Genomic DNA, 101,311 nt, shown 5'->3' with positions numbered 1-101,311 from the left:
CGAGAGGGTGCGAAATGTGAGGTATATAACGCTTCATCAGCGCGTTTAAATAGCTCCCTGACCGAGTCAACGCGATTTCCTTTCCAATACGATACTCCGCATGAGATCGTCACCGGAGGGTTTGTTAATTCACGCACTTTTTGTACGAGACAATTCGCAATAGATAAACCAACGCTAACAGATACTTTTGGTAAATAAATGGCGAGTTCTTCTCCTCCCCATCGAGCACCAATATCGTTTTGTCGAATGTGTGCTTTAATAATGTTTGCTACTTGAATAATAATTTCATCGCCTACTTGATGACCGTACGTATCGTTTATTTTTTTGAAATTATCTATGTCTATTAAAATAAATGCACCTAAACCATCTTCTTCCATTGAACGTTGAATGCGTTCATCTAAATAATGGCGCGTATACAAATTTGTTAACCGATCTGTAATGACCATGCGCTCAAGCTCTTCACGCAATGCCGCATTTGTAAACGCCAACGTTGCGTGATGAATAAGCGACTGCAACAACTTAAACATATCAAAAGAAAAATGATACGCCTCTTGATGCAATACGATCGCTACTCCCTTCATCATCCCGCGCATCATCGGCACAGCCATAAGCGAGCGGAAGCGTTTCGTATGATCACTATGAATTTTTACATCACCTAAAAATAAAGTATCACGAGGATTTTGAATGCGATGGAAAACAAAATCAACATACACCTTGGCTTCACGTGATTGGAAAAAAGGCGTACTTCCCGGAAGCACTTTTCGTTCTTTTTCTTGCAAAATAACAAATCCAACTTCCTCTGCATCAAATGATGTTTTTATTTTTTCAATCATAAACTGTAATGCATCTTGGAAACGTAAATTCGTATTTAAATGGTGAATCGTTTCATTAATGAGTTGTAAATCAGCAATTAATCGTTTCGATTGTTCGTATAATTTCGCGTTTTCTAATGCGCTACCAGCCGTATTCGCCAACAAAGAAATAAACCGCATTTCCCGTTCAGACAACTCCATAATTGTCGGGGCAATCATTTCAATGACGCCATAAATCCCTTGTGCTCCTTTGATCGGAGCATAAATGACAGACTTTTTATGAACAAGGGAATCGTGAAGCTGGATTTGTCCGGTGACATACGCTTGCATGGCCCCCATATGCTCATCTTCATTTTCAAACGTGAGCAGTTTAATCGGCAAATCGCGGTTCGTCGTGCTATCATACGATAAAAACAAATGGCACGTAAATGTTGGATATACTTCTTTTAATGTTTTTACAATTTCTTCAAGCACATCCCCGATATTCATAGAAGCATGAATTTTTGTTGCTGCTCGATGCAACTGTTCATATCGCTTTTCTTCACTTAATACTTCAGACACTTTACGAATACGAGCAAACACTTTTAAAAAGTCGTGCTTCATTTGTTTAATAAAATGTTTTGTCATCATATCCCGCTCATGAATTTTGAAACGAACGAGTCCGCACGAATCTTCTGAAAAAACTACACCAAATTGAATCGTCTTGACTTCACTTTCGTCATCGATGATAACAATATCGTCGAACTGCTTTTTTAACTGATCATCAAATGGAATCGTATATTGTTCTCGTTGCTGTTCAATCGTACAGTCTGTCGTCACTTCGGGCTCAAAGGCATGCTTAAACGGGTTAAGTATGTAAAACGTGACATCTAACAAGCGGAACTCTTTTTGCAATAGGGTGATGAGCGTTTGAATCATGCGAGGTAAATCAGTAAAATCTTCTTCGGTTAAAAACCAATCAAAAAACTTCTCCTTAAATATTGCATATTGATCGCGTTCTTGAACGTTCATTTTTTCCACTCACCCGCACATACTTCCTCTTTTCATATGTACAAACCATATAAATAAAAAAATGATATTTTCTGTAATTTTTATAAAACTGATGATCTATTAATTATATCATACCATAATCCTTATAATAAAGACTATACAAAAATTGTTGACTCCGACGCAAAAAAAAACTATAATAGCCTTTGTGTAAAATATTGCAGCCTTTGTGCTCACATTTGTATGTCCATTTTGTTCCCCATAGAGAACATGAATCTCTTATTGGAGGTTGTATCGTGTAACTCTCAGCTGCTAGGGCGAGGATACATGAAAACAAAATGGCGATAAATGGTGAGGCACGACTGTTTTTATTTTACCAAAAATAAAAACAAAGGAGGAGCATTCATGGCTCGTTATACAGGTCCAATGTGGAAAATTTCTCGCCGCCTTGGCATTTCATTAAGCGGCACAGGTAAAGAATTACAAAAACGTCCTTACCCACCAGGTCAACATGGTCCAGGACAACGCAAAAAATTATCTGAATATGGCATGCAGCTTCAAGAGAAGCAAAAACTTCGCCATATGTACGGTGTAAACGAACGTCAATTCCGCAAAACGTTCGAAGAAGCAGGAAAAATGCCTGGTAAACACGGTGAAAACTTCCTGATCTTACTTGAATCTCGCTTAGACAACCTTGTTTACCGTTTAGGCTTTGCACGCACACGCCGTCAAGCTCGTCAATTAGTAAACCACGGTCATATTTTAGTTGATGGCAGTCGCGTTGACATTCCATCTTACCGTGTGAAACCAGGTCAAACAATTTCTGTTCGCGAAAAATCTCGCAACCTTCAAATTATTAAAGAAGCACTTGAAGTGAACAACTTCGTACCTGACTACTTAACGCTTGATGCAGACAAATTAGAAGGTACTTACACTCGTTTACCTGAACGCTCTGAATTACCTGCAGAAATTAACGAAGCATTAATCGTTGAGTTCTACTCTCGTTAATAAAAAATCCTCTCTGCCAAAGCAGAGAGGATTTTTTATGCGTAACGAATTAAATAATATTTTTTCTTACCGCGCCGAATAATTGTAAAGCGGCCTTCAATGCGATTTGCTTCTGTCATGACTTTATTTACGTCCTGCACACGTTCACCATTTACGTAAATGGCCCCATTTGTTACATCTTCACGCGCTTGGCGCTTCGATGGGCAAATACCGCTCGCTACAAGCAAATCAACAAGCGCTATCTCCTGTTCTTCGCATACATACGATGGTACATCTTTAAATCCTTGCTCAATTTCATTCGCTGTTAATTTCGCCACTTCCCCGCTAAATAACGCCTCAGAAATGTTAATCGCCTGTCGCAATGCTTCTTCTCCATGAACAAGGCGTGTCATCTCAGCAGCTAACGCTTTTTGCGCTGCCCGTTTTTCCGGTGCTTCAGCCGTTTGTTTTTCCAATTCGATAATTTCTTCATGTGATAAAAACGTGAAGTATTTTAAATATTTCACAACATCACGATCATCAGTGTTAATCCAAAATTGATAGAACTCATATGGCGACGTTTTATCAGCATCAAGCCATACCGCTCCACCTTCTGTTTTACCAAACTTCGTCCCATCTGCTTTTGTGACGAGCGGAACGGTTAATCCAAACACTTTCGCATCTTCTTCTGTTTTTCGGATGAGTTCCAACCCGGCTGTAATGTTCCCCCATTGGTCACTTCCGCCTACTTGCAACTTACATCCATACATTTCGTACAGTTTTAAAAAGTCGTACGCCTGTAAAATCATATAACTAAATTCCGTAAATGAAATGCCTGTTTCTAACCGCGATTGGACTGATTCTTTTGCGAGCATGTAGTTAATCCCAAAGTTTTTCCCAACATCGCGCAAAAATGTAATGACATCAAGCGAACCGATCCATTCATAGTTATTTGCGATAATGGCCGGATTGTTGTCGTTATCAAAATCTAAAAAGCGGCTTAACTGTTGTTTAATTCGCTCGCTGTAATATGCAACGGTTTCTTTTTCATTCAATTTTCGCTCCGCTTTTTTTCCGCTCGGATCCCCGATCAGCCCTGTTGCTCCTCCGACGAGCGCAATCGGCTGGTGCCCTGCTTGTTGGAAACGACGCAACATTAAAATCGGGAGCAAATGACCAATATGCAAACTATCTGCTGTTGGATCAAACCCGCAATATAATTTTACACGCTCCTCTGCTAGTAACGCTTTCAGTCCATCCTCATCCGTCATTTGATTAATTAAACCACGAAATTGCAAATCTTGAAGCAAATCCATCTCGACCACCCTTTCTATCCATTATTGAAATAAAAAAAACTCGTCCTTCACACGAAGGGACGAGTTGCATCGCGGTACCACCCTACTTAGAGAACGCACATGTTCTCTCGCTTCATTGACATAACGGTCGACACCGTCTTTTGCTACTTGGCACACGCCGTTCGCAAAAGATGCTCCCGGAGGTAATTCATGCTCATCTATGCGCTAGTTCGCACCATCCACTAGCTCTCTGGTCGCAGGGAGATAAGCACTACTCATTCCGATCATCGCTCAATTATTTACATGTCAGTATACTCTCTTTTATCATAAAACACAAATCGTTGTCAAGGTCTTCAAACAAATTTAGACATTTTCCGATATAAAAAAACAAATTATGATATAATAATGGAAATACAATACGGATGGGAGGTCACTATGTCAGAAAAACAAGTCCGATTTTCATGGCAAAAACTATGGCGCCATTTTACGATCACATATGAAGTCGTTTGGAATGTATGTTTAATTATATTCATCGCAAGCTTATGCGCATTTAGTTTTGCCTTCGGTGTCGGTGCCGGATATTTCGCCTCACTTGTAAAAGATGTCAAACCGATCCCGTACAAAGAAATGAAAAAAGATATTTATAACTATGAAGAAACGACACACATTTACTTCGCCAATCGTGAATATCTTGGCTATTTCCGTTCAGATTTAGAACGTGACGAAGTAAAACTATCTCAAGTTTCTCCTTACTTCATTCAGGCAGTCATCGCGACAGAAGATGAACATTTTTATGAGCATAAAGGAGTTGTACCAAAAGCAATTATTCGTGCCATTTTTCAAGAAGCAACAAACTCCTCAACGCGCAGCGGAGGAAGTACATTAACACAACAACTTGTAAAAAATCAAATTTTAACAAGCGAAGTGTCGTTTGAGCGAAAAGCAAAAGAAGTATTACTCGCTTTACGACTAGAAAAGTTTTTTTCAAAAGATGAAATTTTAGAAGCATATATTAACGTTGTACCATTCGGAAGAAACGCATCCGGACGAAATATTGCCGGTGTTCAAGCTGCAGCAAAAGGCGTTTTCGGCATCGATGCGAAGGAATTAACGTTGCCGCAAGCTGCTTTTTTAGCAGGATTGCCACAAAGTCCGTTTCGTTATACTCCGTTTACAAGCAAAGGGGAATTAAAAAACGATTTATCTCCGGCATTAAACCGGATGAAAACCGTACTAGCACGCATGAAAAAAGCAGGGTACATTTCAGAAAAGCAATATAAAGAAGCGCTGGCATACGACATTACGAAAGATTTTGTTTCTTCCTCACCTTCTCCCGTGGAAAAATATCCGTGGTTGACGTTTGAAATCGAACGTCGCGCGAAAGATATTTTTGTTGATTTATTAGCAAAAAAAGACGGATACGAGCCACAAGATGTTCGGTCAAACGATCAACTATATAAAGAATACGCTGAAAAAGCCGAGAAGCAATTACGGCAAAACGGTTATACGATTTATACAACTATTGACAAAGACATATATGAGCGAATGCAAGCCATTGTTGAAAAATATCCGTACTTCGGAAGCGATACAGTCGTGCGCAAAAAGGACGAAAAAACAGGACAAATCATTTCCGTTCGTCAGCCGGTAGAAGTGGGGGCTATGCTAATCGAAAACAAAACAGGTCGCATTATTAGCTTTGTTGGCGGACGAGACTATAAACGTGAACAACTAAATCACGCAACACAAGCATACCGTTCAAACGGGTCAACGATGAAGCCACTTCTCGTCTATGCTCCAGCGATGGAAATGGGCATCGTTCAACCAGGTACTGTGATTCCGGATATTGATTTGGAAATCTCGACACAACAAGGCCCGTATCGTCCAAAAAATGCCGATGGCAAAACGCACGGTTTAACATCTGTTCGCCATGCGTTGAAAAAGTCGTATAACATTCCTGCCATTCGGACGTATGCGCGCATCATCGAGCAACGCCCCATTTCCTATTTAGAAAAAATGGGCTTCACGAGTTTAACAACGGGAGATGGAAGCAACTTAGCGCTTGCGCTTGGCGGATTGACAAAAGGGGTAACGATTGAAGAGAACGTAAACGCATACGCAACATTTGCTAATGGCGGAACGTTTATCGATGCGTACTTAATCGAAAAAATTGTCGATAAAAACGGAAATGTCGTATACGAGCATGAAACAAAGCCGGTAGAAGTATTTTCGCCACAAACGGCCTATTTAACGATTGATATGATGCGCGACGTCATTCGCTCCGGCACGGCCGCCTTTTTAAATGGCAAGCTGAAATTTTCAGCAGACTGGGCTGGAAAAACCGGAACAAGCCAAAACATAAAAGATGCATGGTTTGTAGCAACAAATCCAAATGTCACGTTTGGCATTTGGATGGGATACGATACACCGAAATCGCTCGAAAAAAATTATAAAGGGTTATCATATTCGCAAAGAAACTTGCTACTATGGGCACAATTGATGAACGGGGCGTACGATATTCGACCGCAACTCATTGCCCCAAAAGAACGGTTCCGCATGCCAGGTGGGATTGTCAAACGGTCATATTGTGCTATTTCTGGATTACTTCCGTCAGCAACATGCAAACGATTCGGACTAGTAGAAACCGATTTATTCAGTACGGCATTTGTACCAAAAAAAGAAGACACGTATTTAGCTAGTGGATCTTTTGTTGAGTTGAACGGTGAACAATACGCTGCCTTGCCGACAACACCGAGAGAGTTTACAAAAGAAGGCGTGATCATAGATGCCTCGTTGCTCGAACAATGGGGAATTCAACATATAAAAGATATGAGTAAATTACTCCCCCAAAATGACAAATGGAAGCACGTATTTGTTGCGAAAACGCTTCAAGAAAACGGAAAAAAACCGGATCCGCTTGCCGCACAACAAAAAGGAACGACGCTCGTTTGGAACGAACATCATGAACAAGATGTGATCGGTTATCGAGTATATTATGCGACAGCTGAAACCGCTTCATTTCAAATCATTGCCACGATACGTAAAGGGGAACAAAAAAGCGTACCATTAAAACAAGGGATATATTATGTTACCGCTGTTGATATTGCTGGATTGGAATCGAATCCGTCCAATATCATCCGCATGTTGCCTGCTACACAACCTGAGTTACCAATCAATGAAGAGCCAACAGCGGAACCGGTAGAAGAACAGCCAACAGAGGAACCGGTAGAAGAACAGCCAACAACCAATTAAAAAAATCGGGCCATGCCCGATTTTTTTAATCTTCCATTGTTGATAAGTCACCTGTCGGTAAGTTTAGCTCCCAAGCTTTCAAGACGCGGCGCATAATTTTTCCGCTTCTCGTTTTTGGAAGTTTGTCACGAAACTCGATTTCGCGTGGCGCTGCATGCGCAGCTAAACCTTTTTTCACGAAGTTGCGAATATCTTCTTTTAGCTCTTCAGACGGCTCATACCCTTCACGTAAAGCAACAAATGCTTTAATAATTTCGCCGCGCACCGGATCTGGCTTTCCGATGACACCCGCTTCAGCTACGGCTGGATGTTCAACGAGTTTACTTTCTACTTCAAACGGACCAACACGCTCTCCTGCTGTCATAATGACATCATCAATCCGTCCTTGGAACCAGAAATATCCGTCTTCGTCCATGTACGCCGAATCGCCAGACACATACCAATCACCAGGCAAGAAATACGATTCGTATTTTTGCGGATTGTTCCAAATGGCGCGCATCATTGATGGCCAACCTTTTTTAATCGCCAAATTGCCCATACGATACGGTGGCAATTCATTTCCTTGATCATCAACAATCGCAGCTTTTACTCCTGGAATTGGTTTCCCCATGGATCCTGGTTTAATTTCCATACACGGATAGTTGCAAATGAGTTGTGCTCCTGTTTCTGTCATCCACCATGTATCGTGAATGCGACGATTAAATACTTTCATTCCCCAGCGCACGACTTCTGGATTGAGCGGTTCACCGACACTTAAAATATGACGGAGTGAACGCAAATCAAATTTTTTCACAAGTTCATCCCCTGCACCCATTAACATGCGGAAAGCTGTCGGTGCACTATACCATACAGTAACGCCATAATCTTCAATCGTTTTGTACCACGTTTCAGGGTTAAAACGTCCCCCTACAATCACATTTGATGCTCCACAAAGCCATGGGCCGAAAATGCCGTATGATGTTCCAGTCACCCAACCTGGGTCAGCTGTGCACCAATATACATCGTCTTCTTTTAAATCTAATACCCATTTTGCTGTTTGATAATGCTGGATCATGGCATTATGCACGTGCAATACACCTTTTGGTTTTCCGGTTGAACCAGATGTATAATGTAAAATAAGTCCATCCTCACGTCCGACCCATTCAATATCAAAATGTTTGCTTGCGGCATTCATCCGCTTTTTCAAATCGAAAAATGGTCCTTCTTCTTTAATGTCATCTCCGACTAAAAATACGTATTTTAATGCCGGCAACTCATTTACAGGTACACGCGGTAACAGTTCAGGCGTCGTAATAATGACTTTCGCTTCGCTATCTTCTAAACGGTCACGCACAGCCCCTTCCATGAACGCTTCAAAAAGCGGCCCAACAATCGCCCCAAGTTTAATTGCTCCAAGCACAGAGAAATATAATTCAGGTGAGCGAGGCATAAAAATGAAGACGCGATCACCTTTTTCAACATCAGCCACTTCTTTTAACACGTTGGCTACTTTGTTCGAAAACTCTTTCATTTCTTTAAATGTGTACTTTTCTTCTCTTGTCGCATCGCGATAGTAAAGAGCAACTTTGTTTTTTCGGAACGTTTCTACATGGCGATCGATCGCTTCATACGCCATGTTCACTTTCCCAGTTTCATACCATGAAAAATGTTTTTCTACTTCGGACCAGTCAAACGTTTGATATGTTTCTTCATAGTTTTTCAAGTTAAAATCCCCTTGAATGACTGGTAGCGCTTCCACTTTACTCATCCCAAACTCCCCCTTGTTTAAAGTCTGTACACTCGTATTATATTATATCATAAACAAATTCTAAATTTTTAAAAAATTTTCATTTATGTCTATTATGAAAACGATTTAATTTTTATTTTTTTATGTATAATTGAAATAAGATCATTTCAGTAGGCGGTGGGGTAATGGAGCATAAAAAAACATATAACGCAAAACAGTTAAAAACACCGAAAGGAACGTTAATTATTGAAGGGCCGATTTCTCCCGAAAAACTAGCTAGTTATGAATTTCATCACGATTTAACAGCATTTCGTCAGCCGCATCAACAACATCAAGCGCTCATTGAAATTGCTGGCCTTCCAGAAGGACGAATTATTATTGCTCGCCACGGTCATACGATCGTTGGCTACGTGACCTTTTTATATCCCGACCCGCTCGAAAGATGGTCGCAAGGGAAGATGGAAAATTTAATCGAACTTGGTGCAATTGAAGTTATCCCAGACTTTCGAGGCTACGGTGTCGGAAAAAATTTGTTGAAAGTGGCTATGATGGATGATGCGATGGAAGATTACATCATTATTACAACAGAATACTATTGGCATTGGGATTTAAAACGAACGGGTTTAAACGTATGGGAATATCGAAAAGTAATGGAGAAAATGATGAACGCAGGTGGACTCGTCTGGTACGCAACGGACGATCCAGAAATTTGTTCACATCCAGCTAACTGTTTAATGGCTCGAATCGGAAAACGCGTCGATCAGCAATCTATTCAAAAATTTGACCAATTACGCTTTATGAACCGCTTCATGTATTAAAAACAAAGGGGATGGGGAAATGATTGTCGAACAAATGATGAAAACGGATGTCATTGCACTAAAGCCGTCAAACACAATCGCTGACGCACTAAACATTGTTAAGCAAAAAAATATTCGACATTTACCGATTGTTGATGATGAACAACATGTCATCGGCATCGTTACCGACCGAGATTTACGCGATGCAAGTCCGTCTATTTTCCACGCGAATGAACATCTCGAAGATTTGAAAAAACCGTTAAGCACCATTATGAAAACAAACGTCATTACAGGACATCCGCTTGATTTTGTTGAAGAGGTCGCGGCTTTGTTTTATGAACACCGCATTAGCTGTATGCCCATTGTCAAAGAAAATAAACTTGTCGGCATCATTACAGAAAGCGATTTGTTGTACACACTTGTGCAACTGACAGGGGCTCACCAACCTGGATCGCAAATCGAAATTAAAGTGCCGAATCGGGCAGGAATGTTAAGCGAAGTCGCTTCTGTTTTCCAAAAACGTAACATCAATATTTCAAGTGTTCTCATCTATCCTGATCAAAATGAAATGTATAAAGTACTTGTTTTTCGTATTCAAACGATGAACCCGATGGCGATTATTCATGATTTAAAGGCACAAGGATACGACGTTTTATGGCCGAACTTGCCGGGGGTTTCATCATGAGTAAAAACAGCGTATTCGTTTATTCCGATGCGTTTCAAACGTATAAATTCCATGATCGCCATCCATTTAATCAATTACGTGTCAAACTGACGTATGACCTGTTGCAAACGCTCGGTGCACTTCATGATACACAAATTGTAGCACCACGTCTAGCAACAGACGAAGAGTTAGCACTTGTTCATGATACCGATTACATTGAAGCAGTAAAAAAAGCAGGAAGAGGACAACTGCCAGAAGAAGTTGCCCTCAATTATGGATTAGGGACAGAAGATACACCGATTTTTCCAAATATGCATGAAGCAAGCGCCCTTCTTGTCGGCGGAACGCTAACAGCGGTAGATTACGTGCTTTCGGGCAAGGCTGAGCATGCGCTCAGTTTAGGTGGAGGGCTCCATCATGGATTTCGCGGCAAAGCATCAGGTTTTTGCATTTACAACGACAGCTCTGTGGCCATTAAATATATGCAAGAAAAATACGGTGTCCGCGTTTTATATGTCGATACAGATGCGCATCATGGAGATGGGGTGCAATGGACGTTTTATGACGATCCAAATGTTTGTACATTTTCGATTCATGAAACAGGGCGTTACTTGTTCCCAGGGACAGGAAACGTTAATGAACGAGGCCAAGGGAAAGGATATGGCTACTCATTCAACATCCCGGTCGATGCATTTACAGAAGATGAGTCATGGCTTGCAGCATATACAGAAGCTCTTACCGAAATTGCCTACTTTTTTCGTCCTGACGTCATTTTGACCCAAAACGGTGTGGACGCTCATTATTATGATCCATTAACACACTTATCTGCAACGATGCGCATTTATCGCGAAATTCCAAAACTAGCACATCAAATTGCCCATCAATATTGCAACGGACGTTGGATTGCTGTTGGTGGTGGGGGATACGACATTTGGCGCGTCGTTCCGCGTGCATGGGCGTTATTATGGCTTGAAATGACAGAACAATCCGATATTTCTGGACCTTTACCGGAAGAATGGATTGCACGTTGGCAAAAAAACGCTCCCGTTTCTTTGCCGCTCGAGTGGGACGACCCTGAAGACTTATACCCACCTATTCCGAGAAAGGCTGAAATTACAGAAAAAAATGCCCAAACTGTCATGAAAGCACTTCATCCTATTCGAAGTAATAAACAACGATTAAACTTATAACAAAATAACAAGGGTGTTCCGAAAGTAGCGAACACCCTTTTCTATGTTCGTACGCACAGTTAGCTGCGCCGCCTATTTTGTCGAATCGCGGTGTTCAATTCGGTGCGGCAATACAACAATGTGATTGTCGACATGTTCTTTGTTCATATATTTTGTTAATAAACGCATCGCTACAGCACCAATATCATACATTGGCTGTACAACCGTCGTCAGTTTCGGGCGAACCATCGTTGCTAAACGCGTATTATCAAAACCGACAACTTCTAAGTCATCCGGAATGCGTACACCACGATCTTGTGCCCCATGAATGACACCGAGTGCCATTTCATCTGTTCCAACGAAAATGGCCGTTACCCGTTCTGCAAGGTCAGCTAACTTTTCATATGCTTCCATGCCAGAATCGTACGTGTAATCTCCTTCAACAACAAGTTCAGCATCATAAGCGATATTTGCTTCTTCTAAAGCGCGGCGATAGCCTGCTAATTTTTTCAACCCATTAATTGGGTCGTTCAACGGTCCTGTCACATATGCAATGCGTTTATGTCCTTTTTCAGTCAGCATATGGACGGCATCATACGCCGCTTGTTCGTAATCAATATTGACCGATGGAATAATATTATTTTTTTCAATTGTTGCAGCTAATACAATCGGCACATCGGATTTTTCAAACTGCTCTACATGCTCTTCTGTCACGTCGCCGCCCATAAATAAAATACCATCAACTTGTTTCGCAAGCATCGTATTTAATAAATGCAACTCTTTTTCTTTATTTTGATCAGAGTTGCTTAAAATGATGTTATACTTGTACATCGTTGCAATGTCTTCAATTCCACGTGCCATTTCTGCAAAGAAGATGCTCGAAATATCCGGGATAATGACACCGACCGTTGTCGTTTTTTTGCTTGCTAGTCCACGAGCTACCGCATTCGGACGATAACCAAGCCGCTCAATAACTTCTAACACTTTTTTGCGCGTCGATGGCTTCACATTCGGGTTACCATTGACTACACGTGAAACGGTTGCCATCGACACGTTCGCTTCCCTTGCCACATCATAAATTGTTACATTCATCACATACACTCCTTTTCAACGCTCTATCTATCGAAAATTGTCGTGAATCGCAATTTTATGTAAAATTATCATACGATAAATGATTACCTAAGTGCAACGTTTTCACAAATAAATTCATAAGAAAAAGCCGGTGAACAATCACCAGCTTTTTTTATGCTTTAACAAATTGTTTTTGGAACGATTTTAATTCTTCCATAAACTCATTGAATTGATCAATGTCCATCTGTTGCGCGGAATCGGATAACGCAACAGATGGATCAGGATGCACTTCGGCCATGACTCCATCTGCCCCGATCGCAAGCGCAGCTTTCGCGCAAGGTAAAAGTAAATCGCGACGTCCTGTTGAATGCGTTACATCGACAAAGACAGGCAAATGCGTTTCTTTTTTCAAAATCGGTACGGCTGAAATATCAAGCGTGTTGCGCGTCGCCTTTTCATATGTGCGGATGCCACGCTCGCATAAAATGATTTGCCCGTTTCCTTGCGACATAATGTACTCTGCGGCATGAATAAATTCTTCGATCGTTGCGGCTAACCCTCGTTTTAACAATACCGGTTTATTCACTTGACCAGCCGCTTTCAACAACTCGAAGTTTTGCATATTGCGCGCTCCAATTTGAATGACATCAATATAATCGAGCGCCGTTTCAATATCTGCTGGTGTGACAATTTCACTAATGACTGCTAAATCAAACTCATCCGCGACACGTTTTAAAATTTTCAATCCTTCCACGCCAAGCCCTTGGAAGTCGTATGGTGATGTGCGTGGTTTGTATGCTCCACCGCGCAACAATTTCAGTCCGTGTCGTTTGATCGCTTGTGCCACTTCCGCCACTTGTTCATAACTTTCAACCGCACATGGTCCCATCACAAAATATTGATTGCCGTCACCAATTTTTTCTCCTTTGACATCAACAATCGTATTTTCTGGTTTTTTCTTTCTAGATACAAGCAACGCTTTCTTATGGTCGTCTTCTTGTAAATCAAGCCCGGCTTTAAAAATTTCTTTAAAAATATGTTTTAACGTTGCAGTATCAAATGGACCATCATTATGTTCTAAAATTAAATCTAACATTTTTCGTTCGCGGACAGGATCGTAAAAGTACGTTCCTTGCGCATCTTTAATTTTCCCAATTTCTTGAACAAGACGTCCACGTTCATTGATTAACTTTAGCAACTGCAAATTTAGTTCATCAATCTTCGCTCTCAGCTCATCTAATCGTTCGTTACTCATTCATCCCACCCTTTCTTTATAGAAGCTAAAAAATATGGTACATTTCTATATAGTTAGAGATTATTATAAACGAAGTGGATAAAGTTGTCACCCCTTTATTTATAAAACGCGTTTAAGCAATAAAGAATTTTTTAATTTTCAAAAAAGAAGGTGGAAACCTTGATTTTTGCATTAGACATTGGCACGCGTTCGGTAGTTGGCATTATTTTAAAGGAAACAGATGGACAATATCAAGTTGAAGACATTGTTATAAAAGAACATGAAGAACGGGCAATGCTTGATGGGCAAATTCACGATGTGCTTGCTGTCGCTGAAGTGATTGCTAATATAAAGAAAACATTAGAAGAACGACACGGACCTCTTACGCGCGTCTGCGTCGCGGCTGCTGGTCGTTCATTAAAAACAGAAAAAGGAAAAGCGAATATCCCCATTAAAGGGAAGCCTCTGCTCACACATGAAGATGTGACATACTTAGAACTTGCTGCGGTTCAACAAGCACAAATGGTGTTAGCCGAAAAATCAGCCAACGAAAAAAGTCATCATTATTACTGTGTCGGTTATTCTGTAACGCGCTATGAAATTGATGGAGAAGAAATCGGCAACTTAGTTGATCAACAAGGGGAGGAAGCAAGCGTTGAAGTGATCGCTACATTTTTACCGAAACTTGTCATCGAATCACTTCTTGCTGCGCTACAACGCGCCCACTTAGAAATGGAGGCGCTAACACTAGAGCCGATCGCTGCATTAAACGTACTTATTCCGCCTACAATGCGGCGTTTAAATGTTGCGCTTGTTGATATTGGAGCTGGAACGTCTGATATTGCCATTACCGATCACGGTACAGTCATCGCCTACGGAATGGTACCGATAGCAGGAGATGAAATTACAGAAGCCATTTCAGACGCATATCTGCTTGATTTTCCTCTTGCTGAACAAGCAAAACGTGACTTACATACTCAAGAAATAGTAACGATTACGGACATTCTCGGTTTTGAAACAGAAGTGCCACGTGACCAAATGATTGCCACCATTTCACATGCCATTGACCGGCTTGCTGATACGATCAGTAAAGAAATTTTACGGCTAAATAATCAGCAATCACCTAAAGCTGTCATGCTTGTTGGTGGAGGAAGCTTAACACCGGAACTGCCAAAACGGCTTGCTCAAAAGCTTCATCTTCCTGAAAATCGCGTCGCTATTCGCGGCATTGATGCTATTCAAAAATTGCATATCGACCGTGAAGAAATGAAACATCGGCCGGAGCTCGTCACTCCAATTGGAATTGCAATTGCTGCAAAGCAAACACCGATTCAATACGTAACGGTTGAGGTGAACAAGCAATCGATTCGCTTATTTGATATGAAACAATTAACAATCGGTGATGCGTTGCTAGCTGCTGGCATCCAGCTACATAAACTATACGGCAAACCGGGCTTAGCTTGCGTCGTGACGTTAAACGGCCATACTATTACGATCCCTGGAACGCACGGAGAGCCACCGCTCATTATGAAAAATGGCGAACTTGCAACATTCGATACCCCAATTACAAACGGAGATCATATCGTTGTTGAAAAAGGACAAGACGGCAAACAAGCGACAATTCAACTTTGTGACTTACTAGAGTCGTTGCCGATAAAACAAGTGACGATTAACGGACAACTGTATACTATTGAGCCGCTCGTCTTCCGAAATGGCGAACATGTTTCTCTCGATGAGGTTTTATATGATCGCGACGACATTGTCGTTCGTATGCCAGAAACGATTGAACAACTTTTGCACGCAACAAAAAACGACCATCTTTTGAAACAACTAGAACCGTTTACGATCACATTAAATGAAAAAAAAGTTACGTTTCCTGAATGGTGCGGAACGATCTATCGAAATGAGATTGAATGCCAACGCTATGCACCGTTTGAAGATGGTGACAACATCATCATCCATGAACAAAGTCAGCGAACGATCGCTCAAATTGCTGAAGCGAAACAGCTGAAACTTCATTACTCGATTCCGATTATATTTAATGGGGAGACATTGACATTAACGAAACAAGTCGGTACATTTTATCGTAATGGCAAACAGCTTCGCGAGGACGATCTCGTTCAACATGGAGATGAGCTTCAATTTAGCGAACAAAAAATTGAGCCATTCATTTTTCAAGATATATTTCAATACGTTGAAGTCGATATTCCCCATGGGGCATCGACAACGTTTACGTTGCTCAAAAACGGTGAACCGACAACATTTTATGAACCGCTTGCACCAGGAGATCAACTAGAAATTATTTGGCATAAGAAAAAGCAACTATGAACGAGCCATAGTTGCTTTTCTTTTTTATTTTAAGTTTTCTGGATTTAACGGTTCTAATTCTGGGATGACAAAACGGCCATCTTTGCGAATAAGCACACCGTCAAAATAAATTTCACCGCCACCATATTCTGGACGTTGAATCATCACCATATCCCAATGAATGTTCGAATGGTTACCATTGTATGCTTCATCGTAACATTGCCCCGGTGTGAAATGGAAACTGCCATCGATTTTTTCATCAAATAAAATATCTTGCATCGGATGTTGAATGTATGGGTTGACCCCGATCGCAAATTCACCAATGTAGCGCGCACCTTCATCTGTATCAAAAATTTGATTAATGCGCTCTGTATCGTTTGCCGTTGCTTCAATAATTTTTCCGTCTTTAAACGTCAATTTAACGTTTTCAAACGTAAATCCTTGATAAGGCGAAGGAGTATTAAACGTAATTGTGCCGTTGACTGAATCACGAACAGGGGCTGTATACACTTCTCCGTCTGGAATGTTCATTTGCCCTGAACATTTTACCGCAGGAATATCTTTAATAGAGAATGTTAAATCAGTACCTGGTCCTGTAATGCGTACTTGATCAGTTTTATTCATTAATTCAACGAGAGGATCCATCGCTTTATCCATTTTTCCGTAGTCTAAGTTACATACATTGAAATAAAAATCTTCAAACGCCTCTGTGCTCATTCTTGCAAGCTGCGCCATTGATGGATTTGGATAGCGAAGCACGACCCATTTCGTTTTCGGTACGCGAATGTCACGATGCACTTTTTGCATAATTGTTTTTCCATGAATTTTCATTTTGTCAGCTGGCACATCAGCAAACTCGTTAATGTTATCCCCAGCACGCAAGCCGATGTAAGCATCCATTTGTTTCATTACATTTGCTTCAAACTCAGCCATCATGTTAAACTGCTCTTCTTGTGCACCGAGCAAAAGGGCACGGTCGACTTGATGATCTTTCAATGAAACAAACGGATAAGCACCTACAGCATACGCTTCACGCACAAGCGCGATCACAAGCTCTCGTTGCAAGCCAAAGTTTTCGATTAATACTTTTTCTCCTTTTTGTAAACGCAGCGAGTAATGAATTAAATTTTTCGCTAGCTTTTCAATACGCGGATCTTTCATTTTATATTCCTCCATTCCATCGTATGTACATGTATATTGTAACCGATCTACAAAAAATTTGGGGTTTGTTTGCAGGATTTTTTCGTTTTTTGTCGAAAGAAACATGGGATAGACAGAAAGGAGTTTTTCACAATGAATATTGTTTTGTATGGCAGTATTGCACTCATCGCGATCGCCTTTCTTATTTTAGTCGTTTATGTCGTCCAAACATTAAAAACGCTTCAAACAACGTTGCAACATGTTGCAAAAACCGTTGAAGAAGTTGAAAAACAAATGCATGAAATCGGAAAAGAAACGGCACAATTACTACATAAGACGAACGCGCTCGCAGATGACGTGCATAAAAAAGCGGAAAGCTTACAAAGTGTATTTGATGCCGTCAAACAAGTAGGTGTCACCGTTCAAACATTCAACGATTCGATTTCAAAAACGTTAGCAACAAACGAAAAAAAAATTACGCAAGCGATTCAATGGGGACAAACACTTATTGAAATATGGACAAAATGGAAAGGGAAAAAAAAATAAGGAGGCGTTCATATGTCTAAAAATGGTTCTTTTCTACTTGGCGCAATCGTTGGAGGCATGGCTGGTGCAGCAGCAGCATTATTTTTATCGAGCGAACGTGGAAAACAACTGCTCCAAGATTTCATGGAAACGAACATAACACCATGGCAACAACATAAAAAAGAAAATGTTTCACAAGTTAATGAACGACAAGGAGAACAAGACGAGCAAAAACCGTTCTCGTCCATCCCTATTCCGCTTCCTTCATCAGATGTAGAGCAATTGTTAAAAGAAGCGGAGCAAGCGGTTGATGATGTCGAAGAACGTTTCAATAAAGGAATTGATGCAAATGGAGAAAATAGAAACAATTGAACAATTTGAGCAAATATGTTCGTCACATCGTCCGTTTTTATTGATGAAACATAGCCTGACATGCCCAATTAGCCATCGTGCGTGGACGGAGTTTGAACGATTCACAAAAGACTTCCCAAACATTCATGCTTATTACTTACACGTACAACACGCTCGCCCGCTGTCACAATATATTGCGGAAACGTTTCATGTAAAACACGAATCTCCTCAAGTACTATGGATAACCGAACGAGGTGTAGAGTGGCATGCATCACATTGGAGCGTCACGTACGAACAAATGAAAAAAGCAACTATGAGCGCATCATAGTTGCTTTTTCTTTATACGTGAACAGATTGTTCGTATTTCTGTTGAAATTTTTGAATATCACCAGCTCCCATAAAAACGAGCACTGCATTGTCATGTTGCTTCAATACGTCAACTTGTTCTTCATGTAAAAGTTTCGCTCCAGCAATTTTTGCGCGCAAATCTTCAATCGATAACTTCCCTTGATGCTCTCGCGCCGATCCAAAAATATCGCACAAATATACCGCATCAGCGAGTGATAAACTTTCCGCAAATCCATGCAAAAAAGCTTGTGTTCTTGTATACGTATGCGGTTGAAAAATCGCAACAATTTGACGTTCAGGATACTTTTGTCTTGCCGCCTCAATCGTTGCACGTATTTCTGTCGGATGATGTGCATAGTCGTCAATAAGCACTTGTGAACCGAACATTTTCTCATTAAAGCGACGTTTGACCCCTGGGAACGTTTTTAATCGCTCTTGAATAATGCTTACATCAATTCCTTCATAATGGCAAAGCGCAATAACAGCGAGCGCATTAAGCACGTTATGATCACCATATCGCGGAATGTGAAAAGAAGCGAAAAATGTATGGCGAACGAATACGTCAAACGATGTTCCTTCTGGTGTTTTCACAATATTTCTTGCTTGGAAGTCGTTATCTTCGCCAAAGCCATAAAAAACAACAGGAACTTTCGCTTGAATTTTTTGTAAATACTCATCATCTCCACAGGCGATAATTCCTTTTTTCACTTGCCATGCCATTTGTTGAAACGCCGAAAACACATCTTCAATATTGGCAAAATAATCTGGATGATCAAAATCAATATTTGTCATAATCGCATAATCGGGGCAATACGCTAGAAAATGACGGCGATATTCACATGCTTCAAATACAAAATACTTGCTTCCTTCTCGTCCTTTTCCAGAACCGTCTCCGATTAAATATGACGTCGGTTGCGCCCCTTGCATCACATGAGCAAGCAAGCCTGTCGTCGACGTTTTCCCATGCGCTCCTGTTACAGCGATACTAGTAAATTTTTTTAAAAAATCACCTAAAAACTGATGGTAGCGAACTACCGGTACACCGAGTTCACGGGCTGCTACAATTTCTTCATGAGTATCTGGAAATGCGTTCCCTGCAATTACAACCATGTTGTTTTGAATATTTTGCGCGCTAAATGGAAAAATGGGAATTCCCCGTTCTTCAAGAGCTTCCTGCGTAAAAAACCGCTTATCGTAGTCTGAACCTTGGACAACACACTTCATATCATGTAACACTTGAGCAAGTGCGCTCATTCCAGTTCCTTTAATACCGACAAAATGGTAAATAGTCATAAAAAAACCTCCATCAACTATCGTTGATCTATATAGCAGTATATGACACAAATTCCGTTTTGCTATTTTCATCTTATGTAACAAACACCATTATACCATCGTTTGCACACAATGATAAGAAAAACTGATAGAAGCGTTCTTCTATCAGTTTTTCCGTGTTACTGAGGTGTATACTCCACTTTTTCAAGGCGCGGATTTGGACGATAACGACGACCAGCTTTCGCTTGATGTTTACCATTTAATAACACATTGTCGCCCGTAAAACCGATATGTACTTTTAACAAACTACCTCCCACTCCGTACATATCAACTGGCACACCTTGCTTTTCGAACTCAATAATGCGCTGTTCATTAAATCCGCCACTTACAACGATTTTCACATGCTCAAATCCTTCACGATCGAGCGCTTCACGCAAAGCAAAAATAAGGGGAGGGTTTACGCCACGTGGATCAAATGTACCAAGCACTTCCGGGTGGCGAATAAAATATTGATCGATCATCGTTCGCGACGTATCAACACGAACCGCCTTTAACTTATCTCCAAACTCACGCGCAACTTTCAGCGCATCTGTAATACAGTCGTTGTTGTAGTCAACAAGCACAATTAAATCATCATCTGGGTATTTCGCATGATACGCCTTCGCTGCCGCAACCACGTCGCCATCAAACAATTGAATAAGCGCATGCGGCATCGTTCCCATGCCTTGTTTTCCCCACCATTCGTTCATCGCATGCGTTGCTTGCGCCGTTGAACCACCAATAAAGGCGGCATATCCGTCACCTGCTTGCATCATAAAATGATCATCGCGATCTCCCATAAAAATGATCGGTTTTTGTACACCAGATAATGCCGCTGCTTTAACGACGTTATACACGTTTGTTGCTACAGATGTCCGGCGAGCTAAAATCCCGTCAATAATGCCTTCTAAATATCCAAAATTTTGATATGGTCCTGTAATAGTGAGCACCGTCTCAAACGGGCTAATTTTGTCACCATCTTTTAATGAATAAATTTCCAATTTTTCTGGTTCATCAGCAAACGTATGCAACAGGGCAATAACCTCGTCCGTTCCACACAAAACAGCATGTTCTTTTTGGAAAAATTGCATTGTAACAATATTATTCGGACGAAATTCCTTAACGATTTCACGAGTTTTTAAAAAGTATACAGCTGAAAACCAGCCATCTCGCACACGCTCATCAAATTTGAACGTTTTATTCGTTAGTCGTTTAATTTTTCCTTGTAGTTTCAATTCGATTTCTTTCATCTCTCTTTCCCCTTCAGCCGTCGTTTTCACGTATTTAGCATAGCATGTTTTCTATTTCACGACCACTCCATCTAAATCGTATCTTGTAGTTGCTCAAGATCTTGTTCGTCAATTAAAACGTCGCGCGGCTTGCTTCCTTTCGGCGCTGATACGATGCCACGCTGCTCCATCATCTCAATTAAACGAGCCGCGCGGTTATAACCGATGCGAAAGCGACGTTGCAAACTTGATGTCGAAGCACCGCCTTGTTGAACAACAAATTCACACGCCTCATAAAATAAGTCATCTTCTTCATCGGTCTGTGTATGTTGTTGTAAAAGCTCGTCATGTTGAAATAAATAAGACGGTTCCATTTGTTGACGCACATGAGCAACAACGCGCTCAATTTCCTCATCGGATACAAAATTTCCTTGTAAACGAATTGGTTTCGACGTTCCATTTTCTAAAAACAACATATCGCCTCGCCCGAGTAATTTTTCGGCACCATTTATATCAATAATCGTGCGTGAATCAATTTGCGACGAAACGGAGAAGGCGATACGTGTCGGAATGTTTGCTTTAATTAAGCCGGTAATGACATCAACAGACGGTCGTTGTGTTGCGACAAGCAAATGGATGCCGCATGCTCGCGCTTTTTGAGCGATGCGGCAAATCGCCTCCTCAACATCAGCTGGCGCAACCATCATTAAATCCGCAAGCTCATCAATGACAATAACAAGATAAGGCAAATGTTGTTCTGGTTTTTGCGCCTTTCGCACTAATTCGTTATAGCGACCAATATCACGCACCCCCGTATGAGCAAATAACTCATATCTTCGCTCCATTTCAGAAACAGCCCATTTCAACGCTGCTGTTGCTGCCTTAGCATCGGTAATTACAGGGCTTACTAAGTGCGGAATATGATTGTATGGCGCAAGTTCGACCATTTTCGGATCAATGAGCAACAGCTTAACTTCACGCGGTGTTGCTTTATATAGCAAGCTGACTAACATCGCATTCATGCATACACTTTTTCCTGATCCTGTTGCACCGGCAATTAACCCATGCGGCATCTTTTTCAAATCTGTAACGACCGGTCTCCCTGAAATATCTAGCCCTAACGCCACAGTTAACGGTGAAGCCGATTGCTGAAACTCTTCACTTTGCAACACTTCGCGAATAAAAACAGGACGGCTTGATCGGTTCGGTACTTCGATTCCGATCGTGTTTTTCCCTGGAATAGGTGCTTCAATACGAATATCAATAGCTGCTAAATTTAATTTAATATCATCTGCTAAATTCGTAATTTTATTCACTTTCACACCGAGTTCCGGCTGTACTTCAAAACGAGTAACCGTCGGACCTTTCGTTACATGAACGACCGTTGCTCCAACGTTAAAATTTTTAAACGTCTCATTTAATCGCTCTGTTTGTTCTTTTAGCCACGCCTCATCATCTTCATGGCGTATAACTGGTGCATGCAACAACGATAATGACGGGAACACATATGATTGTTTTTGCTGTCGCTCCTTCCATTTTTCCCGATCTTGTTTTAACATCATGACATTATATGGTACACCGCTTCGTTGACGTGTTTGTTCCTCTTTGTTTTGTTCGCTTTTTTCTTCTACTTGCTCCTGCTTTCTTTGTTCTTCGACTTGTTGTTTCTGTTCTACCTTTTCTTCGACAACGTCTATTCCTTCTTGTTTTTCGTCTTCCTTTTCATGAACAAAATTGTCCACCTCGTTATCGAGAGGCTCACTCACTTGCATCATATGTTCACTTATTTTGCTGGCAGGCTGATCACCCTTTTCTGCCAACTCAGCTGCTTGTATATGCACATGTTCCATTTTTTCTACTTTTTCAACAACCGGAAGTTCAAATTCGACAATTGGTTCATTTTCTCTATTTCGTTCGACACGTTCCATTCGTTTATAACCAAATACAGGCGAAGGGACATCCGTTGGGCGAAACGCGCGCGATTCACTCGCTGCACGCTCTATGCGATACGTTTTTTTCTTAAGTGAATCGGTTTGTAACGATGATCGTTTTGGCTCATATGTTCTCTCTTTTGTTCTTTCTTTTGGTTCATCTGGAATTAACGGAAAGCGAAACTTTCCTTTCGGATATTCATAAACGACTTTCGCTTCAATTTCTTTATATTCGTTCGTCGGTACGGACTGTTGTTGTTTTCGAATCTTTTTTGGCTCATGCTCCCCGAACATATAACAAAATAATGCCTTTAACCAACCCATTCGATCCTCACTCTTTCTTTAGTACGTTCGGTTTTATTTTACCACAAAAAAAGCTGACTGCCGCGATGGAAGTCAGCTGAAAAATGGTTGACCTACTTCATACTCATCGTTTAAAACAAGAATGCCTTTTTCTTGTGGGGCGTTTGGCAAGTTTAGTTCGCGTGCAGAGCAAATCATTCCGTAAGATTTCACGCCACGCAACTCTGCTTCTTGAATGACAAGACCGCTTGGCATGACCGCTCCGACTTTGGCAACAACGACTTTTTGTCCTGCTTCTACGTTCGGAGCCCCACATACAATTTGCAACGTTTCCGTACCAACGTCTACTTGGCAAACGCTTAATTTATCAGCATTCGGGTGCTTTTCTTTTTCTTTCACGTAACCGACAACAAACTTTGGTGAAAAATCAGCCGTTACTTGTTCATTTACACCATTTTTTTGCAATATGTCATTAATTGTCGCAATGACTTGTTCTGTTAGTTCAACAACCCCATTTCCTTCAAATGTGCCATATGTAGACGCATGAAAAATATTGTAACCAACTGTTTCACCTGTCTGTTCATTAAAAATGCGCACAACGTCGCCTTTTTTCTCAAAAGCGCGCGCTTGTGGATCAACAGCTTTTAATGCAATAAGCAGCGTATCGCCAATGCCTTCACGGTTGTAAAATACATTCATTGTTTCTCATCCTTTCGACGATTTTTTCCAAGAATAAAAATTGGTTGCAACTGTCCATCTTCGTATAAAAACGAAAGGGCAGTAATCGGCACTCTGCCGCTTGCAAAAAAGCTCATCGTCAGCTGCGCAAGTACATCATAGCCGATTTCGTTCTCAATGTCAGCAATAATGAGCACATCTTGATGAGGGACAGCAAGTAGCATCGTTCCTTTTATTTTTTCAGCAAACTTTTTTAAAAAAGAATCATTTAATATGCGACTTGCATCATACCCATCATTTGTATTCAAAAAGTAAAACGTATTGCCCGCAACACGGTCTTCTTTTACCGTTGTTGGCAATGAACGAACATTAAAACGTGCAATCTCTTTTAATTGTTGCACATCCCAGCGCTCCGATTCAACTAAACGTTCATCGATGAGGCGATACGTTGTTCCTAAATCAAGCGCATAATAAATGCGCGTTTCTGCTGTATGCTCGTCATAAATAAACATCGCTCCTTCATTCGTTTTTGTCGGAAATGAGGTAGAACGAATGACCGGATATATATGTTTTTCCTTTCCGTGTAGCAGTGAATCATCGTGCAATGCCGTTAACGTTTGCTCGACATAATAAATCACTTCATCAATGGCTCTCTCTTTTTCTAGTTCCCATTTTGCGATAATGGGGGGCAAGGAGATGGTCACTCCTTTTTTCGTTTCGCGATGCTCAATTCGAAGCGTATCTTTTTTTCGATCCCATTGAAACTCCCATGGATAATGGGATAACCGCTGTTGAATATGCTCGCTTATTTGTTTACTATTCATCACGCTCACCTAAGCTTTGAATGAACGCGACAATTTCTTCTTTTGTTTTCCGATCTTTGCTGACAAATCGTCCACGTTCTTGTCCATTTTCATATGCGATAAAACTCGGAATGCCAAATACGTTATGCTCTGTAAACAAATCAAGCAATTGATCACGATCTACAGCATAAAACGTATAGTCTGAAAACTGCGCTTCAATTTCTGGCAAAATCGGTTTAATCACTTGACAATCAGGGCACCAATCAGCCGTAAACATCATGATGACTTTTCCTTGTTTTATGACTTCATTATACTGCTCGATACGTTCAATCGTTTTCATCTATTCATCCGTCCTTTCTTTTGATGCTCGTATTGCCCTTTTAACATATGAACAATATGTGCATACATCGTTGTTCGATCGATTGCTCCATTCGTCAAAATGCCAATCGCTCCTTCATTTGAACGAACGTCGCGACGGTTTGCGTATTCATCCATCACTTCGGCTAATTCTTTCCCACATCTTAATTGTTCACCAATTTCGACGGGGAGAGGGATGCGTGCCCCTCCTGCAACAACAACGGCTCCATCACGATCAACGAGCGCTCCCCAATTGCATAGCCAAATCGTCCCATCTTGTGCAACAAATACGCCGCCTTCTAATCCAATCCCGATATCAGCTTGTTGGTCACGAACAGCTAACGTCGCTCGCTCAATGGCTCCTTGCAACGTTTCTTCATCGGAAAACGGCTGTTTTGATACACTCGGTTGTACATCGCTCACCATGATCGTATGGTGAGCCTCATGAAATACAGCTTTTACCGCTTTTACTTTCGTGTTGTTTTTTGTTCCAACTGCAATTTTCATCGCTCAATCACCTTAACCGTTATGACGAATCGCATCGACTGTCGCACGGTCACATTGTTTCACAAGGGCGATTAATAGCTGTTTTGCCGCTTCGTAATCGTCAACATGAATGATAGAAGCATGTGTATGAATATAGCGTGCACAAATGCCAATGACAGCTGAAGGAACGCCGCTATTCGCGATATGCACTCTCCCCGCATCTGTTCCGCCACCTGGAGAAATAAAATATTGGTATGGAATATTGTTCGTTTCCGCTGTATCTAAAATAAATTCGCGCATGCCGCGATGAGTAATCATCGTGCGATCATAAATGCGTACAAGCGCCCCTTTGCCAAGATGCCCGAACTCTTTTTCATCTCCTGTCATATCGTTCGCTGGGCTTGCATCTAGCGCAAAGAAAATATCCGGCTTAATCATCGTTGCTGCCGTTTGCGCCCCGCGAAGCCCTACTTCTTCTTGAACCGTCGCCCCAGAGTATAATACATTCGGCAACGTTTCATCTTTTAATTCTTTTAACAACTCAATGGCCAAACCGCAACCGTAACGATTATCCCATGCTTTCGCCATAATTTTTTTCTCGTTTGCCATCGGTGTAAACGGACAAATTGGCACAATTTGTTGCCCAGGACGAATGCCCATGCGCTCCGCATCGTTTCGATCATCTGCACCAACATCAATCAGCATATTTTTCATATCCATCGGCTTTTTCCGCTGTTCTTCATCGAGCAAATGAGGCGGGATCGAACCAATCACACCGACAATTGGACCGTGATCCGTTATAATTTGCACACGTTGAGCTAACAATACTTGACTCCACCACCCGCCAAGCGGTTGAAAACGAATCATCCCCTGCTCAGTAATAGCAGTGACCATAAAACCAACTTCATCCATATGTCCAGCAACCATCACGACCGGTCCATTTTCTGTTCCTCGCTTTACCCCAAAAATACTCCCGAGCCGATCTTGCACAATATCATCAGCATATTTTTGTAACTGTTCACGCATAAAAGCGCGCACTGCATGTTCATTTCCCGGCGCTCCTGGCAATTCGGTTAACGTTTGAAACAATTGCAAATCCATCGTTTTCTCCCCTTTCTTTACTCGCTATTTGTCATTGTAGCGAATTTTACATGTAGTTTCCACTCGTACAATTCGGTATACTAAAAAGAAAAAGTGGAGGAATGCATATGCGCATCAAAACATTTTTTACCGGCGTCGTTGTCGGTGCAACGGCTGCGTACATATTTCATCAGTGGCAACATAAACGTTTTATTTCATCTGAACAAGCGCTTCAAAAGGCAAAAGAAGCTTTTCAACAAACTGGTGCGATTACAGGATCGTGGATTCAAACGACCGTTGAAACGATCGAAAAAAATGGACTGCGTTATGACGTCTATCGAGGTGGAATTACTCGTCCAACAGGTGCATATGAATGTTTTATTGATGCAAAATCAGGAACGATTATTGATGCACGAAAATTGTAAAACCCAAGCAAAGCCGCTTGGGTTTTTATTGACGTTTGAGCATGTGTCATTAATACAAGGTCAATGTCTTTCGGAAAGATGTTAAAGAAAGAAGAGCCAACTGTTGTTATAAGGAGGATCTTCCTTTACACCAAAGTTTCGTTTTTGCTTTTCGTTTAGTTTTCCTCGTCGGATGCCAGATTCAATTAATATATTTTTTCTATCCATTCGCAATAAAATAGGATCGGTACGGAGCGGAATTTGATTTTGTTCGTTGCATGGGTATTTTTTCACCCAAAGTGGCTTTGGTACGACACCGAACATCGCTCCACCGTCTAAATGTGTAATTCCTCCATTTAACCACGTCATCGTTGCTTGACCGATCGTTAATTTCTCCATTATTTCTCCCCTTTGTCCTCTTTCGTTACTCATTTTAACATTACGAAAATATCCAGAAAAGAAAAAAACCTATGCCTAATTATGACATAGGTTTTCGATACTTCACTTCACAACGATAAATCGGATTTCCTTTTTCTGAAAATTTCTGTTCATATTCTGTCATCACATTTCCTTCAAAATTGCTTCGATGAAGATCAAGGCTGACATATTGAAGAACTAAACCATATTGCGAGAAGCTGACAAGAGAATATTCAAACAATCCACGGTTATCCGTTTTGAAATGAATTTCTCCCTCATCGACCAAAATGTTTTCATATAGTTCCAAAAATGTGCGATATGTTAAACGGCGTTTTTCATGCCGCTTTTTTGGCCACGGGTCAGAGAAGTTCAAATAAATACGTTCAACCTCTCCTTTGGCAAAAATATTTGTTAAATCTTTTGCATTGACATTTAATAAGCGCAAATTCGGCAAATCGTTCTCGATCAACTTGTCAAGCGCACATACAATGACGCTTTCATACAACTCAATACCAATATAGTTAATATTCGGGTGCATTTTTGCCATTTCTGTAATAAAACGACCTTTTCCTGTACCAATTTCGACATGAATCGGATGATCGTTTGAAAACAATTCACGCCAGCACCCTTTGTATTGTTCAGGTTGTGGGATAATGTATTGTGGATATGCTGCAATTTTTTCTTTCGCCCAAGGCTTATTTCTTAAACGCACATTTCATCCTCCGTTTCTTTGCATATAAAAAGATAAAAATGGCCATATTAATAAGCGAATAGGGGGATGAACATGGCCATTAATCATGAGCATCAATTAACCGTATTAAAAGATATTTTATCGGAACATCAACTCGATCGTTCAGGTACAGTAGCAGAATGCGAACAAATTGAACGGCTCGCCAAATCGTTAATGGCGAATGATGCTATCCATTCTGAACTGAAACAGACGTTATCTCATATTTACACATACAGTCAAACTGGGAAAAATACGACTGACCTTTCTTCGCACATCGATCAACACGAACAACAACTTGCTGAATGGATGAATCAGTTAACGTAACAAATGTTCAAGGAAATGCAGCAACCGTTGCATTTCCTTTTCGTTGTTTCGCCCTTTATGCCATGCGGTCAACATAACCGTTTGAGCAACAGTATACCACTTCATACGCAGCTGTAACTGTTCATCAAACAATAATCCATATTCCTCTAACCAACTATCCCATTGTTCTGGTGGAATGTAAGCATATAACAACATCCCAATATCAATCGCCGGATCAGCAATCATTGCGCTATCCCAGTCGATTAAATAAAGCTGATTGTCTTCTGTCAGCAACCAGTTGTTATGGTTCATATCACAATGGCAAACGACATAATCGGTATAATATATCCCGTCTACATGTCTTTCTAAAAATGCGATAGCTTCTCGAACAACAGAATGTTCTTTTAGTTCAGCACATCCGCTTTTCTTCACATCTTCTAGCAAACGATTGGGCAACAAAGGCTTTTTGCCGAGCCGTTCCATCATCGCCAGCAATTCTTTTGAACGATGAATTTTTCGTAGCAATTGCGCAACTTGTTTGCTAGTCATATCGTGTGGCTTTAGTTCGCGCGCATGCAAAAATTGTTGGGCCGTAATGACATCCCCATTTTCCATCCGTTTCGTCCAAACTAATTTTGGAACGATTCCTTCCGCTGATAAAACAGCTAAAAAGGGAGAAGAGTTGCGCTTTAAGAACAACTTTTTCCCATCATATTCCGCAATATATGCATCCCCTGTCGCACCGCCTGCGGGGGAAATTTCCCACTCCTTACCTAGTAACTGTTCCAAGTGAGCTCACCTTTCGACTTAGTCAAAATAAAAGATAGCGATTGTCATCTTACTAGATTTTATCTTTCTGATCGTTTCTTCGTCAACATTGAATTAATACCCACGTACCAATTCCATTTATTTCAATAAAACGATTATATATTTTCTCTCTGTCTTCTTGTTTCGAGCTAAAAATGACTGTCCATTCCCCTCCAGAAAGGGGCAACGTCGTTTTCTTTTCTTCATTATGGTAGACGACGACAATTTGCTCCCATGGGCCATGCGCTCCGACATCTACAAGCTGATAAGCAATAACAGATGGATGTGTATCATAAAATTTCATATGACGCCTCACTTGATCAGCGGTTATAAAACGAAACGCACCGTGCTTTTTCCGAAGCGCAATAAGCGAAATGATGTCTTGAACATCTTCTTCCCATCGGCTTTTTTGCTCCCAATCGATTTGATTCACCTCATCAGGGGAGTTATAACTATTTTCAATTCCTTGTTTCGTTCGATAAAACTCTTGCCCGCTATGCAAAAACGGAATACCTTGCGATAATAAAACGATCGCTGTAGCTAGCTTTTGACGTTTTCGACGAATATATTCGCTTTCATGCGCGTTGGCGATGATCATTTTATCCCATAACGTATGGTTGTCGTGGCATTCGACATAATTGACACTTTGCCTTGGCGAAAAAAATAGATGGATGCTTCCTCGAATAACTTCCATTACCGCTTCTTTATAGGAACAACCCCCTAAAGCAAATCCTCGATCGTGGACTTGAAACGTACTTCCTTTTACATAATCCCGAAATCGATCGTTAAAATAAGCAATACGAGGCGTATGTTTCGCGTTTGCAATCGTTGTCTTTTTTTCTTGAGGTAATGGAGTAGCTAACTCCCATCCCTCTCCAAGAACAAGAACAGTCGGATCAATTGCATCGATAGCTCGGCGAACGTCATTCATTGTGTCGATATCTAAAATGCCCATTAAATCGAAACGAAATCCATCGACACCATATTCACTTAGCCAATACGTCACCGAATCAACGATAAATTTTCGTACCATTTTCCGCTCAGATGCTAAATCATTCCCAACTCCTGTTCCATTCGATGGATAACCGTTTGATTCGTATCGGAAATAATAACCCGGTACAAGCTGTTCAAACGATGATGTTTCTCGAATATATACGTGATTATAGACGACGTCTAAAATGACGCGAATGCCTTCTTGTTGAAACGCACGAATCGCCTGCTTTAACTCGATGATACGTGCATATGGATCGATTGGATCCGTCGCATAACTTCCTTCTGGAGCGTTGTAATGAACCGTGTTATATCCCCAGTTGTATTCAAATGGCTCGAGCTCATCCACTCCGTCGAAATCTTGCACAGGCATAAGTTGAACATGTGTCACACCGAGCTGTTTTACGTACGAAAGACCCGTCACCTTTCCGTTTGGTCCTAATGTATCCTGCTCCGCTAAACCGAGATATTTCCCTTTATGTTCCACGCCACTTTTAGGATGGATCGTAAAATCACGAACATGCATTTCATAAATGATCGCATCCGTCATAGAAATAAACGGAGGCATCGTTGGTTTTTTTATGTTTGTCTTCGAAAGGTCAACAACAACACCGTATGTGCCGTTAACTGAAACTGCTTTTGCATAAGGATCCACTGCTTCTCGCCAAACAAAATTGATATATGTCTGATACGTATACAAAAAATATTCCATGTTTTCATAAACGGTATAAGTCCATACCCCTTTTTGTTCGCGCACCATGGCATAAATTGTTTCTTCTTTCGTCTTCGGATGAATAAGCTTTAATAACACCTTTGTTGCCGTCGGCGCCCACACTTTAAACGTCGTTTTTTCCGGTTTGTACGTTGCACCAAGATCATTTCCGTCATATGCGTATAAATCGTCAAACGCTTTTGTTCGCATCACCGCCCCTACCAGTAAAGGTGTTTGCCATCCTTCCTCTGTATAAACGACATATCGTTTCCCTAATGGAACGATAAAAGGGACGAGACACTCATATTTTGTAAATGAGTGTTGTTTCTCACTTGAACGAACTGTTAAACGGTATGCTGTTTGTTCTTCATCGCATAAAAAAAATATTGGTGCACGTTCTTGAACAACATCGTTCGGTACCAAAATAGTAATTAACGTCAACTCATCTAAATAGGCTTCAAACGAGTGTTGTTTTGTCATCATTATCGGTCACCAACTTCCAGTTTTGAAGTCAATTATTTTTGTTGTAAAATGAACTCAATAAAAAAGAGGGGGAAAATCATGCATTCATGTATTTCATGTAGCGTTCCATTTCCGCTTTTACCATCTGGTTACTTACTTATTATGCAAGAAGAACAAAAAAAGTATTTATCCTTACCATAATTATAAAAAATCGAAAAAGAGGCTACGCTTCATTCGTCAGCCTCTTCTATTTCTTCAATAACGAGCGGATCGTAATAGCGTGCATCACAATATGTGAGCAATGATTGCGCCGCCTTCAGTTGCGTATGTTTCAATGGCATCGTCAACTGTCTGAGTGACATAAACCATGTCTCATAATGACGGCGATCGACGATATCAAGATCGCTCGGTGCGTAGCGATAATCAATATACCCTTCCCGATTAATCAACACTTTTTTGATCGGCATATCGACGGAAAATTGCTTATAAATCGTTTGAACAACTTTTTCCGTTCGATGAAGCGAAATCATCGGATTGACGATTTTTCTCTCCACATCATCGACAATCTCCGTCCAAAAACGTTCAGCTGAGCCAACAATAATGTTATTTTTCCGTTCTTCCGTAAACGCAACGCACCACGTCGTTGTTGGACTAATCAAAATCGTATTAAGCTCGACAGGGGCTTTTTTCAATAGAAATACAGGCTTGTACATACATAAGTATGTATCTGGAAAACGTTGCGAAAAATATTTTAAATATACGTCATAATAATATTTCGGATCAATAACGGATTCTTCCGTTAACGTCGAGCTCGCCCAACGAATTTGCAGTTGAAACAACTTTTCTAAAAATAATATTTTCAATTCTTCAATCGTTTTTGGTTCGGACGGAATAGAAAACATAAAGTCTTCCTCTTCTTGCGACTGTTCATTTTCATACGTCACATCTTTTACTTTTTTCCGTTTCCATATGCGCTTAATCTTATCAAAAAGTGACGGTTCCTCTTCAAGCCATTTCCATGACTCATGTACATGCGACTCCACTTGTGGCACCAATTGACCCGTCTCCCATGCATGCTTCATTCGTTCCCATTGCTTCTTTTTTAAACGAATAAACTCGCTCGGATAATGATAAATATCTAGCTCGTAGCGCGAAATATAATCTTGAAGCTTAATGAGCTGTCCCACAACTGAAACCTCCAGCAACAAATTGTTACTTTCATTCTACAACAAAAGCAACAATGGACAAAGAAGGGAAGCAAAAATTGCGCTTAATGTCATCGCTACCGAGCTAATTGCTGCTTCTTTTTTACCAATTTCAAGCGCTTTTGCAGTACCGATGCCGTGTGAAGCCGCCCCTAGTCCGCTCCCGACCCCTAAAGCTGTGGTCAGACGCAAGCGTTGAAAAATAGTCGGTCCAAACATGGCACCAAAAATCCCTGCAACCATGACATATACCGCTGCAAGCGTCGGTATACCGTCAATCAACTTTGCAATATCCATCGCAACAGGCGAAGTAACCGATTTCGGAATAATCGAGCGAACAACTCGTTCTGGTAAATGAAAAAGACGCGCTAATAATAAACCGCTACCCATTCCAATGATCGTGCCGAAAAATGTGCTACATAACAACGGCCATAAAAATTGTTTTAACGTATGCCGATGTTGGTAAAGCGGCAAAGCTAGCGCGACAACGGCTGGTCCAAGCAAATGAACAAGCCATTTTCCTCCTGTCATATATTGTTCATACGACAAATGAAAAAGCGATAACGTGATGATGATGACTACTGTGCTCGTAGCGATTGGCACAAGCAAAGGAAAATAAAAGCGAGCATACAATTTGCGCATCGCCATATACACGACAATCGTCCAAATGAGCAAACTAGCGCCAATCATGCTCCTTTCACCTCATGCATTCGCTTTTGTTCACGTGTTTGTGCCCATTGCCCGATGAAACCAGCAAACAACATGACGATCATTGTACTCACGATGACAACGAAAATAGACCATATCCCTTTCCCTAAAAAAAGTTCAACATAATCAATGATGCCAACAGTTGCCGGAATAAACAAAAGTGTTAAATGAGACAAAAGCATGTTAGCACCACGGGAAATCCACTCTTCCTTCACCATTCCGGTCATTAACAATAAAAATAGCAACAACATCCCTATCATACTACCTGGAATAGGGATGTGTAGCAGTTGCTGAATAATCGAACCAAAAATATACAGCATATACAATACCCCGATTTGAATGACCGTAACCCCCATCTTTTCCCCCCTCTTGTCGATTATGAAAGAGGAAAGCGCATAAGCGGCTTATATTTCGGTGTTTCATTTAAATGTGTTTCATACAACACAACATCACTCACAAAAAAGCAAACGTCTTCCCCTTCCATTTTTCGCGGATATGTTTCAAGTGAAAATGGAAATGATCCGTTCCATTTTTTCGCCAACGTAATATGCGGCGTAAACGGCCGCGCATCAAGAGAAAAACCGATCTGCCGGCAAACGTCATACACATCTTGGCGAAGGGAAAACAAACAAGGCTCTTCTTTTACCCCATACCATAAAATACGAGAACCAAACGAATAAACTTCGCTCAATTGTAATGAAAATACTCGATGTCTTTGGATCACATCTGGCATAAGCGCTGCGATTTGTTTTCGTTCTGTTTCCGTTGCCCGCCCTAAAAAAGCAAGTGTAATATGATAATCTGCTTCATGAACGAACAAACGAAATGGCGCTTTCCATTCGGAAATAAAGGCATGAAGCTGCTGTTTTACTTCATTCGGCAAAGGAATTGCCAAAAAGTAATGCATTTATTGTCCCACCTTTTAATTTTCTAAATTTTATCAAATTTCCGATACTTTATGCAACGTCTTTTTTGCTTGCCAAGCAAAAATCACCATTCCTCCAAGGGTCAACAGGCCAAAAAATAAATACACATGTTCAATCGTCCAACGTTCTAAAATATACCCTCCTACAAATGTACAAAACCAGCTTCCAAGCCCATTTCCGACCGTGGCATAAAGCGATACAGCCGTCGTACGCACGTGAGCGGGAGTAATATCGCGAACGTATTGTAGGGCAGCTGGAATAAATAAGCCGACAGACGCTCCTTGTACGAACGTTGTTGCATACACGATCACTAGCGGTGGTTCAAAAAAGTAAAATAACCAACGAGCGCAAGATAAAGCCGTTGCTACTAACAGCACATTCATCATCCCAAATTTTTGAACGACACCGTCAGCAAACTTCATAAACGGCGCTTCGCTTCCTGCGGCCAATAAAAATGCGAGACCAACTCCTGCAAGCGTCCCCCCTAAATCAGTAATCAAAATGCCGAAATAAAAATTGTTGGCATAAATCGGTCCGAAAACGAGAAACGTCGTTAACAAAAATAAAAGAAACGGCGGAATGCGAATCAGCTCTCTCATTCCTTCTCGAATGTTTACTTTTGCGCCCGACTGCTCCCTCGGTAATTTCCAGGCGAGTACGCTCGAAATAATGAGCAAAGCAACGAAAATGTAAAAAATAAAACGAAGATCGAACCACTCAGCTACTTGCCCAGCTATCGGAACAGCGGTTGCAAACCCAAGCGCCCCCCACAAACGAATTGAACCGTACCGTTCATTCGCTTTTTGTGCATAATGGAGGGTAATACTATCGGACAACGGAACAATGCCACTTTGCATGACAGCAAGCAGTGCGGCAATCACAAGCAACCATGCATATGAATGAACGAACGAATACATAAAACCAAAAAAAGCTGTACCTAATAAAGATACGATTAACACTTGAACTGGCTTACGCGTATAATCGCTTATCATTCCCCAAATTGGCTGGATAAAAATCATAACGATCGGACTAATCGACATAATCATCCCGATTTCCGTTCCCGATAATCCGACTTCATCTTTTAAATACACAGATAATAATGGAAAAAGCGAACCGAAACTAAAAAACTGCAAAAAGTAAAATGCGCGAAAAATACGTGTATACACAAAAAATCCCCCATATCAATTAAAATGAAGAAAAGTACCGTCATGATCGACGGCACTTTTCATTATAACATATTTTTGGAAATTGTCATTTTGCTAATTCATAAATCGCTTGGGCGTAAATGGCTGTTGCTTTAAGTAAATCATCGATAAACATATACTCATCTTTTTGGTGCGCAACATCTGGGCGATTTGGGAATAACGGACCAAACGCTACCCCTGCTTGTAAAGAACGCGCATATGTTCCACCACCAATCGCAAGTAACGATGCACGTTCACCCGTTTGTTGTTCATATACACGTTGTAACGTTTGAACGAGCGGGTGATCTTTCTCCACATAATGTGGTGATGAATTAGAAAAGTTTGTGAATACAAACTGATGACGTTGGACAATTTGTTCAATCACTTTTTTCGTGTGCGTGATATCGTTCGTAACAGGGTAGCGCAAATTAATGCCGATCTTTCCACCATGTTCGTTCGTATATGAAAGAACACCGACGTTGATCGTCAAATCGCCAAGTTCCTCGTTTGCATGCGCAACACCTAATCGCTGTCCACGTGTATCTCCATAAAAGTATTGGGAAACAAAACGGACAAACTCGGTTGCTTGGGGATCAAGTGCTTCATTCTCCAAAAATTTTGCAAGCCATAGCCCTGCATTTACTCCGTTGTTTGGTTCCATGCCGTGAGCAGAAACACCGCGCACGCACAACGTCACCGTTTCGCCAGCTACATGCGCTTCACCGTCAAGCGTATGCGCATGTAAAAACGCAATAAAACGCTCTTTTATATCGTTTTCGTTGGTCAACTGCAAAACAGCTTCCGCAAAATCTGGCACCATATTGTATCGACGCCCTGCATGAAGCGAAAGAAGGAGCGGCTGATGTTCTTTGTTATTCATCGGTTTTTGAATGAGATCAAAGTCGGCAATCCCTTTTTCGGCATAAATAATTGGAAAGTCAGCATCTGGCGCAAAACCGAGCACCGGCATTTGTTCCGTTTGAAAATAACGCTCAACACATTGCCAATCGCTCTCTTCATCTGTTCCAATAATCATGCGCACGCGCTTAGACAGTGGCAACCCGAGCTCTTTAACAATTTTCATCGCATAAAACGCAGCAATTGTCGGACCTTTATCATCTAACGCGCCACGCGCATAAATCTTTCCATCGACAATCGTTGCCCCAAACGGATCAAACGTCCAACCGTCACCTGGCGGAACAACATCAACATGACATAATATCCCAACGATCTCTTCCCCATCTCCCATTTCAATGTGTCCGACTAGCCCATCAACGTTTTTTACAGCAAATCCTTCTTCTTCCCCACGTTTTAACATGTAATAAAGCGCTTCATACACTTCTTTTCCTAATGGCGCCTCTGTTGTAGCCGTTTGCTCATTTCGCACGCTTGGAATGCGTAAAAACGTTTGTAAATCTTGCAAAAGCGCTGACTCCCGTTTTTTTACTTCTTCCATCCAGTTCATATTCATCGTCGCTTTCACCTTTCCTTAAGAAAAATATGGTATTAATTGTATTAATATTGTGTAAAATTCAGCAAATTTATAGCATTTTTCTTATGTTTTCGTGTAAAATAGATGGTAAGACATCTAGTTTTTCATCTTTGTTGTACCATGCGAATGATGTAACGATAGGGAGTGATCATTTGAAACCATCTACCGATCGCATGCTAACCCGTATTAAGTCCGTCTACATGTTCATTAGCGAAAGAGGAACAGTGACAACGCAAGAGCTCGTGGAAGAATTCGGTATTACACCACGAACAATTCAGCGGGATTTAAACGTGTTAGCATACAACGATTTAATTCACAGCCCTAGCAAAGGTAAATGGACAACAACTAAAAAAAGGGTGAAGATGTCATCTTAACAGCATGGATATAGACGGAACCTGATTCGTTCAGGTTCCTATTTTTTGCCTTCTCCCTTTAATAAAGCAATTTCTTCATCTGTCAATTCGCGGTACTCTCCCGGTTCTAACGTTTCATCAAGCGATATCGGTCCCATTTGAATCCGCTTTAAATAAACAACACGTTTACCGACCGCTTGAAACATTCGTTTAATTTGATGAAACTTCCCTTCTGTAATCGTAACCTGAACATCCGATCGTAAACCGGAGCGGATAATGACAAGTTCTGCTGGTTTCGTTTCATACCCATCATCAAGCACAACGCCGCGTCGAAATGCAGCGACATCTTCTTCTGTAACTTCACCGTCAATAATTGCTTCATACGTTTTCGGGACATGTTTTTTTGGTGACAACAACTGATGGGCAAGTTGACCATCGTTTGTTAATAACAATAGGCCTTCCGTATCTTTGTCAAGCCGTCCGACCGGGAATGGATCAAAGATACGATCTTCCTCTTCTAATAAATCAACAACCGTTTCTTCCACCGCATCCTCCGTTGCTGAAATGACCCCTTTTGGTTTGTTCATCATTAAATAAATAAACGGTTTATACTCCACTTCTTCTCCCCATACTGTAACGATTTGCTTTTTCGGATCGACGTGCGTTTTTGCATCTTTTACCATCATCCCATCAACTTTGACAACTCCGGCTTTTAATAATTTTTTCACCTCTTTTCTCGTTCCATATCCCATGTTTGCTAACAGTTTATCGATTCGCAGCACTAAAATCCCTCCAAATGTTTTTCGTTTTTAGACGTTCGTCCACACACCTGTATCAACTGTCACATATACTGCCTACGTAACGATCAAAGCGAAAGGAGTTTTCCAAATGGATGAACGTCAACAACAGCAAATGCCTGGTATGCCTTATTACGGAGGTACTCCGTTTATGCCAGGATTCCCTGGAACACCAACATTCCCTGGAACACCGGGTTTTCCAAGCGACTCACTTGAACGTCGCGTCGACCGCCTTGAGCGCATTACCGAGCGACAACAACAACAAATTAACAATTTAAATCGACGTCTCCAACGCGTCGAACGTCAGCTCGGATTCCCGGTTAGCAGCGACTTCTAATAGAAAGAAGAAGGCTATGACACAGCCTTCTTTTCTTTTTTTCGTAAAAATGAAAACCGATTTCCAAATAACATATACAGCAAGTTCGAACGTTCACTAAAGTAAAAATAAACAGCCGCTCCGATGAGTCCACCAACCGCGACGATCATGACCGATTGAATCATGCTGCCATTGTAATGAAGGAAACGATCGAGAAGTTTCACAATCGGCCAAACAACAGCGCACATGATCGCCGTCAAAATCCCCATAAACAATATACGCTTTGCGACAAAATGATACCGATAATTTGTATAACGCTGGATGACCCATAAGTTTAACCCAACTGACAATGCATATCCGACTGTCGTCGCCAAAATAGCTCCTGTTGTTTCAAACGAGACGATAAGTATATAGTTAAAAAATAATTTGAACAACAGTCCAATCGTCAAACTAATCACAGTAAATTTTTGTTTATTAATCCCTTGCAAAATAGCAGCTGTCACAGAAAATAAAGCAAAGAAAATCGCCGTTGGCGCATATGCCCGCAACACTTCCGTTCCGAGTGGATCATAGCTGTAAAAAGCCGCATATACATATTCAGATAAAAGCGCCATACCAATGACTGCAGGCAGCGTAATAAACATAACAACTTGAAACGTATCGTTTAAATATGTGCGTAACTGTTTCTTCTCCCCTTGCACATATGCTTTCGTAATCGTCGGAATAAGCGTTAAACTAAACGACGTTGCTAACGTGACCGGAATAATAACTAGCTTTTGCGCCCATACATTAAAAATGCCGTATGCATCCTCTGAAATCGCACCGAGCCCGATGCTTGCCATCGCTTTGTTAAATGTAAATTGATCAATAAGCTGATATAACGGCATCGCCAAACCAACAAAAGCAAATGGTGCTGCGTAGGCAATCAGTTCTTTATACATATCTTTTAACGACATATGGATCGTGCCACGATCTTGCTTTAATAGTTCATCTAAAAATGATTTTCGCTTAAACCAATACATGAATAAAACAGCTAGTCCACCGACAGCGCCAATAAAGGCAGAAAACGTTGCAACTTGAATGGCAGTCACAAGCGAACCATCAAAAATACGTAAAACGATATAGCTACCTGCAAGCAAAAAGATGATGCGGACAAGCTGTTCGATAACTTGCGAAAGCGCTGTCGGCCCCATTGATTCATGCCCTTGAAAAAAGCCGCGAATTAAACTCATCATCGGCACAAGCAATAAAGCGAAACTAACCGCACGAATAACAGAAGTAACATCGGCAATCGAGTTGCCGTGTCCGTCATCATTGACAACAAACGGTGCTAATAGTGGTGCACTCATGTATAAAATAAGCCAAGCGAGAAAACCGGTGACCGCCATTAACATGATCCCTGAACGAAACAACTTTCGTCCAATCGCATATTCCCCAAGTGCATTGTATTTCGAGACAAACTTGGATACTGCAAGCGGCACTCCCATCGTTGCGATGCTAATAAATAGTGTGTATGGAACGTAACCGTAAGAATAAAGTGCTCCTCCTTGTTTGCCAACAAGTTGGTAAAATGGGAAGACGTATATAAGCCCTAATATGCGTGACAAAAACACGCCACCAGTTAAAATAAACGTGCCACGCAATAACTTTGATGATGACATAACATCCCTTCCTTAACGGATTCATTGCTTCACTTATTTTAGCACACTTTTTTCTTTTTCATAAAATCATTTATAATCGTAACAGAAAGGACGTGAAAGTGATGACATATGATGTTATAGTCATCGGTGGAGGACCGTCAGGACTCATGGCAGCCATCGCCGCTGGGGAACGAAGTAAGCGTGTGCTCCTCCTTGATAAGGGGGATAAGCTCGGACGAAAATTAGCCATTTCAGGCGGTGGGCGTTGCAATGTGACAAATAGACGACCAGTCGATGAACTCATTCAACATATTCCGGGAAACGGCCGTTTTTTATATCGTGCCTTTTCGGTATTTAATAATGAAGATATTATTCGCTTTTTTGAACGGCTTGGCGTTCCGTTAAAAGAAGAGGACCACGGTCGCATGTTTCCGGTGAGCGATAGTGCGCAATCTGTCGTACAAGCTTTGCTTCGAGAATTAAAACGATTGCGCGTTGACATTCGCGTTCATACTCCTGTCAAAGACATTGAATATAAAGATGGATCCGTATATGGAGTGACGCTGCGAACAGGGGAAATGATTCGAGCAAAAGCGGTTGTCGTTGCCGTTGGTGGCAAATCTGTGCCACATACCGGTTCGACAGGGGACGGCTACGCATGGGCAGAAAAAGCTGGACATACAATTACAGAGCTATTTCCAACGGAAGTGCCGATTATTTCACATGAACCATTTATTCAAAAGCGAACGTTACAAGGACTATCATTGCGTGATGTTGCATTAAGCGTATTAAACGAAAAAGGAAAACCAACCGTCACACACCGAATGGATATGATTTTTACACATTTCGGTATTTCAGGACCTGCTGCATTACGATGTAGCCAATTTGTTGTGAAACAGTTAAAAAAACAATCTTCTGTGACCATGGTGATTGATGCGTTGCCAGATGAAAAAGAAGAAACATTATTTCAACATATTGTGCGCGCCATGAAAGAAGAACCAAAAAAGACAATAAAAACCATTGTTAAAGCGACGCTTCCTCTCCCAGAGCGATATGCATTGTTTTTACTCGAGCAAGCAACAATTGATCCACATACGGTCGCAAGCACACTCAGTCGTGAGAAAGTGCGGATGTTCGTTTCGTTATTAAAAAAATTTTCTTTTTCCGTACATGGCACGTTGCCGCTTGAGAAAGCGTTCGTCACAGGTGGAGGAGTATCCGTCAAAGAAGTCCATCCGAAAGAAATGGCATCTAAGCTGATGAAAGGTCTTTATTTTTGCGGAGAAATTTTAGACATTCACGGCTATACAGGAGGCTATAATATTACCGCTGCCCTTGTGACCGGTCGGCTTGCCGGCATGCATGCAGCCATATATGCAAGCCAATAAGATCGCCGATCAAGCGATCTTATTGGTTTAAGCGATCACTTTCGCTACATTTTTGCTTCAATTACACAAGTTCGCCGTCCCATCCGAGCATGCCATCGACAATGTTACATACATCATAACCATGCGCCTCTAAATAGCGACAAACATGTTCGCTCCGAACGCCGGAACGACAAATAATCATATACGTTTCATTTTTATCTAGTTCGTTTAGTCGCTCAGGAATATCGCCCATTTTTATATGAATAGCTGACGGGATCATTCCAAAAATCACTTCTTCATCTTCGCGCACGTCAATCACATGAACACGCTTACCTGATTGCATCATTTGTTTTAGTTGTGCTGCTGTCATTTCTTTCATCTATCTCTTCCTTTCTCTTAATGAAAGCCTCTCACCGCATATGTGAGAGGCTTTTTTTCACGATTAATTTGCAACAATGTTGACTAATTTGCCTGGCACAGCGATCACTTTACGCACCGTTTTTCCTTCAATTTGTTCTTTAATTTTTTCGTCTTCCATCGCCAATTGCTCAAGTTGTTCTTTCGTTGCATCAGCTGGCACGTGCAATTTCGCACGCACTTTTCCGTTCACTTGAATGACGATTTCGACTTCATCTTCGACTAATTTCGCTTCATCGTATGCTGGCCAAGCTTCGTATGCGATCGTATTGTTATGTCCAAGCTTTTCCCATAGCTCTTCTGCAATATGTGGGCAAACTGGTGACAACAACTTTACAAATCCTTCCATATACACTTTTGGCAATACAGGCGCTTTATATGCTTCATTAATAAATACCATTAATTGTGAAATCGCTGTATTGAAACGAAGCGCTTCGTAATCTTCTGTTACTTTTTTCACCGTTTGATGATATACGCGTTCAAGCGTATCTGTTTCTGGGTCATCAACGATTTTTGGATTTAATTCACCGTTTTCTTCAACAAATAAACGCCATACACGATCTAAGAAGCGACGTGCACCGTCAAGTCCTTTCGTCGACCATGCAATCGATGCTTCTAAAGGACCCATAAACATTTCGTACAAACGCAATGTGTCAGCGCCATGACTTTCAACAATATCGTCTGGATTGACAACATTTCCTTTTGATTTGCTCATTTTTTCATTATTTTCCCCAAGAATCATTCCTTGGTTAAATAGTTTTTGGAACGGTTCTTTTGTTGGCACAACACCAATATCGTATAAAAACTTATGCCAAAAACGCGCATATAACAAATGCAATACCGCATGTTCTGCCCCACCAATATAAATGTCGACAGGCAACCATTTTTCTAATTTTTTAGGGTCAGCCAATTGCTTATCGTTATGCGGATCAATATAGCGTAAATAATACCAGCAACTTCCTGCCCACTGTGGCATCGTATTCGTTTCGCGGCGACCTTTTTTGCCTGTTTTCGGGTCAACAACGTTCACCCATTCTTCAATGTTTGCTAGTGGGGACTCCCCTGTGCCCGACGGTTTAATTTCATCTGTCTTTGGCAACACAAGCGGCAATTCTTCTTCTGGCACTGGCGTCATCGTACCGTCTTCCCAATGGATAATTGGAATCGGTTCGCCCCAATAACGTTGGCGGCTAAATAACCAATCGCGAAGGCGATACGAAACTTTTTTCTCACCTTTTCCGTTGGCTTCCAACCATTCAATCATTTTTTTCATCGCTTCTTCTTTATTTAAACCGTTTAAGAAATCAGAGTTAATATGTTCCCCATCGCCTGTGTATGCTTCTTTTGAAATATCACCACCAGCAACGACTTCTTTAATTGGCAAATTGAATTTTTTTGCAAATTCATAATCGCGTTCATCATGGGCTGGCACTGCCATAATTGCGCCTGTACCGTAGCTCATTAACACGTAATCTGCGATCCAAATCGGCAATTTTTCCCCATTGGCTGGGTTGATCGCATATGCTCCCGTAAATACACCTGTTTTTTCTTTCGCTAAATCCGTGCGCTCAAGATCGCTTTTGCTTTGAATTTGCTTTAAATATGCTTCAACCGCTTCTTTTTGCTCAGGTGTTGTAATTTTTTCAACGAGCGGATGTTCAGGGGCAAGCACGGCATAAGTTGCACCAAATAGCGTATCTGGACGCGTTGTAAACACCGTAAACGTTTCATCGTGTCCATCGACTTGAAAATGAATATTTGCTCCTTCTGAACGGCCGATCCAGTTGCGTTGCATTTCTTTTATGCTTTCAGGCCAATCAAGTTCCTCTAAATCTTCAAGCAAACGATCGGCATATGCGGTAATGCGAAGCATCCATTGTTTCATCGGCTTACGAATGACCGGGTGACCGCCACGCTCGCTTTTTCCATCGATCACTTCTTCATTCGCTAATACCGTTCCTAGCGCTGGGCACCAGTTGACCGGCACTTCATCCATATACGCTAATCCTTTTTCATATAACTTTAAGAAAATCCATTGTGTCCATTTGTAATAGTTCGGATCAGTTGTATTCACTTCGCGATCCCAATCATATGAAAAACCGAGCGATTTAATTTGACGGCGGAAGTTGTTAATATTTTTTTCTGTAAATTCGGCTGGATCATTTCCTGTATCAAGCGCGTACTGCTCAGCTGGCAATCCGAACGCATCCCATCCCATTGGATGCAACACGTTATATCCCTGCATGCGCTTCATGCGCGCTAAAATGTCCGTTGCTGTATATCCTTCAGGGTGACCAACGTGCAACCCTGCCCCTGATGGATACGGAAACATGTCAAGCGCATAAAACTTTCGCTTTCCGTCGTCTTCTGTCGTTTTAAATGTTTTATTTTCTTCCCAATACTTTTGCCATTTTTTTTCGATTTCTCGATGATTAAAACTCACGTGACAAACCTCCTTTTAATCCATTTTTAACAAAAATGAAAAACAAAAAACCTCCCATCCCAAAAAGGGACGAGAGGATTCTCCCGCGGTACCACCCTTGTTAGCGCACGAATCGTGCACTCACTTTCATCATTAACGCAGATTCACGGCGCATGCTACTTCATTCGCACACGCGACTCCAAGGCGAGTTCGTAAACAAACTTCGGTTGACTCGCACCGCCCGTCAACTCTCTGCCGACCATTTGTTTACTACTACTCCTTTTCACCGTCATTTTCCATTATTTCATTATACATATCATTTTAAAAAATTTACACCTTCGTTGCAAGTGTATTTAAGTATGGGTTTGAGTCAAGACTTTGTGGGAGATTTTTTTCTCGACCGATTTTTTTGGTTATATATGGTTTTATAAAATCGTTATATGTAAGCGCTTTTACTTACTCTCATCCTGTAGGTATGTGCGTTTTCTCTCGTTTTAAAAACCTTTCAATGCTTGCAATGCCTCGTAAATCGGTGTCCCTGAAGATTGGCGAAGGTATGGGATGTTATCTCGTACCACTTCTGTCATTTGCGTTTGCACGCGCTTCAGTGCCTTTTTCACGATCGTTTCTCGTTTCGTTTCTCCTCGTTCTTCCCGCCATACATCACTCCATCGCGTGTCCGAATGAGTAACGTATCTTTTATCGCGACGATCGCTCGCAACATCGCTTCAATCCCTGCATCCCTCCAACTTCGACCGTTTTTACTTCGTTTCGCAAACACATGCATCGTTCCTTCCGCACTCCCCATCGCCCTCATGTTTGTCGTGTCAATCCCTTTTTCCTTCAACCATACGCGATAGTCACGTAAACATCCTGGTATCTCCTCGATTCGACGAACAAGCGCCTCGAGTTGCTTTTCCTTCTCCTCATGTTCTAACGTACCGATGGCGCTTGTGAGTTCTCGTAACACACCTTCTTCACCCCATGATGCTAACTTCTTTCGAATCACCCGATATCTCGCATGACCTCGGAACAATTGCCGAATCTCTCTCGCTACATGGAACTGATCGAGCTGAAAGTACCCTCTATCTCCGAAATATTCACGACAACCCGTGATCCATGGGGCACCATCTCCATTGATGACGACCCAATCTTCTAGTGGATCATACCCATATTCTTTCACTAAGAAGCTCTCGATGGCTTCCCAGATTGGCTCATTCGTTTGATGAACATAGTAGCGTCGGTTCACCAAAGAAACTCGTTTGCCGTTTTTCTCCCATCCTTGGTGAATCGTCACAATTTTCTCTTCTTTTCCTTTCATGCGGCTTCGTTGCCGTTTGACGTACAACCCGTCCGCTTCAATGAAAAACACCCGACCTTTTTTCTCCATCTTGCGGTGTCCAACGACTTCAGCCTCGACAATCAACTGACGAATCGTTTCGTGGCTCATGCACGCATATCCCACCAGTTTCTCTAAGGACTGGGCAGCTTGTCGATACGATGAACCTGTCACTGCCAGATGAATCGCTGTTTCTTCTAACAACGGACTGACTCCATGTGCCCCCTCAAACTGAAGAAAAGCATCCAACAGACAGACATACCTCTGTTTTTCCCGATCGAAGTAATAGTTCCGCTTGACTTCCACTTCTCCAAACATCGTCTACATCCGTATCCCTCGTTTATCTTTGAGCGCGTATCGTTTTTTATCTCGTTTTTCCGCCAATGTGCGGTCGATATCCTCCAACACCTGTTGAAGCAGTTGACCATATTCTTTTTGCATATGCCGAAACAATAACTGTTCAATGTCTTCCCATGTGACTCCATCTGTGATATAATCCTGCGTGGGCTCCACTCCTTTCTTTGGTTATTTTTTCGCACTTACTACCTTACAGGAGGAGAGCCCATTTTTCATCTATTTTGCTTACATATCGGACAGGTTCCTGATTATACCAAATCAGGAACCTGTCTTTTTTTCTCCCACAAACATTTTACTCATACCTGAAATGTGCTGGATTGACGGGTAAGCTTTTTAAGCATCGGGCATAGGAATAAACTAGGTGCCACGACCAATGCCATTCCGAGAAATGGGAATCCAGGTGAATACAAGTACAAGTATCCACTGACAAGTGTTAAAACCCCAGTGGTTAAACTCATGGCAAGTGCTGCGTAGAGTCCATGAGCTGAAGGAATTTTGTCCTTACTAATATATTGATTAACAAAAGTCATGAATGCAAAGTGCGTGAGACCAAATGTTAAAGCGTGCAACGGTTGAGAAAACACAAAAACCAGTGGATTCTCAAAAAAATAGACACTTGACCAACGGATAATTGATGCAATCCCGGCCAATAGAAACATAGTCGCTACATCGAACTTAGTGAATACTCGGTTTGAAATGTAAAAGAACCCGATTTCAGCTAAGACAGCCAAAACAAGGATTCCACCAATATAAACACTATTGATTCCTATGTGTTTAAGATAAATAACTCCGTAATTATAATAGGCAGCATGGGTACCTTGTAAAACCATACTCAGGAGGAGACATATTAAAAATGATTTTGATTTCAGTAATTCAAAGGAACCTCCTGCCCGTTGAGAAAGCTTAACTCTTAAGCTTGATGGAGATCGAATTAATGATAGGATTAAAATGAATAGATTACCGAGTAAAAACAAATAGATAATATTGTTCGCATTTTTTGAGGCTACCCATCCTGTTAACACTGATGAGAGAATAAAACCGAACGATCCCCATAATCTGCATTTTCCATAGTCAATCCCATTTTCTTCTTTTGATAGAATGGAGGCCTTTGTCTCGTTGATAGGTAACAACATGGGATAGATGAGGCTGAAAAAGACCATTACTAACATAAGCCCTGCCAAATTATTAAAAGGCAAAAAACATACTAGGATGATTAGAGATAAAAAAGCGACTATAAGCGAAACGTGTGATAACCAATACCTTTTGCACAAGGCAGGAAAAATGTACGAAGTTGAAAAAGCTCTTACTAGTAATCCGATGGATATCACGATCCCTGCTTGTTGAGCAGTTAACCCTTTTGTAATCAGCCAAACGGTCCAGTACGGTAAGAAAATCCCCCAGGTGAAGAAAAATACAAAAAAGTTTGTGGATAACCATGTTTGTTTCATAACACTTCCCCTTATGTCAATACATTTTTTTTCGTTTTCTGAATGGTTTCAATAAGTTGTAGGGACAGTTCAAAAGCCTTTCTTTCTGAATCCGGATGATAGTTATCGGAGAAGGGATTAGCGAACCCGTGCTGTCCTTTAAACAACTCGACTTTTATCCCTGATTTACAGGATAATTGCTCGACGAGCCGGTTAACATTAAATGACTTTTCGTGCTCAGAAAACAGTAATAGTACGGGTAGTTTTGGGAATAAATTGAGATAGTCTCTAATCCGTGATCCATAGTAACCTATGGCCGCATCTCCTATGCCATAATGTTCGCAACATAACCAAGCTACGGTTGCACCGACGCTATACCCCCAGAACACAATGGTTTTGTATCGAGACTTTAAGGAATCTACTAAATTTAAAACTTGTTTTTTCGCTTTTCCAAATCCAATTTCATTTTTGAAATATTGGTAAGCATCTGCCTCATCATCATAATGAAAATGATCTCGATTTAATAAATTGGGGCAGTATACGTCATACCCTTTAGTGGCAATCATTTGAGCTACGTGTTTCATATGATCGTTAATCCCATAGATTTCATGTATTAGGATGACAGCAACATCAGAATAATTACAGTGTTTTAACATGATATGACAAACTCCTTATCCTTATAATTAAAGATAGAGGGGGTGTCGCACCCCCTCAGTATAGGAAGTTAGTATTTGATCGGCATTGTAACAATACCATGAAAGGTAGGGTTAGGCGTCCATTCAGGTCTTTCAAGATTATATAAAGGTGTAATGTGAGAAAAACGTTGAATAACTTCTTTTAAAATTTCGGCGATTTCTACGCGAGCAAATGCTGCAGCAATGCATGCATGATAACCACCACCAAAACCAATATGCTGTTTACCTGTCCGATTGATATCAAATTTTTCTGGATTTTCAAAAACGCGTTCATCACGACCAGCGGAACCGAGGAAGAAATAGACCGAATCTCCTTCACGAATAAGTTGGTTATGAATAGTAATATCTTGGGCAGCGTGTCTTGTTATGTATTGAATTGGTCCTTCAAGTCGCATAGCCTCATCCAAGACCTTAGGAATTAGAGACAGATCTTTTTTGAGTTCATCAAATACTTTTGGATGTTTGAACAATAGATGCAACGTATTACTTAACATGAACTGCGGAATTTTATGTCCACCAAAAATTAGATGAATGGTTTGTGCGATAAGTTCATCGTCACATAATTCTCCTTCCTCACCCGGATTATCTGAGATTAAACGGCTTAACAAATCGTTGCGTTTTTTGATGCGTCTTTCAGCAATTGCTTCTGAAAGAAACATGTACATTTCTTTCATACTTTTTTTGGTTTGATCGCTGATATCTTTGTCAGGGACGTGGGAAACAACAAAGTTTTGCATAAATTGAGCAATGTCATCTGACCAACGGATAAAACGTTCAACCTCTTCACCTGGAATACCAAGCATTTTACAAAGTACCAACGCCGGAATTGGATGAGCAACTTCAGAAACGAAGTCAAACTCGTTCGAATGTTTTTCAACCACTTGATCTAAAACTGATGTTACAATTTTCTTGATTTCAGGAGTGATAGCCTCAATCTCTTCTTTCCAAAAAGCACGGTTCATGTATTTTCTTAAACGTGTATGGATTGGACGGTCGTTATAAATCATCCATGTGGATATAATGTCGATGATCTCCTTAAAGTGCTTGTCTTCGCCTTCAGGGAGATTTTTCATTTTGTGCCAAATTAGTGGGCTAGTGATAAAGGTGTCTCCCTGCAAATATTTTGTGATGTCATCATATCTTGTTATAAACCACGAACGCATTTCTTCATTCCGTAACTATTCAGCCACATCATAAAGTGAGCTGAATATTTTTTGCTTTTCCTGTCCATGATGTGAATACTGATAGACAAGGAGGTGAATCGCATGTTGACGGTACAACAAGCTGTATTTACAGTTGAAAGCTTAATCAGCAAAGTTCAACAACAAAAACAGCTCATTCATCAACTTATTCAAGAAAATGAACATTTGCGTCACGAAAACAAACAGCTACGCAAAGAAAATGAACAACTCAAGTATCGCGTTCAAGAGCTGGAAGCACGCACGAAAAAAAACAGCTCTAATAGCCATTTGCCCCCATCTTCTGACCGTTTTGCCAACACACGTTCTTCTCGTCAACCATCTGGCAACAAGCCAGGCGGACAAGAAGGACATCAAGGAACGACGCTCCGTCAAGTGGAACATCCACATCATCGTGTCGTCCACCGTGTGCATACGTGTCAAGGATGTGGGGCTTCTTTGCGTGAAGTCAAACCGTTCAAAGTCGATATCCGTCAAGTGTTTGATGTCCCTCCTGTGGCGATCGAGGTGACACAACATGAACGTGAAGTGAAATCTTGTCCGCATTGTCGATGCGTTCAACAAGCCGAATTCCCATCCCACGTCACGAATCATGTGCAATACGGTCCACGGCTCACGGCGCTCGCTGTTTATTTACATCATATCCAATTGATCCCTTACAAGCGTTTAAGTGATACAATCGAAGCGTTATATCAACACTCGATTAGTACGGGAACTCTTGCCAATATGGTGAAACGAGGACGCGAATCGCTGGAATCAAATATGGACATCATCGAAGACGTCTTACTTGAATCCAACATCCTGCATGTCGATGAAACGAGTTTGCGCATCAATGGGAAACTCGCATGGGTGCATGTCGCGTGTACATCGAGATATACATACTTGGCTCCTCACGCTTCTCGTGGAAAAAAGCGACCGATGATATCGGGATTCTTCCACAATACAGAGGGACGATGATGCACGATGCGTTCGGTACGTATCCGAAATACACACATGCCACCCATGCCCTTTGTCATGCCCACCATTTGCGTGAGTTAAAAGGATTCATCGAACAAGGGCATACGTGGGCGATGCGCATGACCACGTTTCTGTTAGCCGCCAAGCAAGCCGTCGAAGCCCATCACGGTGCACTTTCCGAAGAAGAAGCGAAACGATGGGAACGAGTGTATGATCGCATCCTAGAAAGAGCACAACACCGATTGGAAACGGCGACGCCTCTTCCGAAAAAAGCACTCGCTTTTGTTCGACGCCTTCAAAAACGAAAGGAAGAAGCGTTGCGTTTCTTACGTGAAGTGCATGTTCCCTTTGACAACAACCAAGCCGAACGCGATCTTCGCATGGTTAAAGTCAAAGAGAACATTTCGGGTACGTTTCGCGAAGAAACATTCGCCCAGTCTTTTTGTATCGCAAGAAGCATCGTTTCCACACTGACGAAACACGAAAAAAACGTGTGGGATTCGTTATGTCTTCTGTTGGCAGGCGAAACGATCGATCGAGTTCTTTCCGCTACCTAGGGCATTTTCTATGACCGAAATGCCCTATTTGTGTTGCGCTTCTTTACATACTACTATCGGGATGAATAGTTACGTTTTAGTATGTAAAATACGAAAGTATGGTGATCTTAGTATTCGTTGGTAATCGCATCTAAACTCTGAAATCGAAATCTTTTCTTGTTCTGGTGAAAATCTGCTTTTGTCATATTTTTTATACATTAACTTCTCCCACTCTACAAAAATAGTTTTCTGAATAAATAGTAAAAACCCAAGAGGATAGGTTTCTATTAATGTTTCACGAGTGAAAACCTATCCTCTTGGGTTGATGTCTTCGATACTATATGTACAACTTATAAATAGGTATATGAATCCCGTCCATATCCCTTCATCTTTCTTAATTACTGAATAAAATGGACTTAGATTCACTTTCACTCGTAGTCCAGCAATTTAAGGTTGCCGGGTAGAAACTCTCAGACCATATTTCTGAGGATATACGAGCAAGTTTTTATTAAAATATTCATTTTTATTAATAATTATATAGATTGTAAAAATTTATGTCAACAAAAAATGGAATTATAACCCGTGGTACTAGATAAAATCGAGTAAGCATAAAAATAGCCCTTGCTTGTGGATCTCCTGTAGAATGAAAGTGCGATCCAACATTCGAAAGGAGAATCCCCATGCAAGAGCACTTTCATTTTACTACAGATCAAGCAAAGATTCAAAAACAATATGCAGCCATTTTCTTTTTTGTTTCTGCCCAGCTGTCACAAATTCAATTCTATCTTCAACGTCGCAATCGTCATTTGGTGAAACAAGAAGACGCAGTGATCATTGCCATTCATCTTTTGGGAAAGTTGCTTGGCCTCTCTTCCGAACGTGCATGGCATCGCTTTGTGACTGGGAACTTGTTTACGGATGGACATTTTCTTGAACGTTCTCGATACAATCGCCGTTGTCGAGCGCTGCGCTTTGCGATCAAATGGATCCGCCATGAGCTAGCCAAACGTGGACAACACCACGCCTATGCGGTAGTAGATAGCATGCCGCTCGAGTTGTGCCATACCGCAAGAATGTATCGAGTCAAACGACTTCAAGGAATCGCGGACATCGGGCTCTGTGCATCGAAAAAGCAGTGGTACTATGGATTTAAGCTCCACCTTTAAGTGACCGACCAAGGACTGCCCATGGGATACGTGGTAACGGAGGCGTCCTGTCACGATCGAACTGCAGCTGAAACCGTCATGACTCAAATTCCTCACCTCTATAACTTGGGTGACAAAGGATTCATCAGTAGCGAATTGCAAAAAAAGTTGTATGAAGAGTACCAAATCGCTTTTTGGACTCCATCTCGCAAAAACCAGAAACACCGCCCATCGGAATCATGGGAGAAATGGCTCAAACAAAAACGTAAAGTGATAGAGACGGTGTTCTCCGTCCTCATTGACCAGTATCGTATGACAGAAATTCGTGCGAATTCGATTGCGGGATTTGAAGTAGCACTAGATGGCATCTTGTTGGCATATTCACTTGTCACACTTGGGCTAGTTGAGCGCTAGCGCTCAACTAGCACCACGGGTTATACATACCATTTTAAAAAATTTACACCTTCGTTGCAAGTGTATTTAAGTGTTGTTTCATAACTAAACAATATAACAAATTTTCATAATAAATAAAAATTCAAAATTTTATTTACTTTTTATTACTTTTTTTATAATTACTATGTAAAAGTAGTAAAAGATAAATTTGGTCAAGAAACAACCTCCCGCCATGACGCATACGAGCCAACTTCAACTCATTATTTAAAAGTAGTTTACAAAAACTAATCTAAAAGGTAGTAGTGCTTATGATTAAAAAATCTTTTCTCATTTTCTGTACACTCGTTAGTTTTCTTATTCTCGGATGCCAGTCGGAACACATAAAAGGATTTATTGTTTTTGGGAAATGGGACGGTGTATATGTAGCCAAAAAAGATGATCCTTTCGTTCTTAATTTCATTTTATTAAGTGACAGCCCTCTAACAAACGTAACATCTATCGATTTTCCCGAAATCTCACACGCAATCGATGACATGCAATATGATCTTATCAAAGGTGATAAATACAAAGACTTTCAATTATTTAATATCGCTGTAAATTTACGTTTAAAAGAAGTAAGTAGCGCGACACTATCTAAAATAACTCTCATATTTGATCAAAAATATAAAGAGACATTCCCGATCGGTCAAATCAAGTTAGCTGTAGACGAGAAAGGAATATTTACTCCACAAAATGAGTATGTGACAGCTTATCCAAATACGCAATTTTTTCAAGCAAAGCTGAAAAACGTTTCAAAGCATACGATCCAAATAAAGGGTGTAACTGTAGAAAACACTTATTTACAGACAAAAGATGTAAAGATAAACGATAAATCGGAAAAACAGAGTGTAAGTCCAAACGAAACAATAAATATGTATTTTACTTTTGCTGAAAAGGCGGAACAAAGCGCTCACTTTTATATTGTTTCACCAAAAATTGAATATGAATTAGCAGGAAAAGCATCAAGCACATATATTGATCCTGTTTTTTACGGAGTGACAAACCTTACCAAAGAAAAACTAGATGACATTTTGAAGCAAAACTAAACTATCCCCACCCGGAGCATGTCCGAGTGGGGAAATTACGTTTCATTATGATATTCCGCTTTTGCTTCTTGCCCTTTTTTCGCATTCATTTGTTTCACTTCTTTTACCGGATCACCAAAATCTTTTGCATGCAACGTTTTTTGTTCCGGGTTGTTTTGTTTCGAACGTTTTTTCATCGTTTTCCTCCTAGTGACGAAGTAAAATCATATCGTTTTGTAATTGTTCAAGCTGCAGGCGCATGCGATGTAATTGTTCGCGCTGTTGGGCGTTACAACTTAACGAAAAATGCGCCAAATCGGTTACCGCGTGTTCAAGCATTTGCTGGGCTTTTACATATTCTGTATCGTTATAATGTTCAAGCTTGCTTGCTTCAGTATATTGCTCTTTTGCATAGCGAAGCACATCTTCACAATGTTGTAAAAACTCATCCATTGACTGTCGTGTTGCCATACGCATCCCTTCCTTTCTTCTCTATCGCTTTATAGTTTGTACATTTCCTTGTCATTTATCACGGCACCGTTGAGTTTCTCACTTGAAACGTGCTACAATGCTAAAATGACGCGAGGTGATAAACATGAATCCTTTTCCATATACAAACGACAAGAAACGGTACCACACATGGAATTACCATTTGCGCCAAACGTTCGGTGAAAAAGTGTTTAAAGTGTCGCTCGATGCAGGATTTGATTGTCCAAATCGCGACGGCACAGTCGCATACGGCGGCTGCACATTTTGTAGCGCTGCCGGTTCCGGTGATTTCGCGGGTAGACGAACGGACGATTTAGTGACACAATTCCATACGATTAAAGAAAAAATGCACACAAAATGGAAAGATGGCAAATACATTGCCTATTTTCAAGCGTTCACAAATACGCACGCTCCCGTTGATGTGTTGCGTGAAAAATACGAAACCGTGTTACATTTAGAAGGGGTCGTCGGTTTATCGATCGCTACACGCCCTGACTGTTTGCCAGATGATGTCGTTGACTATTTAGCTGAATTGAATGAACGAACGTATTTATGGGTCGAGCTTGGCTTGCAAACCGTTCATGAACAAACCGCTGCTTTAATCAACCGCGCACACGACTTTTCGTGCTATGTAGAAGGGGTGCAAAAGCTACGCAAACACGGCATTCGCGTTTGTGCCCATATTATTAACGGATTGCCGCTTGAAACGTACGACATGATGATGGAAACAGCAAAGACGGTCGCTCATTTAGATGTACAAGGCATTAAAATACATTTGCTTCATTTGCTAAAAGGAACGCCAATGGTAAAACAATATGAAAAAGGAATGCTTCGCTTTTTGACGTTCGACGAATATGTTCAACTCGTTTGTGATCAGCTAGAAGTATTGCCGCCAGAGATGATCGTTCATCGTATTACAGGAGACGGCCCTATCGATTTAATGATCGGTCCGATGTGGAGCGCCAACAAATGGGAAGTGTTAAACGCCATCGATGCTGAATTAGAGCGACGCAATAGTTATCAAGGGAAAAAATATGTGCGAAAGGAAGAAAGATGATGAAACTCATGCGCATTTTACCGTTTGCCCGCTCGCTCATCAACTTAGCTGTCAAAGAGGGCGATATCGTCGTCGATGCGACGGTTGGCAACGGCCACGATACGCTTTATTTAGCTGAACGTATCGGAGAATATGGGCATGTGTTTGGCTTCGACATTCAAGCACAAGCGATTGAAAATACGACAAAACGATTGCGCGAACATCATATGGAAGCACGAGTCACGCTCGTACAAGCAAGCCATGCAGAACTTTATGCGCATATTCCTTCCCAATATAAAGGACGCATCACCGGAGCGATGTTTAATCTCGGTTATTTGCCCGGGGGAGATAAACAAATTGTCACAAAGCCAAACTCAACGATTGCTGCCATTGAACAATTGCTCGAAATCATGGCTCCTGAAGGAATGATTGTACTCGTTATTTACCACGGTCATCCTGAAGGAGCGATCGAACGCGACGCCCTTTTGCAATACGTCTCAGCAATCGATCAGCAACGCGCACACGTTATTCGCTACGAATTTATGAATCAAATCAACCATCCACCGTTTATCGTTGCGATTGAGAAAAGGTGAAAAAAGTAGCGATCGGTCCTGTCTATCGCTACTTTTTCTTTGTTAGTGAAATATTTCTTACGCATACATCCATCTTTGCCATTTTCGATACATTCGGCCGTTCCAATAAAAGAAGTGAGATGTCATGCCACCAGCGCGCAACAATTGTTTCGCTAGCTTACGAATCGCCTCTTGCTCATGTACTTTTTCATCTGATAAATATAATCCGAGCAAACCACGATGAATGAAGCGATGAAATTCGCGATGCGGCAACTGTGCGATATGGCGCTCTGCTTCTTCAACGAAATGACATAAACGGGCAAATAGCGTCTCTTCATTTGGATAATAAAAACAAAAATTCAAATCTCCACCTTGCCGATCTTCTTCTTGATCAATCAAATAATCAAGCAAAATGTGAAGCCCTTGTACGTATGGAAAATAACTATTGCGCACCCGTTCAGCAAGACGAACATCAAACGACTCGGTGCAGGCGTAAGCAACTAAACAAAAAATGCCGAGCGTTGAACCAGAACAAGCAGAAAATTCATACCACTCCATTTTCGGCAACGATGCCTCATGTTTGGCAAACCACTGCTTTAGACGCGGAATGCGCTCTTCTTTTTTTACATGTTTATGTACTTGTAAGTCACAATAATATGACGCAAGTTCATGTAAAAATGGAGCAATGACGTCATAATGTTTCACTTCTTGCAACATTTCTTGGCACGTATCGACAAGGGCATGCAAATAGCCGCCGTCATCTTGTTCCGCACGATAACGATAATATGCATCTTTTTTTGCTCCAACAGTCAACGCATGCATCATGGAATTATGCAACGCGCGAAAGTCAGTCGGATCCAGCGACGTACTGCGATCGCATAAATTATCGAGGTAATCGCTAATCGTTTGATAAGCAACGATAAAACGAATGCATCGCTCCATTTCTTTTCCCGCCAGTAAAGCTAAAATCGCGCCCCCTTCGCAATGAAACGTTTTTGTTGCGATGCTCGCTAACGCTTGTTTGCGCAATTCTTCGTTCGGAATAGCTTCTGCTCTTTTTTTCCAAATAGCTAATTCGCGATGTACAAGCGGAAAAACACGGCGATACACAGCCCGCATTAAACTAAAAGGATTTGTTGGGACGATCAATGAGTTCACCCCTTTGCAATTGCAAAGTTAAAAACGTATGGGCATATAAAAATACTTGTTCACGTTCAGGTTCGTTAAAAATTTCATGATACAGTTTTGACCATTCTTTATACACTTTTTCACTTATCGCCAACTGATCAAACCATGATTTCACTGCACTTTTATCGACAATTTTGTCATCCCCCGCCTGCATCACAAGCATTGGCACATCTGGCAAGTCTGCCATCTTTTCGTGCGCGATACGAATCGCCTTCACTAACTCGCGATACCAACGAACAGACACTTTTGTTACATATAATGAATCGTTTTTATCCATTTCACGCACTTCTTCATTTCGTGTTGCCATTTCTACCGTTAATCCAGTTGGAAAACGCTTTTTCGGATGAATGACATTTAAAATGCGCGAGGCAATCTCAAGCGCTTTCGGCGGATAATTCACAAGCCCTAAACAAGGAGACGATAAAATGACCCCGCGCACAGGAAGGCGCTTTTCTCGCAATGTGTGAATGACAACAAGCCCACCCATGCTGTGGCCAAGCAAAAAAATAGGCTGTTCGTACGCACTTGCTTCATGCACCCAGCTTGCGACCGTTTCTATATATTCGTCAAATGAATCGATATGTCCTCGTCGGCTGCGCGATGTCGTTCCCTGCCCCGGTAAATCTCCTGCAACAACATGAAAACCGTGCATGCGAAACATTTCAATAAGCCATTTATATCGACCATGATGTTCAGCAGCACCGTGAACGATGACAATCGTTCCTTTAGCATTTTCTCCTTCCCATTTCCACATATACACCCCTCCTTTATGTTTACGAATAGCCGAAAAATTTGTACACTAAATATAACAAAACGAAACGAAAGGGACGAGTGAAATGATTTATCCATATAAAGAACACACACCAAACATTGCACGTTCTGCTTTCATCGCCGATTACGTCACTATTACAGGCGATGTAACGATTGGAGAGGAAACGAGCGTTTGGTTTAACACAGTCATTCGCGGCGATGTCGCACCAACGATCATCGGCAACCGCGTAAACATTCAAGACAATTCCGTCCTTCATCAAAGTCCAAACAACCCACTTATTATTGAAGATGATGTCACCGTTGGCCATCAGGTCATTTTACATAGTGCCATCGTGCGAAAAGGCGCCCTCATCGGCATGGGCTCCATCATTTTAGACGGTGCTGAAATTGGTGAAGGGGCTTTTATCGGCGCTGGCAGCCTCGTTCCACAAGGAAAAAAAATCCCGCCACGCACACTTGCATTCGGTCGCCCTGCGAAAGTGATTCGTGAACTAACCGAAGAAGACGAGCGCGAAATGGCACGCATTCGCCGTGAGTATGTCGAAAAAGGACAATATTATAAATCGCTTCAAGTAAACAAACCACGTGACAAATAAGCGTGGTATTTTTACATTGTTTTATTATTTACTTAACATATGTATTTTATCATAAAGTTAGGGGGATTTGCTTATGTTGCAAAAGTGGTATGATTGGGAATGCAAGTTGTTTTACAGCATTAACCGTTATTTTGATCGGAAATGGCTTAATGCTTATTTTCGTTCGATTACACACGTTGGAGGGACAACATTTTCAATTACAGCTGTCATGCTAGCCATTTGGTTATTGCGTGATGAATGGCGCAATACTGCTATCGCAAGTGCGATCGCCTTAGCACTTAGCCATATTCCTGTCGCAATGATGAAAAAAATATATCCCCGCAAACGACCGTATATTTCACTGCATAAAACGAAAGTAACAAAAAACCCATTAACTGACCATTCATTTCCATCAGGACATACGACTGCAATATTTTCTGTCATCGTTCCGTTTTTACTATACGCCCCGTCATTAACAATCTGGCTCTTGCCGATTGCATGTAGCGTTGCTATTTCGCGCATTTATTTAGGGCTTCATTATCCGTCTGATGTACTTGTCGGCTGCATGTTCGGTACGTTGTTTGGTATTGCTTCATTTTCTGTTCTTACTTAAAAAATAGGAAAGGAGAGCTACATCTTGTAACTCTCCTCTTTTCCTTACTTCGCTAACTGTAACGCTTGTTGTTTTAATGCTTCCGCTTTATCTGTACGCTCCCAAGGAAGATCAATGTCCGTGCGACCGAAGTGACCATAAGCCGCTGTTTGCTTATAAATCGGGCGACGGAGATCGAGCATTTTAATAATGCCTGCTGGGCGAAGATCGAAGTTGTTGCGCACCACTTCAATTAATACATCCTCAGATACTTTGCCTGTGCCAAACGTGTCGATTGAGATCGATACAGGTTGCGCCACACCGATCGCATATGCTAATTGCACTTCACATTTATCCGCAAGACCTGCTGCGACAATGTTTTTCGCTACGTAACGAGCCGCATATGCTGCCGAACGATCTACCTTCGTTGGATCTTTTCCTGAGAAAGCCCCACCGCCGTGACGAGCATAACCACCGTAAGTGTCAACGATAATTTTGCGTCCTGTTAACCCTGCGTCACCTTGTGGACCACCGATGACGAAACGACCTGTTGGGTTAATGAAATATTTTGTGTTTTCATCGATCAACTCCGCTGGAACGACAGGTTGAATGACATGTTCTTTAATGTTGCGCACAATTTGATCTTGCGTAATTTCTGGATGATGTTGTGTTGAAATAACGATCGTATCGATACGTACAGGTTTGCCGTTTTCATCGTACTCGACTGTCACTTGCGTTTTTCCGTCTGGACGTAAGTACGGTAAAATATCTTCTTTCCGCACTTCTGCTAGACGACGTGCCAGTTTGTGTGCAAGCGAAATTGGAAGCGGCATAAGCTCTTTCGTTTCGTTGCACGCAAAACCAAACATTAATCCTTGGTCTCCTGCACCGATCGCTTCGATTTCTTCATCTGTCATTTGCCCTTCACGAGCTTCTAACGCTTTGTCAACACCCATCGCGATGTCTGGTGATTGTTCATCAATTGACGTTAATACGGCGCACGTATCGGCATCAAAACCGTATTTTGCACGTGTATAGCCAATCTCGCGAATCGTTTCACGAACAATTTTTGGAATATCTACATATGTAGACGTTGTAATTTCTCCGCTGACTAAAACAAGTCCTGTTGTTACACTCGTTTCGCATGCAACACGCGCATTTGGATCATTCGCTAAAATCGCATCTAAAATCGCATCGGAAATTTGGTCACAAATTTTATCCGGATGCCCTTCCGTTACAGATTCAGATGTAAACAGACGACGTTTAGGCATTCAAACATTCCTCCTCAGTATAATGACAAATGATACGGTACTCATCCCTCTTATTATGGTCTATCGTGAAAAAAACCTTTCCCTCAGAGGAAAGGTTCTTGCATTTGTCTGCGCCTTTCACTCTTATCGTTCAAGGGCGTCCCCTTGCCACAGGTTAGCACCTTTTCACGTATGTGACGGTTGCTGGGTTTCATCGGGCCTGTCCCCCTCCACCAACTCGGGATAAGAGTATCCGTTCATCTCAGCATCATATCACATCTATCATAAGCGAGTCAACGTTTTTCCTCCCTTTATGATGTCTAAAATAAATTTAAGAAAATACACGAATTAGTATGGACTATTTATCAAAATGTGTTATACTTTTTACATAAAGATAAATCAAACAAAGGTAGGTTTTGTCCAATGAATTCCATTGAACTGACAAACAAATTATCAATGCTCTTACAAAGGGATGGGGTTTTTCATAACTTATCTGTACCACGATTAGTAGAAAAAGTATTGACTCGCAAAGAAGGCGTCCTCACTTCATCAGGAGCAGTTTGTGCAACGACTGGAAAATATACCGGACGTTCTCCAAAAGATAAATATATTGTAGAAGAACCATCTGTTAAACATAAAATTGATTGGGGAACTGTCAACCAACCAATTTCTGAAGAAGTATTTGATAAACTTTACAACAAAGTGATCGATTATTTAATGACAAAAGAAGAACTATTTGTATTTAATGGCTTTGCAGGCGCCGATCCTGCTTATCGCTTACCGATTCAAGTTATCAATGAATTGGCTTGGCATAACTTATTTGCCCATCAATTGTTCATTCGTCCAACAGCGGAAGAATTACAAACACATGAACCACAATTTACAGTCATTTCTGCACCAACATTTAAGGCAAATCCATCTGTTGACGGCACGCGTTCAGAAACGTTTATTATTATCTCATTTGAACGTCGTACCGTGCTTATTGGTGGAACAGAATATGCTGGTGAAATGAAAAAATCCGTTTTCTCTGTCATGAACTTTTTATTGCCAGAACAAGGAATCTTCCCGATGCACTGTTCAGCAAACGTCGGTCAAGAAGGTGATGTCGCGCTCTTTTTCGGTTTATCTGGTACAGGAAAAACAACGCTTTCTGCTGATCCAAACCGTCGCCTAATTGGCGATGACGAGCACGGTTGGTCAAACAACGGTGTTTTTAATATTGAAGGTGGATGTTATGCCAAATGCATTAACTTATCACGTGAAAAAGAGCCGCAAATTTTCGATGCGATTCGCTTCGGCTCCGTATTAGAAAACGTCATGATGGATCCAGATACGCGCATACCAAATTACGACGATGCAACGTTAACTGAAAATACGCGTGCGGCGTACCCGCTTGAAGCGATGGATAATATTGTTCAACCAAGCATTGCAGGTCATCCGCATACGATCGTCTTTTTAACAGCAGATGCATTCGGGGTATTGCCACCAATTAGTAAATTAACGAAAGAACAAGCAATGTATCATTTCTTAAGCGGATATACAAGCAAGTTAGCGGGCACAGAGCGCGGAATTACAGCACCGGAAGCAACGTTCTCTACATGCTTCGGCTCACCGTTTTTACCGCTTCCAGCAACACGATATGCAGACATGCTTGGACAAAAAATCGATGCTCACGGCGTTCAAGTATTTTTAATCAACACCGGCTGGACGGGAGGCGGATACGGCATTGGCGAACGGATGAAGCTATCGTATACGCGCGCGATGGTAAAAGCAGCGTTAGAAGGAGAATTAAACAACGTCGAAACCGTTCAAGACCCGATTTTCGGTCTGCATATTCCGCTTCACGTCCCAGGTGTGCCTGATGAAGTGCTGCAACCAAAAAGCACATGGGCCGATCCAGAAGCGTATGAACAAAAAGCAAAAGAACTTGCGGCGAAGTTCCGCGAAAACTTTAAAAAATTCACAAACATCGATCCACGCATCGAACAACTCGGTGGACCAATTGCATAAACGAAAAGCTGCCTGTTTATTCGGCAGCTTTTTTCATTTTTAATGAAATAGCTTTCAATGACACACCTCCCCTATAATAAAATATAAGGGCGGATATTTGTTATGCATATGTCAAATGCGCTTATTTCCCCTACGGCACGATGTGGGGGCTACTAGCTACGTACTAAAAAATTAAACATCAAAGCCGATAGAGCTACCGCTTTACCTCTTATGCTACAAGGGAGAAAATAAGGCGTGGCTGATTGCCCACGTCTTATTTTTATTCTAAAAACAAAAAAGCGCCGGTATGCGACGCTTTATTTTTGCTTCACCATTTTTTCTAAAACATTTTCTTTCACTTTATGCGAAAGGTCATCTATATTCAATCCATTTCCGAGCGTTCCGTACACGTATCCTTCGCGCGGTTCAATGAGTTCTGTTTGTTCGTGATAAAGCCGTGGTGTTTTCCATAGCGCAATTAACGCTTTTGTCATCGGCATTTCATGATAACGGTCCGGCCATAGTTGCTTAATATATTGTTTAACGAGCGGATAATATTTTGAACTCATCGCTGGGAATAAATGATGTTCTGTATGGTGCGAAAAGTTAAAATGCAATACGTCGACCCACTTCGGAACGATGACGGTTAGGCTATTCGCTAATGGATCGTTAACTGGGACGAGCGGATTTAAGCGATGGTTCGTTGAAATGTATCCCATCACGATTGCATTTCCAATAAGTAGTGGAAGAACGAACGCAAAGAGCCATTTTTCTACTCCGATCATCAACAATAATCCAATCCATACCGACCATGGTAAGACAAATTGCCAAAATACAGCACGACGACTTCCTTTTTCAAACTCCTTCCAAAAGTGAAGAAGCATATGAAGCGAATGAACCGTAAACATCCCTGCCAATGACAAAAAGGAGAAAAACGCACGAATCGGAAACGGAATGCGGTAAATCCAGCGAAGAAAACGACTTTGAGCTAAACGTTTGATCGTCGGCCAAGCATCCGGATCAAGCTCCTCATGTTGGGTATGCACATGATGGGTCGCATTATGCCACTTTCGCCATAACTTCGGACCTGTGCAAAGCGGCAAAAATGCGATGCCACCTAGCAAATCACGAAGCCATGCTCGCTTTACGACCGTTCCGTGCAAAATTTCATGTCCTAAAAACCCTAAACCCGCAAAACAAAACCCAATAACAACAGAAAGCAATCCGTTCCATAACCAATGTAGGTCAAATAAAGAAATCGTGACGATACCACTAACTAAAACGAGCATGTAAGCGAGACCACCAAACAACCGAGACGGCACAGAACGGAACGCTTCTTCAGGCAAATACGGAGCAATACGAGCTGCGTACCATCCAAATGAATGAAATTGTTTCATCAATAAAAAACTCCCCCTCATACGTAAACACTTCGTTCAAAAAAGAAATGAATATTCAAACATCTCTCTTTCAAACTTATTGTCATCGTACCATTTACATTTTTGTCCTGTCAATAAAATTTATTATCAGATCATATTATTTATTTATATGATATAGTATCAATATATGAAATGCAGTTGTGCAATAGTGATAAATGTGTTTCAATGAAGGTAAAAACGTAGAATGTGGGGTGAAACATATGGGTATGCCGTTAGAAATACAAACAATGATCGTCACAAACGGAAAAGAAAAACGAATTGAACATAACTTATTTGTTTTGCAAAAAGAAGGCTATCGTTTATATCCACTTGATATCCCGTTAGAAGTAAGACGAGTAAAGCACGGAGAAGCAACAGGGCAAGCTGTTGTCAAAAAACTTGTTCTTCAAAACGAGACAACGATCGTTACATATGAATTGATTGCCTTACATTCAATTAATTAAACCGTCGTGTCATCTGCCACGGCGGTTTTCTTTTTCGGGCATTCACACATTTTTATTAGGCGCATACAATAAAGCAAACGAAAGGAAAGAGGGAAAGAGGATGCGAAAATGGGGGCTTTTGTTCGTTGCTTTTATGTTTTTACTCGCAGCTTGCTCATCAAATGATGTAAAAACGTTGCGCATTGCCGAAGTAACTCGTTCGATTTTTTACGCACCTCAATACGTCGCGATTGAGAAAGGCTTTTTTGCTGAAGAAGGGCTTCATATCGAACTGAATACGACGTGGGGCGGCGATAAAACAATGACGACACTTTTATCGAACGGAGCGGATATTGCGCTCGTCGGCTCAGAAACGTCCATTTACGTGTATAGTCAAGGAGCAACAGATCCTGTTATTAACTTTGCCCAATTGACACAAACTGATGGGACATTTTTAGTTTCACGAAAACCAATCGCCAACTTCTCATGGGATCAACTAAAAGGAAGTACATTTTTAGGACAACGAAAAGGTGGCATGCCGCAAATGGTCGGAGAATACGTCTTGAAGCAACACGGAATTGACCCGCACAAAGATTTAAACCTCATTCAAAATATTGAATTCGCAAATATTGCCAATGCATTTGCGAGCGGCACAGGCGATTTCGTCCAACTATTTGAGCCGACTGCTAGCATTTTTGAACAAGAAGGAAAAGGATATATTGTCGCTTCGTTCGGAACAGAATCTGGTCACCTTCCATATACAACATTTATGGCAAAACAAAGTTTCATTGACGAAAATAAAGATGTCATCGCAAAGTTTACACGCGCCCTTTATAAAGCACAACAATGGGTACAAACACACGATGCAAAAGAAATCGCGATAGTCATTCAACCGTACTTTGAAGATACAGATATTGCTCTGATTGAAAAAGTCGTCGATCGCTATAAACAACAAGGCTCATACGCGACCGATCCGATTTTAGATGAAGAAGAATGGAACAATCTCCAAAACGTGATGAAGGAAGCAAATGAATTACCGTCGTACGTGGATCACTCCATTTTAGTCAATACATCATTTGCTGAACATGCAAAAAAGTAGGTGAACATCATGCCCATTTTAACGATTGATCAAGTGATGCACGCCTACGTCACAAACCAATCTGCCGTATTAGCGCTTGATCATCTTTCACTCACTGTCGAGAGGGGAGAATTTCTCTCCTTCCTCGGCCCGAGCGGCTGCGGAAAAACAACGCTTCTTTCAATTATCGCAGGATTGATCGAACCGACAAAAGGACGTGTGCTCATCGAAGGAAAAGAAATAAGAACAATGCGTCAAACGATTGGATATATGCTACAACATGATTATTTGTTCCCATGGAAGACGATCGAACAAAACGTGACACTTGGATTAAAGCTAATGGGAAAATATAGCGAGAAAACAAGGAGACAAACACTCGCCCTATTGCATCAAATCGGGCTGCACGATGTCGATGACCGCTATCCTAATGAATTGTCGGGAGGAATGCGCCAACGCGCTGCACTCGTACGCACGCTTGCAACGGATCCGAAAATATTACTGTTAGATGAGCCGTTTTCAGCGCTTGATTATCAAACAAAGCTCAAACTAGAAGATCTTGTATGGGAAACGTTAAAACAGTATCAAAAAACAGCACTTCTTGTCACGCACGATATTGGTGAAGCCATTGCGATGAGCGACCGCATCGTTTTATTTACCGGAAGACCGGGAAAAATTCAAAAAATCGTTACCGTTCCAGATTCGTTAAAAGCGTGTACACCGTTTCAAGCCCGCCAACATCCAGATTTTTCACCGCTCTTTCAAATGATTTGGAAGGAGTTAGAGAGCATTGAACAAACATGAGTGGTTGCAACGTATATACGATCAGTATATGGCATACGAAAAACGTGAAAAACGAATCGTCCGCTTTTTTCAAGCGATCATTGTCATTGCATTTTTCAGCTTATGGGAAATCACGAGCCGCCTTCATTGGATCGATCCTCTTTTATTTAGCTCACCGTCTTCGATTTGGCATTTGTTTACTACAAAAATACGTGATCACACATTGCTTTCACATACAACTGTCACATTAACTGAGACGGTGCTAGGTTTTATTGTTGGTACGATGATTGGCGTTTGTTTTGCTGCAATACTTTGGTGGTTTCCTCGCGTCTCAAAAATCGTTGATCCGTATTTAGTCATTTTAAACGCAATGCCAAAAGTAGCGCTCGGCCCGATTTTAATCGTCGCACTCGGACCAAATATGACATCGATCGTCGCCATGGGAGCGATCATTTCCATTATTATTACAACGATTGTCGTTTACACATCATTTAAAGAAGTAGATGCAAACTATATAAAAGTGCTTCAAACATTCGGCGCAACGAAGCGACAATGGTTTACAGAAGCGATTTTACCTGCTTCCTTTCCAACGATCATTTCAACGCTAAAAGTGAACGTTGGCTTATCTTGGGTTGGGGTCATCGTCGGTGAATTTCTCGTCTCTAAACAAGGGCTCGGCTATATGATTATTTACGGCTTCCAAGTGTTTAACTTTACGCTCGTTTTATTAAGTTTGCTTATGATTGCTTTACTCTCTAGCATCATGTACCAGCTTGTCAGTTGGTTTGAAAAAAAATTAATAAAACGCGCATAACCCCACACGCAAAGAAAAAGCGGTGGGGTTTTACGACATTCCCCGCCGCTGTAACTCTTGTTTTGTATACATCCATACGCCATCTTTCATAATAAAACTAAATCGTTCATCTTTCGCTACGTCATCTGGTATATGCTCAATGAGAACAGGACCATTTGTTTCAAAATACGACTCCCTTTGTTCCAAAGATTTAACATGGGCAAAATAAATATTTTTTACAATCGTTTCATTTGGACGTTTCACTTCATACTGTCCGATATACGTGATTGTCTGAACGATGCCTCCTGTTTCTTCCCTTACTTCACGAATGGCTGCCTGTTCCGCCGTTTCTCCTTCTTCTACTTTGCCGCCTGGAAACTCCCAGCCGCGTATCGCATGATTTGTCAACAGCCAATGGTTATCGTAACGGCAAATGACAAATACGTGTTTGGGATGTTGCGAAAAAGGATGATCAGCGAAAGAAAGTCGAACATCGTATCCGTAATAGTCTTGAAATACTATCATAGCCGTCTACCCTCAACTGTATGTTTTCTTCATTGTACCACACAGTAAAGTTGTCGACAGCCTTTATAACTGTATGACACCCATCGTTTCAATTTGTTGTTTCGCTTCTTCATCACCAAGTTCATAAATCATTTCATACACTTTTTTCATCGCGTTGTCATACCCGTCGTTCGGCCGATCATAATGATATTGCACATATGGCACATGTGCACGCCAAAACGATTGCCAATCGGATGAATACATTTCATCAAAATACTCCCGTAATTGAATGATTTCTTCATCCGTCGCTTCAATGCGAAATTCCCATGGGGAGGCCGTTTTCACTTGTGAAATTTCGCCACGTGCCACCGAAACATAATACGTTTTTTTCATCGACCCACCTCTTTTTCGTTTGTTACGGTTAGTGTGAGTCGATTCATTTATTTTCATGCAACAAAAGCACTCATCTGCGACTGAACATGCAAATAAGGTGGGGCCACTCCCACCTTATCCGAGAAACGATTTGAGCATCCATACATGTTTTTCTAAACTTTGATGAATGCCTAAAAGCATATCGCCTGTTGTTTCATCTCCAATTTCTCCGGCGTAGTCCATGCCAGCTTTCAATTCTTCAATCATCGTTTCAAAATCGCGAACAATTTCCGCTACCATTTCTTCCGCCGTTTCATTTCCTTTTGCTTCATGTACAGATGCTACCGCTAAATAATCTTTCATCGTTGCTAGCGGTTTTCCACCTAATGCTAATAAACGTTCTGCTAACTCATCAATATGTAGTGCCGCTTCATTGTACAACTCTTCAAATTTTGTATGCAACGTAAAAAACTGCGGCCCTTTCACATACCAATGGTAGTTGTGTAATTTTACATATAACACGTTCCAGTTTGCAATTTGTTTGTTGACAATATCAATTAATTTTTCTTTCATCCTTGTTCCCTCCTCAATCATAACTTTTCCCCTCTTTCATTATAGCAAACAAAAAAATTTTTGGAAAATGATACGCTTTTTGCATGAACAATGTAGAGAGACATGTAACCATCATTGTATCGGTAGTGACCACTTCGAGAGCATAGTTGATAAATTGCCGGGTGAAAAAAATAAAGGTTCAGACATGTAACATCTGAACCTTTATTTTTAGCCAAACACTTTTTTCAATTCTTCTTTTGGCTGCGACAGCCAGTAACGCATAAGCCGCTTTGCTCCTTCTAAATCATGCAATTTCGCTTGACCGCACTCTTTTTCTGTTGCGGCTGGCACTTCTGTAACGGTTAACGCCTCATTCATCGTCGCCTCTAACAAGTCAATAATTTCTTCGACTGTTGGCGTACCGCTAACAACTAAATAATAACCTGTTTGACATCCCATCGGAGAAATGTCAATAATATCAAAATGGTCATATTTTTCGGCATGCTTACGAATGTGCACCGCTAGCAAGTGCTCAAGCGTATGAATAGCTGCTGGCTGCATCGCTTCTTTATTTGGTTGACAAAAGCGAATATCAAATTTATTCACAACACCGTCGCTACCGACTTGATGAACGCCACAATGGCGAACGTACGGTGCTTTGACCGCACAATGATCAAGCTCAAAGCTTTCTACTGAAGGCATATGTCTCACCTCTTTCTCAATCGTTACGTTTTTATCATACACAAAAGTCCGACTTTTTTCATCTTTTTTCGTTGGAATTGATTCATGCGCCTATGTTACAATAAACAAAAATAGGGATAGGTGTATTGAATGAAACATATATTTATTTTGTTTATTCGCTTTTACCAACGTTTCATTTCCCCCTTAAAGCCACCGACATGCCGCTTTTATCCGACTTGTTCACATTATGGGTTAGAGGCCATTCGTCGCTTCGGTGCGCTCAAAGGTGGCTATTTAACCGCCAAACGTATTTTAAAATGCCATCCGTTTCACCCCGGTGGATTTGATCCTGTACCCGAGAAAGAGCAAAAATAGTTGTTCTTTCTCTTTTTTTTCGATATGATAAACATTGTAAACCGTAATAATTACGTTTGAAGATTGGTCTACTTTTGTCGATCCACTTCCACCATTTGTTAGTTTTTCATAGTTTTCAAATCGTAACGATTACGATATAATAAAGCAAGAGAAAAGGATGTTTTCTGTTTCCAGAAACATCCTTCTGTTGAGAGGGGGAAGAACATGAAATTACGAGCCGTTTTATCTATTATACTTACAAGTACGTTAACATTGTTTGGTTGTAATAAACAAGAACAGGCGGCACCATCGATCGCCGGAAAAACAGACAATAAGCTTATCATTTATACGACTGTATATCCACTTCAAGATTTTACTCAAAAAATTGGCGGTGAGCACGTTCAAGTGGAAAGCGTATACCCTCCTGGCGTCGATGTGCACACATATGAACCGACAGCCAAAACGATGCAACACATTGCCGATAGCGACGCTTTCATTTACGTCGGTCAAGGCATGGAAGGATTTGTTGAACGCATCGTCAAAACGCTGGAAAATGAGCGCGTCAAGTTCGTGGAAGCAACCGCAGGAATTGATTTACTTCTAGCCAATCATACTCATGAAGACGGGCATGCTCACGAAGATGAACATGAACATGAACATGCACATGAAGATGAACATGATCACGGACATGATCACGGAGATGTAGATCCTCACGTCTGGCTAGATCCGATTTATTCCATTCAAATGGCTGAAACAATTAAACAAACGTTAACGGAACTAAAACCTGAGGCAAAAAATGATTTTGAACAAAACTTTGCTTCGTTAAAACAGCAGCTTGAACAGCTCGATAGCCAGTTCCAACAATTGATAAAAGGCGCGAAAAGAAAAGAAATTCTTGTCGCTCATGCGGCTTACGGCTATTGGGAGAAACGATACGGCTTAAAACAAATAAGCGTAACGGGGCTATCACCAACAAACGAACCGTCACAAAAACAACTTGCTTCGATCATTCAAACAGCAAAAGAGCGTGACATACGCTATATCTTTTTTGAACAAAACGTGACATCCAAAATCGCTGAAGTCGTAAAAAATGAAATTGGGGCTGATGTGCTCATTCTTCACAACTTAGAAGCGCGCACAAACGATGATATTGCAAACAACAAAGACTATTTTGCGATTATGAATGAAAATATTACAGCATTAAAAAAGGCGTTACAATAAGCGATCATAACGATCGCTTATTTTTTTGTATATTTTTCCCATTCCAAATCAAACTATGAAACGACATTGTATGGAAAAGGATGAACATTTCGGTATGGATCACGTATTAACAGCAAGAACATTGTTCGGCACAACAATGGCGTCTCACATTATTTTCAATACATTTCGCGCTCTTTTCGTGACGTATATTGTCGACTTTGCGATTTTATTTCCAGGATTCATTTATTTTTGGAGGCTGTTTATGAAAGATCGTCGCTATTTAGCAAATGATGAAAAATAATGATTGCAAATGTTGAAATTTTTCGCTATAGTTTTAAACGTAAACCTTTTTTATACAATATATTGTGATTTTTAATAAATTAAATAACTATATATTGAGAACCGACAAGCAAAGGTGTCCGAACGGACTTAATAGGGAATCTGGTGCGAATCCAGAACTGTCCCCGCAACTGTGTGCGCAGACGAAATGGAAAAAACACCACTGTATATGTCAGCTGTTTGCGGCGCATATACGGGAAGGAATCCAAAGTAGGAAGAAGCGCGAGTCAGGAGACCTGCCTTGCTTGTATCGTTTCATATTCTTCGGGGATTGAGAAGATGAAACGATGGTGAAAGCATGCCTTTTTCCATCGTTTCATCCGCTCAACAAAAGCGGATGTTTTTATTTTATAAGGGGAAGGGATTTTACATGATGCATATAAAAGAACAAATGGAAGCGAATGAAGAAACGATTCGTACATTGATGTTTCATATTTTCAAAGACTTTCCACACTTATCAAGCGAGCGATACATCGAGCGTACCGCGCGGTCACTTACTCATACAACACGATACAATGACATCATCAATAAGCTCATTTTAAACGCGCTTGACGAAATCACAGTGGAACAGCCTGATTGGACGTTTGTTGCAGCACGGCTATATTTGCAACAGCTATATAATGAAGCAGCAATAAATCGCAGCTACGATGTGTCAGAAACATATCGTCGCTATTATGAATTGCAAACAATGCTCGTCGATCTTGGCATTTATGACTCATTTTTGCTTGAGCAATATACGAAAGAGGAGCTGCAAGAAGCGAGCACATGGATCGATCCGAAAAAAGATGAGCTATTTACATACATCGGCTTAAAAACGCTTGTTGATCGTTATTTAGCGAAAGGTTATAGCGGTGAAATTTACGAACTGCCTCAAGAGCGCTTTTTAACCATTGCGTTAACATTAATGGCGCATGAACAGTCAACGAGACGAATGGCGCTAGCTAAAGAAGCGTATTGGGCGTTATCGAATCAATATATGACGGTGGCTACACCAACATACGCAAACGCAGGCAAATCTTATGGCCAATTATCGAGTTGCTTTATTGATACAGTTGATGACAGCTTAATTGGCATTTATGAATCGAATACAGACATCGCTCGCCTCTCCAAAGGCGGCGGGGGAATCGGCGTCTATTTAGGAAAAATTCGCTCACGCAACTCGGACATTAAAGGATTCAAAGGCGTATCATCTGGCGTCATTCCATGGATGCGCCAATTAAACAATACAGCTGTATCGGTGGACCAATTAGGTACACGTCAAGGAAGCATCGCTGTGTACTTAGACGTTTGGCATAAAGACATTTTCTCATTTTTAGATGCCAAATTAAACAACGGCGACGAACGTCAAAAATGCCACGATTTATTTTATGGTGTTTGTATTCCCGACTTATTTATGGAACAGGTAGAAAAACGCGGAGATTGGTACTTATTTGACCCACACGAAGTGAAAAAAGTAATGGGTTGGAAAGATAAAAACGGCAATCCGTTAGGCCTCGAAGACTTTTATGATGAAGAGCGAGGACGTGGCTCCTTCCGCGAAAAATACGAAGAATGCGTCAATCATCCTCAGTTAAGCAAAGAGCGTGTGCCTGCCATTGAAATTATGAAACGGATTATGAAATCACAATTAGAGACAGGAACACCTTATATGTTTTACCGCGATGAAGCGAATCGCATGAACCCAAACAAACATGCAGGCATGATTTATTCAAGCAATTTATGTACGGAAATTATGCAAAATATGAGTCCAACAGTCGTAACAAAAGAGTATACGCAAGATGGTGAAATTATTATTCATAAAAAGCCAGGCGACTTTGTCGTTTGTAACTTATCAAGTATTCATCTCGCTCGCGCCGTACAACACAACGTATTAGAACGGTTGATTCCTATTCAAGTGCGCATGTTAGATAACGTCATCGACTTAAATGAAAAACGAATTGAAGTGTTGCAAGCTGTGATGACAAATAAAAAATATCGGGCAATCGGTTTAGGTGCATTTTCATGGCATCATTTATTAGCGCTGAAAGGAATCAAATGGAATAGTGAAGAAAGCGTAGAATTTGCTGATAAATTATTTGAGAAAATCGCTTATCTCACAATTAAAGCGAGCATGGAGCTAGCAAAAGAAAAAGGATCTTATCCAGCTTTTGAGGGATCTGATTGGCATACAGGAACATATTTTGAGCTTCGCGGTTATCATTCACACGATGAGCTAGACTGGGATGGCTTAAAACAACAAGTCATGGAATACGGGATTCGAAATGGGTATTTAATGAGTCCTGCGCCAAACGCTTCGACATCTGTATTAGCCAATGGAACCGCATCATGCGATCCTGTATTTAACCGTTTATATTTTGAAGAAAAGAAAAATTATAAAATCCCTGTAACCGTTCCTGATTTAAATGCCAAAACATTTTGGTTTTACGACAACGCTTACGAAGTCGATCAAAAAATGAGCATTCGCCAAAACGCGGCAAGACAAAAACATGTTGATCAGTCGTTGAGCTTTAATCTTTACGTATACAACACGATTAAAGCGAAAGATCTCCTTGATCTACACATGACCGCATGGAAAGAACGGTTAAAATCAACGTATTACGTTCGCAGCACAGCAGTAACGATTGAAGAATGCGATGTTTGCTCATCGTAGGAGGAAAAAGCATGAACGTTCTCATTTGCTATACATCCAAAACGGGAAACACAAAAGAAGTCGCCCTATTGATCGAAGAAGCTTTTCGCTCATATGGACATGCGGTGAAAACAATCAGTATTCAACATATATTCGCCATCGAATCGCTCATTGATCAAGCGGAATTACTATTATTCGGTTCATATACGTGGGGAAATGGGCAACTTCCAGAGGAGATGAAACAACTGCTGCGTTTCCTCATTAAAGAACGCAAACTTCCTTTGCCTCCTGTTGCGGTATTTGGCACAGGAGATCAAATGTGGCCGTACTATTGCCGTGCGGTCGATGAAATGGCATACCATTTACGAAAAGTCACACCGGTGCTCGGCACGCTAAAAATTGAGCAGTCGCCACGCGGACATCAACAACACTTGCCGGCTGTTTTCGTACAACAACTATTGCAGGAGGTCGAACGTTTTGTTATTGACGAAAGTAAAATTGTTGGAACCGTCGCATCCAAATAAGGCAACAAGCATTATAAACGGGAAAGCAAGCGGCATTTTAAACTGGAATGATATTAAATATAGCCATTTTTACGACATATACAAAATGTTGCTCGGCAACTTTTGGACGCCATTTGAAATTAACATGTCCGATGATATTAAACAATGGCATACGTTAAGCGAGCGAGAGCGCGATGCGTTTTTACACATTATCGGCTTGCTTTCGATTTTAGATTCTGTTCAACCGAACTTTATTGGTGCGATGAAAGAATACATTACTGATCCGAGTGTAAAAGCTATTTTTTCGATTATCGAACAGCAAGAAGTTGTCCATAATCAATCATACTCATACGTTCTTGCTTCGATCGAAAAATTATCCGAGCAACATCGCGCCTTTGAAATGGCGCGCACAAATCCGCACATTTATAAACGAAATGAACACGTCATTCGCATATATGAAGCATTTCGTGAACAACCGACTGTTGAAACATTTTGCCGAGCGCTCGTTGCTTCGCTCGTATTAGAAGGAATTAATTTTTATTCAGGGTTTGCCTTTTTTTACAACTTAGCACGAAATCAAAAAATGCTAAAAACATCAACGATGATTAGTTATATTAATAAAGATGAATTATGCCATAGCTACTTTATTTCCCAACTCGTACGCGCCGTGTTATGGGAAAATCCACATATTGATGAAGATGGAGCATTTTCTGCGTGGATATACGACTATATCGACGAAGCGATCCGTTATGAAACAGAATGGTCGCGCTTTGTGTTGCGCGATATGGATGGCATTGATGTCATCGAAATGGAGAAATATATTGAATATCTCGGAAATAAGCGATTGCGGATGCTTGGGTTAGACGATCGATACGATGCTGATGAAAATTGTATGCCTTGGATTCGTGTCTTTAGCGATGAAAATGTGAACTTAGGCAAAACCGACTTTTTCGAGGCGCGTCCACGTTCATACACAAAAACAACAGATATGAATGGGTTTGATGAATTGTAAAAAGGTGGGGATCCCCACCTTTTTACTCTAATGATCGTACATATGCCGCAATTTGCTTTATTTCTTCTTCGCTAAGCTCCTCTACTTCCTTTATCTGGTGACGTACAATAGCTTCTTCAATCGTGCTTGCGCTTCCGTCATGTAAATACGGGGCAGTCGCCCACACTCCACGCAATGTAGGAGTATCCCACTGCTTCGGAGTTCGAGGATTTTTAAATTGCGCACGTGCATCCCCGGACGATGAGCGATCGAGTACATTTTCTGTTCCGATATCGTGCAAAAACGATATTTGACCTGTTGTGAGCTGCCCATTGTTATCCACTGCTTTTACACTATCCGTAAAACACTTTCCTCCATGGCAAGTGAGGCAGTTCCCCTTTCCAAAAAACAGCTGCTCCCCTTTTTTTGCTATATGTGTTAAACTTCCATCTTTCTCTCGATAAGGGCTCTTTGGAACAGGAAATGAACTTGGATCATCCAAATATGCAAATAGCGCATCAAACATATGTTGCACATCAGGCGGTAACGGTTTACTTGGATCGTATTGCAACATCCCGCCCATCTCTCCTTGGACTGTATGAATATAGTCAGTAAAATCATCACGCGATCCGTCCCACATAAATAATCCTGTCTTCGTTGTTAATATGTTGCTTGGCACATTTCTTGGTCCTTTCGGTGTCATAAGCGTCAAGCCATTTATATCTCCGTCGCTATGACAAGATGCACAACTCATCCAATTATTTTTTGTTATCTCCGCTGCATATTCATCGCTATTTGCACTATAAAATATCTTTTTTCCTTCTCTTACAAGCGGTGGTAACGAATCTTGCGAAATTAGAGAAATATTTTTACCTATTTGTTTTGCTTTTGCATATGCTTGTTCACCGCCTGTTTTTACAATGGCAAGTTCATGACTCATCGCTTGATGAATATAAAGTGTTTCGCCATCCGAGGAAATGACAATTCCTCTCGGATTATCTCCTTGAATTCTGCGCAATACTTGCGTAGCATTTCCTCCACGGGCAAGGTCAAAAACGACAAGATCTTCACTGCCAGACATAATGGCATATGCTTTTTTTCCGTTTGGATGAAATGCTATATCGTACGGATTCGACACAATCATTGTTTCATTGTTTACATCTGTGACGTTGATTTCTTCAAATAATTCTTTTCTTTCATCTAACACTTCTTCATCAATATCTAAACGAATGACAGAAATAGCCGGAAAAATCGTCTCTTCAAAATGAATAGGTGTATCAACATTTGTTAATAAATGTGGCACGTATGCTTTTTTTCCATCAGGTGCAATAACAAACTGCTCTAACGTATTTGGGATGCCCTGACTTTTTTTTCGATCTTCTTGATCGGGTGAAGGTGCCAATGAAATTTGTTTAACGACTTTTTCTTTTTTTGTATCAATGACTGTAATTTTCCCTTGCAAATAATGTGGGACATATAGCTTTTTACCATCTGCCGTAATTGTAACCGTTCGAGGACGATCACCTACTCGAATGTCTTTTTTCACTTTTCCTGATTGCAAATCGACAATAGATAATGTGCCCGAACGGTAGTTAGCGACATATAACCATCGACCGTCTTGGCTCGTCACAAGGCCAAACGGTTCAATCCCTGTTTGAATATGCCCAATGACTCTTTGCTTTTTTAACGAAATAATATCAACTCGGTGGTCATACATACAGGACACATATAAAAATTGTTCATCAGGGCTTAATGTTAATTGCCGTGGCTCCCGTCCAACAGCAATTTCAGCCTTCTTCTTTTTTGTTTTCACATCGATAATTGTTACAGTAGGTACGTCTATATTTGCAACATACAATTCGTCTCCCGCTCGATTCATAACAATATTGTTGCTGTTTACTGCCACATCGCGAATCACTGTTTGTTTAGACATAAATACCGGTTGCTTAGCGCACGAAGCGAGAAAAAAAACAAAAAGAACTATGGCTAATTTTTTCATACTCATCCCCCACGCAGAAAAGGCGGCCGGCTTAGACGGTCCGCCTTTTACTTTTCTTTTACTTCAACATTTACAAGAATAGGAGCAATACCATACGGGCCATCTCCAGCTTGAACTTGTGGCACGTGATCTTTATCTGTGTTGCCAGATTGGTCGTCTTTTTTATACACATCCCCTGTATCCCAAAACTCACTTGCTTGCATTCCTTCTTTTATGCTCGGTCCATCGATGATGAGATTGTAAAAATCTACATATCGGGAAATAATTGTTTCGCGATCAAGCTCTTTTGGTTGTTGTTCATCTTGATCTATGTTGTTTAATTGGTTTATGGCTAAACGGAATATACTAGAAAGGGCGCCAGCCACAAACGGATCATATTTCATTTCACCTTTTGCCGTTTGATAAACATGCAATTTCTGATCCCAAAAATATCGATCCATGGCAACATAAATATTTCGTGCAGCTTCACGGTACTTCTCTTCTTTTGTAGCCAAAAAGGCTGCCGTTAACCCACGAATCGCTCCAAGTTGAGAAAGAAGCGTTGGTTCTGATTTATCTATCCCTTCTCCAATTGTAAACCCATTTGCGACAAGTCCATCTTCTCTTATTAATTTTTCAATGATGAAATCTGCTTGTTTATGAATAAGCTCGAGCGCTCGTTTTCCTTCCGCCGTGTGCAAACCTTCTGCTTCTTCTCCATTCGCATAGCCAACTGGCAAACCGTCAATTGCTCGTTGAAAAATACGAAGTGCTTCCATCGTATAACCAGCATCAAACGTGTTCATATACTTCCCTTGCTCAGTTCCGCTATGTTCTTCAACAAATATACCTAATTCATCATTGAAATGCATCGCATCAACGTTTTTAAAAACAGTCAGTAAAATATCTCGATTCACCGAATACGGATCGTCACTTTGTACATCATTATGAACATTTTCATCGATATTTTCATTTGGTGCTTTTGGATAAGGTTGACCATCAAAAACAGCTAAAAAGGCTGGATTTTGATTTTTGTTAGCCTCGCGCTGATCGGTCATACCAAAAAATTCAGCCGCTGGCCATAACATGAGCCATTGGTCTTGCAAAAAGCTACGTTTATCTTTCAAAATGAGTTGTTGAGCATCAGGTGCTTGATCATCTCCATTTTCAACAACTTCAACTTGATGTGGCAAATATACAAACCCTTTTTCCGACTCATAAGTTCCTTTGTTCAATGAAGTAAGCTTGTCATTTTTTGCATCATAAAATAAATGGTCACGAATAAACAACAACTTATTCCATATTTGCTCAGTTAAAATCATTCCTTGCATTCCATCAGCCGAACTAACTCCTAATGCGATATTTGAATGCTGATCATCATTTGCCGTTTTTGCCTCTATTTCCTCGTCCTTATCAACTGTATGGAACGCACTTAAAAAGTCACCAGCCCATAAAGCTTGTTTTAAAAACGTTGCTCCGTAAGCCGCAGGAACAAGCATTTTATTCATTTTTTCACGAGCCCATCGCAACGTTTGAAAATCTACTTGGTACACTGGGACGTACGTACCGTCATCATTTTCTGCATATACGTCTGTATCTACTTGTTGTATGTAATGTGGATCCCCACTTTCATACTCAATTAATGTAGGAAACATATTGCGAAATATTTCTTCGCGTGGATATCCAACTTGATCAGCAAGTAAATAAAAACGTTCAGCTAATACTTCATGACTTTCTTTTCCGCTTTGTTTCGCTAATTTTTTTGCTATAGGACCGTGAATAAGATGCAAACCGAGCCCTGACTTTTCCGTTACCTCATACATGGCTTCCTCAGAATACTCGTAAGACTCTACACCTGCAATATAATCAAACTCGGTCGGTTCATTTATTTTTCGAACATCCAACAAATCTAAATCTAATCCTAACCCTTCTGCTAAAGGTTCACCAGACAGCTCAAACTCTGAATACGCAAACATATTTCCGGCGGTTCGAAACGTATAATCTGTCACAGGAACTTGGATAGTTTTTTTTGTCTCTTCTTTCTTTTTTATCGTTTGTTCAGCACAGCCGCTAACAACTAGCGACGATGATAAAGCAATGGCTGAACCGATTTTCATCCATTTCCCCATACTTCCCTCTCCCTAAAACTGAAATTCATTATCATTATATATTTATGACTTGATGCACATGTCTTGGCAAGCAAAAATGTATGACACGATTCTCTGTCATATGGTAAATATAAACTTTTTCTAGTTTTACTTTAAAATGATTTTCAAACATGCGCATTGCTTTTGAAAGCGAAATTGCATCAACTATAAAAATGTTCATACATGACGGGACAACGCCTGTTTCAGACGTACATGATGCTGTAATAAATGCATCGTGCGCATCTAATATGTGAACAAACGAACGATCATTAGCAACGAAACGAAGCAAATAGTCGGTCATTTGTGCAATCATTTTATAATATGTAACGGGAGAATCAAAAGAAGCGATCGAAAACGATGATGTTGCCCGTTCAATTCCTTTTAGCAACGTAAGCGATGAACGATGAGGTGGAGATATGTTGTAATGATAAGCTAACACTTCATTCATAAACGATTGCCACAATGTCATCTCCCCCTTAATTCCCTTGTTTCAATTCCTCCATTTGTTGAATAACGAATTGAATGGAACTCCATGAACGCTTTACAAAATAGATAGGCTTATGTTGATCCTTCGCTTTTTGCTTAATGACTTTCGCTAAATTATGGTTAATATAATCTGTCATGACAAATACGATATCGACATGCTCTGGAATTTGTCGTTTCACCATGTTCACTTTGCGGCCATCTAAATGAATAATCTCCTTAAATCCTGAGTTTTTTAATTTATCGGTAATGTTTCCTAAATGATCAGCACCAACAACTAATAATGACGACATATAACTCCCTCCGATTTTTTGTTTTATGTTACACAACTTCATTCTAATTGAGAATGATTATCTATGTCAACATTTAATCATAAAAAATTCCCCTTGTTTTTGCTCATTTTTTCATGTTATGTGTCGCTAATCTTTTGTCTACACTAACAACAGCATAAGGAAAGGAGGGAACAATCATGGCCAAAGATGTACTTTGTGAAGTGCAAAACTGTCAGTTTTGGTCACAAGGCAATCGATGTAGTGCAGAAGCTATCTATGTCGTAAGCCATGCTGGCCCAACAGCAACAAGTTCGACTGAAACAGACTGTAAAACGTTCCAACCAAACAGGTAACACCCCCCCTTGCTTACGGCAAGGGGGTTTTCCAGTTTTTACACGTTAAAAACAATGAATAGACACATTTTTTTAAAATTATCGCCACAGTTTCGCAACATTTCTCTCATCTCTTTTTCACGTGTTATGGTTATTCTTATACATATGAAAAAATACTTAACATGTTGGAGGGGGATATATGAGCGACGTACTTTTGCTTAGCCGTTTTCAATTTGCGATTACGGTTTTTTATCATTTTCTATTCGTTCCACTGACGATCGGTCTCATTGTTTTAATTGCATGGATGGAAACACAACATGTACGAACAAAAAATCCGCTTTATCGACAAATGGCAGATTTTTGGGGGAAATTGTTTGCTATTAACTTCGTCCTTGGCGTAGTCACAGGCATTACGATGGAATTTCAATTTGGTACAAACTGGTCTGAGTATTCGAAATATATGGGGGATATTTTCGGATCTCCACTCGCCATTGAAGCGCTCGTTGCTTTCTTTTTAGAATCAACATTTATGGGGATTTGGCTATTTGGGAAGGACAAAATTTCTCCAAAGCTTCGTGCGTTTTCGATTTGGATGGTTGCGCTCGGTACAAACATTTCAGCACTTTGGATTATTACAGCAAACGGGTTTATGCAAAATCCGGTCGGGTATATTGAGAGAAACGGTCGCATCGAACTACAAAACTTTTGGGAAGTTGTGACGAATCCATATGCTTGGCATATGTTCGTTCATACCGTCGTCAGCTGTTATATCGTTGGAGCGTTTTTTGTGATGGCTGTTAGCGCATGGCATTTGTTGCGTAAGCAGCATGTCGTATTTTTCGAAAAATCGTTTAAGTATGCACTTATTCTAGGTCTTATCGCGACAACAGCAACACCATTTATCGGTCATAAATCAGCATCGTTTGCGGCAAAAATGCAGCCTGCTAAAGGAGCAGCACTAGAAGCTGTTTGGGAAACGAAAGAGGGGTTACCTTTTCATATTATTCAAATTCCGGATCCAAAAAACGAACGAAATATCGTTGAATTTTTAACAATTCCGAAGCTCGGAAGTTACTTTTATACGCATTCGTTTGATGGAAAAGTCGTTGGATTTGATCAAATTCCGAAAGACGAACGACCGAACGTCAACATTGTGTTTTACTCATTTCGATTAATGGTCGCACTCGGACTATATTTCGTCGCTTTATGTTGGTATGGGTTTTACTTGTATCGTAAAAATAAATTAATTGAATCAAAACGCTTCTTAAAGGTAGTCATGTATTCCGTTTTGTTACCGTACGTTGCGATCAATGCTGGCTGGGTCGTTGCGGAAGTCGGACGTCAACCGTGGACTGTTTATGGTCTCATGCGTACAGCTGAGGCAGTATCGCCAATCTCGCTCTCACAAATCCTTTTCTCGCTCGTCAGCTTAGTCGTGTTTTATACGATTTTGCTTATTGCTGACGTGTACTTAATGTTGAAATATGCAAAAAAAGGACCGTACACATCCGCGGCTACGAAAGGTGGGGAAATGCAACATGTCTCATGAAACAGTTGCGATCATTTGGTTTGGTCTATGGGGACTTATTTGGACAGTTTACTTCATTTTAGATGGATATACGCTTGGTACAGGAATTTTATTTCCATTTTTAGCGAAAAATCGCCAAGAGCGAAATCAGCTCCAAGAAGCTGTTGGACCGTTTTGGGGTGGAAATGAAGTATGGTTAATTACAGCTGGGGGAGCAACATTTGCTGCATTTCCGGCCGTTTATGCAGATTTATTTAGCTTCTTATATACGCCGATGATGCTTATTTTATTCGCGCTCTTTTTCCGTGCTGCTGGATTGGAATTTATGCATAAAGACGATGCACCGCTTTGGCAAAAAAGCTGGAAATGGGCATTTACAATTAGCAGTTTTGCTTTAGCGCTGCTGTTCGGAGTCGCCTTTGCTAATTTGTTTTACGGTTTAAAAATTGGTCCTTCTGGATATGAAGGAACATTTTTCAGCTTACTTCATCCGTACGGTCTGTTAGGCGGACTTTTGTTTATAAGTTTATTTATCGTCTCTGGCGCCTTATGGGTGATGATCAAGACGGTTGGAGATGTGGCTGAACGAGCGTATACAGTTGCTCGTCCAGCTGCTGTGGTGGCAGCAGTTGTATTATCGCTTTTTTTCGTTGCAACAAGCAATCAGACAACGTTATTTCATAACTTCACGGAAGCACCTATTCTTTGGATCGTCCCAGCGCTTACTTTCGTATGTGCATTACTTATGTTATTGTTCGTTTGGCAAAAACGAATTGGACTTGCGTTTGCGAACATTTGCCTAACCATTTTCACGCTTATGGCAACCGGTTTTATCGGCATGTTCCCAAACATGCTTCCCTCACGCATCAATGATGAATATAGCACAACGCTTTTTGAAGCTGAAGGTAGCGAATTAAACTTAAAAATTATGCTCGGTGTAGCGATCGTCATGGTTCCGATCGTCATTGGCTATCAGCTTTGGAGCTATAAACTATTTAAAGAAAAAATCACAAAAGAGACAGCAAAAGGCTATCAATAAGAGGAGGTTTTTTACGCCTCCTCTATCCATTTTTTTAGCTCATGGCGCATCAGTTTATTTGCGGCATTGCGTGGTAAATGATTAACGAATCGAATCCGCTTAGGTACTTTATATTTTGCAAGTTTGTTCATACAAAACTGTCTTAATTGTTCTTCTGTTGTCATCTGATCCCCCAACACAACGAACGCAAATGGCACTTGTCCCCATCTTTCATCAGGAACGCCAATGACACCTGCTTCTTTAACCGCCTCATGTTGCAAAAGCACCGCTTCAATTTCAGCCGGATACACATTTTCCCCCCCAGAAATAATTAAGTCTGAGCGGCGGTCAAGCACATATAAAAACCCCTCTTCATCCATATACCCGATGTCTCCTGTATATAACCAACCATCTTTTAAAACCGCGTTCGTTTCCTGTTCGTTCTGCCAATACCCTTTCATGACGCTCGGACCTTTTACAACAATTTCGCCTGCTTCGTTCGCGTTCAGTTGTTTTCCTTCTTTTTCAATGCGAATGTGCATGTGAAAAAGTGGCTTTCCCGCTGAACCATGTTTATGGCGAGCATCTGGAGATAGTGTAGCAACCTGAGAAGCAGTCTCCGTCATGCCGTACGTTTGATATACAGGAATATTCCAACGTACACACGATTGCAGTAAAGGTTGTGGTACTGGACCACCGCCAACAAGCATGCAACGAAACGTTGGAGGATATGGTTTGTTCAACTCTCGAACCATCTGTTGCACCATTGTGCTGACAGCGGACATCATCGAAATTTTCCCTTGAAAAATAAGCTCATTGATACGTTCCGCATCAAACGACGGCACAATGTAAACACCGATTCCATAAATGACGCTACGCATTAAAATCGATAAGCCACTCACATGAAAAAAAGGAACGGCTGCAAGCCAACAATCATTTTCACGCAATCCAAGATTAAGCACAGAGCCAATTGCACTCCACCAATGATTTCCGTATGTTTGCATAACACCTTTCGGCTTCCCTGTCGTCCCTGATGTGTACATAATGGTTGCTACATCATCAAGATTGTACATCGTTTGCCATTCTCCATCTCGTTCACCGATTTGAGCAAACTCATTCCATTGTATTGCTCGTTCATCCTGAAACAACTCATCACAAATGACAAAACGTGCTCCGCTATGTTCTAGTTGCCACTTCACTTCTTCAACAGATAAACGTACATTTTGTAACAAAACAATTGCACCAATATAATGAAGAGCGTGAATAACTTCGACCATATGTACACTATTTTTCATCAAAACGGCTACAACGTCTCCTTTTTTTACACCAAGATATACAAATTGCCTTGCTCGTTTTACCGTCCGCTCATGAAGCTCAGCAAATGAAATCACTTGCGTATCATCATATAGCGCTACACGATTCGGAGTTAAATGTGCACGTTGACGTAACCAATTTGGGATCATCTTCACACCACCTTCAAAAAAACAGCTTGATGTGCACACATCAAGCTGTTGTCATTTTTACGGAAAACGCGGAAACTGCTTGAAGTTCGGTTTCCGTTTTTCTTTAAATGCATCGCGTCCTTCTTTTGCTTCGTCTGTTGTATAGTAAAGTAGCGTTGCATCTCCTGCCAATTGTTGAATGCCTGCTAGTCCATCTGTATCTGCATTAAACGCAGCTTTCAAGAAACGAATGGCTGTCGGGCTTTTTTCTAAAATTTCTTCCGCCCATTTCACCGTTTCTTCCTCTAACTGTTCAAGTGGAACAACTTTATTGACTAATCCCATTTCTAACGCTTCTTGTGCATTATATTGACGACATAAATACCAAATTTCACGCGCTTTTTTATGGCCGACAATACGCGCTAAATAACCAGCACCGTACCCACCATCAAAGCTGCCCACTTTCGGTCCTGTTTGTCCAAAAATCGCGTTGTCTGCTGCAATCGTTAAATCACATACGACATGCAACACATGGCCGCCACCAATCGCATAACCCGCAACCATCGCAATAACTGGTTTTGGAATGATGCGAATTAATCGTTGCAAGTCTAACACATTTAAGCGCGGGATTTGATCATCACCAACATATCCACCATGTCCACGCACTTTTTGGTCGCCGCCAGAGCAAAATGCTTTACCACCTGCTCCTGTTAAAATAATGACACCAATATTCGCATCATCGCGAGCATACGCAAACGCATCAATTAACTCCATAACCGTTTTTGGACGGAACGCGTTATGTACTTCGGGACGATTAATTGTTATTTTCGCAATACCATTGTACGTTTCATACAAAATATCTTCATATTCTCTTTCTTTTACCCATTCAATCGACATGCAATGAACCTCCTCTTAACACAAATTGTTGAACAAGCGAACGAAACCGTTCACGTTGCTCTACATGCACAACATGTCCAGCATTCGGAACGGTGACAAGCGTTCCGTTTGGTAATAATTGTACCATTTCTGACGCGATTCGACAAAACTTTTCATCATCTTCTCCACAAATCAACAATGTCGGCATCGTCAATTGATGCAACGCTCCCCACCAAGAAGGTTGCGCTCCTGTCCCCATGCCGCGCAAACTATTGGCTAATCCGACAACCGTATGCTGTAACCGCTCTTCTCGTAACTGCTTTTGCACATCCTTTGGCAATTGTTGAAGCGAAGAAAACAACGGAATTTTCTCCCATTGATCAACAAACGATGCAACCCCATGTTGTTCAATAAACTGCGCTAATCGTTCATCTTCTTCACACCGCTTTATTCGCTCTTCTTCCGTTTTTAGTCCCGGGGAACTACTTTCTAATATTAATGTTTGAACGTACTGCGGATAACGAATCGCAAACGTTAACGCAAGCCGCCCCCCCATTGAATATCCAAGCACATGAGCTTTTTTTATTCCTAATCGATCAAACAACATCGCAATATCTTTCGCCACTGTTTCAATATCGTAGCGCTGTATAGCAGCTGGAGCATCCGTTCGTCCGTGGCCAAGAATGTCGATGGCGATGCATTGCATATGTTGGCCCCAAGTTGAAATAAACGGATGCCACGTTTGACAGCTGCCTGTAAATCCGTGTAGTAACAACAGCGGTTGTCCACTTCCGTACATTTCTACATAGTACGTTTGCCCATAAATGACAAACTTCATGCCCATTCCCCTTTATTCAACAAGTTGGACATTTCCTGGGAAACATCTTTCCACAATTTCCGATGAATTTTGACATTATACTCACGTGATGAAGGAACTTCAATAACATTTAGTGTTGGCCGAGCTAGAGCGTCCATCACCGCACAACGAAATTGCTCCCACGTTTCTACTTTTTCATAATGTCCATCATACATATTTACGACATGCTGAAACGATAAATCGGTCGGTGTACCAAATAGCCGTTCAAAATGTTTTGGTTCATTTGCTTGTGGCAAAAAGGAGAAAATGCCTCCGCCATTATTATTTAAGACGATAATTGTCGCATGTAGCTGTTGCAATTTTGCAGCAAGTAAACCATTTAAATCGTGATAAAATGACAAGTCGCCGATAACTAACACAAGTGGTTGAGCAACGTAACTTGCCCCAAGAGCGCTTGATACAACTCCGTCAATTCCGTTTGCTCCACGATTCGCTAATAAACGAATGCGTTTGTGTGAGGACATAAAAAACGTGTCGGCATCGCGAATGGGCATGCTATTTCCAACGAAAAGGGTCGCATCGTCAGGTAATAGCTGAGCAAGTTCAATAAATATTTTCCCTTCAAACATCTCTTTTTCATCTTTCGCTTGTAGCAATATTTGTTTCGCATGCGCATTCATTTGCTGCCATTGGCTTACCCATTGTGACGAACGAGTAGCAGTAGAAGCACGTTTAGCTAACTCATGACAAAATTGCACCTCGTTCGCCTCAACGAGCGCATGAAGCAATAATGTCGGATCGCGCCATTGCCCCGCTTCATCGACAACGATTTGTTTCACTTGTTTATGATGCTGCAACCAAAGATAGAGCGATTTAGATACAGGCATCGCACCAAAACGAATGACGACATCTGGAACAAAATGATTTGCAAACGTTTCACATTTCAACATCGCATCGTATGATTCAATGATCCACCGTTTTTCATGTGTACCTGTTCGCAACGAAGAAAGAGGATCAGCTAAAATAGGATATTGCAACGCTTCTGCTAACTTTACAACCGCGTCAGAAAATCCTTCGATATGCAAATCTCCACATATAATAACCCCTTTTTCGACACCGCTCAACTCCGCATACAACTCATCGATCATTTCTTCACAAAGATGCTTGTTTCCTTTATATACGATGCGAGCTGAAGAAGATGGCGAAAACAGCGGCTCATTGATCGTTGGAACGAGCGGTTCACGCAACGGAACGTTAATATGCACCGGTCCTTTCGGAACAGACGATGCAACGGATACAGCACGGGCTGCGACCATTTCTGCATAACGAATCATTTGCTCGTTTCCTTCTGGGAGAGCCATATCTACGAACCATTTTACATATGAACCGTACACATGCAGTTGATCGATCGCTTGCGGCGCTCCGACATCACGCAGTTCATGGGGGCGATCGGCCGTGATCACAACGAGCGGAACACGTGCATAATAAGCTTCAATGATTGCTGGATAATAATTTGCCACAGCAGTGCCTGACGTACAAACGAGAGCAACTGGATTCCCAGAAGCTTTAGCGATGCCTAACGCAAAAAAAGCAGCAGAACGTTCGTCAATATGAACATGAATATTTAACGTTGGATGTTCAGCCATAACCATCGCAAGAGGGGTGGAACGAGAACCTGGGCTAATTACAACTTGTCGGACGCCCATATGAGCTAATTGCTCAACAAATGCTGCAACATATGCGGTCATTTCATTCATCTTTGTTCCCCCTCTAGCGCTAATAACATCGCTTTAAATTTTACATTTGTTTCTTCATATTCACTACGCGGATCAGAGTGAGCAACAATGCCACATCCAGCAAACAAATGAGCTTCATTTGTATCAAGCAATGCCGAACGAATCGCTACCGCAAATTCCCCATTTCCATCCGCGTCAACCCAACCAATCGGAGCCGCATACCATCCACGATCAAGCGGCTCGATCTCCCGAATCGTTTGTACCGCTTTTTCTTTCGGAAATCCTCCAAGCGCAGGAGTTGGATGAAGACGCTCAACAAGCGAAAAAATAGAAATTCCTTCCTTCACTCGCCCATGCACAGGTGTATACAAATGTTGAATATGTCTCATTTTTAAAAGGGTTGGTTCACTCGGAACAACAACCTCCGTACACACTTCATTCATCGCCTGTTCAATCATGTCGACCACGAATGCATGCTCGCGACGATTTTTGTCATCTGCTAGCAACCTTTGTCCGAGCTCTTCATCTTCTTTTATCGTATGCCCACGACGAATGGATCCTGCCAAACAAGCTGTTTCACATATTTTTCCGTCCTTTTTAACAAGTTGTTCCGGAGAAGCACCAATGAAGCAAGCAGATCCACTTTCAAACGCAAAAATGTAGCTCCTCGGCTGTTGTTCATGCAATGAGCGTAACACATGAGAACGATCAATTCGCTCAGAAAAAGAAAGAAATAGCTCGCGCGCTAACACCACTTTTTCAATCATTCCACTCTGAATGAGATCGGTTGCATGATGAACAGCATGCATCCAACGATCACGTGCGACTTCCTCTTTTTCGACAACGTAAGCACGATGCCATTCAATATCATCATGTATTGTAAATAGCGAATCGATCATTTCTTCGAGCTGATCGAGCGATTCATGAACAACATTGACTGTTAACCACGTTTCATCTCGCTGCTTTGTTAACAAAAATGTAGGCACAACAAACTGAGCAGAAGGAAAGTCGTTCCAATGTTCAGCCGACCGTTTTAGCGGGTCAAAAGCAAATCCCCCAAACACAAGCGGACCTTTTCCTTCAATAAAAGCATCTTCTACCATTTGTCGCCATGCACTTTCCACTTCACGAAACCGTTCTTTCGTCTTTTCTTCGCTTTTTATAACATGCGCATGACCTAGTCCAACAAACGTTCGTTCATGCGAATAGTCTGACCAATAAAAGCGTTGCCCACAAAATAACGTTTCACCAGCAGCGAAAAAAGCGAGCGGATCGATTTGTTCCATTTTAACGGTGACGCCAACCATATGCTTTTTTTTCGTAAATGCATTACGCAATTGGTCAATAACTTTGTTTTGATATAAAGTAACCACCTTGTATCACGCCTATACTTAAACTTTTTATCCCTTTCTCATTATAATATTGTTCTTTAGAGATAGGAAACAAATTTATATTGTCAAGACATTGACACATTTTCCCCACTTCCCTAAACTTATTGTGAACGACATTTTACTTAAAGGAGAAGGATGGTATGCCAACACCAGTACGTTCAAATACTCAAGCTGTTCATTATAAACAAGACTGGCGCGTTTGGTGGCGTTTATTGCGACCACATACGCTAACTGCAGCGTTCGTTCCCGTTTCCATTGGTACTGTGCTTGCAGTAGACGAAGCACCAATTCGCTTCTCTTTATTTTTGGCCATGCTTATTGCCTCATTGTTTATTCAAGCGGCAACAAATATGTTTAATGAATATTACGATTATAAACGTGGTCTCGATACACCAGAGTCCGTCGGTATCGGTGGAGCAATCGTGCGCGATGGCATTTCTCCAACAACTGTCTTGTTGCTCGCTTGGTCTTTTTTTGCTGTTGCTACGCTACTTGGAGTTTATATTTGTGTCAATAGTAGCTGGTGGCTAGCTGTAATCGGAACGATTTGCATGGCCGCTGGATATTTTTATACGGGCGGACCTGTTCCAATCGCTTACACCCCGTTCGGCGAATTAGCAGCAGGCTTTTTCATGGGGCTAACTATTATTTTAATTTCATTTTTTATCCAAACAGGTACGGTGACAACAACGCCTATTCTTGTCTCTGTTCCCATCTCTATTTTAGTTGCAGCGATTTTATTAGCCAATAACATCCGCGATTTAGATAACGATCAAAAAAGCGGTCGAAAAACGTTAGCCATTTTACTTGGAAGAAAACGTGCCATTCGGTTATTAGCCGGCATGTTTATTACATCATTTTTATGGATTGTATTGCTCACTTTTACAAACACAATTTCACCATGGACGTTGCTTGTATTTTTCAGCATTCCAAAAGCATGGCAAGCAACGAAAGGATTTATCGGAAAAACAAAGCCGATCGACATGATGCCAGCAATGAAAGCGACAGCACAAACAAATACACAATTTGGATTTTTACTCGTCATCGGCCTTTTCATTCATTATTGGTTACAATAGTTCCACAGAAAAAACCGTAGCCCAAAAGCTATGGTTTTTTCTTTTTGGTGAATACTATGCATAGTCGATCATAAAGGAGGGGTCATATTGCAACATTTATCTGCTTTACGCGAACGTTTATTACAAGAAAAACAACAAATTGAGCAACGATTGAAACAAAACGATCATTTTGGTCTTACCCGAACATCTGCTCATGACTCAGTTGGGGAGCTTTCAAACTATGATAACCATCCTGCTGATAGCGGAACAGAACTATATGAACGTGAAAAGGATATCGCATTAAACGAGCATACCGAACGTGAGCTTCACGATATTGATCGCGCGCTACAAGCGATGGAAAATGGAACGTACGGGGTTTGCCAAGTATGCGGAAAATCGATCCCATGGGAACGTCTTGAGGCCATCCCAACAACAACGTTTTGTAAGGAGCATAGTACCGATCAAGTCGTTTCACAACATCGTCCAATAGAAGAAAGTGTTTTGTTTCCTCCATTTGGCGAATTTGTCGTTCATGACGATGCAGAAACTTTTGATGCCGAAGATAGCTGGCAAAAAGTTGCACGTTTCGGTACATCAGAAACACCTTCGGATCTACAAGAGGATACTGTGCATTACGATCGAATGTATATCGATGCAGAAGAACAAATCGGTTACGTCGAACCGTTTGAAACATTTGCTGCAACAGACCTTTATGGGACCGGCATCACGGTTTATCCAAATATCGTCCATGAACAATATGAACAAATGCTTGACGACGAACAACTTATGTCTCCTCTTGGCGACCTTCCTGCATACGAAAAAGATCCTTATACTTCCTAAAAAAGTCCTGTGAGCATATGCTTACAGGACTTTTCCGTCAGTGAATATTCCAAATGTCTTGGGCGTATTCTTCAATCGTTCGATCGCTTGAAAAATATCCTGAACAAGCGATGTTCACGATGCTCATTTCTATCCATTTTTGACGATTTTTATACGTTGCCCCAACTTGCTGTTGCGCATCGGCATACGACGCGAAGTCGCGTAAAACAAAATATTGATCATTATGTGCAAGCAACGAATCGTAAATCGGTTCAAAATGATCATACACATCTGGAAAAAAGCCATTTACAAGCTGATTGACGACTTGATGAATACGTTGATCATGGTGATAATACCCATATGAATGATATCCACCGTTTGCATAATAGTGTAGCACTTCTTCTGCAGTTAATCCAAAAATAAACATATTGTCATGACCGACACGCTCTAAAATCTCAATGTTCGCCCCGTCGAGCGTTCCAATTGTAATCGCTCCGTTCATCATAAATTTCATATTTCCTGTGCCCGATGCTTCTTTACTGGCTGTCGAAATTTGCTCGCTTACATCAGCAGCGGGGAAAATTTTTTCCGCCAACGAAACACGGTAATTTTCTAAGAAAATAACCTTTAATCGTCCGTTAATTTGCTCATCGCTATTTACCTTTTGTGCAACGGAATTAATTAACTTAATGATCCGTTTCGCATAATGATATCCTGGGGAGGCTTTTGCTCCAAAAATAAACGTACGCGGATACATATCAAAATGTTCATCTTCTTTCAATCGGTTATATAAATGCATAATGTGCAACACATTTAATAACTGCCTTTTATACGCATGCAGTCGTTTGACTTGTACGTCAAAAATGGATGATTCATCAACAGCGACTCCTGTTTTTTCGTAAATATATGTTGCCAACTGTTGTTTATGATGATGTTTGACTTTTTCTAATTGTTCTTGGAATGCAGGATCGGTTGCATATCTTTTTAGTTGAATAAGCTGCTCTGGTTGCTTTATCCATTCTGTACCAATGGCCTCAGTAATAAGGGAAGTGAGCTCCGGGTTTGCTTTAAGCAACCAACGACGATGTGTAACGCCATTCGTTTTATTATTAAATTTTTCTGGAAAATATTCGTAAAATAATTTCATTTCACGATGCTTTAAAATTTCAGAATGAATTTTGGCTACACCATTCACACTATAGCTTCCTACAATCGCTAAATGAGCCATTTTCACAAGTCCATGAGCAATAATGGCCATTTCCTCAATCCGTTTCCAATCACCAGGATATCGATTCCATAAGTCGCGACAAAACCGTTCGTTAATTTCTTGTACAATCATATAAATTCTTGGCAAAAGCGGTTGGAAAATGTAAATAGGCCATTTTTCCAAAGCTTCAGACAATGTTGTATGATTTGTATAAGAAATCGTATTTGTCGTAATGTGCCATGCTTCATCCCATCCCATTCCTTCCTCATCTAACAAAATACGCATCAGTTCGGGAATAGCTAATACAGGATGTGTATCATTGACATGAATCGCCACGTGTCGATGGAAATGTTGTAAATGTCCGTACCTTTGACGATAATCACGCACAATGCTCCCGATGCTTGCAGCAACAAGAAAATATTGCTGTTTTAACCTTAAAATTTTCCCTTCATCGTTCGTATCGTCAGGATATAGGAATTCAGAAATAGCTTCCGTTTCTCGTTTATATTGCATGACATGTTTATGAAGTGGAAACTTCGCAGGCTCGGCACTCCACAATCGCAATGTATTTACAGTCGTCATATCATATCCAATGACAGGCATATCATAAGGAACCGCCATAACTTTTTCTGTATCATAATGTCGAAACGTTAATCGCCCATCTTGTTCGTAGCATTCTACTTTTCCCCAAAAATTAACTTCTACCGCTAAATCTTCTTTTTTTACTTCCCAAACGTTCCCGTGGCGCAACCATTGTTCAGGGAGTTCGACTTGATAACCATTCACTATTTTTTGATCAAACAAACCGTGCTTATAACGAATCCCTTGACCATGTCCAGGCAAATCAAGTGAGGCGAGAGAGTCTAAAAAACAAGCAGCTAGTCTCCCAAGCCCCCCGTTTCCTAACCCCGCGTCAATTTCCACTTCTTCAACATGAGCTAATTCAATTCCTAGCTCTTTCAATCCTTCTTCAACGATATCCCGTATGCCGAGATTTATTAAATTACTACCTAACAAACGCCCTAACAAAAATTCAATTGACAAATAATATACTTGCTTTTTATGCTCAGCACGATATCGTTCGTTCGTTTGAATCCACTGCTTGCTAATGTACTCGCGAATCATATGCCCTAACGTATTATACTGATCCAGAACAGTCGACTCCCAAAAACGCTTTCCATACATTATTTCTAACCGTTTCAAAAACGTTTGTTTAAACTCTTCTTTATTCGTGAACATAGATGCCACTCCCAGCCGTTAGTTCGCCGTATAGTTGATTGTATTTAAATGCCGATTTTGCCCAACTGTAATCGCGACTCATTGCCTGCTTCATAATCGTTTCCCATATTTCTTTTTGTTCATAAAATGAACGAGCTCGCTGAATTGTATATAACATGTCATGTGCATTAAAGTTTTTAAACGTAAAACCTGTTCCTTCTTTCGTAAATTCGTTGAAAGATTGTACCGTATCATTTAATCCACCTGTTTCGCGAACGATCGGCACAGCTCCGTAACGCATCGCAATCATTTGTCCAAGCCCACATGGTTCGAACTGTGACGGCATTAAAAACATGTCCGCACCAGCATAAATTTGATGAGCAAGCTGTTCGGAGAATCCAATATATACGCGAACCCGATCTGGATATGTCATCGCCATCTCATGAAAGAAATGTTCAAACTCCCATTCTCCTGTTCCAAGAATGATCATTTGGACATTTTGAGCAATGATCTCATGAAATACACATGTCACTAAATCTAGGCCTTTTTGTTTTGTGAGCCGCGAAACAATGGCGATAATTGGAATATCTTCTTCTGACGGCAATGAAAAATGTTGTTGGAGAGCTCGTTTATTAATGCTTTTACGCGCAATTGTCGTCACATCGTACGGCACTGCAATATATGGATCTTTTTTTGGATTATATATTTCATCATCAATCCCATTTAAAATTCCAACTAAATGCGAACTTCTCGCTCGCAACAGCCCGTCAAGTCGCTCACCATAATACGCTGTTTGAATTTCTTCTTTATACGTCGGGCTAACCGTTGTAATCATATGTGCCGAGACAAGTGCCCCTTTCATAAAACTAACATGTCCATAAAACTCTAAATGTTCGATCGAAAAATAACGCTCACTTAAATTGAGTAAATCCCCTAAAATGTCACGTGGAAAAATACCTTGGAATTGCAAATTATGGATTGTAAATACTGTTTTCATTTGCTCATAAAATGAACTTTTCGCATATTCTTCGCGCAACAAAAACGGAATCATTCCTGTATGCCAATCATGACAATGGATGACATTCGGTTGAAAATCAATGACTGGAAGAGAGTCGAGAACGGCTCGACAAAAGTATGAAAAACGTTCGCCGTCATCATAATGCCCGTATAATGAATCCCGCTTGAAATAATATTCGTTGTCAACGAAATAGTACGTAATTCCTTCATATTCTAATTGTTCAATTCCACAATATTGTCTTCTCCAACCAACGCGAACAACAAGTTCGGCAATTTTATTCATTTTTTGCCGCATATGCTGTGGAATGAGGCCATATTTCGGCAACATAACACGCACATCTGTCCCGAGCTTTTTTAACTCTTTTGGCAATGCTCCAGCGACATCAGCTAAGCCGCCTGTCTTCACAAATGGTACGCATTCTGATACAACAAATAATACTTTCACGATTTCATCAGCGCTCCTTGTATAGTCCCTTTTCGAATGACGATTGGCTGCTCCGGTGTCCCGATCAGTTTTACTCCGTCGCCAATACGAGCATCTTTATCAACAATCACATATTCAAGATAACAATTCTCACCGAGCTGACTTTTTTGCATAATAACGCTATGTTTCACAACAGTTCCTTTTCCTATTTTTACTGATCTCGAAATAATGCTATTTTCAATTTCCCCTTCAATGACGCATCCGTTTGCGATCATTGCATTACGCACGCAAGCATGCGACGTATATTTTGTCGGTGGCTCATCTTTTACTTTTGTATAAATAGGTCTTCCTTTTAAGAACAATTGTTTCCACACATCTGGTTGAAGAAGTTCTAAACTATGATAAAAATAACGTTCGATGCTATCAATGACCGCAACATACCCATCATATTCATAATCACATACTGTTAATCCATTTGTTTGATCATTGGCAACATCAACAATACTTTGATAATGATTTCTTTGTTGGTTAGCGATCAAATCGAGTAACAACGATGTTTCTAAAATAAACATGTCGAGCGATTGACCATGATGACATATACGAGTAATATCGCACTCGCTCATGATGTGGCGCCGTAACACTTCTTCATAGTCAATGTTGCACACCGTATAGCTGTTACAAATAAGTGCATACTTTTGTGTACTTCGTAAAAAATAGTCGATATGTTGCTGAAAATGTTGAAACGAACCGATATGAGAAATCGGAAGGTCCGGTGAAGGGAAAAAGAATAATCCGTCACGTTTGCGATTAAGATACCAGTTTTTACCTGAACCAAGGTGATCCATGAGCGAACGATATTGATACCTCGGGAAGATAGCAACACTTTCAATACCGGAATTAACCATATTTGATAAAACAAAATCAATTAATCGATACCGTCCGGCAAACGGAACAGCTGCAATGGAACGATGAATCGTCAAATCATCCATTTCTCGCTTATATGTCGTTGCATCAATGACCCCAAGCATTAATTTTCCCACATTTTTTCATCCCCTCTCCCTGAAAAATGTCCCAAAAGCTCCTCTGTCACAAGAATGACTTCCCCGTCATATGGATCCGCACAAATGAAAGTTCCATCCGGAATTTCCATATTTGGCGGAACAATCGCTTTTTCAATGTATACATTTTTCCCAATTACCGCATTAGGCATAACAACACAATCTTTTACTGTTGCACCTTGTGAAATGTACACCCCTTGGAACAATACAGAATGTTCTACATTCCCTTCAACGATGCATCCTTCATTCACTAAAGACTCTTTTACTCGCGCATATGGAGCAATATATTGCGGAGGTTTATTCGGGTTTACAGAATAAATACGCCACGTATGATCAAACAAATTTAATGCCGGGGTATCTTCAAGTAAATCCATATTCGCTTCCCATAAACTTTTTACCGTTCCGACATCTTTCCAATATCCTTTAAATGGGTAAGCAACAAGCCGCTTCTTTTCATTGATCAGCAAAGGAATGATATCTTTGCCAAAGTCATGGCTCGAGCGATCATTTCGATTGTCCATTTCCAAATACTCTTTTAAAACAGACCATTTAAAAATATAAATGCCCATAGACGCTAAATTGTTTTTCGGATGCGCTGGTTTTTCTTCAAACTCTATAATTTCCATATCTTCATTTGTGTTCATAATTCCAAAGCGACTCGCTTCTTCCCACGACACTTCAATGACAGAAATCGTCACATCGGCCTTTTTCTCAATATGATATTGCAACATATCCGCATAGTTCATTTTATAAATATGATCGCCAGAAAGAATGAGCACATGCTCTGGATCATACTGTTTCAAATAGTTTAAGTTTTGATAAATTGCATTTGCTGTCCCTTTATACCATCGCATTTCTGACAACTCAGCATATGGGGGGAGAACCGTTACCCCTCCGTTTTTCCGATCCAAGTCCCATGCACTTCCAATCCCAATATACGTATTTAGCTCCAACGGCTGATATTGAGTGAGCACCCCAACGGTATCAATGCCAGAATTAGCACAATTGCTTAATGTAAAATCAATAATCCGATATTTCCCACCAAACGGAACAGCTGGCTTAGCTAAATTTTTTGTCAATAAACTTAGTCTACTCCCCTGTCCCCCTGCGAGTAGCATAGCGACGCACTTTTTTCGTACCATCGCTTTCCTTTCCCTCCCTTTTTCTTGTTGGACGTAAAATCGTTATGGCATACGGTGGAATGGTCATGCGAATATGATACGGCTTCCCATGATATGGTTCTTCGTATGCGACAAGCGGCTTTTTGTTTATATGCCCAGCACCACCGTACATGACATCATCACTATTGAATACTTCTCGATACGACGTAGGCATTGGCACGCCAATTTTGTAATCGTCGTACACGACATTTGTAAAATTACAAACGACAATTAACACGTCTTCTTCTTTTTTACCTCGCCGAATAAAAGAAAAAATACTTTGCTCAGCGTTGTTGACATCAATCCACTCAAATCCACTTGGATCATGATCACATTCATATAATGCTTTTTGCTTTTTATAAAAATGCGTGAGGGATTTCACGTAATCATCCATTTTTCGGTGCATATCAAAATCAAATAACATCCAATCGAGCTGTTCTAAATCTTTCCACTCATCAAATTGTCCAAACTCTCCCCCCATAAACAACAGTTTTTTTCCTGGATGCGTCATGAAATATCCATAAAGTAGACGAAGTTGAGCAAATTTATCCCAGTAATCACCTGGCATTTTATTTAGTAATGATTTTTTTCCGTGCACCACTTCATCATGGGATAAAGGCAAAATAAAGTTTTCCGTATAAGCATACAACAATGAAAACGTCATTTTATGATGCATATGTTTCCGTTCATTCACGCTCGTTTTCATATAACTTAACACATCGTTCATCCAGCCCATATTCCATTTGTAGTTAAATCCTAAACCCCCATCATACGTCGGTGCTGTCACTTTCGGCCAATCAGTCGAGTCTTCGGCAATCATTAACACATCTGAATCAAAAGCAAACACAACTTCGTTTAATTTTTTTAAAAATGAAATCGCATATGGGTTTGGATGCAGTACGTCGCTATTTGGCCAATAAAGCATATTCGCAACCGCATCAACACGAAAACCGTCAATATGGTAATGCTCCAACCAAAATAAAGCGTTCGAAATTAAAAAACTATGCACTTCTGGCTTTCCTAAATCGAAATTTGCTGTTCCCCAAACAATATTTTCACGATCTTGCATATTCATATATTCATATGTTGGCTCACCGTCAAACATATATAGTCCATGTGCATCTTTACAAAAATGTCCAGGAACCCAATCTAAAATGACACCAATTCCTTCTTGGTGACAACGATCAATAAAATACATGAGATCGTGCGGCGTTCCATAACGGCTTGTCGCGGCATAGTAACCCGTCCCTTGATATCCCCATGAACGGTCTAGCGGATGCTCGATAAGCGGCAACAGTTCGATATGAGTAAATCCATGTTCAACGACATAAGGAATTAACTCGTCTGCCATCTCCGTATATGTATAAAACTGTCCGTCATTTTTCTTTTTCCACGTACCAAAATGGACTTCATAAATAAACAGCGGTTGATCATAAATGGGTTTACGTTTCTTTTTTCTTTGCCACGCTTGATCGTTCCATTTATATCCTTCTAACTGATATACAATCGAGGCGGTGTGAGGGCGTTCTTCTGCATAAAAAGCATATGGATCTGCTTTAAGAAGCGTGCGTCCATCTTTTGTTATGATTTCGTATTTATATAAATGCCCTTCTAAATTTTCAGGAACAACAATCATCCATACTCCTTGGTCGTTTATTTTTTCTAATTTATATTGCTCCCCGTTCCAATGATTAAAAGTCCCAACGAGACGAACTTCTTTTGCGTGCGGCGCCCATACACAAAAACGTGTTGTGATCATTCCACTTTGTTTTATGATATGTGCCCCAAATAGTTGATAGCTTTGATAAAATGTTCCTTCATGAAACAAATGCATCTGCAAATCGGTTGGGCTCATTGTCAACAAATGTTCATCCATCCTTTCTTGTATTGAGTACGAAAACAATTCCGTACTGAATATATTACACTAGGTCATATAAAATTCCTGTAAGAAAATTAAGATATTTTCCGACAATGTTCAACAAATCACATGCTAAATGTGGCGAAATGAAAATCAATACGAACGTCCATAAAATTGTCGTTTGATTATCAAATGATAATTATATATAATATTTTATAGTAATTATTTTTTATATTTTTTTATATTTATTATAAATAATAATGGGGGTGTTTATATGTACGATTTTCATCATTTGCCACATATAAAAGTGCAGACAACATCAAAAAAAGCACTTTGGACGACATTATTATTAACCGCTTTTTTCACGATTGTGGAAGTCATAGGGGGCATTTTATCAAATTCCCTTGCTTTATTGTCAGACTCGGCACATATGGCATCTGATGTAATTGCGTTAAGTTTAAGCATGGTCGCCATCCATCTTGCTTCTCGTCCCTCGAACAAAACATTTACGTTTGGCTATTTACGTTTCGAAATTATCGCCTCATTTTTAAATGGTCTCGCACTTGTGATCATTGCTATTGGTATTTTCATTGAAGGAATTCGTCGCTTCGTTCATCCTGAAAACATCGAGTTTTCCTTCATGCTAACAATCGCAACGATTGGATTTGTTGTCAATCTCGTATTAACCATCGTTTTAAGCAGAAGTATGAAAGAAGAAGAAAATTTAAATGTAAAAAGCGCCTTATGGCATTTCATTGGCGATTTGCTCAGTTCCATTGGTGTCATCATTTCAGCAATTTTGATTTACTTTACGAAACTATATATTTTCGATCCACTGATCAGCATAGTCATTGGGGCAATTATTTTTATAGGTGGGGCAAAAATTGTCCGTGAGTCGTACTTTATTCTGATGGACGCTGTTCCACATCAATTTGATATCGAACGCATTCGTTCTGATATTCTTTCTATCGAAGGAGTAGAAGATGTGCATGAATTGCATATTTGGGCCATTTCGACTGATCATTATTCCCTTACTACACACGTTCTCATTAACGAACATATCGAACCATTTCGCATCGTTTTAGCCATTAATGAAATGTTAAAAGAACGATATAATCTCTCACATGTCACAGTTCAAGTCGAACATCCATCTATTCACCCACATGGTGAATACGGGAAACAATTTTTAGACAAAAAATAAATTTGAGCAAAATGTAAAAAGGACATCCCATATCAATTATGAGATGTCCTTTTTATAGTGACCCGTACGGGATTCGAACCCGTGTTACCGCCGTGAAAGGGCGGTGTCTTAACCACTTGACCAACGGGCCGTATGTGGCAATGGCGGAGAAGGCGGGATTTGAACCCGCGCGCCGCAAAAAAGCGACCTAACGGTTTAGCAAACCGTCCCCTTCAGCCACTTGGGTACTTCTCCAAATGGCTCCGCAGGTAGGATTCGAACCTACGACCGCTCGGTTAACAGCCGAGTGCTCTACCACTGAGCTACTGCGGAATAAAAACGTAAGTATTTAGGAAGACAAATGGGCCTAAGTGGACTTGAACCACCGACCTCACGCTTATCAGGCGTGCGCTCTAACCAGCTGAGCTATAGGCCCACGTAAGCGGGTGATGGGAATCGAACCCACGACATCAGCTTGGAAGGCTGAGGTTTTACCACTAAACTACACCCGCACAATTAAAATAAATGTGATGGGGCGACTAGTGGGAATCGAACCCACGAATGCCAGAGCCACAATCTGGTGCGTTAACCACTTCGCCATAGCCGCCACAATGATGCCGGCTGCAGGACTTGAACCCGCAACCTACTGATTACAAGTCAGTTGCTCTACCAATTGAGCTAAGCCGGCATAACATAAGGCAATATGAAACTACATATGGCGGAGGAGGAGGGATTCGAACCCCCGCGCGCCTTTCGACGCCTCTCGGTTTTCAAGACCGACCCCTTCAGCCAGACTTGGGTACTCCTCCGTATAATATGAACATGGTGGACCTTGTAGGACTCGAACCTACGACCGGACGGTTATGAGCCGTCTGCTCTAACCAGCTGAGCTAAAGGTCCTAAGCTAGTAGCGGCGGAGGGAATCGAACCCCCGACCTTACGGGTATGAACCGTACGCTCTAGCCAGCTGAGCTACGCCGCCATTATAAGAAATATGGTGGAGCCTATCGGGATCGAACCGATGACCTCCTGCGTGCAAAGCAGGCGCTCTCCCAGCTGAGCTAAGGCCCCTTAAAAATGGTCGGGAAGACAGGATTCGAACCTGCGACCCCATGGTCCCAAACCATGTGCTCTACCAAGCTGAGCTACTTCCCGTCCTCATGATGATATAAACATGGCGCGCCCGAGAGGATTCGAACCCCTAACCTTCTGATCCGTAGTCAGATGCTCTATCCAATTGAGCTACGGGCGCATATAAAGTGCCGAGGGCCGGACTCGAACCGGCACGGTAGTCACCTACCGCAGGATTTTAAGTCCTGTGCGTCTGCCAATTCCGCCACCCCGGCATGGCATATTGGAGCGGAAGACGGGACTCGAACCCGCGACCCCCACCTTGGCAAGGTGGTGTTCTACCACTGAACTACTTCCGCATTATGCGGGTGGAGGGACTTGAACCCCCACGCCAGAGGCGCCAGATCCTAAGTCTGGTGCGTCTGCCAATTCCGCCACACCCGCATCATGGTGAGCCATGGAGGACTCGAACCTCCGACCCTCTGATTAAAAGTCAGATGCTCTACCTGCTGAGCTAATGGCTC

General features: G+C 41.0%; 90 protein-coding genes, 17 tRNA genes, 4 pseudogenes, 3 riboswitches and 2 other annotated features. Of the genes and pseudogenes, 38 read left to right on the top strand and 73 right to left on the bottom strand.

The features are described from left to right. The coding region (locus ABEV15_RS03830; protein ID WP_498852402.1) for a sensor domain-containing diguanylate cyclase at positions 1–1,832 on the bottom strand (1,832 nt) is incomplete at its 3' end. A 372-nt stretch (positions 1,833–2,204) separates the two neighbouring features. On the opposite strand from ABEV15_RS03830, the gene rpsD reads away from it, so the two are divergent. Then, complete coding sequence (rpsD, locus tag ABEV15_RS03825) at positions 2,205–2,807, top strand: 30S ribosomal protein S4 (protein WP_498852401.1); 603 nt, start codon at positions 2,205–2,207, stop codon at positions 2,805–2,807. Positions 2,808–2,842: 35 nt separating this feature from the next. Here rpsD and tyrS read toward each other — a convergent pair whose 3' ends face one another. Further along, positions 2,843–4,102, bottom strand: coding sequence for a tyrosine--tRNA ligase (tyrS, locus tag ABEV15_RS03820; RefSeq protein WP_498852400.1), 1,260 nt, complete (start codon positions 4,100–4,102; stop codon positions 2,843–2,845). A 52-nt stretch (positions 4,103–4,154) separates the two neighbouring features. Continuing rightward, positions 4,155–4,378 (bottom strand) — a binding site (T-box leader). 138 nt (positions 4,379–4,516) lie between these two features. On the opposite strand from tyrS, the gene ABEV15_RS03815 reads away from it, so the two are divergent. Further along, the gene (locus ABEV15_RS03815; protein WP_498852399.1) at positions 4,517–7,330 is read left to right on the top strand and encodes a transglycosylase domain-containing protein; all 2,814 of its coding nucleotides are present in this window, start codon (positions 4,517–4,519) and stop codon (positions 7,328–7,330) included. Positions 7,331–7,355: 25 nt separating this feature from the next. Here ABEV15_RS03815 and acsA read toward each other — a convergent pair whose 3' ends face one another. Next, a complete protein-coding gene (gene acsA, locus ABEV15_RS03810) occupies positions 7,356–9,077 on the bottom strand; it encodes an acetate--CoA ligase (RefSeq protein ID WP_429630237.1) in 1,722 nt (573 codons plus the stop codon). 164 nt (positions 9,078–9,241) lie between these two features. Here acsA and ABEV15_RS03805 point away from each other — a divergent pair, with 164 nt between their 5' ends. Genes ABEV15_RS03805 through ABEV15_RS03795 form a run of 3 tightly spaced genes read left to right on the top strand, consistent with a single transcriptional unit; the run spans position 9,242 to position 11,707 of the window. After that, entirely contained in the window at positions 9,242–9,874 is a 633-nt protein-coding gene (locus ABEV15_RS03805) for a GNAT family N-acetyltransferase (RefSeq protein ID WP_004889005.1), read from the top strand. Positions 9,875–9,893: 19 nt separating this feature from the next. Continuing rightward, the gene (locus tag ABEV15_RS03800) at positions 9,894–10,538 is read left to right on the top strand and encodes an acetoin utilization AcuB family protein (RefSeq protein ID WP_498852398.1); all 645 of its coding nucleotides are present in this window, start codon (positions 9,894–9,896) and stop codon (positions 10,536–10,538) included. Beyond that, complete coding sequence (locus ABEV15_RS03795) at positions 10,535–11,707, top strand: acetoin utilization protein AcuC (RefSeq protein ID WP_498852397.1); 1,173 nt, start codon at positions 10,535–10,537, stop codon at positions 11,705–11,707. The genes ABEV15_RS03800 and ABEV15_RS03795 overlap by 4 nt, the downstream gene beginning before the upstream one ends. Before the next feature lie 72 nt (positions 11,708–11,779). Here ABEV15_RS03795 and ccpA read toward each other — a convergent pair whose 3' ends face one another. After that, complete coding sequence (gene ccpA / locus ABEV15_RS03790; protein ID WP_498852396.1) at positions 11,780–12,778, bottom strand: catabolite control protein A; 999 nt, start codon at positions 12,776–12,778, stop codon at positions 11,780–11,782. A gap of 151 nt (positions 12,779–12,929) precedes the next feature. Further along, entirely contained in the window at positions 12,930–14,012 is a 1,083-nt protein-coding gene (locus tag ABEV15_RS03785) for a bifunctional 3-deoxy-7-phosphoheptulonate synthase/chorismate mutase (RefSeq protein WP_429630242.1), read from the bottom strand. Positions 14,013–14,162: 150 nt separating this feature from the next. Between ABEV15_RS03785 and ABEV15_RS03780 the strand changes: the two genes are divergently transcribed. Further along, positions 14,163–16,319 carry a cell division protein FtsA gene (locus ABEV15_RS03780; protein WP_498852395.1) on the top strand — a complete coding sequence of 719 codons (2,157 nt, stop codon included), beginning with the start codon at positions 14,163–14,165 and terminating at the stop codon, positions 16,317–16,319. Between the two features lie 24 nt (positions 16,320–16,343). Here ABEV15_RS03780 and ABEV15_RS03775 read toward each other — a convergent pair whose 3' ends face one another. Continuing rightward, on the bottom strand, positions 16,344–17,459 hold the full coding sequence (locus ABEV15_RS03775; RefSeq protein ID WP_498852394.1) for an aminopeptidase: 1,116 nt from the start codon (positions 17,457–17,459) through the stop codon (positions 16,344–16,346). A 132-nt stretch (positions 17,460–17,591) separates the two neighbouring features. Between ABEV15_RS03775 and ABEV15_RS03770 the strand changes: the two genes are divergently transcribed. From ABEV15_RS03770 to ytxJ, 3 genes are read left to right on the top strand one after another with little or no spacing between them, the layout of a single operon-like run. Next, complete coding sequence (locus ABEV15_RS03770; RefSeq protein WP_498852393.1) at positions 17,592–17,984, top strand: DUF948 domain-containing protein; 393 nt, start codon at positions 17,592–17,594, stop codon at positions 17,982–17,984. 12 nt (positions 17,985–17,996) lie between these two features. Continuing rightward, on the top strand, positions 17,997–18,335 hold the full coding sequence (locus ABEV15_RS03765) for a YtxH domain-containing protein (protein ID WP_429630249.1): 339 nt from the start codon (positions 17,997–17,999) through the stop codon (positions 18,333–18,335). After that, a complete protein-coding gene (gene ytxJ, locus ABEV15_RS03760) occupies positions 18,313–18,642 on the top strand; it encodes a bacillithiol system redox-active protein YtxJ (RefSeq protein ID WP_429630250.1) in 330 nt (109 codons plus the stop codon). The genes ABEV15_RS03765 and ytxJ overlap by 23 nt, the downstream gene beginning before the upstream one ends. A gap of 11 nt (positions 18,643–18,653) precedes the next feature. Here ytxJ and murC read toward each other — a convergent pair whose 3' ends face one another. The 8 genes from murC to ABEV15_RS03720 form a co-directional block, all read right to left on the bottom strand. Next, positions 18,654–19,955, bottom strand: coding sequence for a UDP-N-acetylmuramate--L-alanine ligase (gene murC / locus ABEV15_RS03755; protein WP_498852392.1), 1,302 nt, complete (start codon positions 19,953–19,955; stop codon positions 18,654–18,656). A 158-nt stretch (positions 19,956–20,113) separates the two neighbouring features. Beyond that, positions 20,114–21,223 carry a nicotinate phosphoribosyltransferase gene (locus tag ABEV15_RS03750; RefSeq protein WP_429630253.1) on the bottom strand — a complete coding sequence of 370 codons (1,110 nt, stop codon included), beginning with the start codon at positions 21,221–21,223 and terminating at the stop codon, positions 20,114–20,116. 71 nt (positions 21,224–21,294) lie between these two features. Then, positions 21,295–23,457, bottom strand: a complete 2,163-nt coding sequence (locus ABEV15_RS03745; RefSeq protein WP_498852391.1) for a DNA translocase FtsK — start codon at positions 23,455–23,457, stop codon at positions 21,295–21,297. A gap of 72 nt (positions 23,458–23,529) precedes the next feature. Further along, a complete protein-coding gene (gene ytpR / locus ABEV15_RS03740; RefSeq protein ID WP_429630255.1) occupies positions 23,530–24,135 on the bottom strand; it encodes a YtpR family tRNA-binding protein in 606 nt (201 codons plus the stop codon). Beyond that, positions 24,132–24,938 (bottom strand): DUF1444 domain-containing protein, encoded by an 807-nt coding sequence (locus ABEV15_RS03735; RefSeq protein ID WP_498852390.1) that lies wholly within the window; start codon positions 24,936–24,938, stop codon positions 24,132–24,134. Before ABEV15_RS03735 ends, ytpR begins: the two co-directional genes overlap by 4 nt. Continuing rightward, the gene (locus tag ABEV15_RS03730) at positions 24,931–25,257 is read right to left on the bottom strand and encodes a thioredoxin family protein (RefSeq protein ID WP_498852389.1); all 327 of its coding nucleotides are present in this window, start codon (positions 25,255–25,257) and stop codon (positions 24,931–24,933) included. The genes ABEV15_RS03735 and ABEV15_RS03730 overlap by 8 nt, the downstream gene beginning before the upstream one ends. Beyond that, a complete protein-coding gene (locus tag ABEV15_RS03725; protein WP_429630260.1) occupies positions 25,254–25,781 on the bottom strand; it encodes a DUF84 family protein in 528 nt (175 codons plus the stop codon). Before ABEV15_RS03725 ends, ABEV15_RS03730 begins: the two co-directional genes overlap by 4 nt. Before the next feature lie 12 nt (positions 25,782–25,793). Continuing rightward, on the bottom strand, positions 25,794–26,861 hold the full coding sequence (locus ABEV15_RS03720; RefSeq protein ID WP_498852388.1) for a M42 family metallopeptidase: 1,068 nt from the start codon (positions 26,859–26,861) through the stop codon (positions 25,794–25,796). Positions 26,862–26,968: 107 nt separating this feature from the next. On the opposite strand from ABEV15_RS03720, the gene ABEV15_RS03715 reads away from it, so the two are divergent. Further along, complete coding sequence (locus ABEV15_RS03715; protein WP_498852387.1) at positions 26,969–27,265, top strand: PepSY domain-containing protein; 297 nt, start codon at positions 26,969–26,971, stop codon at positions 27,263–27,265. An 81-nt stretch (positions 27,266–27,346) separates the two neighbouring features. On the opposite strand, the gene ABEV15_RS03710 is transcribed toward ABEV15_RS03715, so the two are convergent. Continuing rightward, the gene (locus ABEV15_RS03710) at positions 27,347–27,643 is read right to left on the bottom strand and encodes a hypothetical protein (RefSeq protein ID WP_498852386.1); all 297 of its coding nucleotides are present in this window, start codon (positions 27,641–27,643) and stop codon (positions 27,347–27,349) included. A gap of 79 nt (positions 27,644–27,722) precedes the next feature. Next, positions 27,723–28,373, bottom strand: a complete 651-nt coding sequence (gene trmB, locus ABEV15_RS03705; protein WP_498852385.1) for a tRNA (guanosine(46)-N7)-methyltransferase TrmB — start codon at positions 28,371–28,373, stop codon at positions 27,723–27,725. 72 nt (positions 28,374–28,445) lie between these two features. Between trmB and ABEV15_RS03700 the strand changes: the two genes are divergently transcribed. Then, positions 28,446–28,715: a YtzH-like family protein gene (locus ABEV15_RS03700; RefSeq protein ID WP_429630269.1), complete on the top strand. Its 270-nt coding sequence runs from the start codon at positions 28,446–28,448 to the stop codon at positions 28,713–28,715. On the opposite strand, the gene ABEV15_RS03695 is transcribed toward ABEV15_RS03700, so the two are convergent. The 8 genes from ABEV15_RS03695 to pepV form a co-directional block, all read right to left on the bottom strand. After that, positions 28,707–29,483, bottom strand: coding sequence for a phosphotransferase (locus ABEV15_RS03695; protein ID WP_429630271.1), 777 nt, complete (start codon positions 29,481–29,483; stop codon positions 28,707–28,709). The genes ABEV15_RS03700 and ABEV15_RS03695 overlap by 9 nt on opposite strands. 82 nt (positions 29,484–29,565) lie before the next feature. Further along, positions 29,566–31,686 (bottom strand): type I pullulanase, encoded by a 2,121-nt coding sequence (pulA, locus tag ABEV15_RS03690; protein ID WP_498852384.1) that lies wholly within the window; start codon positions 31,684–31,686, stop codon positions 29,566–29,568. A 209-nt stretch (positions 31,687–31,895) separates the two neighbouring features. Further along, positions 31,896–32,852, bottom strand: a complete 957-nt coding sequence (locus ABEV15_RS03685) for an NERD domain-containing protein (RefSeq protein ID WP_498852383.1) — start codon at positions 32,850–32,852, stop codon at positions 31,896–31,898. A gap of 36 nt (positions 32,853–32,888) precedes the next feature. Beyond that, positions 32,889–33,560, bottom strand: a complete 672-nt coding sequence (locus tag ABEV15_RS03680) for an LrgB family protein (protein ID WP_498852382.1) — start codon at positions 33,558–33,560, stop codon at positions 32,889–32,891. Further along, complete coding sequence (locus ABEV15_RS03675) at positions 33,557–33,934, bottom strand: CidA/LrgA family protein (RefSeq protein WP_237812528.1); 378 nt, start codon at positions 33,932–33,934, stop codon at positions 33,557–33,559. Before ABEV15_RS03675 ends, ABEV15_RS03680 begins: the two co-directional genes overlap by 4 nt. A 20-nt stretch (positions 33,935–33,954) precedes the next feature. After that, positions 33,955–34,485, bottom strand: a complete 531-nt coding sequence (gene thpR, locus ABEV15_RS03670) for an RNA 2',3'-cyclic phosphodiesterase (protein WP_498852381.1) — start codon at positions 34,483–34,485, stop codon at positions 33,955–33,957. A gap of 33 nt (positions 34,486–34,518) precedes the next feature. Further along, on the bottom strand, positions 34,519–35,670 hold the full coding sequence (locus ABEV15_RS03665) for an MFS transporter (RefSeq protein ID WP_498852380.1): 1,152 nt from the start codon (positions 35,668–35,670) through the stop codon (positions 34,519–34,521). An 85-nt stretch (positions 35,671–35,755) separates the two neighbouring features. After that, positions 35,756–37,159 carry a dipeptidase PepV gene (gene pepV, locus ABEV15_RS03660; RefSeq protein ID WP_498852379.1) on the bottom strand — a complete coding sequence of 468 codons (1,404 nt, stop codon included), beginning with the start codon at positions 37,157–37,159 and terminating at the stop codon, positions 35,756–35,758. Between the two features lie 173 nt (positions 37,160–37,332). On the opposite strand from pepV, the gene ABEV15_RS03655 reads away from it, so the two are divergent. Beyond that, complete coding sequence (locus ABEV15_RS03655) at positions 37,333–37,554, top strand: DeoR family transcriptional regulator (protein WP_004888976.1); 222 nt, start codon at positions 37,333–37,335, stop codon at positions 37,552–37,554. Positions 37,555–37,592: 38 nt separating this feature from the next. Here ABEV15_RS03655 and ABEV15_RS03650 read toward each other — a convergent pair whose 3' ends face one another. After that, the gene (locus ABEV15_RS03650) at positions 37,593–38,315 is read right to left on the bottom strand and encodes a pseudouridine synthase (RefSeq protein ID WP_429630282.1); all 723 of its coding nucleotides are present in this window, start codon (positions 38,313–38,315) and stop codon (positions 37,593–37,595) included. A gap of 106 nt (positions 38,316–38,421) precedes the next feature. Here ABEV15_RS03650 and ABEV15_RS03645 point away from each other — a divergent pair, with 106 nt between their 5' ends. Beyond that, entirely contained in the window at positions 38,422–38,667 is a 246-nt protein-coding gene (locus tag ABEV15_RS03645) for a hypothetical protein (protein ID WP_498852378.1), read from the top strand. A gap of 14 nt (positions 38,668–38,681) precedes the next feature. Here ABEV15_RS03645 and ABEV15_RS03640 read toward each other — a convergent pair whose 3' ends face one another. Further along, positions 38,682–40,307: a putative polysaccharide biosynthesis protein gene (locus tag ABEV15_RS03640; protein ID WP_498852377.1), complete on the bottom strand. Its 1,626-nt coding sequence runs from the start codon at positions 40,305–40,307 to the stop codon at positions 38,682–38,684. A 101-nt stretch (positions 40,308–40,408) separates the two neighbouring features. Between ABEV15_RS03640 and ABEV15_RS03635 the strand changes: the two genes are divergently transcribed. Then, a complete protein-coding gene (locus ABEV15_RS03635; protein ID WP_498852376.1) occupies positions 40,409–41,674 on the top strand; it encodes a BaiN/RdsA family NAD(P)/FAD-dependent oxidoreductase in 1,266 nt (421 codons plus the stop codon). Positions 41,675–41,735: 61 nt separating this feature from the next. On the opposite strand, the gene ABEV15_RS03630 is transcribed toward ABEV15_RS03635, so the two are convergent. From ABEV15_RS03630 to ABEV15_RS03605, 6 genes and pseudogenes are all read right to left on the bottom strand, one after another. Continuing rightward, entirely contained in the window at positions 41,736–42,032 is a 297-nt protein-coding gene (locus ABEV15_RS03630) for a rhodanese-like domain-containing protein (protein ID WP_498852375.1), read from the bottom strand. A 63-nt stretch (positions 42,033–42,095) separates the two neighbouring features. After that, positions 42,096–44,513, bottom strand: a complete 2,418-nt coding sequence (gene leuS / locus ABEV15_RS03625) for a leucine--tRNA ligase (RefSeq protein ID WP_498852374.1) — start codon at positions 44,511–44,513, stop codon at positions 42,096–42,098. A gap of 62 nt (positions 44,514–44,575) precedes the next feature. Further along, positions 44,576–44,788, bottom strand: a binding site (T-box leader). A gap of 198 nt (positions 44,789–44,986) precedes the next feature. Beyond that, positions 44,987–46,344 (bottom strand): annotated as a pseudogene (locus ABEV15_RS03620) (ISLre2 family transposase). A gap of 140 nt (positions 46,345–46,484) precedes the next feature. After that, positions 46,485–47,636: a 3-phenylpropionate MFS transporter gene (locus ABEV15_RS03615; RefSeq protein WP_498852373.1), complete on the bottom strand. Its 1,152-nt coding sequence runs from the start codon at positions 47,634–47,636 to the stop codon at positions 46,485–46,487. A gap of 11 nt (positions 47,637–47,647) precedes the next feature. Continuing rightward, complete coding sequence (locus ABEV15_RS03610) at positions 47,648–48,271, bottom strand: dienelactone hydrolase family protein (protein ID WP_498852372.1); 624 nt, start codon at positions 48,269–48,271, stop codon at positions 47,648–47,650. 68 nt (positions 48,272–48,339) lie between these two features. Beyond that, positions 48,340–49,473, bottom strand: a complete 1,134-nt coding sequence (locus ABEV15_RS03605) for a cytochrome P450 (RefSeq protein WP_241739067.1) — start codon at positions 49,471–49,473, stop codon at positions 48,340–48,342. 102 nt (positions 49,474–49,575) lie between these two features. On the opposite strand from ABEV15_RS03605, the pseudogene tnpC reads away from it, so the two are divergent. The 3 genes and pseudogenes from tnpC to ABEV15_RS03590 all read left to right on the top strand — a co-directional run bounded on the left by tnpC (position 49,576) and on the right by ABEV15_RS03590 (position 53,625). Further along, positions 49,576–51,023: pseudogene (gene tnpC, locus ABEV15_RS03600) on the top strand (IS66 family transposase). A gap of 394 nt (positions 51,024–51,417) precedes the next feature. Beyond that, a riboswitch (purine riboswitch) is annotated at positions 51,418–51,519 on the bottom strand. 163 nt (positions 51,520–51,682) lie between these two features. Then, positions 51,683–52,561: pseudogene (locus ABEV15_RS03595) on the top strand (IS982 family transposase). Between the two features lie 287 nt (positions 52,562–52,848). Next, positions 52,849–53,625 carry a hypothetical protein gene (locus ABEV15_RS03590; protein WP_498852371.1) on the top strand — a complete coding sequence of 259 codons (777 nt, stop codon included), beginning with the start codon at positions 52,849–52,851 and terminating at the stop codon, positions 53,623–53,625. A gap of 35 nt (positions 53,626–53,660) precedes the next feature. Here ABEV15_RS03590 and ABEV15_RS03585 read toward each other — a convergent pair whose 3' ends face one another. Then, complete coding sequence (locus ABEV15_RS03585; protein ID WP_498852370.1) at positions 53,661–53,801, bottom strand: hypothetical protein; 141 nt, start codon at positions 53,799–53,801, stop codon at positions 53,661–53,663. 10 nt (positions 53,802–53,811) lie between these two features. Further along, on the bottom strand, positions 53,812–54,075 hold the full coding sequence (locus tag ABEV15_RS03580; protein ID WP_003397789.1) for a YtzC family protein: 264 nt from the start codon (positions 54,073–54,075) through the stop codon (positions 53,812–53,814). A gap of 124 nt (positions 54,076–54,199) precedes the next feature. Between ABEV15_RS03580 and mnmL the strand changes: the two genes are divergently transcribed. Both mnmL and mnmM read left to right on the top strand, forming a co-directional pair. Further along, entirely contained in the window at positions 54,200–55,150 is a 951-nt protein-coding gene (gene mnmL / locus ABEV15_RS03575; protein WP_498852369.1) for a tRNA modification radical SAM protein MnmL/YtqA, read from the top strand. Continuing rightward, positions 55,150–55,722: a tRNA 5-(aminomethyl)-2-thiouridylate-methyltransferase MnmM gene (gene mnmM, locus ABEV15_RS03570; RefSeq protein WP_498852368.1), complete on the top strand. Its 573-nt coding sequence runs from the start codon at positions 55,150–55,152 to the stop codon at positions 55,720–55,722. The genes mnmL and mnmM overlap by 1 nt, the downstream gene beginning before the upstream one ends. Before the next feature lie 57 nt (positions 55,723–55,779). Here the strand turns inward: mnmM and tbcS are convergent, their stop codons facing one another. Together tbcS and ABEV15_RS03560 are read right to left on the bottom strand one after the other, a co-directional pair. Further along, positions 55,780–56,850, bottom strand: a complete 1,071-nt coding sequence (gene tbcS / locus ABEV15_RS03565) for a tetraprenyl-beta-curcumene synthase (protein WP_498852367.1) — start codon at positions 56,848–56,850, stop codon at positions 55,780–55,782. Then, positions 56,825–57,643 (bottom strand): alpha/beta hydrolase, encoded by an 819-nt coding sequence (locus ABEV15_RS03560; RefSeq protein ID WP_498852366.1) that lies wholly within the window; start codon positions 57,641–57,643, stop codon positions 56,825–56,827. The genes tbcS and ABEV15_RS03560 overlap by 26 nt, the downstream gene beginning before the upstream one ends. Positions 57,644–57,725: 82 nt before the next feature. On the opposite strand from ABEV15_RS03560, the gene ABEV15_RS03555 reads away from it, so the two are divergent. Both ABEV15_RS03555 and ABEV15_RS03550 read left to right on the top strand, forming a co-directional pair. Next, positions 57,726–58,256, top strand: coding sequence for a gamma carbonic anhydrase (locus tag ABEV15_RS03555; protein WP_004888957.1), 531 nt, complete (start codon positions 57,726–57,728; stop codon positions 58,254–58,256). Between the two features lie 73 nt (positions 58,257–58,329). Beyond that, the gene (locus tag ABEV15_RS03550) at positions 58,330–58,848 is read left to right on the top strand and encodes a phosphatase PAP2 family protein (protein ID WP_498852365.1); all 519 of its coding nucleotides are present in this window, start codon (positions 58,330–58,332) and stop codon (positions 58,846–58,848) included. A gap of 44 nt (positions 58,849–58,892) precedes the next feature. Here the strand turns inward: ABEV15_RS03550 and metK are convergent, their stop codons facing one another. Beyond that, entirely contained in the window at positions 58,893–60,098 is a 1,206-nt protein-coding gene (gene metK, locus ABEV15_RS03545; protein WP_429630305.1) for a methionine adenosyltransferase, read from the bottom strand. 120 nt (positions 60,099–60,218) lie between these two features. Further along, positions 60,219–60,327: riboswitch (SAM riboswitch) on the bottom strand. A 173-nt stretch (positions 60,328–60,500) separates the two neighbouring features. Between metK and pckA the strand changes: the two genes are divergently transcribed. Further along, on the top strand, positions 60,501–62,087 hold the full coding sequence (gene pckA / locus ABEV15_RS03540; protein WP_498852364.1) for a phosphoenolpyruvate carboxykinase (ATP): 1,587 nt from the start codon (positions 60,501–60,503) through the stop codon (positions 62,085–62,087). Between the two features lie 296 nt (positions 62,088–62,383). Here pckA and desB read toward each other — a convergent pair whose 3' ends face one another. Beyond that, complete coding sequence (desB, locus tag ABEV15_RS03535; RefSeq protein ID WP_498852403.1) at positions 62,384–63,463, bottom strand: Delta(10) desaturase DesB; 1,080 nt, start codon at positions 63,461–63,463, stop codon at positions 62,384–62,386. A 239-nt stretch (positions 63,464–63,702) separates the two neighbouring features. Between desB and ABEV15_RS03530 the strand changes: the two genes are divergently transcribed. The 4 genes from ABEV15_RS03530 to ABEV15_RS03515 all read left to right on the top strand — a co-directional run bounded on the left by ABEV15_RS03530 (position 63,703) and on the right by ABEV15_RS03515 (position 66,596). Then, positions 63,703–63,945 (top strand): DUF2584 domain-containing protein, encoded by a 243-nt coding sequence (locus ABEV15_RS03530; protein ID WP_429630311.1) that lies wholly within the window; start codon positions 63,703–63,705, stop codon positions 63,943–63,945. A 100-nt stretch (positions 63,946–64,045) separates the two neighbouring features. Next, the gene (locus ABEV15_RS03525) at positions 64,046–65,023 is read left to right on the top strand and encodes an ABC transporter substrate-binding protein (protein ID WP_429630313.1); all 978 of its coding nucleotides are present in this window, start codon (positions 64,046–64,048) and stop codon (positions 65,021–65,023) included. A gap of 9 nt (positions 65,024–65,032) precedes the next feature. Next, positions 65,033–65,803, top strand: coding sequence for an ABC transporter ATP-binding protein (locus ABEV15_RS03520; protein ID WP_498852363.1), 771 nt, complete (start codon positions 65,033–65,035; stop codon positions 65,801–65,803). Further along, positions 65,790–66,596, top strand: coding sequence for an ABC transporter permease (locus tag ABEV15_RS03515; protein WP_339172823.1), 807 nt, complete (start codon positions 65,790–65,792; stop codon positions 66,594–66,596). The genes ABEV15_RS03520 and ABEV15_RS03515 overlap by 14 nt, the downstream gene beginning before the upstream one ends. 30 nt (positions 66,597–66,626) lie before the next feature. Here the strand turns inward: ABEV15_RS03515 and ytkD are convergent, their stop codons facing one another. From ytkD to ABEV15_RS03495, 4 genes are all read right to left on the bottom strand, one after another. Then, entirely contained in the window at positions 66,627–67,100 is a 474-nt protein-coding gene (gene ytkD / locus ABEV15_RS03510) for an RNA deprotection pyrophosphohydrolase (protein WP_429630318.1), read from the bottom strand. Between the two features lie 63 nt (positions 67,101–67,163). Then, complete coding sequence (locus ABEV15_RS03505) at positions 67,164–67,472, bottom strand: hypothetical protein (protein ID WP_004888947.1); 309 nt, start codon at positions 67,470–67,472, stop codon at positions 67,164–67,166. 114 nt (positions 67,473–67,586) lie between these two features. After that, on the bottom strand, positions 67,587–68,024 hold the full coding sequence (locus ABEV15_RS03500; protein ID WP_012574110.1) for a Dps family protein: 438 nt from the start codon (positions 68,022–68,024) through the stop codon (positions 67,587–67,589). A 207-nt stretch (positions 68,025–68,231) separates the two neighbouring features. Beyond that, positions 68,232–68,705 carry an S-ribosylhomocysteine lyase gene (locus tag ABEV15_RS03495; protein ID WP_003397762.1) on the bottom strand — a complete coding sequence of 158 codons (474 nt, stop codon included), beginning with the start codon at positions 68,703–68,705 and terminating at the stop codon, positions 68,232–68,234. Between the two features lie 129 nt (positions 68,706–68,834). Between ABEV15_RS03495 and yidD the strand changes: the two genes are divergently transcribed. The 6 genes and pseudogenes from yidD (at position 68,835) to ABEV15_RS03465 (ending at position 74,721) form a co-directional block, all read left to right on the top strand. Continuing rightward, on the top strand, positions 68,835–69,059 hold the full coding sequence (gene yidD / locus ABEV15_RS03490; RefSeq protein WP_429630324.1) for a membrane protein insertion efficiency factor YidD: 225 nt from the start codon (positions 68,835–68,837) through the stop codon (positions 69,057–69,059). 204 nt (positions 69,060–69,263) lie between these two features. Further along, positions 69,264–70,259 (top strand): metal ABC transporter substrate-binding protein, encoded by a 996-nt coding sequence (locus tag ABEV15_RS03485; RefSeq protein ID WP_498852362.1) that lies wholly within the window; start codon positions 69,264–69,266, stop codon positions 70,257–70,259. Between the two features lie 160 nt (positions 70,260–70,419). Further along, a pseudogene (locus tag ABEV15_RS03480) lies at positions 70,420–70,539 on the top strand (cytochrome d ubiquinol oxidase subunit II); the annotation flags it as partial. A gap of 95 nt (positions 70,540–70,634) precedes the next feature. After that, positions 70,635–70,834, top strand: a riboswitch (cobalamin riboswitch). Positions 70,835–70,947: 113 nt separating this feature from the next. After that, on the top strand, positions 70,948–73,227 hold the full coding sequence (locus tag ABEV15_RS03475; RefSeq protein WP_498852361.1) for a ribonucleoside-diphosphate reductase subunit alpha: 2,280 nt from the start codon (positions 70,948–70,950) through the stop codon (positions 73,225–73,227). An 11-nt stretch (positions 73,228–73,238) separates the two neighbouring features. Beyond that, positions 73,239–73,730, top strand: coding sequence for a flavodoxin domain-containing protein (locus ABEV15_RS03470; RefSeq protein ID WP_429630332.1), 492 nt, complete (start codon positions 73,239–73,241; stop codon positions 73,728–73,730). After that, positions 73,684–74,721, top strand: a complete 1,038-nt coding sequence (locus ABEV15_RS03465; RefSeq protein WP_498852360.1) for a ribonucleotide-diphosphate reductase subunit beta — start codon at positions 73,684–73,686, stop codon at positions 74,719–74,721. Before ABEV15_RS03470 ends, ABEV15_RS03465 begins: the two co-directional genes overlap by 47 nt. Positions 74,722–74,743: 22 nt before the next feature. Here the strand turns inward: ABEV15_RS03465 and ABEV15_RS03460 are convergent, their stop codons facing one another. From ABEV15_RS03460 to ABEV15_RS03445, 4 genes are read right to left on the bottom strand one after another with little or no spacing between them, the layout of a single operon-like run. After that, on the bottom strand, positions 74,744–76,699 hold the full coding sequence (locus ABEV15_RS03460; protein WP_498852359.1) for a cytochrome D1 domain-containing protein: 1,956 nt from the start codon (positions 76,697–76,699) through the stop codon (positions 74,744–74,746). A gap of 47 nt (positions 76,700–76,746) precedes the next feature. Beyond that, complete coding sequence (locus ABEV15_RS03455) at positions 76,747–78,807, bottom strand: hypothetical protein (protein WP_498852358.1); 2,061 nt, start codon at positions 78,805–78,807, stop codon at positions 76,747–76,749. Between the two features lie 34 nt (positions 78,808–78,841). Further along, positions 78,842–79,294, bottom strand: a complete 453-nt coding sequence (locus ABEV15_RS03450; protein ID WP_498852357.1) for a diverged REC-like domain-containing protein — start codon at positions 79,292–79,294, stop codon at positions 78,842–78,844. A gap of 7 nt (positions 79,295–79,301) precedes the next feature. Then, positions 79,302–79,601: a DUF2325 domain-containing protein gene (locus ABEV15_RS03445; protein ID WP_498852356.1), complete on the bottom strand. Its 300-nt coding sequence runs from the start codon at positions 79,599–79,601 to the stop codon at positions 79,302–79,304. A 176-nt stretch (positions 79,602–79,777) separates the two neighbouring features. Here ABEV15_RS03445 and ABEV15_RS03440 point away from each other — a divergent pair, with 176 nt between their 5' ends. The 3 genes from ABEV15_RS03440 (at position 79,778) to cydB (ending at position 82,479) form a co-directional block, all read left to right on the top strand. Next, positions 79,778–79,933, top strand: coding sequence for a DUF1540 domain-containing protein (locus tag ABEV15_RS03440; RefSeq protein ID WP_498852355.1), 156 nt, complete (start codon positions 79,778–79,780; stop codon positions 79,931–79,933). 178 nt (positions 79,934–80,111) lie between these two features. Beyond that, positions 80,112–81,461 carry a cytochrome ubiquinol oxidase subunit I gene (locus ABEV15_RS03435; RefSeq protein WP_429630336.1) on the top strand — a complete coding sequence of 450 codons (1,350 nt, stop codon included), beginning with the start codon at positions 80,112–80,114 and terminating at the stop codon, positions 81,459–81,461. Further along, the gene (cydB, locus tag ABEV15_RS03430; protein ID WP_498852354.1) at positions 81,451–82,479 is read left to right on the top strand and encodes a cytochrome d ubiquinol oxidase subunit II; all 1,029 of its coding nucleotides are present in this window, start codon (positions 81,451–81,453) and stop codon (positions 82,477–82,479) included. Before ABEV15_RS03435 ends, cydB begins: the two co-directional genes overlap by 11 nt. A gap of 11 nt (positions 82,480–82,490) precedes the next feature. Here the strand turns inward: cydB and ABEV15_RS03425 are convergent, their stop codons facing one another. From ABEV15_RS03425 to ABEV15_RS03405, 5 genes are read right to left on the bottom strand one after another with little or no spacing between them, the layout of a single operon-like run. After that, positions 82,491–83,921 (bottom strand): o-succinylbenzoate--CoA ligase, encoded by a 1,431-nt coding sequence (locus ABEV15_RS03425; protein WP_429630338.1) that lies wholly within the window; start codon positions 83,919–83,921, stop codon positions 82,491–82,493. Between the two features lie 57 nt (positions 83,922–83,978). Continuing rightward, positions 83,979–84,797, bottom strand: a complete 819-nt coding sequence (gene menB, locus ABEV15_RS03420; protein WP_429630340.1) for a 1,4-dihydroxy-2-naphthoyl-CoA synthase — start codon at positions 84,795–84,797, stop codon at positions 83,979–83,981. Further along, positions 84,787–85,614 (bottom strand): 2-succinyl-6-hydroxy-2,4-cyclohexadiene-1-carboxylate synthase, encoded by an 828-nt coding sequence (gene menH, locus ABEV15_RS03415; RefSeq protein WP_498852353.1) that lies wholly within the window; start codon positions 85,612–85,614, stop codon positions 84,787–84,789. Before menH ends, menB begins: the two co-directional genes overlap by 11 nt. Continuing rightward, on the bottom strand, positions 85,611–87,350 hold the full coding sequence (gene menD, locus ABEV15_RS03410; protein WP_498852352.1) for a 2-succinyl-5-enolpyruvyl-6-hydroxy-3-cyclohexene-1-carboxylic-acid synthase: 1,740 nt from the start codon (positions 87,348–87,350) through the stop codon (positions 85,611–85,613). The genes menH and menD overlap by 4 nt, the downstream gene beginning before the upstream one ends. Continuing rightward, positions 87,347–88,702 carry an isochorismate synthase gene (locus ABEV15_RS03405; protein WP_498852351.1) on the bottom strand — a complete coding sequence of 452 codons (1,356 nt, stop codon included), beginning with the start codon at positions 88,700–88,702 and terminating at the stop codon, positions 87,347–87,349. The genes menD and ABEV15_RS03405 overlap by 4 nt, the downstream gene beginning before the upstream one ends. Positions 88,703–88,860: 158 nt before the next feature. Between ABEV15_RS03405 and ABEV15_RS03400 the strand changes: the two genes are divergently transcribed. After that, positions 88,861–89,796, top strand: a complete 936-nt coding sequence (locus ABEV15_RS03400; RefSeq protein ID WP_498852350.1) for a 1,4-dihydroxy-2-naphthoate polyprenyltransferase — start codon at positions 88,861–88,863, stop codon at positions 89,794–89,796. A gap of 87 nt (positions 89,797–89,883) precedes the next feature. Continuing rightward, positions 89,884–90,615 (top strand): yteA family sporulation protein, encoded by a 732-nt coding sequence (locus ABEV15_RS03395; protein WP_429630350.1) that lies wholly within the window; start codon positions 89,884–89,886, stop codon positions 90,613–90,615. A 37-nt stretch (positions 90,616–90,652) separates the two neighbouring features. Here the strand turns inward: ABEV15_RS03395 and ABEV15_RS03390 are convergent, their stop codons facing one another. Genes ABEV15_RS03390 through glgB form a run of 5 tightly spaced genes read right to left on the bottom strand, consistent with a single transcriptional unit; the run spans position 90,653 to position 98,554 of the window. Continuing rightward, on the bottom strand, positions 90,653–93,040 hold the full coding sequence (locus ABEV15_RS03390; RefSeq protein ID WP_498852349.1) for a glycogen/starch/alpha-glucan phosphorylase: 2,388 nt from the start codon (positions 93,038–93,040) through the stop codon (positions 90,653–90,655). Next, positions 93,027–94,481: a glycogen synthase GlgA gene (gene glgA, locus ABEV15_RS03385; protein ID WP_498852348.1), complete on the bottom strand. Its 1,455-nt coding sequence runs from the start codon at positions 94,479–94,481 to the stop codon at positions 93,027–93,029. Before glgA ends, ABEV15_RS03390 begins: the two co-directional genes overlap by 14 nt. Next, positions 94,478–95,500, bottom strand: a complete 1,023-nt coding sequence (locus tag ABEV15_RS03380; RefSeq protein ID WP_498852347.1) for a GlgC family sugar phosphate nucleotidyltransferase — start codon at positions 95,498–95,500, stop codon at positions 94,478–94,480. Before ABEV15_RS03380 ends, glgA begins: the two co-directional genes overlap by 4 nt. Further along, the gene (locus ABEV15_RS03375; protein WP_498852346.1) at positions 95,488–96,660 is read right to left on the bottom strand and encodes a glucose-1-phosphate adenylyltransferase; all 1,173 of its coding nucleotides are present in this window, start codon (positions 96,658–96,660) and stop codon (positions 95,488–95,490) included. The genes ABEV15_RS03380 and ABEV15_RS03375 overlap by 13 nt, the downstream gene beginning before the upstream one ends. Continuing rightward, positions 96,608–98,554: a 1,4-alpha-glucan branching enzyme gene (gene glgB / locus ABEV15_RS03370; protein WP_429630360.1), complete on the bottom strand. Its 1,947-nt coding sequence runs from the start codon at positions 98,552–98,554 to the stop codon at positions 96,608–96,610. The genes ABEV15_RS03375 and glgB overlap by 53 nt, the downstream gene beginning before the upstream one ends. A gap of 256 nt (positions 98,555–98,810) precedes the next feature. Between glgB and ABEV15_RS03365 the strand changes: the two genes are divergently transcribed. Beyond that, a complete protein-coding gene (locus ABEV15_RS03365; protein WP_498852345.1) occupies positions 98,811–99,737 on the top strand; it encodes a cation diffusion facilitator family transporter in 927 nt (308 codons plus the stop codon). 58 nt (positions 99,738–99,795) lie between these two features. On the opposite strand, the gene ABEV15_RS03360 is transcribed toward ABEV15_RS03365, so the two are convergent. The 17 genes from ABEV15_RS03360 to ABEV15_RS03280 form a co-directional block, all read right to left on the bottom strand. After that, positions 99,796–99,867: transfer RNA gene (locus tag ABEV15_RS03360), tRNA-Glu, on the bottom strand. A gap of 11 nt (positions 99,868–99,878) precedes the next feature. After that, a tRNA-Ser gene (locus ABEV15_RS03355) sits at positions 99,879–99,971 on the bottom strand. A 3-nt stretch (positions 99,972–99,974) separates the two neighbouring features. After that, a tRNA-Asn gene (locus ABEV15_RS03350) sits at positions 99,975–100,049 on the bottom strand. Between the two features lie 29 nt (positions 100,050–100,078). After that, a tRNA-Ile gene (locus ABEV15_RS03345) sits at positions 100,079–100,152 on the bottom strand. A gap of 5 nt (positions 100,153–100,157) precedes the next feature. Continuing rightward, positions 100,158–100,228: transfer RNA gene (locus ABEV15_RS03340), tRNA-Gly, on the bottom strand. 19 nt (positions 100,229–100,247) lie between these two features. Further along, positions 100,248–100,323: transfer RNA gene (locus tag ABEV15_RS03335), tRNA-His, on the bottom strand. 8 nt (positions 100,324–100,331) lie between these two features. Further along, a tRNA-Thr gene (locus ABEV15_RS03330) sits at positions 100,332–100,404 on the bottom strand. A 28-nt stretch (positions 100,405–100,432) separates the two neighbouring features. Continuing rightward, positions 100,433–100,525: transfer RNA gene (locus ABEV15_RS03325), tRNA-Ser, on the bottom strand. Positions 100,526–100,539: 14 nt separating this feature from the next. Next, positions 100,540–100,616 (bottom strand) — tRNA-Ile (locus ABEV15_RS03320). 8 nt (positions 100,617–100,624) lie between these two features. Continuing rightward, positions 100,625–100,698 (bottom strand) — tRNA-Met (locus tag ABEV15_RS03315). 13 nt (positions 100,699–100,711) lie between these two features. After that, positions 100,712–100,787: transfer RNA gene (locus ABEV15_RS03310), tRNA-Ala, on the bottom strand. 7 nt (positions 100,788–100,794) lie between these two features. Then, positions 100,795–100,871, bottom strand: a tRNA-Pro gene (locus ABEV15_RS03305). A 20-nt stretch (positions 100,872–100,891) separates the two neighbouring features. Next, a tRNA-Arg gene (locus ABEV15_RS03300) sits at positions 100,892–100,968 on the bottom strand. An 8-nt stretch (positions 100,969–100,976) separates the two neighbouring features. After that, positions 100,977–101,062: transfer RNA gene (locus tag ABEV15_RS03295), tRNA-Leu, on the bottom strand. A 9-nt stretch (positions 101,063–101,071) separates the two neighbouring features. After that, positions 101,072–101,146 (bottom strand) — tRNA-Gly (locus ABEV15_RS03290). A gap of 4 nt (positions 101,147–101,150) precedes the next feature. Continuing rightward, positions 101,151–101,231: transfer RNA gene (locus tag ABEV15_RS03285), tRNA-Leu, on the bottom strand. 4 nt (positions 101,232–101,235) lie between these two features. Then, positions 101,236–101,311 (bottom strand) — tRNA-Lys (locus ABEV15_RS03280).

Source organism: Bhargavaea massiliensis, from assembly GCF_050480245.1.
Taxonomy (GTDB): Bacteria; Bacillota; Bacilli; order Bacillales; family Anoxybacillaceae; genus Anoxybacillus.
The sequence above is the reverse complement of the archived record's forward strand: the minus strand, read 5'-3'. Positions and strand labels throughout refer to the sequence as shown.

What these genes read in the sequence shown, in the direction of transcription:
- rpsD (WP_498852401.1), top strand. Translation starts at nt 2,205, where the DNA reads ATGGCTCGTTATACAGGTCCAATGTGGAAAATTTCTCGCCGCCTTGGC.
- tyrS (WP_498852400.1), bottom strand. Translation starts at nt 4,102, where the DNA reads ATGGATTTGCTTCAAGATTTGCAATTTCGTGGTTTAATTAATCAAATG.
- ABEV15_RS03815 (WP_498852399.1), top strand. Translation starts at nt 4,517, where the DNA reads ATGTCAGAAAAACAAGTCCGATTTTCATGGCAAAAACTATGGCGCCAT.
- acsA (WP_429630237.1), bottom strand. Translation starts at nt 9,077, where the DNA reads ATGAGTAAAGTGGAAGCGCTACCAGTCATTCAAGGGGATTTTAACTTG.
- ABEV15_RS03805 (WP_004889005.1), top strand. Translation starts at nt 9,242, where the DNA reads ATGGAGCATAAAAAAACATATAACGCAAAACAGTTAAAAACACCGAAA.
- ABEV15_RS03800 (WP_498852398.1), top strand. Translation starts at nt 9,894, where the DNA reads ATGATTGTCGAACAAATGATGAAAACGGATGTCATTGCACTAAAGCCG.
- ABEV15_RS03795 (WP_498852397.1), top strand. Translation starts at nt 10,535, where the DNA reads ATGAGTAAAAACAGCGTATTCGTTTATTCCGATGCGTTTCAAACGTAT.
- ccpA (WP_498852396.1), bottom strand. Translation starts at nt 12,778, where the DNA reads ATGAATGTAACAATTTATGATGTGGCAAGGGAAGCGAACGTGTCGATG.
- ABEV15_RS03785 (WP_429630242.1), bottom strand. Translation starts at nt 14,012, where the DNA reads ATGAGTAACGAACGATTAGATGAGCTGAGAGCGAAGATTGATGAACTA.
- ABEV15_RS03775 (WP_498852394.1), bottom strand. Translation starts at nt 17,459, where the DNA reads ATGAAAGATCCGCGTATTGAAAAGCTAGCGAAAAATTTAATTCATTAC.
- ABEV15_RS03770 (WP_498852393.1), top strand. Translation starts at nt 17,592, where the DNA reads ATGAATATTGTTTTGTATGGCAGTATTGCACTCATCGCGATCGCCTTT.
- ABEV15_RS03765 (WP_429630249.1), top strand. Translation starts at nt 17,997, where the DNA reads ATGTCTAAAAATGGTTCTTTTCTACTTGGCGCAATCGTTGGAGGCATG.
- ytxJ (WP_429630250.1), top strand. Translation starts at nt 18,313, where the DNA reads ATGGAGAAAATAGAAACAATTGAACAATTTGAGCAAATATGTTCGTCA.
- murC (WP_498852392.1), bottom strand. Translation starts at nt 19,955, where the DNA reads ATGACTATTTACCATTTTGTCGGTATTAAAGGAACTGGAATGAGCGCA.
- ABEV15_RS03750 (WP_429630253.1), bottom strand. Translation starts at nt 21,223, where the DNA reads ATGAAAGAAATCGAATTGAAACTACAAGGAAAAATTAAACGACTAACG.
- ABEV15_RS03745 (WP_498852391.1), bottom strand. Translation starts at nt 23,457, where the DNA reads ATGGGTTGGTTAAAGGCATTATTTTGTTATATGTTCGGGGAGCATGAG.
- ytpR (WP_429630255.1), bottom strand. Translation starts at nt 24,135, where the DNA reads ATGAATGTATTTTACAACCGTGAAGGCATTGGCGATACGCTGCTTATT.
- ABEV15_RS03735 (WP_498852390.1), bottom strand. Translation starts at nt 24,938, where the DNA reads ATGAATAGTAAACAAATAAGCGAGCATATTCAACAGCGGTTATCCCAT.
- ABEV15_RS03730 (WP_498852389.1), bottom strand. Translation starts at nt 25,257, where the DNA reads ATGAAAACGATTGAACGTATCGAGCAGTATAATGAAGTCATAAAACAA.
- ABEV15_RS03725 (WP_429630260.1), bottom strand. Translation starts at nt 25,781, where the DNA reads ATGAAAATTGCAGTTGGAACAAAAAACAACACGAAAGTAAAAGCGGTA.
- ABEV15_RS03720 (WP_498852388.1), bottom strand. Translation starts at nt 26,861, where the DNA reads ATGGATTTGCAATTGTTTCAAACGTTAACCGAATTGCCAGGAGCGCCG.
- ABEV15_RS03715 (WP_498852387.1), top strand. Translation starts at nt 26,969, where the DNA reads ATGCGCATCAAAACATTTTTTACCGGCGTCGTTGTCGGTGCAACGGCT.
- ABEV15_RS03710 (WP_498852386.1), bottom strand. Translation starts at nt 27,643, where the DNA reads ATGGAGAAATTAACGATCGGTCAAGCAACGATGACGTGGTTAAATGGA.
- ABEV15_RS03700 (WP_429630269.1), top strand. Translation starts at nt 28,446, where the DNA reads ATGGCCATTAATCATGAGCATCAATTAACCGTATTAAAAGATATTTTA.
- pulA (WP_498852384.1), bottom strand. Translation starts at nt 31,686, where the DNA reads ATGATGACAAAACAACACTCGTTTGAAGCCTATTTAGATGAGTTGACG.
- ABEV15_RS03680 (WP_498852382.1), bottom strand. Translation starts at nt 33,560, where the DNA reads ATGATTGGCGCTAGTTTGCTCATTTGGACGATTGTCGTGTATATGGCG.
- ABEV15_RS03675 (WP_237812528.1), bottom strand. Translation starts at nt 33,934, where the DNA reads ATGGGGGTTACGGTCATTCAAATCGGGGTATTGTATATGCTGTATATT.
- thpR (WP_498852381.1), bottom strand. Translation starts at nt 34,485, where the DNA reads ATGCATTACTTTTTGGCAATTCCTTTGCCGAATGAAGTAAAACAGCAG.
- pepV (WP_498852379.1), bottom strand. Translation starts at nt 37,159, where the DNA reads ATGAATATGAACTGGATGGAAGAAGTAAAAAAACGGGAGTCAGCGCTT.
- ABEV15_RS03645 (WP_498852378.1), top strand. Translation starts at nt 38,422, where the DNA reads ATGGATGAACGTCAACAACAGCAAATGCCTGGTATGCCTTATTACGGA.
- ABEV15_RS03640 (WP_498852377.1), bottom strand. Translation starts at nt 40,307, where the DNA reads ATGTCATCATCAAAGTTATTGCGTGGCACGTTTATTTTAACTGGTGGC.
- ABEV15_RS03635 (WP_498852376.1), top strand. Translation starts at nt 40,409, where the DNA reads ATGACATATGATGTTATAGTCATCGGTGGAGGACCGTCAGGACTCATG.
- ABEV15_RS03630 (WP_498852375.1), bottom strand. Translation starts at nt 42,032, where the DNA reads ATGAAAGAAATGACAGCAGCACAACTAAAACAAATGATGCAATCAGGT.
- ABEV15_RS03615 (WP_498852373.1), bottom strand. Translation starts at nt 47,636, where the DNA reads ATGAAACAAACATGGTTATCCACAAACTTTTTTGTATTTTTCTTCACC.
- ABEV15_RS03610 (WP_498852372.1), bottom strand. Translation starts at nt 48,271, where the DNA reads ATGTTAAAACACTGTAATTATTCTGATGTTGCTGTCATCCTAATACAT.
- ABEV15_RS03605 (WP_241739067.1), bottom strand. Translation starts at nt 49,473, where the DNA reads ATGCGTTCGTGGTTTATAACAAGATATGATGACATCACAAAATATTTG.
- ABEV15_RS03590 (WP_498852371.1), top strand. Translation starts at nt 52,849, where the DNA reads ATGATTAAAAAATCTTTTCTCATTTTCTGTACACTCGTTAGTTTTCTT.
- ABEV15_RS03585 (WP_498852370.1), bottom strand. Translation starts at nt 53,801, where the DNA reads ATGAAAAAACGTTCGAAACAAAACAACCCGGAACAAAAAACGTTGCAT.
- ABEV15_RS03580 (WP_003397789.1), bottom strand. Translation starts at nt 54,075, where the DNA reads ATGGCAACACGACAGTCAATGGATGAGTTTTTACAACATTGTGAAGAT.
- mnmL (WP_498852369.1), top strand. Translation starts at nt 54,200, where the DNA reads ATGAATCCTTTTCCATATACAAACGACAAGAAACGGTACCACACATGG.
- mnmM (WP_498852368.1), top strand. Translation starts at nt 55,150, where the DNA reads ATGAAACTCATGCGCATTTTACCGTTTGCCCGCTCGCTCATCAACTTA.
- ABEV15_RS03560 (WP_498852366.1), bottom strand. Translation starts at nt 57,643, where the DNA reads ATGTGGAAATGGGAAGGAGAAAATGCTAAAGGAACGATTGTCATCGTT.
- ABEV15_RS03555 (WP_004888957.1), top strand. Translation starts at nt 57,726, where the DNA reads ATGATTTATCCATATAAAGAACACACACCAAACATTGCACGTTCTGCT.
- ABEV15_RS03550 (WP_498852365.1), top strand. Translation starts at nt 58,330, where the DNA reads ATGTTGCAAAAGTGGTATGATTGGGAATGCAAGTTGTTTTACAGCATT.
- metK (WP_429630305.1), bottom strand. Translation starts at nt 60,098, where the DNA reads ATGCCTAAACGTCGTCTGTTTACATCTGAATCTGTAACGGAAGGGCAT.
- pckA (WP_498852364.1), top strand. Translation starts at nt 60,501, where the DNA reads ATGAATTCCATTGAACTGACAAACAAATTATCAATGCTCTTACAAAGG.
- desB (WP_498852403.1), bottom strand. Translation starts at nt 63,463, where the DNA reads ATGAAACAATTTCATTCATTTGGATGGTACGCAGCTCGTATTGCTCCG.
- ABEV15_RS03530 (WP_429630311.1), top strand. Translation starts at nt 63,703, where the DNA reads ATGGGTATGCCGTTAGAAATACAAACAATGATCGTCACAAACGGAAAA.
- ABEV15_RS03525 (WP_429630313.1), top strand. Translation starts at nt 64,046, where the DNA reads ATGCGAAAATGGGGGCTTTTGTTCGTTGCTTTTATGTTTTTACTCGCA.
- ABEV15_RS03520 (WP_498852363.1), top strand. Translation starts at nt 65,033, where the DNA reads ATGCCCATTTTAACGATTGATCAAGTGATGCACGCCTACGTCACAAAC.
- ytkD (WP_429630318.1), bottom strand. Translation starts at nt 67,100, where the DNA reads ATGATAGTATTTCAAGACTATTACGGATACGATGTTCGACTTTCTTTC.
- ABEV15_RS03505 (WP_004888947.1), bottom strand. Translation starts at nt 67,472, where the DNA reads ATGAAAAAAACGTATTATGTTTCGGTGGCACGTGGCGAAATTTCACAA.
- ABEV15_RS03500 (WP_012574110.1), bottom strand. Translation starts at nt 68,024, where the DNA reads ATGAAAGAAAAATTAATTGATATTGTCAACAAACAAATTGCAAACTGG.
- ABEV15_RS03495 (WP_003397762.1), bottom strand. Translation starts at nt 68,705, where the DNA reads ATGCCTTCAGTAGAAAGCTTTGAGCTTGATCATTGTGCGGTCAAAGCA.
- yidD (WP_429630324.1), top strand. Translation starts at nt 68,835, where the DNA reads ATGAAACATATATTTATTTTGTTTATTCGCTTTTACCAACGTTTCATT.
- ABEV15_RS03485 (WP_498852362.1), top strand. Translation starts at nt 69,264, where the DNA reads ATGAAATTACGAGCCGTTTTATCTATTATACTTACAAGTACGTTAACA.
- ABEV15_RS03475 (WP_498852361.1), top strand. Translation starts at nt 70,948, where the DNA reads ATGATGCATATAAAAGAACAAATGGAAGCGAATGAAGAAACGATTCGT.
- ABEV15_RS03470 (WP_429630332.1), top strand. Translation starts at nt 73,239, where the DNA reads ATGAACGTTCTCATTTGCTATACATCCAAAACGGGAAACACAAAAGAA.
- ABEV15_RS03460 (WP_498852359.1), bottom strand. Translation starts at nt 76,699, where the DNA reads ATGAAAAAATTAGCCATAGTTCTTTTTGTTTTTTTTCTCGCTTCGTGC.
- ABEV15_RS03455 (WP_498852358.1), bottom strand. Translation starts at nt 78,807, where the DNA reads ATGGGGAAATGGATGAAAATCGGTTCAGCCATTGCTTTATCATCGTCG.
- ABEV15_RS03450 (WP_498852357.1), bottom strand. Translation starts at nt 79,294, where the DNA reads ATGACATTGTGGCAATCGTTTATGAATGAAGTGTTAGCTTATCATTAC.
- ABEV15_RS03445 (WP_498852356.1), bottom strand. Translation starts at nt 79,601, where the DNA reads ATGTCGTCATTATTAGTTGTTGGTGCTGATCATTTAGGAAACATTACC.
- ABEV15_RS03440 (WP_498852355.1), top strand. Translation starts at nt 79,778, where the DNA reads ATGGCCAAAGATGTACTTTGTGAAGTGCAAAACTGTCAGTTTTGGTCA.
- ABEV15_RS03435 (WP_429630336.1), top strand. Translation starts at nt 80,112, where the DNA reads ATGAGCGACGTACTTTTGCTTAGCCGTTTTCAATTTGCGATTACGGTT.
- cydB (WP_498852354.1), top strand. Translation starts at nt 81,451, where the DNA reads ATGTCTCATGAAACAGTTGCGATCATTTGGTTTGGTCTATGGGGACTT.
- ABEV15_RS03425 (WP_429630338.1), bottom strand. Translation starts at nt 83,921, where the DNA reads ATGATCCCAAATTGGTTACGTCAACGTGCACATTTAACTCCGAATCGT.
- menB (WP_429630340.1), bottom strand. Translation starts at nt 84,797, where the DNA reads ATGTCGATTGAATGGGTAAAAGAAAGAGAATATGAAGATATTTTGTAT.
- menH (WP_498852353.1), bottom strand. Translation starts at nt 85,614, where the DNA reads ATGAAGTTTGTCATTTATGGGCAAACGTACTATGTAGAAATGTACGGA.
- menD (WP_498852352.1), bottom strand. Translation starts at nt 87,350, where the DNA reads ATGAATGAAATGACCGCATATGTTGCAGCATTTGTTGAGCAATTAGCT.
- ABEV15_RS03400 (WP_498852350.1), top strand. Translation starts at nt 88,861, where the DNA reads ATGCCAACACCAGTACGTTCAAATACTCAAGCTGTTCATTATAAACAA.
- ABEV15_RS03390 (WP_498852349.1), bottom strand. Translation starts at nt 93,040, where the DNA reads ATGTTCACGAATAAAGAAGAGTTTAAACAAACGTTTTTGAAACGGTTA.
- ABEV15_RS03375 (WP_498852346.1), bottom strand. Translation starts at nt 96,660, where the DNA reads ATGGTACGAAAAAAGTGCGTCGCTATGCTACTCGCAGGGGGACAGGGG.
- glgB (WP_429630360.1), bottom strand. Translation starts at nt 98,554, where the DNA reads ATGGATGAACATTTGTTGACAATGAGCCCAACCGATTTGCAGATGCAT.
- ABEV15_RS03365 (WP_498852345.1), top strand. Translation starts at nt 98,811, where the DNA reads ATGTACGATTTTCATCATTTGCCACATATAAAAGTGCAGACAACATCA.